This window comes from Sorangium sp. So ce124 (assembly GCF_051525235.1).
Classification (GTDB): domain Bacteria; phylum Myxococcota_A; class Polyangia; order Polyangiales; family Polyangiaceae; genus Sorangium; species Sorangium atrum.
Genome location: NZ_CP150312.1, coordinates 1,730,145 through 1,841,894, shown reverse-complemented (window position 1 = coordinate 1,841,894; position 111,750 = coordinate 1,730,145). Strand labels below are relative to the sequence as shown.

The 111,750-nt window shown below is 70.8% G+C and carries 103 protein-coding genes and 1 riboswitch (1 of these 104 cut by a window edge); of the genes, 43 read left to right on the top strand and 60 right to left on the bottom strand.

All coding sequences use genetic code 11. From position 1 onward, the window contains the following. Positions 1-176: 176 nt before the first annotated feature. The 5 genes from WMF19_RS06935 to WMF19_RS06915 all read right to left on the bottom strand — a co-directional run bounded on the left by WMF19_RS06935 (position 177) and on the right by WMF19_RS06915 (position 5,070). Positions 177-1,856, bottom strand: a complete 1,680-nt coding sequence (locus WMF19_RS06935) for a methyl-accepting chemotaxis protein (RefSeq protein WP_437898341.1) — start codon at positions 1,854-1,856, stop codon at positions 177-179. Further along, the gene (locus tag WMF19_RS06930; protein ID WP_437898340.1) at positions 1,835-2,353 is read right to left on the bottom strand and encodes a chemotaxis protein CheW; all 519 of its coding nucleotides are present in this window, start codon (positions 2,351-2,353) and stop codon (positions 1,835-1,837) included. Before WMF19_RS06930 ends, WMF19_RS06935 begins: the two co-directional genes overlap by 22 nt. Before the next feature lie 535 nt (positions 2,354-2,888). Then, positions 2,889-3,380, bottom strand: a complete 492-nt coding sequence (locus WMF19_RS06925) for a DoxX family membrane protein (protein WP_437898339.1) — start codon at positions 3,378-3,380, stop codon at positions 2,889-2,891. After that, positions 3,370-3,843 carry a YciI family protein gene (locus tag WMF19_RS06920; protein ID WP_437898337.1) on the bottom strand — a complete coding sequence of 158 codons (474 nt, stop codon included), beginning with the start codon at positions 3,841-3,843 and terminating at the stop codon, positions 3,370-3,372. The genes WMF19_RS06925 and WMF19_RS06920 overlap by 11 nt, the downstream gene beginning before the upstream one ends. Before the next feature lie 294 nt (positions 3,844-4,137). Continuing rightward, entirely contained in the window at positions 4,138-5,070 is a 933-nt protein-coding gene (locus tag WMF19_RS06915; RefSeq protein WP_437898336.1) for an AraC family transcriptional regulator, read from the bottom strand. Between the two features lie 142 nt (positions 5,071-5,212). Here WMF19_RS06915 and WMF19_RS06910 point away from each other — a divergent pair, with 142 nt between their 5' ends. Beyond that, positions 5,213-6,091: an NmrA family NAD(P)-binding protein gene (locus WMF19_RS06910; protein ID WP_437898335.1), complete on the top strand. Its 879-nt coding sequence runs from the start codon at positions 5,213-5,215 to the stop codon at positions 6,089-6,091. A gap of 233 nt (positions 6,092-6,324) precedes the next feature. On the opposite strand, the gene WMF19_RS06905 is transcribed toward WMF19_RS06910, so the two are convergent. The 3 genes from WMF19_RS06905 to WMF19_RS06895 all read right to left on the bottom strand — a co-directional run bounded on the left by WMF19_RS06905 (position 6,325) and on the right by WMF19_RS06895 (position 9,270). Next, positions 6,325-6,750 (bottom strand): ester cyclase, encoded by a 426-nt coding sequence (locus tag WMF19_RS06905; protein ID WP_437898334.1) that lies wholly within the window; start codon positions 6,748-6,750, stop codon positions 6,325-6,327. 54 nt (positions 6,751-6,804) lie between these two features. Continuing rightward, a complete protein-coding gene (locus WMF19_RS06900; RefSeq protein WP_437898333.1) occupies positions 6,805-8,046 on the bottom strand; it encodes an MFS transporter in 1,242 nt (413 codons plus the stop codon). A 264-nt stretch (positions 8,047-8,310) separates the two neighbouring features. Next, positions 8,311-9,270 (bottom strand): AraC family transcriptional regulator, encoded by a 960-nt coding sequence (locus WMF19_RS06895; protein ID WP_437898332.1) that lies wholly within the window; start codon positions 9,268-9,270, stop codon positions 8,311-8,313. A 251-nt stretch (positions 9,271-9,521) separates the two neighbouring features. Between WMF19_RS06895 and WMF19_RS06890 the strand changes: the two genes are divergently transcribed. Next, positions 9,522-10,400, top strand: coding sequence for an SDR family oxidoreductase (locus tag WMF19_RS06890; protein ID WP_437898331.1), 879 nt, complete (start codon positions 9,522-9,524; stop codon positions 10,398-10,400). Between the two features lie 42 nt (positions 10,401-10,442). Here the strand turns inward: WMF19_RS06890 and WMF19_RS06885 are convergent, their stop codons facing one another. After that, positions 10,443-12,299: a M20/M25/M40 family metallo-hydrolase gene (locus tag WMF19_RS06885; RefSeq protein WP_437898330.1), complete on the bottom strand. Its 1,857-nt coding sequence runs from the start codon at positions 12,297-12,299 to the stop codon at positions 10,443-10,445. A 206-nt stretch (positions 12,300-12,505) separates the two neighbouring features. On the opposite strand from WMF19_RS06885, the gene WMF19_RS06880 reads away from it, so the two are divergent. Next, positions 12,506-13,516 carry a methyltransferase gene (locus WMF19_RS06880; protein WP_437898329.1) on the top strand — a complete coding sequence of 337 codons (1,011 nt, stop codon included), beginning with the start codon at positions 12,506-12,508 and terminating at the stop codon, positions 13,514-13,516. Positions 13,517-13,645: 129 nt separating this feature from the next. On the opposite strand, the gene WMF19_RS06875 is transcribed toward WMF19_RS06880, so the two are convergent. The 6 genes from WMF19_RS06875 to WMF19_RS06850 form a co-directional block, all read right to left on the bottom strand. Then, entirely contained in the window at positions 13,646-14,437 is a 792-nt protein-coding gene (locus WMF19_RS06875) for a hypothetical protein (protein ID WP_437898328.1), read from the bottom strand. 27 nt (positions 14,438-14,464) lie between these two features. Continuing rightward, positions 14,465-17,554: a TonB-dependent receptor gene (locus tag WMF19_RS06870; protein WP_437898327.1), complete on the bottom strand. Its 3,090-nt coding sequence runs from the start codon at positions 17,552-17,554 to the stop codon at positions 14,465-14,467. 167 nt (positions 17,555-17,721) lie between these two features. Further along, positions 17,722-18,393, bottom strand: coding sequence for a hypothetical protein (locus WMF19_RS06865; protein WP_437898326.1), 672 nt, complete (start codon positions 18,391-18,393; stop codon positions 17,722-17,724). Between the two features lie 96 nt (positions 18,394-18,489). Next, complete coding sequence (locus tag WMF19_RS06860; RefSeq protein WP_437898325.1) at positions 18,490-19,260, bottom strand: hypothetical protein; 771 nt, start codon at positions 19,258-19,260, stop codon at positions 18,490-18,492. Positions 19,261-19,476: 216 nt separating this feature from the next. Beyond that, a complete protein-coding gene (locus WMF19_RS06855) occupies positions 19,477-21,234 on the bottom strand; it encodes a thiamine pyrophosphate-binding protein (RefSeq protein ID WP_437898324.1) in 1,758 nt (585 codons plus the stop codon). Positions 21,235-21,269: 35 nt separating this feature from the next. Next, positions 21,270-22,262: a 3-oxoacyl-ACP synthase III family protein gene (locus WMF19_RS06850; RefSeq protein ID WP_437898323.1), complete on the bottom strand. Its 993-nt coding sequence runs from the start codon at positions 22,260-22,262 to the stop codon at positions 21,270-21,272. 585 nt (positions 22,263-22,847) lie between these two features. Here WMF19_RS06850 and WMF19_RS06845 point away from each other — a divergent pair. Beyond that, positions 22,848-23,318: an ester cyclase gene (locus WMF19_RS06845; protein WP_437327992.1), complete on the top strand. Its 471-nt coding sequence runs from the start codon at positions 22,848-22,850 to the stop codon at positions 23,316-23,318. 75 nt (positions 23,319-23,393) lie between these two features. On the opposite strand, the gene ggt is transcribed toward WMF19_RS06845, so the two are convergent. Continuing rightward, positions 23,394-25,316 carry a gamma-glutamyltransferase gene (gene ggt / locus WMF19_RS06840; protein WP_437898322.1) on the bottom strand — a complete coding sequence of 641 codons (1,923 nt, stop codon included), beginning with the start codon at positions 25,314-25,316 and terminating at the stop codon, positions 23,394-23,396. A gap of 224 nt (positions 25,317-25,540) precedes the next feature. Next, positions 25,541-25,655, top strand: a riboswitch (SAM riboswitch). A gap of 36 nt (positions 25,656-25,691) precedes the next feature. Here ggt and WMF19_RS06835 point away from each other — a divergent pair. Further along, the gene (locus tag WMF19_RS06835; RefSeq protein WP_437898321.1) at positions 25,692-27,146 is read left to right on the top strand and encodes an aminotransferase class V-fold PLP-dependent enzyme; all 1,455 of its coding nucleotides are present in this window, start codon (positions 25,692-25,694) and stop codon (positions 27,144-27,146) included. A gap of 6 nt (positions 27,147-27,152) precedes the next feature. Here WMF19_RS06835 and WMF19_RS06830 read toward each other — a convergent pair whose 3' ends face one another. Then, on the bottom strand, positions 27,153-28,178 hold the full coding sequence (locus WMF19_RS06830) for a lipoyl protein ligase domain-containing protein (protein WP_437898320.1): 1,026 nt from the start codon (positions 28,176-28,178) through the stop codon (positions 27,153-27,155). A gap of 91 nt (positions 28,179-28,269) precedes the next feature. Here WMF19_RS06830 and WMF19_RS06825 point away from each other — a divergent pair, with 91 nt between their 5' ends. Then, a complete protein-coding gene (locus tag WMF19_RS06825; RefSeq protein ID WP_437898319.1) occupies positions 28,270-29,223 on the top strand; it encodes a serine/threonine-protein kinase in 954 nt (317 codons plus the stop codon). A gap of 286 nt (positions 29,224-29,509) precedes the next feature. After that, complete coding sequence (locus tag WMF19_RS06820; RefSeq protein WP_437898318.1) at positions 29,510-29,983, top strand: hypothetical protein; 474 nt, start codon at positions 29,510-29,512, stop codon at positions 29,981-29,983. Between the two features lie 65 nt (positions 29,984-30,048). On the opposite strand, the gene WMF19_RS06815 is transcribed toward WMF19_RS06820, so the two are convergent. Continuing rightward, positions 30,049-30,960: a LysR family transcriptional regulator gene (locus WMF19_RS06815; protein WP_437898317.1), complete on the bottom strand. Its 912-nt coding sequence runs from the start codon at positions 30,958-30,960 to the stop codon at positions 30,049-30,051. Between the two features lie 57 nt (positions 30,961-31,017). Between WMF19_RS06815 and WMF19_RS06810 the strand changes: the two genes are divergently transcribed. Then, positions 31,018-32,025 (top strand): aldo/keto reductase, encoded by a 1,008-nt coding sequence (locus WMF19_RS06810; protein WP_437898316.1) that lies wholly within the window; start codon positions 31,018-31,020, stop codon positions 32,023-32,025. Positions 32,026-32,054: 29 nt separating this feature from the next. Here WMF19_RS06810 and WMF19_RS06805 read toward each other — a convergent pair whose 3' ends face one another. Then, positions 32,055-32,432 carry a response regulator gene (locus WMF19_RS06805; RefSeq protein WP_437898315.1) on the bottom strand — a complete coding sequence of 126 codons (378 nt, stop codon included), beginning with the start codon at positions 32,430-32,432 and terminating at the stop codon, positions 32,055-32,057. Further along, positions 32,416-34,431, bottom strand: coding sequence for a sensor histidine kinase (locus tag WMF19_RS06800; protein ID WP_437898314.1), 2,016 nt, complete (start codon positions 34,429-34,431; stop codon positions 32,416-32,418). Before WMF19_RS06800 ends, WMF19_RS06805 begins: the two co-directional genes overlap by 17 nt. Before the next feature lie 564 nt (positions 34,432-34,995). Here WMF19_RS06800 and WMF19_RS06795 point away from each other — a divergent pair. The 4 genes from WMF19_RS06795 (at position 34,996) to WMF19_RS06780 (ending at position 37,800) form a co-directional block, all read left to right on the top strand. Further along, positions 34,996-35,667, top strand: a complete 672-nt coding sequence (locus WMF19_RS06795; RefSeq protein WP_437898313.1) for a glutathione S-transferase family protein — start codon at positions 34,996-34,998, stop codon at positions 35,665-35,667. 78 nt (positions 35,668-35,745) lie between these two features. Further along, a complete protein-coding gene (locus WMF19_RS06790; protein ID WP_437898312.1) occupies positions 35,746-36,873 on the top strand; it encodes a metallophosphoesterase in 1,128 nt (375 codons plus the stop codon). A 307-nt stretch (positions 36,874-37,180) separates the two neighbouring features. Then, on the top strand, positions 37,181-37,345 hold the full coding sequence (locus tag WMF19_RS06785; protein WP_437898311.1) for a hypothetical protein: 165 nt from the start codon (positions 37,181-37,183) through the stop codon (positions 37,343-37,345). Between the two features lie 17 nt (positions 37,346-37,362). Continuing rightward, a complete protein-coding gene (locus WMF19_RS06780; RefSeq protein ID WP_437898310.1) occupies positions 37,363-37,800 on the top strand; it encodes a cupin domain-containing protein in 438 nt (145 codons plus the stop codon). Positions 37,801-37,898: 98 nt separating this feature from the next. On the opposite strand, the gene WMF19_RS06775 is transcribed toward WMF19_RS06780, so the two are convergent. After that, positions 37,899-38,747 (bottom strand): MBL fold metallo-hydrolase, encoded by an 849-nt coding sequence (locus tag WMF19_RS06775; protein ID WP_437898309.1) that lies wholly within the window; start codon positions 38,745-38,747, stop codon positions 37,899-37,901. A 487-nt stretch (positions 38,748-39,234) separates the two neighbouring features. On the opposite strand from WMF19_RS06775, the gene WMF19_RS06770 reads away from it, so the two are divergent. Together WMF19_RS06770 and WMF19_RS06765 are read left to right on the top strand one after the other, a co-directional pair. Further along, positions 39,235-39,573, top strand: coding sequence for a helix-turn-helix transcriptional regulator (locus tag WMF19_RS06770; RefSeq protein WP_437898308.1), 339 nt, complete (start codon positions 39,235-39,237; stop codon positions 39,571-39,573). A gap of 260 nt (positions 39,574-39,833) precedes the next feature. Then, a complete protein-coding gene (locus tag WMF19_RS06765) occupies positions 39,834-41,915 on the top strand; it encodes a thrombospondin type 3 repeat-containing protein (RefSeq protein WP_437898307.1) in 2,082 nt (693 codons plus the stop codon). Positions 41,916-41,939: 24 nt separating this feature from the next. Here WMF19_RS06765 and WMF19_RS06760 read toward each other — a convergent pair whose 3' ends face one another. From WMF19_RS06760 to WMF19_RS06705, 12 genes are all read right to left on the bottom strand, one after another. Continuing rightward, positions 41,940-42,548 (bottom strand): hypothetical protein, encoded by a 609-nt coding sequence (locus tag WMF19_RS06760; RefSeq protein WP_437898306.1) that lies wholly within the window; start codon positions 42,546-42,548, stop codon positions 41,940-41,942. 28 nt (positions 42,549-42,576) lie between these two features. Continuing rightward, the gene (locus WMF19_RS06755) at positions 42,577-43,701 is read right to left on the bottom strand and encodes an IS3 family transposase (RefSeq protein WP_437894791.1); all 1,125 of its coding nucleotides are present in this window, start codon (positions 43,699-43,701) and stop codon (positions 42,577-42,579) included. Further along, on the bottom strand, positions 43,701-44,060 hold the full coding sequence (locus WMF19_RS06750; protein WP_437894792.1) for a transposase: 360 nt from the start codon (positions 44,058-44,060) through the stop codon (positions 43,701-43,703). Before WMF19_RS06750 ends, WMF19_RS06755 begins: the two co-directional genes overlap by 1 nt. A gap of 149 nt (positions 44,061-44,209) precedes the next feature. Next, a complete protein-coding gene (locus WMF19_RS06745; protein ID WP_437898305.1) occupies positions 44,210-45,172 on the bottom strand; it encodes a hypothetical protein in 963 nt (320 codons plus the stop codon). A gap of 412 nt (positions 45,173-45,584) precedes the next feature. Continuing rightward, the gene (locus tag WMF19_RS06740) at positions 45,585-46,775 is read right to left on the bottom strand and encodes an acyl-CoA dehydrogenase family protein (RefSeq protein ID WP_437898304.1); all 1,191 of its coding nucleotides are present in this window, start codon (positions 46,773-46,775) and stop codon (positions 45,585-45,587) included. A gap of 26 nt (positions 46,776-46,801) precedes the next feature. After that, a complete protein-coding gene (locus WMF19_RS06735; RefSeq protein WP_437898303.1) occupies positions 46,802-48,328 on the bottom strand; it encodes a type I 3-dehydroquinate dehydratase in 1,527 nt (508 codons plus the stop codon). 208 nt (positions 48,329-48,536) lie between these two features. Continuing rightward, positions 48,537-49,193: a hypothetical protein gene (locus tag WMF19_RS06730; RefSeq protein WP_437898302.1), complete on the bottom strand. Its 657-nt coding sequence runs from the start codon at positions 49,191-49,193 to the stop codon at positions 48,537-48,539. A gap of 76 nt (positions 49,194-49,269) precedes the next feature. Next, the gene (locus WMF19_RS06725; protein WP_272100862.1) at positions 49,270-49,734 is read right to left on the bottom strand and encodes a hypothetical protein; all 465 of its coding nucleotides are present in this window, start codon (positions 49,732-49,734) and stop codon (positions 49,270-49,272) included. Positions 49,735-50,210: 476 nt separating this feature from the next. Continuing rightward, the gene (locus WMF19_RS06720; RefSeq protein ID WP_437898301.1) at positions 50,211-51,362 is read right to left on the bottom strand and encodes a hypothetical protein; all 1,152 of its coding nucleotides are present in this window, start codon (positions 51,360-51,362) and stop codon (positions 50,211-50,213) included. 213 nt (positions 51,363-51,575) lie between these two features. Further along, on the bottom strand, positions 51,576-52,997 hold the full coding sequence (locus WMF19_RS06715) for a multicopper oxidase family protein (protein WP_437898300.1): 1,422 nt from the start codon (positions 52,995-52,997) through the stop codon (positions 51,576-51,578). Positions 52,998-53,083: 86 nt separating this feature from the next. Continuing rightward, positions 53,084-54,661: an alkaline phosphatase D family protein gene (locus tag WMF19_RS06710; RefSeq protein ID WP_437898299.1), complete on the bottom strand. Its 1,578-nt coding sequence runs from the start codon at positions 54,659-54,661 to the stop codon at positions 53,084-53,086. Positions 54,662-54,839: 178 nt separating this feature from the next. Continuing rightward, entirely contained in the window at positions 54,840-55,331 is a 492-nt protein-coding gene (locus WMF19_RS06705; RefSeq protein ID WP_437898298.1) for a response regulator, read from the bottom strand. Positions 55,332-55,512: 181 nt separating this feature from the next. On the opposite strand from WMF19_RS06705, the gene WMF19_RS06700 reads away from it, so the two are divergent. From WMF19_RS06700 to WMF19_RS06690, 3 genes are all read left to right on the top strand, one after another. Further along, positions 55,513-56,166 carry an NAD(P)H-dependent oxidoreductase gene (locus tag WMF19_RS06700; RefSeq protein WP_437898297.1) on the top strand — a complete coding sequence of 218 codons (654 nt, stop codon included), beginning with the start codon at positions 55,513-55,515 and terminating at the stop codon, positions 56,164-56,166. 219 nt (positions 56,167-56,385) lie between these two features. After that, entirely contained in the window at positions 56,386-58,425 is a 2,040-nt protein-coding gene (locus tag WMF19_RS06695; protein WP_437898295.1) for an ABC transporter ATP-binding protein, read from the top strand. 234 nt (positions 58,426-58,659) lie between these two features. Further along, entirely contained in the window at positions 58,660-60,312 is a 1,653-nt protein-coding gene (locus WMF19_RS06690; RefSeq protein ID WP_437898294.1) for a glycerol-3-phosphate dehydrogenase/oxidase, read from the top strand. 74 nt (positions 60,313-60,386) lie between these two features. Here the strand turns inward: WMF19_RS06690 and WMF19_RS06685 are convergent, their stop codons facing one another. From WMF19_RS06685 to WMF19_RS06670, 4 genes are all read right to left on the bottom strand, one after another. Beyond that, a complete protein-coding gene (locus WMF19_RS06685; RefSeq protein ID WP_437898293.1) occupies positions 60,387-60,770 on the bottom strand; it encodes a response regulator in 384 nt (127 codons plus the stop codon). Between the two features lie 257 nt (positions 60,771-61,027). Next, positions 61,028-62,983, bottom strand: a complete 1,956-nt coding sequence (locus WMF19_RS06680) for an ATP-binding protein (RefSeq protein WP_437898292.1) — start codon at positions 62,981-62,983, stop codon at positions 61,028-61,030. 97 nt (positions 62,984-63,080) lie between these two features. Further along, on the bottom strand, positions 63,081-63,758 hold the full coding sequence (locus WMF19_RS06675) for a hypothetical protein (protein ID WP_437898291.1): 678 nt from the start codon (positions 63,756-63,758) through the stop codon (positions 63,081-63,083). Beyond that, positions 63,755-64,939 (bottom strand): hypothetical protein, encoded by a 1,185-nt coding sequence (locus WMF19_RS06670; protein WP_437898290.1) that lies wholly within the window; start codon positions 64,937-64,939, stop codon positions 63,755-63,757. The genes WMF19_RS06675 and WMF19_RS06670 overlap by 4 nt, the downstream gene beginning before the upstream one ends. Positions 64,940-65,224: 285 nt before the next feature. Here WMF19_RS06670 and WMF19_RS06665 point away from each other — a divergent pair, with 285 nt between their 5' ends. From WMF19_RS06665 to WMF19_RS06645, 5 genes are all read left to right on the top strand, one after another. Beyond that, positions 65,225-65,542, top strand: a complete 318-nt coding sequence (locus WMF19_RS06665; RefSeq protein WP_437898289.1) for a putative quinol monooxygenase — start codon at positions 65,225-65,227, stop codon at positions 65,540-65,542. A 1-nt stretch (position 65,543) separates the two neighbouring features. After that, on the top strand, positions 65,544-66,722 hold the full coding sequence (locus WMF19_RS06660; protein ID WP_437898288.1) for an iron-containing alcohol dehydrogenase: 1,179 nt from the start codon (positions 65,544-65,546) through the stop codon (positions 66,720-66,722). Between the two features lie 27 nt (positions 66,723-66,749). Further along, the gene (locus tag WMF19_RS06655; protein ID WP_437327960.1) at positions 66,750-66,950 is read left to right on the top strand and encodes a hypothetical protein; all 201 of its coding nucleotides are present in this window, start codon (positions 66,750-66,752) and stop codon (positions 66,948-66,950) included. A gap of 43 nt (positions 66,951-66,993) precedes the next feature. Next, positions 66,994-68,127: a class I SAM-dependent methyltransferase gene (locus WMF19_RS06650; RefSeq protein WP_437898287.1), complete on the top strand. Its 1,134-nt coding sequence runs from the start codon at positions 66,994-66,996 to the stop codon at positions 68,125-68,127. A 252-nt stretch (positions 68,128-68,379) separates the two neighbouring features. Then, positions 68,380-69,546 (top strand): acyl-CoA dehydrogenase, encoded by a 1,167-nt coding sequence (locus WMF19_RS06645; RefSeq protein ID WP_437898285.1) that lies wholly within the window; start codon positions 68,380-68,382, stop codon positions 69,544-69,546. Positions 69,547-69,585: 39 nt separating this feature from the next. On the opposite strand, the gene WMF19_RS06640 is transcribed toward WMF19_RS06645, so the two are convergent. From WMF19_RS06640 to WMF19_RS06615, 6 genes are all read right to left on the bottom strand, one after another. After that, on the bottom strand, positions 69,586-69,879 hold the full coding sequence (locus tag WMF19_RS06640) for a type II toxin-antitoxin system RelE/ParE family toxin (protein ID WP_437898284.1): 294 nt from the start codon (positions 69,877-69,879) through the stop codon (positions 69,586-69,588). After that, complete coding sequence (locus WMF19_RS06635; protein WP_437898283.1) at positions 69,876-70,097, bottom strand: addiction module protein; 222 nt, start codon at positions 70,095-70,097, stop codon at positions 69,876-69,878. Before WMF19_RS06635 ends, WMF19_RS06640 begins: the two co-directional genes overlap by 4 nt. Before the next feature lie 58 nt (positions 70,098-70,155). Further along, the gene (locus WMF19_RS06630; protein ID WP_437327955.1) at positions 70,156-70,635 is read right to left on the bottom strand and encodes a DUF2383 domain-containing protein; all 480 of its coding nucleotides are present in this window, start codon (positions 70,633-70,635) and stop codon (positions 70,156-70,158) included. A gap of 308 nt (positions 70,636-70,943) precedes the next feature. After that, positions 70,944-71,450, bottom strand: coding sequence for a hypothetical protein (locus tag WMF19_RS06625; protein WP_437898282.1), 507 nt, complete (start codon positions 71,448-71,450; stop codon positions 70,944-70,946). Positions 71,451-71,710: 260 nt separating this feature from the next. Beyond that, complete coding sequence (locus WMF19_RS06620; protein ID WP_437898281.1) at positions 71,711-73,057, bottom strand: DNA topoisomerase IB; 1,347 nt, start codon at positions 73,055-73,057, stop codon at positions 71,711-71,713. After that, entirely contained in the window at positions 73,026-73,421 is a 396-nt protein-coding gene (locus tag WMF19_RS06615) for a polyhydroxyalkanoic acid system family protein (protein ID WP_437898280.1), read from the bottom strand. The genes WMF19_RS06620 and WMF19_RS06615 overlap by 32 nt, the downstream gene beginning before the upstream one ends. Before the next feature lie 289 nt (positions 73,422-73,710). Between WMF19_RS06615 and WMF19_RS06610 the strand changes: the two genes are divergently transcribed. Continuing rightward, positions 73,711-75,669 carry a hypothetical protein gene (locus WMF19_RS06610; protein WP_437898279.1) on the top strand — a complete coding sequence of 653 codons (1,959 nt, stop codon included), beginning with the start codon at positions 73,711-73,713 and terminating at the stop codon, positions 75,667-75,669. A 255-nt stretch (positions 75,670-75,924) separates the two neighbouring features. On the opposite strand, the gene WMF19_RS06605 is transcribed toward WMF19_RS06610, so the two are convergent. Beyond that, complete coding sequence (locus WMF19_RS06605; protein ID WP_437898278.1) at positions 75,925-76,830, bottom strand: LysR family transcriptional regulator; 906 nt, start codon at positions 76,828-76,830, stop codon at positions 75,925-75,927. 66 nt (positions 76,831-76,896) lie between these two features. Here WMF19_RS06605 and WMF19_RS06600 point away from each other — a divergent pair, with 66 nt between their 5' ends. Next, positions 76,897-77,721, top strand: a complete 825-nt coding sequence (locus WMF19_RS06600) for an SDR family NAD(P)-dependent oxidoreductase (protein WP_437898277.1) — start codon at positions 76,897-76,899, stop codon at positions 77,719-77,721. Between the two features lie 36 nt (positions 77,722-77,757). Here WMF19_RS06600 and WMF19_RS06595 read toward each other — a convergent pair whose 3' ends face one another. Continuing rightward, entirely contained in the window at positions 77,758-79,146 is a 1,389-nt protein-coding gene (locus WMF19_RS06595) for an MATE family efflux transporter (protein ID WP_437799320.1), read from the bottom strand. Between the two features lie 132 nt (positions 79,147-79,278). On the opposite strand from WMF19_RS06595, the gene WMF19_RS06590 reads away from it, so the two are divergent. From WMF19_RS06590 to WMF19_RS06575, 4 genes are all read left to right on the top strand, one after another. Then, a complete protein-coding gene (locus WMF19_RS06590) occupies positions 79,279-79,731 on the top strand; it encodes a hypothetical protein (RefSeq protein WP_437898276.1) in 453 nt (150 codons plus the stop codon). 14 nt (positions 79,732-79,745) lie between these two features. Continuing rightward, positions 79,746-80,921: a hypothetical protein gene (locus WMF19_RS06585; protein WP_437898275.1), complete on the top strand. Its 1,176-nt coding sequence runs from the start codon at positions 79,746-79,748 to the stop codon at positions 80,919-80,921. Next, complete coding sequence (locus tag WMF19_RS06580; protein ID WP_437898274.1) at positions 80,918-81,292, top strand: hypothetical protein; 375 nt, start codon at positions 80,918-80,920, stop codon at positions 81,290-81,292. The genes WMF19_RS06585 and WMF19_RS06580 overlap by 4 nt, the downstream gene beginning before the upstream one ends. Before the next feature lie 147 nt (positions 81,293-81,439). Next, complete coding sequence (locus WMF19_RS06575; protein WP_437898273.1) at positions 81,440-82,171, top strand: hypothetical protein; 732 nt, start codon at positions 81,440-81,442, stop codon at positions 82,169-82,171. A 44-nt stretch (positions 82,172-82,215) separates the two neighbouring features. Here WMF19_RS06575 and WMF19_RS06570 read toward each other — a convergent pair whose 3' ends face one another. The 5 genes from WMF19_RS06570 to WMF19_RS06550 all read right to left on the bottom strand — a co-directional run bounded on the left by WMF19_RS06570 (position 82,216) and on the right by WMF19_RS06550 (position 89,221). Continuing rightward, positions 82,216-82,884: a hypothetical protein gene (locus WMF19_RS06570; protein ID WP_437898272.1), complete on the bottom strand. Its 669-nt coding sequence runs from the start codon at positions 82,882-82,884 to the stop codon at positions 82,216-82,218. 318 nt (positions 82,885-83,202) lie between these two features. Next, positions 83,203-83,745, bottom strand: coding sequence for a YkgJ family cysteine cluster protein (locus WMF19_RS06565; RefSeq protein ID WP_437898271.1), 543 nt, complete (start codon positions 83,743-83,745; stop codon positions 83,203-83,205). Between the two features lie 83 nt (positions 83,746-83,828). Then, positions 83,829-85,280, bottom strand: a complete 1,452-nt coding sequence (locus WMF19_RS06560) for an FAD-dependent oxidoreductase (protein ID WP_437898270.1) — start codon at positions 85,278-85,280, stop codon at positions 83,829-83,831. Further along, entirely contained in the window at positions 85,280-87,412 is a 2,133-nt protein-coding gene (locus WMF19_RS06555) for a molybdopterin oxidoreductase family protein (RefSeq protein WP_437898269.1), read from the bottom strand. The genes WMF19_RS06560 and WMF19_RS06555 overlap by 1 nt, the downstream gene beginning before the upstream one ends. Before the next feature lie 99 nt (positions 87,413-87,511). Beyond that, positions 87,512-89,221: a WD40/YVTN/BNR-like repeat-containing protein gene (locus tag WMF19_RS06550; protein ID WP_437898268.1), complete on the bottom strand. Its 1,710-nt coding sequence runs from the start codon at positions 89,219-89,221 to the stop codon at positions 87,512-87,514. Between the two features lie 641 nt (positions 89,222-89,862). Between WMF19_RS06550 and WMF19_RS06545 the strand changes: the two genes are divergently transcribed. After that, complete coding sequence (locus WMF19_RS06545; RefSeq protein ID WP_437898267.1) at positions 89,863-91,623, top strand: RICIN domain-containing protein; 1,761 nt, start codon at positions 89,863-89,865, stop codon at positions 91,621-91,623. A 14-nt stretch (positions 91,624-91,637) separates the two neighbouring features. Beyond that, positions 91,638-93,023, top strand: coding sequence for a WD40/YVTN/BNR-like repeat-containing protein (locus tag WMF19_RS06540; protein WP_437898266.1), 1,386 nt, complete (start codon positions 91,638-91,640; stop codon positions 93,021-93,023). Positions 93,024-93,072: 49 nt separating this feature from the next. On the opposite strand, the gene WMF19_RS06535 is transcribed toward WMF19_RS06540, so the two are convergent. Further along, on the bottom strand, positions 93,073-94,509 hold the full coding sequence (locus WMF19_RS06535) for an FAD-dependent monooxygenase (protein WP_437898265.1): 1,437 nt from the start codon (positions 94,507-94,509) through the stop codon (positions 93,073-93,075). Positions 94,510-94,577: 68 nt separating this feature from the next. On the opposite strand from WMF19_RS06535, the gene WMF19_RS06530 reads away from it, so the two are divergent. Then, positions 94,578-95,204: a TetR/AcrR family transcriptional regulator gene (locus tag WMF19_RS06530; RefSeq protein WP_437898264.1), complete on the top strand. Its 627-nt coding sequence runs from the start codon at positions 94,578-94,580 to the stop codon at positions 95,202-95,204. 58 nt (positions 95,205-95,262) lie between these two features. Here the strand turns inward: WMF19_RS06530 and WMF19_RS06525 are convergent, their stop codons facing one another. Beyond that, positions 95,263-95,820: a DUF3943 domain-containing protein gene (locus WMF19_RS06525; RefSeq protein WP_437898263.1), complete on the bottom strand. Its 558-nt coding sequence runs from the start codon at positions 95,818-95,820 to the stop codon at positions 95,263-95,265. A gap of 452 nt (positions 95,821-96,272) precedes the next feature. Further along, positions 96,273-97,817 carry a PLP-dependent aminotransferase family protein gene (locus WMF19_RS06520; RefSeq protein ID WP_437898262.1) on the bottom strand — a complete coding sequence of 515 codons (1,545 nt, stop codon included), beginning with the start codon at positions 97,815-97,817 and terminating at the stop codon, positions 96,273-96,275. Positions 97,818-97,885: 68 nt separating this feature from the next. Here WMF19_RS06520 and WMF19_RS06515 point away from each other — a divergent pair, with 68 nt between their 5' ends. The 3 genes from WMF19_RS06515 to WMF19_RS06505 are packed head-to-tail and all read left to right on the top strand — an operon-like array spanning position 97,886 to position 100,754. Further along, entirely contained in the window at positions 97,886-99,136 is a 1,251-nt protein-coding gene (locus tag WMF19_RS06515) for a hypothetical protein (RefSeq protein WP_437898261.1), read from the top strand. Then, a complete protein-coding gene (locus WMF19_RS06510) occupies positions 99,133-99,699 on the top strand; it encodes a GNAT family N-acetyltransferase (protein WP_437898260.1) in 567 nt (188 codons plus the stop codon). Before WMF19_RS06515 ends, WMF19_RS06510 begins: the two co-directional genes overlap by 4 nt. Further along, positions 99,699-100,754 (top strand): hypothetical protein, encoded by a 1,056-nt coding sequence (locus WMF19_RS06505; protein WP_437898259.1) that lies wholly within the window; start codon positions 99,699-99,701, stop codon positions 100,752-100,754. Before WMF19_RS06510 ends, WMF19_RS06505 begins: the two co-directional genes overlap by 1 nt. 15 nt (positions 100,755-100,769) lie before the next feature. Here WMF19_RS06505 and WMF19_RS06500 read toward each other — a convergent pair whose 3' ends face one another. Next, on the bottom strand, positions 100,770-102,197 hold the full coding sequence (locus WMF19_RS06500; protein ID WP_437898258.1) for a sensor histidine kinase: 1,428 nt from the start codon (positions 102,195-102,197) through the stop codon (positions 100,770-100,772). A 272-nt stretch (positions 102,198-102,469) separates the two neighbouring features. On the opposite strand from WMF19_RS06500, the gene WMF19_RS06495 reads away from it, so the two are divergent. The 5 genes from WMF19_RS06495 (at position 102,470) to WMF19_RS06475 (ending at position 106,401) form a co-directional block, all read left to right on the top strand. Beyond that, positions 102,470-103,576, top strand: a complete 1,107-nt coding sequence (locus WMF19_RS06495) for a substrate-binding domain-containing protein (RefSeq protein ID WP_437898257.1) — start codon at positions 102,470-102,472, stop codon at positions 103,574-103,576. Between the two features lie 46 nt (positions 103,577-103,622). Next, positions 103,623-104,453 carry a molybdate ABC transporter substrate-binding protein gene (gene modA, locus WMF19_RS06490; RefSeq protein ID WP_437898256.1) on the top strand — a complete coding sequence of 277 codons (831 nt, stop codon included), beginning with the start codon at positions 103,623-103,625 and terminating at the stop codon, positions 104,451-104,453. Continuing rightward, complete coding sequence (locus WMF19_RS06485; protein WP_437898255.1) at positions 104,450-105,259, top strand: ABC transporter permease; 810 nt, start codon at positions 104,450-104,452, stop codon at positions 105,257-105,259. The genes modA and WMF19_RS06485 overlap by 4 nt, the downstream gene beginning before the upstream one ends. After that, complete coding sequence (locus WMF19_RS06480) at positions 105,259-106,035, top strand: ABC transporter ATP-binding protein (protein WP_437898254.1); 777 nt, start codon at positions 105,259-105,261, stop codon at positions 106,033-106,035. The genes WMF19_RS06485 and WMF19_RS06480 overlap by 1 nt, the downstream gene beginning before the upstream one ends. Before the next feature lie 135 nt (positions 106,036-106,170). After that, positions 106,171-106,401, top strand: a complete 231-nt coding sequence (locus WMF19_RS06475) for a hypothetical protein (RefSeq protein WP_437898253.1) — start codon at positions 106,171-106,173, stop codon at positions 106,399-106,401. Positions 106,402-106,439: 38 nt separating this feature from the next. Here WMF19_RS06475 and WMF19_RS06470 read toward each other — a convergent pair whose 3' ends face one another. The 5 genes from WMF19_RS06470 to WMF19_RS06450 form a co-directional block, all read right to left on the bottom strand. Continuing rightward, positions 106,440-106,931, bottom strand: coding sequence for a Fur family transcriptional regulator (locus WMF19_RS06470; RefSeq protein ID WP_437898252.1), 492 nt, complete (start codon positions 106,929-106,931; stop codon positions 106,440-106,442). Between the two features lie 104 nt (positions 106,932-107,035). Then, the gene (locus WMF19_RS06465; RefSeq protein WP_437898251.1) at positions 107,036-107,365 is read right to left on the bottom strand and encodes a DUF3368 domain-containing protein; all 330 of its coding nucleotides are present in this window, start codon (positions 107,363-107,365) and stop codon (positions 107,036-107,038) included. A gap of 160 nt (positions 107,366-107,525) precedes the next feature. Next, positions 107,526-107,780 carry a UPF0175 family protein gene (locus WMF19_RS06460; RefSeq protein ID WP_437898250.1) on the bottom strand — a complete coding sequence of 85 codons (255 nt, stop codon included), beginning with the start codon at positions 107,778-107,780 and terminating at the stop codon, positions 107,526-107,528. Positions 107,781-107,905: 125 nt separating this feature from the next. After that, complete coding sequence (locus WMF19_RS06455) at positions 107,906-108,268, bottom strand: ArsR/SmtB family transcription factor (RefSeq protein ID WP_437898249.1); 363 nt, start codon at positions 108,266-108,268, stop codon at positions 107,906-107,908. Next, the gene (locus WMF19_RS06450; RefSeq protein WP_437898248.1) at positions 108,252-108,770 is read right to left on the bottom strand and encodes an SRPBCC family protein; all 519 of its coding nucleotides are present in this window, start codon (positions 108,768-108,770) and stop codon (positions 108,252-108,254) included. The genes WMF19_RS06455 and WMF19_RS06450 overlap by 17 nt, the downstream gene beginning before the upstream one ends. Before the next feature lie 108 nt (positions 108,771-108,878). Between WMF19_RS06450 and WMF19_RS06445 the strand changes: the two genes are divergently transcribed. The 3 genes from WMF19_RS06445 to WMF19_RS06435 are packed head-to-tail and all read left to right on the top strand — an operon-like array spanning position 108,879 to position 110,521. Continuing rightward, a complete protein-coding gene (locus tag WMF19_RS06445; protein ID WP_437901601.1) occupies positions 108,879-109,208 on the top strand; it encodes an ArsR/SmtB family transcription factor in 330 nt (109 codons plus the stop codon). A gap of 10 nt (positions 109,209-109,218) precedes the next feature. Further along, a complete protein-coding gene (locus tag WMF19_RS06440) occupies positions 109,219-109,809 on the top strand; it encodes an SRPBCC family protein (RefSeq protein WP_437898247.1) in 591 nt (196 codons plus the stop codon). 43 nt (positions 109,810-109,852) lie between these two features. Next, positions 109,853-110,521 carry a glutathione S-transferase family protein gene (locus WMF19_RS06435; RefSeq protein WP_437898246.1) on the top strand — a complete coding sequence of 223 codons (669 nt, stop codon included), beginning with the start codon at positions 109,853-109,855 and terminating at the stop codon, positions 110,519-110,521. A 163-nt stretch (positions 110,522-110,684) separates the two neighbouring features. Here WMF19_RS06435 and WMF19_RS06430 read toward each other — a convergent pair whose 3' ends face one another. Continuing rightward, the gene (locus WMF19_RS06430) at positions 110,685-111,143 is read right to left on the bottom strand and encodes a MarR family winged helix-turn-helix transcriptional regulator (protein WP_437898245.1); all 459 of its coding nucleotides are present in this window, start codon (positions 111,141-111,143) and stop codon (positions 110,685-110,687) included. Positions 111,144-111,205: 62 nt separating this feature from the next. Here WMF19_RS06430 and WMF19_RS06425 point away from each other — a divergent pair, with 62 nt between their 5' ends. Then, positions 111,206-111,750 carry the 5' portion of a class I SAM-dependent methyltransferase gene (locus tag WMF19_RS06425; protein WP_437898244.1) on the top strand. Its footprint extends 25 nt past the window's final position, so 545 of the gene's 570 nt are visible here — the first part of the coding sequence; the start codon lies at positions 111,206-111,208; its stop codon lies off the right edge, out of view.

Below are 111,750 nucleotides of genomic sequence, written 5' to 3'. Positions count from 1 at the left end.
CGATCGCGCCACCGCTTCCGAGCGTACGTGACGCGGCGCGACCGGGTAAAGCATCAGCGTCAGCGGATCGCGGCCTCGCCGACCGCCGCGCGGCGATCCGAGGCCCGCGGATATCGCGGACTGTACGCAGCAACACGCGCCGGCATTCACCGCGAGGACCCCGCGCCGGCGGCCATCTAGAATGGGACGAAGTCCTGATCGCCCGCGGCGCGCGGCGCGCGCCCGTTGCTCGATGCGCCGCCGCTCGGGGGGCCCTTCTGCGGCGGCCTCCACAGCGCCTTGTCGCCGCGGCGGTCCGGTAGGCGCCCCGGCGCCGCAGGCCTGTGGCCCGGGTCGCCGTCGCTCTCCTGCGCGAGGCGGAACGAAGCCATCACGTTCTGGAGCTGCTCTGCCTGCGCCGAGAGCTCGGCCGCCGTGCTGGCGAGCTCCTCGGAGATCGCCGCGTTGCGCTGCGTGGCCTGCTCTATCAGCTCCACCGCCCCGCTGATCTGGGTCACGCCGTTCGACTGCTCCCTGGATGCCATGGCGACGCCCTGCACCAGCTCCGCGGTCTCCCGGATCGACGGGACGAGCTCCGCGATGAGCTGTCCCGAGCGCTCCGCGACGACGATGCTCGACGCGGCGAACGAGCCGATCTCCTTCGCCGCATCCCGGCTTCGCTCGGCCAGCCGCCGCACCTCCGTGGCGACCACGGCGAAGCCCCTGCCGTGCTCGCCCGCGCGAGCCGCCTCGATCGCGGCGTTCAAGGCGAGCAGGTTCGTCTGGTACGCGATCTCCTCGATGATCGCGATCCGCTGGGTGATCGACTTCATCGCCTCGACCGTCTCCCGGACCGCCTGACCGCTCTGCTCCGCGTCCCTCGTCCTCCGGTGCGCCGTCTCCTCGACCTGCTTGCAGTTGGCGGCGTTCTTCGCGATCGTGCCGCTCAGCTGCTGCAGGCTGGTCATCGTCTCCTCCACGGACGCCGCCTGCTCGCTGGTGCCCTGCGACAGGCTCTGCGCCGTCGCCGAGAGCTGCACCGAGACCGAGGAGACCGAGACCGCGCCGCTCCGGACCTCGCCGATGAGGCCCGCCAGGCGCTCCGACATGGCCTTCACGGCGCCGAGCATCTGGCCGAACTCGTCAAAGCTCTTCACCGTGACGTGGCCCGTGAAGTCGCCCCCGGCGATGCGCTGGTGGATCGACACCGCCTGGGTGAGCGGCAAGAGGATCATCCTGCTGAAGACGACGGCGAGCACGGCGGCGACGATGATCGCGAGCAGACCTCCAATCTGCAGCGTCACGTACATCGTCTTGACGAGCGCGTTCGTCGCCGCCTGCCGCTGGCCGAGGAGAGAGATCTCCTCGTCGTCGATCTCCTTGAGCGCCGCGCGCATCTGGTCCATGAGGATCTTTCCGCGCCCCTTCCTGACCTCCTCGGCGGCGCGATCCGCCGGCGCTCTCGCCTCGTCCGCGCTGCGGCGGTGCTGGATGTTCGGCTCCAGCACGGAGGAGAGCCACTCGTCGTGGAGCTTGCCGATCTTCTCGAGGCGCGTCTGCTGGCGCGGGTTGTCCCTGGTGAGCTCCCGGGCACGGCTCAGGCTTTGCTCGAACCGGTCGCGCCCGCTGCGGTACGGCTCCAGGAACGCTTCCACCCCGGTGATGATGAAGCCGCGCTCTCCTGTCTCGGTGTCGAGCAGCGACTTCATGATCTCGCTCGTCGTGAGCATCACCTCGTACGTGTGCTGGTCCCATGAGCGGGCCTCGTCGAGCTCCGAGAACCTCTTGTAGGCCGTGCCCGCCAGTCCGAGGACGAGGACGACCATGGCGGCGAAGCCGAGGTAGAGCTTCCGGCCTACTCCGATATGCGCAAGCATGATGCATGCTCCAGGCTAGATGTGGTGCGGCTTCCTAAGAGCTCCGCCGGCGAGAGGATGCGGTCGATGTTGAGCAGCAGCACGAGCTTCTGGCCCACCTTCGCCATCCCGAGCAGCTGATCCACGCGCGCCTGCGCGCCGAAGGCCGGCGCGTGCTCGATCTCGTCCTCGGAGAGCGTGAGCACATCGCCCACGCCGTCGATGAGCAGGCCGAGGCGGGTGTTCTCGCCGTCGAGCTCGATCTCGACGATGAGGACGCACGTCCACCGGCTCACCCTCGTCGGCGGCAGCCCGAGCTTGACCGCGAGATCGAGGACCGGCACGACGCAGCCCCGAAGGTTCATGGCGCCGACGATGCACGCTGGCATCATCGGGACCCGCGAGGTGACGCTGAGCTCGACGATCTCCCGCGCCCGGAGGATGTTCACCGCGTACTCGTCCCCCGCGATGATGAAGGAGATATATTGCGACACGGGGCTCGACGCGTCGGAGATCATGACGCCTCCATGGAGAGAGATGGAAAACGGGCGCCCTGCGCACCGGGGCGCGGGCTCATCCTGGGCTGCCTCCGGCGGCGGATGGACATCGTCGAGCCCCCTCGATCCGATTCAGCGGACATAGGATGGCCGTGCCATTGCGCATGAGCACGACTCCCCCTCTTCCACCTACCTGCAGGGCGTCTCCCCCAGCAGGATCACCCTACCACGAGAGTAGGCGGAATCTTCAATAGAAATTTTCAACACGCACGTATCTGGTCCCTGTCGGTCGCGATGATTTGCCGGCGCGCCCGGATCCTCTCCATGAGGTTCGAGGCCACGACTCTGGTGGTATGCAGGCGGGCAGGCGCGGGCGCTGGTGGGCCTGCAGCCGGCGCGCGCATCCTCGAGATTAGCGCTCCTGGACGAGGGAGACGCCTGATGCGGTGCGCTCGATGCGCAGCGCTCCCCGTTGCTCGGGCCGGTCCAGGTCCTTCCCTGGTGTGACGCCGGGCCGCCTCACGGTCGCGACCGGGCGTGAAACCTCGCTCCGCTGTCAGGACGAACGAGCGTCGGCTCTCGCGGCCTCTGGCGTGGCGCGCGCGGCGCGCGCGGCGAGCATGGGGCGGAACGCGCTCCGGTACGCCCAGGCCAGGTAGAGCTCCAGCACCAGGATGGCCACGGTGACGCCCATCCCCTCCGGCGCGAGGAAGGCATGGAACGCGAAGATGTTGACGACGACCGGCGCGAGGAGCGCCAGGGCCAGCGGCACGAAGCGGTTCGACAGGAGCAGCGCCCCGGCGATCACCTCGGTGCCCTTGATCATCGGGAACATGTAGCCCGCGCTCATGAGCCCGGCGCTGAAGGCCGCCGCTCCCTCGGACATTTGAACCGAGGGTCGTGGCATGAACTGCAGGAACCCATCGAGCCCGAACACGAAGAAGACCAGCCCCATCAGGACCCGCGCGGCGACCGGGAGATAGCGAGCGATCGGCAAGGCGGCGCGCCCTTCGGCCACGTGCGCCAGATGCAGGTTTTCAGCTGCCATGACTCGATCTCCCCTTCGAGAGCGACGCGCTCCAGGTGGGCGCGACTTCCTCGATGATCTCCCTGAACCGTAGCGGGATATCCGAGAGCTCCGTCATCTGGTGAATCGTGAGCACCTCGTCGCTGCCGAACCCGACCGGGCACCGCAGGGCCCATTCGATCGCCTCCTCCTTGGAGCTCACCTCGATAAGGTAAAACCCGCCGACCAGCTCCTTCGACTCGGCGAAGGGCCCATCGAGCACGACGCGCTTTCCGCCGACGATCCCGATCCGCGCGCGGGCCCCGCTCGGGTTGAGCCCTTCGGAGGCGATCAGCACGCCGGCCTTCGTCATGTCGTCATTGTACTTCATGTAGGCGGCAAACAGCTTCTCGTCGATAGGCGCATCCGCCTCGGCCTTCGCATCGTTCGCGCCGGGCGCCTTCGCGTCGTCCTCGGCTCGTCCTGCGGTGATCATGAATCGCATCGTCGTCTCTCCTGAGGGTTCGAAGCGGGGGACCGGCGGGCCTAGACCGGGTGTCCCCCTGCCTTCACCGTGACGACGAACGAGGGTCGGTCGGATCGACACGCCGGGCGAATCTTTTTTGTCGTGTGCGCTAAATGACCGAAATCAAGCGACGTTGGACAGCCTCGCGGCCGCTGGCGGGTCCACGGACACGCCGCAGATCCCCGTCTACACGGCGCTGGCCTGGGCCGCGCAGCTGGCAGCTCTCTCGAATCGCGAAGAGCTCCGGCGTGCACAGCGGGTCGGCTCGAGCGCTCACGGCGCGCCGCCGAGCCCCGGCACCTCCGCCCGGCTGCGCCGGAACGACGCCGGGGCCACCCCGCGGCTGCGCTTGAAGGCCCGGCTGAAGGCGAACTCCGACTCGTACCCTACCCGGCGCGCCACCTCGGCCAGAGACGCCTCGCTCTGGAGCAGGATCCGCGAGGCGAGCCCCATGCGCCAGCGGGTCAGGTACGCGAGGGGCGGCTCGCCCAGCTCGGCCGTGAACCGGCGGGCGAACGCCGCGCGCGACAGCCCCGCCTCCCGCGCCAGCGTCTCCACCGTCCAGGGGGCCGCCGGGTCCGCGTGCATGCTGGCCAGCGCCCGCGAGAGCGCCGCGTCCTTCAGCGCCGGCAGCCACCCGGGCGCCGACGCGGCCACGCCGTCCGCCCACGCCCGCAGGATGTACAGGAACAGGGCGTCGAACAGGTGCTGCACCAGCACCTCGCTCCCCGGACCGGGCCTATCCAGCTCGGCAGTCACGAGCGACATGATCGCCGAGAGCGGCGGGTTGGCGCGCACCTCCTTCGCGGCGAAGTGCACGACCGGCGGAAGCCCGCGCAGCATCGGCTCGGCGAGCTGCGCGTCGAGGCAGTAGGCGCCGCACACCATGGTCGTCACCGGGCCCCCGGTGGGCAGAATGGCTCGCCGCTCTAGCAGGCGCTCGAGCGGCTCGGCCCGGCCATCGCTGGCGTGCACCAGCTCGTGCGCCAGCCCCTGCGGCAGGAGGCAGAGATCCCCCTGGTGCAGGGCCAGCGGGGCAGCGCCGTCGCGCCGCAGCCAGCAGGCCCCCTCCGTGACGATGTGGAACGTCACCTGCGCGCGGGCCTCGAGGCGCATCCCCCACGGCGCCGGCAGGCGGCTCCGGGCCAGCAGCACTCCCTTAGTGGACAGCACGCGGCACCACTCCGTGAGGACGTCGGTCGACATGGCTCACCGATCGTACAGGGCGGTGAGACGATCGGACATGAAATAAAGACATACTCGTATGGATCATCTCTCCCGGCGTCCCAATACTGCCGTGCATCCGGACGTGGCGAACATCCACACACGCCGGCAGGAGGAGAGAGAGATGGGCACCAGCAATGGCAGCGGCGGCGGCAACAAGATCCTGGTCCTGACGAGCACCGGAACGGTCGGGAAGCTGCTGATCGAGCAGCTCACCCAGGCGGGGGAGCAGGTGCGCGCGGGGTCCCGCGATCCCGCGAAGGTGGCGCCGGTGCGCGGCGTCGAGGTGGTGCGCTTCGATTACCGCGATTCCAGCACCTTCGCCGGGGCCCTGGAGGGGGTGAACCGGGTATTTTTGCTGTCGCCCTCGGGCGAGCTGTCTCAATACGATCTGCTGGTCCCGTTCCTGGAGACGGCGATCTCGGGCGGTAAGCGCAAGATCGTGCTGCTGACCGCGTCCGGCGTGGAGTACGACGACAGCCAGCCGCTGCGCCGCGTGGAGCTCTTCCTCGAGCGATCGGGGGCTCCTTACGTGATCCTGCGCCCGACCTGGTTCCTCGACAACTTCCACACGTTCTGGCGCGGGCCGATCGTCCACTCGGGGGTGCTCCCCATCCCGGCGGCGGACTCCAGGACGGCCTTCATCGACGCGAGGGACATCGCGGCCTCGGCGGTCGCGGCGCTGCGATCGGACAAGTTCGACAAGAAGGCGTTCACGCTCACCGGCCCGGAGGCGCTGACCTACGCCGAGGCGGCCGCGGCCCTGTCCAAGGCGTCGGGGCGAGCCATCCAGTACGTGAACACGGACGACGCGTCCTTCATCCAGGGGGCGCGGCAAGCGGGGATCTCCGAGGGATACGCCAACTTCCTCGCCGCGCTGTTCGGGTTCGTGAGGCAGGGCGCCGCGGCGCAGGTCAGCGCGGGCGTGACCACCTTGACCGGCCAGCCCCCGCGCACCCTGGCGCAGTACGCTCAGGACCACAAGGACGCCTGGAAGGCGTGAGCGCGGCCCGCGACCTATAGACGGTGCGGTCCGGCGAGATCCATCGTCGGACCGCACCCTCGACTCCATCGCTCGGCGCTCCACGAGGGTCCCTGAAAGTCGAGGGCGGCGCCCTCGAGAAGGCAAACCAGGCCGAGCTCGACCGCCGGAGCGTGGTAGCTCGACTGGCACAGCTGCCAGATCAGCCGATCATCGAAGCCAGAGGCGTCGAGCGCCGCGCACATGGTCGAGGCCTATTGCCCCGGCGCCGGGAGGAGGCCCAGCTGCTGCCGTGTGCGAAGATCGTCGCTGTGCGCCCAGTGCTCGGCCACCTTCTTGCCGACGTAACGCACGATGTGTGTTCCGCCGGACGCGATCGCGCGGTTCGTCGCCGGGATCCCGTGGTACGCGCCGCGGTGCGTGCCGGTGAACGAGACGCGGGCGACCAGCTTGTCCCCCTCCGCGATCAGGTCCTCTATCGTGATGTGAAAATCGGGGAACGCCTCGAGGAACATCGCGAAGGTCGCCTTGAGCCCCGCGAGCCCCGGCCCCTGCTGCGGCGGCGCCGCGTGGTCGACGACGTCGTCGGTGAAGTACGCGTCCGCCGCGGCGACGTTCCTCCGGTGCCAGACCTCCTCGACGTACTCCCGATACAGCGACTTGAGATCGTGCGTGCTCATGGCCAAAGCTCCTTCTTCGTCTCTTCGATGAAAAGCGCGGCGCGCCGTGCGCGGTCAAACCCGCGCCGTCTCCTCGAGCTCCTTGCCCCGCGTCTCCGGGAGGAACCACAGGATGAGTCCCAGCGCGATCAGCGGAAAGATGACCGTCGCCGACATGGCCGGTCCCCAGCCGACGCGCTCCGCCGCGATGCCAAGGAAGACCGGCGAGAGCATGTACGCGGTCCGGCCGAGCAGGTTGTTCGACCAGGCGAGCGCGTCGCTCCTGAGGTGCGTCGGGAACAGCTCGGTCGTGTACGCGTTCAACACGGGGAGCACGGCGCTCCCGCCGAAGATGCACAGCGCCAGCGCGGCCGTGAGCCCCGCGTGGGAGCGGAGCGAGTACCCGCCGAACACGCCGGCGGAGGCCAGCGCGAAGGCGATCACCGCGCCCTTGCGGCGGCCCACGGCGTCGAGCAGCTTCCCCGACGTGAAGACGAACGGCATGGCGACGATCGCGGCGATCATGATGCTGGTGCCCACCTGACCGTCGGTGAGCCCGCGCTCGCGGGTGGCGAACGTCTTCCAGAACGTGACGGCGTTCTGGACGCAGACGAACATCAGCCCCCAGATCAGGGCGAGCTTCAGCATCCTCCCGCGGTACTCGGAGCTGAGGATACGCGTGAACGGCTGTGCTTCCTCGTGCTTCCGCTCGAGCGCGAGCCGCTCGAACCGCGCAGTCTCGCGGAGGCCGCGCCGGGCCAGCGCGACGAGTACCAAGGGGATGGCGCCGACGAAGTAGATGGTCCGCCACCCGAGCGCGGTCGAGAGGAACAGCGGCACGAGCCCGGCGCACGTGATGGTGCCCAGGCTGGAGAACGCCTCGATGAGGCCGATCGCCAGACCGCGCCGGTCCTTCGGGAACTCCTCGGCCGCGTAGACCACGCTGACCGCGTACTCGGCGACGAGGAAGACGCGCGCGAGGAGCTGGCAGCCGGCGAACACGAAGACGTTCGGCGCGAGGCCCGTGAGCAGGGAGAACAAGGTGTAACCCGCGATGGTGATCGTCAGGAGCCGCCGCCGACCCCAGTGGTCCGCCTTGCGGACGAGGAGGAAGGCGAGCATCGAGCCAAAGCTGATGACCCCGATGAGGAGCCCTTCCCCCTTCGCGGAGAGCCCCATCTCCGCGCCGAGGTTCGGCAGGATCTGCGTGATCGCAAGTCGGTCGTAGCCCTCGAAGAACGAGGCGACGCTCAGGAACGCGAGGAGCCGCCACTGGTAGGGGGTGAGCGGCGTCTTCTCGACATCACGGGTGGCCATGAAAGTTCTGCTCCTCCGATCGAGGCGGGAGCTCGCGGGCGCGACGGCTCCGGCCCTCTGCGGCGCGCCAGGACTGGCACGCTCCCCCCACCGGAGGTCTCGACTTATCAAGTTCCGCGCCGAGACCGGCGGCGGCCGCTCACGGGAGACGCCGCTTCACCGGCATGCCAAAACGGCGAGCGAGGGCGCCGCTATCGGGAGCCGACTGCTGCGGGCGCAGCAGCGGCTGCTTTTCGCGTGTTGCAGTTGCAACATCTGGCGCCGTCAGCCGGCTCGGCGCGGGCGGTCGCCTCGCCCCGCGCGCCTCTCGGCTGCGCGATGGTCGTCCCGGTAGGCCGACGGCGACGAGCCCACGAGCCGCTTGAAGGCGAACGAGAACGCCGCCTCCGAGCGATAGCCGACCTCCGCGGCGACCTCCGCCACCAGGGCCGACCCGGACCGCAAGAGGACCTTGGCGCGGTACATGCGCCAGTCCGCGAGGTATTTGCCCGGCGACACGCCCATCTGCTCGGAGAAGCGCGCGGAGAAGGCCGCCCGCGACATGCCGGCCTCCTGCGCCAGCGCGGGCACCGACCAGTCGAGCTCCGGGCTCCGGTGCATCCGCGCGAGCGCGCGCCCGATCTGCGGATCGGCGAGGCCGCGCAGCCATCCGCGCTCGTCGGCGGGCACGTCGCGGAGGTACGCGCGCAGCGCCTGCACGAGCAGCACGTCCGAGAGGCGCGCCGTCACGATCGCCGCGCCCTCGGCCGGCGCGCTGACCTCGGCGGCGATGCACTGCGTGTGCGCCTGGATGAAGGGGCCGATCCGCTCGTCGCCGCGCAGGTGGAGCACGGGCGGCAGCGCCTCGAGCGCGGGGTGCCCGAGGGTGCCGAAGCGGAACTGCCCGCACACGATGGTCGTCGGCAGGCCGGCCCCGCCGTGCTCGATCGCGCGCCCCGGCGACGCGCCCCGGACGAGCTCCTCGATGGGGCTCGCCTTGCGCGGCCTGGGCGCGTCGCGGAGCACGTGCCCGCGGCCGCTCGGCATCACGACGAGATCGCCGCTCGCGACGGCGGCGGGCGCCCGCCCTCCATCGACCTCGAGCCAGCAGCTCCCGCGCGTGACGATGTGGATGCCCCGCCCGCCGGCCGGGAAGCGGAGCGCCCAGGGCGCCGTGAGCTCCAGCCGCCAGTACGACACGCTCTCGAGGCGGAGCTCGCCGACGATCTCGCTGAGGAGGTCCATGCTCTCCGCGCCAGGATAGAGGACCCGAGACGGTCCATCAATCCGACGCCGCGGTGGACGATCTCGAAAGGGAACGAGCCAAAATCGCATGGATGCGCCAGCGCCTGGCCGCTACAGATCGGTGCATATCCGGCGCTCCGGCCCCCGCTGGCGGGCCGGAGCGGATCTGGCGCGGGGCGCAGTCGACGCCGCGCGCCGCGACGACCTTTCATGGGTACCCCTGTACCCCCGAGACCTCAGGAGAGATCTTCATGAGCAGCGCTTCTCCTCGCATCGTCGTGATTGGGAGCACCGGCATGCTCGGCGCCCCCGTGACCCAGGAGCTCGTCGCCGCCGATTTCGCCGTGACCGCCCTCGTCCGCGACCCCGAGGCGACCCGCGCGAGCAAGCGGCTGCCGGCGGGCGTCGCGCTCGTCGCCGGCGACGTCAGCGACGTGAAGGCATTGACGGCGGCCTTCCGCGGGCACGACATCGTCTATGTGAGCCTGGCGGTGCCGATCACCGCATCCGCGAGCGCGTGGCGCGTCGAGTCGGAGGGCATGAAGAACATCGTCGCCGCCGCGCGCGAGGCGGGCATCAAGCGGATCGCCTACCTGTCTTCGCTCCTGCACCGCTACGACGGCTTCCGCTGGTGGGTCTTCGACATGAAGCGGGAGGCGCTCTCGATCCTGAAGGAGAGCGGGATCCCGAGCACGGTCTTCTTCCCGTCGAACTTCATCGAGTCGATCCCCTACCGGAGCCGCCAGGGCAGCCGGATCAACCTCGCCGGCAGCCCGCGCGAGAAGGCGTACTGGATCTCGGCGCGCGACTACGGCAAGCAGGTCGCGCGCGCCCTCGCCCTCCCCGGCAACGCGTCGCGAGAGTACGTGGTGCAGGGACCCGAGCCGCTCACCATCAAGGAGGCGGCGGACCAGTTCGCCAAGCACTACACGAAGGAGAAGCTCTCCGTGGGGGCGGCGCCGCTCGGGATCTTCAAGGTGCTCGGGCTGTTCTCGCCGACGTTCAACTACGTCTGGCACATCTCCGACGCGATCAACAACGCGCCGGAGCCGTTCCAGGCGGAGTCGACCTGGAAGGAGCTCGGCAAGCCGGAGACGACGGTCGCCACCTTCGCCGCCTCGTTCCAGTGACGGAGAGCGGCGCGACGGCGCCGCTCTCCCGGCAGCGCACCGTCAATGGTCGTGGCCGTCGTCCGTCACGGAGGAGCGTTTGCGCGCAGAAGAGTCGCCGCACACGCCGGCGACCGGCTCCGGGTGCTCCTCCTTCGCTTGCTTGATCTCCCGGTCGACGACGCTGCAAAGGATCTTGGTGCTCAGCGCGAGATCGCGGACCGGCGCGGCCTCCCTGATCCCATGGTAATTGACCGGGGCGCCGAACGTCGTGTCGAACAGGGCGCCCGCGGCGATCGCCTTGACGTACGCCTTCGCGTCGGTGCCGGCGCCCATGGCCACCGCGGGCGCCGGCTCGCCGGTCACCTCCTCGAACGCGCTGCTGATCCGGCTGAAGGTGGGGCCGTCGACCCGGCGGATATCCGGCGCGATCCGGGTGGCGGTCTCGAACGTGATCGGCGCGCCGCCGGACGTGGCGTTGAACTCGTCGACGATCTGCCCGAAGATGCCGGCGAACTCGCTCGCGTCACCGCACAGGAGCCCTTCGCTCTCTCCATCCCACGGCTGGCTGTGGTGGCCTATCGCGTACCGGATGTCGAGGTTGAGCGTGATCGCCCCGGGCTCCGGCTCGGTGTAGAGCCTTGTCAGCGCATAGGTGGTGCCGTTGCCCTCGGTGAACACCTCGTCGTGTCGCTCGAGCAGCTCGGGGTGAGCCTCCCCGAATGTCCTCGTGCCCCAGGTGGACTTGATGAACCTGCACATCCGGGCCACGTCGTTGTCGACGATCACCTCCTCCTCCGCGAGCGCGCCCAGGAAATTGGTGAGCGACACGAGCGGATTGGCGCCGTTCGCGCGGTTCTCCTGGGGCACGGACGCGTGCTGCGCGCCCGCCACCACGGTCGTCAGCTTGATCGCGTCCGGCAGGCCGGAGGTGTCGACCGTGAGCTCGGCCCGCCTGTACGACGGATCGTCGAACGGATGATCGGCATAGTCCGCCTCGATGTGCAGCGCGAGCTCCTCGAGCGCCTCGGGTGAATCGCTGCGGAGGATCGCCTCGGCCCGGTCGGGGAGCTGGTTGACGGGGCCGGAGGGGGTGTTCAGCGAGTCGATCCACACGCCCGCCGTGGGCGGCGCCTCGCGCGGGAGCGTGAACACGGGGCGCTCGATGCCCTTCTCCGCGCGCACGGCCCAGAACGTGTCGAAGATGATCTCGAGATCCGCCGCCTCCTCGGCGTTCTCCTCGCGGTACCGCCGCATCGACATGGCGCCGATCTCTTCGGTGGTGTCGAAGATGAGCTCCACCGTGATCTCGTCGAGCAGGGGGCTGCCGTCGTACGCTCGGGCGATGTCCTTGAGCACGAGGAACGTCGCCAGCGCCGGCCCCTTGTCGTCGATGGCGCCGCGGCCGACCCATAGATCCTGCTCGCCGCCGTGCTTGGTCTCGCCCCTCGACTTGGTCAGCACGAACGGCTCCCACACGTCGGTGTCCCCCGGAGACACCGTATCGAAGTGCGTGTTCAGGGAGATCTTGCGGGGCCCATTGCCGAGACGGAACCCGAAGACCCAGTAGTACCTGGGCTCGGCCGCGTTGCCGCTCTCGACCTTCCACTCCCACGGCTCGATCTCGTGGGTCTTTTGCCCCTCGTTGAACTGCTGCGCCTGGGTCTTCAGGTCATCGACGATCGCCTGCATGCTGGTGACGAACGCGTCCTCGTTCGCGAACTGCTCGGCGCGGTAGGTCTCGGCGGCGACCAGCCTGGCCAGCGCGTCGAAGCTGCCCTCGAACTCTGCGTCGACGTCAGCGCAGGCCGGCCCGGCGGCGGAGGGCGCCGGGCTCAAAGCATCGTCGTCCCGGCAAGCGCTGTACGCCAGCGCGGCGACGACAACCCAGCCCACATGAACCAGTCTACTCAACCTCATACAGCCTCCAGAATGGATTCGACTCCCATGAATCCAGTTGAACTGCGCAGACACGACCGCGTCTGCTCGCCACCTCGCGAACCAAGGGCCCAGGGGGCGAGAGCCGCGAAGAAATGACAGCTATGATTCTGACTTTTCGAGAGCGCCTGTGATTCTTATATGCAATACATAGGTGTGCCCCCGAAGCACGAACACAGGTGATCCATATGACGCAAGAGTTCGATCACAACGCGATTGTACGACTGGGAATGGCTTACGCCGAATCGAAGACGCTGCTCAGCGCCGTCGAGCTCGGCGTGTTCACGGCGCTCGCGAGAGAGCCGCTCGATTGGCAGACGCTGCGCGAGCGGATCGGCATCCACCCCCGCGCGGCGCGCGATTTCTTCGACGCGCTGGTGGCGCTGCGCGTCCTGCAGCGCGAGGACGGCCGGTACTCGAACACACGAGAGGCGGACCTCTTCCTGGACAAGACCAAGAAGTCGTACATCGGCGGAATGCTGGAGATGTCGAACGCGCGGCTCTACGGGATCTGGGGCTCGCTCACCGAGGCGCTGCGCACGGGCGAGCCGCAGAACGAGATCGGGGCGCGCGAGGACATCTTCACGTGGCTCTCCAAGACCCCCGAGAAATATCGTGAGTTCACTCAGGCGATGACGGGGCTCAGCCTGCCGTCGGCGCGGGCGCTCGCGGCGAAGTTCCCGTGGGGTCGCTACAAGACGTTCGCCGACGTCGGCACGGCCCAGGGCGGCTTGCCTGTCCAGGTCGCGCTGGCGCACCCGAAACTGACGGGCATCGGGCTCGATCTGTCGCCCGTGCAGCCGGTCTTCGAGGACTATGTCCGGGAGCACGGGGTCGCGGATCGGCTGCGCTTCCAGGTGTTCGACCTCTTCAAGGACCCGATCCCCAGGGTGGACGTGATCACCATGGGTCACATCCTCCACGGGTGGAAGCTCGCGGACAAACGGGGCTTCATCAAGAAGGCGTACGACGCGCTCCCCGAGGGAGGCGTGCTCATCGTCTACGACGCGATGATCGACGACGAGCGCCGCGAGAACGTGGCCGGGTTCATGATGAGCCTCACCATCCTCCTCGAGACGCCCGAGGGGTTCGACTACACGAGCGCCGATTGCGCTGGATGGTTTCGCGAGCAGGGCTTCCGCGAGGTCCGCGCGGAGAAGCTCATCGGCTCGGATTCGTTCGTCGTCGGCGTGAAGTGAGGAGCGCGCCCCGCTGGACTCGCTCCAGCGGGGCGCCGCGCTCTGCCCTCCACGAGCTCCGCCGGCCAGGGATCCGGAGAGAGATTTCAACGCAAAGCCGCAAAGACGCAAAGTCGCAAGCGAGCGGCGTTATCGCAGCTCCTCCGGGAGTGACGTGAGCACGCAGAGGCCGGTCTCGGCGTCGCATGTCACGCGATCGGCGAAGTCCGGGTTGATCCCGGAGCCGAACGCGCGGCCGTTCGCCAGGTCGGGGTGCGGATCGCAGAGGCTCGGATCCGGCACGCCGCCGGGCGCGCACTCGACCGCGGGATAGAGGCCCACGACGCTGTAGGACGCAGAGCAGCCGTCCTGCGTGTACGTCAGCTCTCCGACGATCTGCGTGCCCGGGTAGGCGGCTGTCACGTAGATGCGGAAGTTGCTCCATGCATAGCTGATATCGACGGCCGGGTGCTGCGTGGGCGGCGTGCCCTCCGGCGCGTCGGCAGGCGGGGGCTCCTCGTACGCGGGGAAGCTCAGCGTGGCCTCGGTGAACGAGGGGACCGAGCAGACGTCGCTGCCGTCCGGATCGACGGAGGCGAAGTCTCCGAGCGCGTCGAGCGCTGTCGGGCCGAGCTCCACCTGCGCGCCCTGGGCCGCGAATGCGGGAAAGGCGATCCCCGAGGCCCGGACCGCGAGGTGGGCCCTCGTCGGATCAGGGCGCTGCGGGTTCCCGGCCTGCCGGGGGTTGTACTTCTCGAGGCCGATGATCTCCCCCTTCAGCGTGTCGCACGCGCCCTCGCCCCGCTTCGAGCCGGGCTTCAGCGTGTACTTCGCCGCGAAGCCGCCGTGGGCCGCTGTGCAGGTGACGCGCCTCTGCTCGCAGGACGCGGCGAGCGTGAGGAGCGCGAGGAGCGCGAGAGATGTTCCGAGGATTCGTCTCATGGTCGTGTGTCTCTCGGGGCCATCGCCCTAGAAGGTCACCTTGGCGCCGATCCTGAACGTGCGCGGCGCCTGATACGCAACAGGCTTTCCGAAGTTCGGGTTCTTGTTGATCGGGTTGAACGCCGAGCCATCGACGTTCTTGAGCTGCCCGAGATCGCCCTTCGTCCCGTTCACGATCGGGAGGACGGAGGCCACCGTGTACCGCTGGTCCACGGCAGTCGCCGCCTGGAAATTGAAGATGTTGAACGAATCGACCGTGACGGTCAGCGTGCTCTCCTTGGCGAGCTGCACGCCCACGCCGACGTGGGCATCGACGGAATGCGCCCAGGGGAGGCGCTCGCCGCTCCCGCGCTCGAGGATGTAGACCTGATCGGGGCCATAGAGCGGGTGCGAGCCGAGGTGGCTCGTCGGCCCTCCGGAGGCGGACCGGTACGTCCCTCCCACGCTGACGATCACGCGGTGATGAACCGTGAAGTCCTTGGCGCCGAAGACCTTGAACTGGTGCCTGCGATCCCCAGGGAGCGGCCCCGTGCGGTTCGGCAGGAGCGACACCAGATCGAAGTCCGAGTTGACGTTCGGATCGAGCTGCCCGGTCTCGGGGCGGAAGAGCCCGGCCCAGTTGCCGCGCAGGTAGGAGATCGTGTAGCTCGCCTGCGCGAGCCACGCGTCGGCGAACGCCTTCTCGGCATGGACGGTGACCGCATCGTAGTCGCGCGTCGGCTTCGGGAAATCCTTGGCGACGCCGTAGCCGGGGTTGCCGATGAGGTACGTCCTCGCCTCGTCCCGGCTGATGTCCTCGATGACCTGGTTCTGGTAGCGCTTCGTGTACTGCGCCCCCACGCGCAGCCGGGGATAGAGCTCGACCTCGCCGCCGAGCACGATCTCGTCCGTCGATTGCGGTTCGAGGTCCGGATCGATGCCGCCGTCGCCCCCGATGACACGCCACTTCTGGTTGGGGCTGTACGGGGCGGCCGTCGGGATCAGGTTCTCGTTCCGATCGCACGCGTCACGCTGCTGCGCGCGGTCCCGGGGGTCGCACACCGCCGCGGCGTGCAGCGTGAAGACCTGCCGTTCGCCGGGGAACGCGCGGTCGATGATATTGAGCGGCACGCTCTCGTAGAACCGCGCGTAGTTCACGAACAGCTTGGAGCGGCCGGCCTGCGTGAAATCGTAGATCACACCGACGCGCGGCGACCACTGGTTGGGGAGGGCTATCGCCAGCTTGTCGTCGCCTCCATACAGCAGCTGCGCGTCGTACCGGACCCCCGCGTTCAGCGTGACCTTGTCGAGGATGCTCCAGCTGTCCTGCACGAAGCCGCCGATCGTGGTCGATTTCGACACCGTCTCGAACTTGTCGAGCGGCACGCCCTCGTCGGGGTTGGCGATGAAGCCGAGCCGGCGGAAGCCGGTGAACGCGGCCCCGTCGGTCGTCTCGGCGAAGACGTTGCGCCCGGAGTGGCCGCGGGACGACGCATAACGCATCAGCTCGAGGTCGGCGCCCGCCTTGACGATGTGGTGGCCTAGCGCGGTGAACAGGCCCGTGAACACGGCCTTGCCCTGGTACCTGTCGAGCGTCGTCTCGCTGAGCGCGCCCGGCCCGCCGCTGAAGTACGTCGCGACGGGGCACCGCTCGGCGGCCTGCGTGCCCGCGGGATCGCAATCGCGCGTCGCCTCGGACGGCTCGAAATCGTTGATGGAGTGGAACCCGGGATCGCTCCTTTGCCAGTGGACCTGCGCGATGTCGGAGAGCCCCTTCCCGCTCCCGATCCTCGTGCCGTCGGCGGCGCGGATCGCGTTCTCCTCGTGGTGGACGCCGAGCGTGACGTCGAGCAGGTACGTCTTGTTCTGGAACGCCGAGGACCACTTCAGCGCGCCGTCCGTCGCGCTCGACACGTACCTGTGCGCGAGGGCGCCGAAGCTGCCGTTGATGACGTTGTTGCTCGAGCTGTTGTTCAGCTCCACGGTGCCGTCCTTCGGGCTGATGCCGAAGTCGCCGTCTCCCCCCGACGTCGTGGGCGAGCCGTAGACCGACAGCGCGACGGTGTTGTCCGGGTCGATCAGCCACGTGAGCTTGCCGAGGTACTGGACGCTCTGCTGGGTGGCGTAGTAGACCCGCTGAGTGCCGGGGATCGGGTCGGACCGGCCAAAGCGCAGCTCGCGCTCGAGGCGGTAGCTCGCGGCCGAGGGAGAGACCCCGGCGAAGAACCAGAGCCTGTCCTTCAGGATCGGGCCGCCGATCTCGACGCCGACGTCCCGGAGCGACGACAGCCGGGTGTCGGTCGTGATCGTGCTCGCCTCGCTCTGCACCCCGGTCTGCGACGCCTCGAAGAGGCCCGGCGTGATGCTGAAGAACACCGCGCCGTGAAGCTCGTTCGAGCCCGACTTCGTCACCGCGTCGAGGTAGCCGCCGGTGGCGCGGCCGTACTCCGGCAGGTAGCCCCCCGTGATCACCTTGACCTCCTTGATGAACTCCACCGACAGCGGCGTCCCGATGACGCCGAAGGCCGGGTTGTTCACCGACAGGCCGTCGATCACGTACTGGTTCTCCGGCGACGTCGTCCCGCTGATCGACACGCCGTAACGGTCGGCGCTCGCGCCGGGCGCCACGTCGGCGAGCGCCTCGAAGGAGCGGGTCGCGGCGCCCTTCGCGCCCGTGGGGATGAGCGGGATGCGGCTCGCGAACTCCGAGCCGACGTTGACGCCGGTCGCGCTCGACCCGACATCCACGATCGGCGCGCTGCCGACAACGACGATCTCCTCGGCCTTCAGCGCCTCGGGCAGCAGCTCGCTGTTCACCCGGATGGTGCTGTCGACGCGGAGCTCGATGCCGCCGCGGCTGTACGGCCTGTATGCGTCCTTGTCGAGCCGGAGCGTGTACGTGCCCGGCGGCAGGTTCGGGATGCGGAACTGGCCGGAAGGGTCGGTGACGACCAGCTGCTCTCCCTGGAGCGCTGGGGAGGTGACGGTCACGACGACATCGGCGGCTGGCTGCCTCGTCGACGAATCGAGGACCGTGCCTGTCAGGACGCCGGAGCCGGTGGCGAAGGCCGAGGTCGGGAGGAGCAGGCTGGCGGCCGCAGCCAGCCGCGCGGCCCAGACACCGCGCCTTTCATGCATGAAGTTCACAGATCTCCTATCAGGGTGTGAGGGCCGCCGGCCCGCCACCGGCCCACCGCCGGCGGCGGGCGCGACGGCCGTCGCGAGGCCGAAAGAGAAACGCGAGCAGAGGAGCGCACGGGGATGGGGCCGGCCTCGCCATCGGGGTGGGAAAAAAGCGGGCGGCGCTACAGCTTGGAGTACCGGTGCTCCAGGATGGCCTTCAAGTTGGCGATCTCGATCTTGTGGATCGCGTCGAAATGCGGCCAGATATCGCCGACCCAGGCCCGGTCCGTCCGCGCGCGGGGCTTGCTGATGTAATCGGGGAGCTCCCCCGTGGCCCTGTCGTAGTAGGGGTGTTTCACGTTGGTCCAGAGCACGATGGTGCCCGGCTTGCGAATGGTGGGCCTCGCGTCGACGAAGCGGAAGTGGTACCGCATCCACAGCTCGTCGCCCTGGTCCCAGGCGCAAGGGTAATCGACGACGCGGCTGTCCGGGTAGGCCTCGGCGCGAACGTAGATCGACGTATCCTTCGCGAGGAACTCCTTCCCCTTATAGAGGCCGCCGCCGATGTGGTGGAGGCTCCGCAGGCTGAAGGTCCACTCCTCCAGGCTGTAGACGTTCGCCGCGTACTCGTACGCCACCTCGACCGGGACGTGGATGTACTCGCCGAGGTGGCAATACTGGCCGAAGATCTCCTCGTGCGAGTACGTCGGCTTGGTGATCCCCTCCAGGTGCTTCACGCACTCCTCGATGGAGTGATCCTCGGAGACGTACAGGCCGGGGATCTCCCTGCTGGAGACCCCGTTCTTCACGAGCCCGGATCGGCTCCACGGCCCTCTGTCGTCATGTGCGGTCATCGTGCTCTCCTTCAATTCGACATCACAATCACATCACGTCGTACGCTGGCCTGCGCCGTGCCGGCTCGCGTCGCATCTCATCGGCTGGGCGCCGCGCTAGAACGGCGACAGCCCCACGGTCACGTCGGCGGTCGGGAACTCGTTGTAGCTGTCGAGCACCGAGAACTCCGCCGTCGAGCCGCCGATCAGGGTCCCGAGCGGGTTCTGCGCGCGGGTCTCGAGGGTGGCGTCCGCGCCGCCGAAGAAGAGGTTCGATATCGCCGTCGACTGCTTGACGGGGCCGCGCCAGGTGGACACCCACCAGTTGGCCACGAACGGCGCCGGGGGCCCGCTGGGCGTCGCGACCGTCCCGTCGACGACCAGGCGAGGGTAGCCGGGGAACGGCACGCTCACGTGGAGGTCGCCGACGCCGCCCGAGAACGCGAGATCGTAGTCGAGCGACGGCACGTACTGAACCAGGAAGCCGGCCTGAAGCAGCTTGTACGCGAGCAGCGCGTGGTCGGTGTAATACCAGAGCGTGTAGCTGTTGACGTCCCCGGTCCCGTCGGGCGGAACGACGGCGAGGCCGACCTGGACGACCGAGCCCGGCGTCGGCGTGCCGCCGTTCACCGAGATGCCGTCGGCGTGCGACGTCCTCACGACGATCGGGGTGACGGGCCCCCCCTCACCGGCGAGCACGAACTCCTCCGGGACCAGGGCATCGGCCTCGTCGGTCGGGACGAGATCCAGGCCGATCGTCTCGACGACGTTCGTCAAGCTGAGGCTGAACCCCCGGATCTCCTGCTGTGCTTCAGCGGTGATCTCGGGGTCGGCGGCCTCCACGGCGCAACCGGCGGTGAAGACGCTAGCGAGAAGCAGGGAACTCACGGAACCGCGCAGATACATCAAAGCCTCCTCATGTCACCGACTCCAGCGCCGGCAATCAACCAATGATGACTCGACCTCGAACAACAACAATGGACATAATTCAAAATCAACACACCTCGATCCATCGAAGCCATTGGGCATGACAAGGCATTTCGCGACTCTCCAGGAAACGCGAGCTCGCCCGAGATCGCCGCGCGATGACGCCTCCGCGCGCCGTCATGCCGCGAACGCCGACGCCGGTATCGTCGGCGCGTCCGCCCCGAGGAACGGCGCGAAAGGCGGGATCTCCTCGCGCAAGAGCCGCAGATCGAGCACGCCAGGCACGTCGCGGTGGTTGCCATGATAGTCGCTCAGGCGCTCGCGCAGCTCCTGCGGCGTGGACGCGGAGCCCACCCAGAGCCGGCCGCCCGGGGCGAGCCCGCCCGCGAGGGCCGCGAAATCGACCTCCGGATAACGAACGGCCTCGATCCGGGACTCGAAGAGGAGCTGTTGGCGCGTGACGCACATCCCGTGCATCGCGTTGTTGAACACGACGAACAGGATGGGCAGGCCGAGATCGACGGCCGTGTGCACCTCCAGGCCGAGCATCAGGAACGATCCGTCGCCGCAGATGACCGTCGTCCGCGTCCCGGGCTCCGACCCGAGCTGGGCGCCGATGGCGCCGGGGATCGAGTAGCCCATTCCCCCCATCCCGAGCGCGATCGTCGATGTCGAGCCCTCCGGGACGGGGAGGTAGTGCATGGCCGCGGCGGCGCAGTTGCCGGCGTCGAGCACGACGTGGCCCTTCGCCGGCAGGAACTCCGCCAATATGGCCAGCGCCTCGCTCTGCAGGAGCGTATCGGGCCCCGCGGCGCCCGGGTCGTCGCCCGGGATGGCCGGCGCGAGGCGGGGCTCGTAGCAGCGCCGCGTGTACCCTTCGATCGGAGGGAGCGGTGACATCGGGCGCCTCTCCAGGAGATCGAGCAGCGCGCGGAAGGCGCGGCCGACGTCCGCATACAGGGTGATCTCGGGCTGAAGGACGCGGTGGATCGCCTCGGGATCGACGTCGATGACGACGAAGCGCTTGTCCTTGAAGCTCTTCTCGACCGCGGCGCGCGTCATGACGTCGAGCGTCGCGCCCGCGGCGATGACGAGATCCGCCTCGTCGCGCAGGTACGCGTGCGCCGACGGGTGTCCCGCCGCACCGACGGTCCCCAGGTACAGCGGGTCGTCGTTCGGAAAGTCGGCGCGGGCCGACATCGTGGTCACCACGGGGAGGCCGACCGCGCGCGCGAACGCCTCGACCGCGCCGGCGTCGTCGGAGCGGCGCACCCCCTGGCCGACGAGGAGCAACGGGCGGCGCGCGCTGCGGATGGCCTCGAGCAGCGGCATCACCTCGCCGATCCCGACCGGCCGCGATCGGCAGAAGCTCTGGAGATCAGAGGGCCAGTCGACCGGGGGCGGGCTGACCTCCTGATCGAAGAGGTCCCGGGGCACGAGGAGCACGGCCGGGCCCTGCCGGCCCGACGTCGCCGCCACGACCGCTTCGCGCAGCATCGGCCAGAAGTCGTGTGGGCTCCTGATCTTTCCGACGTACTTCGAGATCGAGCGCCAGAGCAGGACGGCATCGACGCAGTTGCCGATGCCCGACGAGTCCTGGAACGCCCCCCGCCCCTCGAGCGACGTCGGGGGCTGGCCGACGATCGCGAGCACGGGGACCGCCTCGGCGTAGGACTCGGCGATCCCGACAGCCAGGTTGAGCATCCCGCCGCCCGACGTCGCGCAGCAGACCGAGAGGCGCCTGTGGACCCTCGCCCTGCAGTCCGCCATGAACGCGGCGCCCGTCTCCGTCCTCGCGAGGACGGAGACCAGCTTCCCTTGCCCGTGCCGATGAATGGCGTCGTGCAGGTGCTCGATGTTCGCGCCGCTCACTCCGAAGACGTATTGAACGTCCCAATCCCTCAGCATCTCGACCAACGCGTCGGCCAACTTCATACAGCGTGTACCTTCCGTGCGTGGACCTCGGGCGACTACTGCCAGCGCAGCACCATCGAGCTCACGAAGTCTCCGCCGTTCGAGAATGTCCCGAGCGCGACGATATCGCCGCGTCGAATGCGGCCGCTCTCCAGCGCGTCCGCGAGCGTGACCGGAATCGATCCCTGGAACAGGTTGCCATAACGCGACAGGGTGTCGTGCGTGCGCGGGGGGAGGATCCCTATCCGGGCGCGCCACTCCTTGAGGAACGTCTCGTTCGGCTGGTGGGTGATGAGGAGGTTGACGTCGCTCGGCGACAGCCGGGCCTCCGCGAGGCACCGCCCCACCGCGTCAGGCACGAGCTGCAGCGCGTTCGTGCGGATCGCCTCGACCATGTCCCTGGAGAAATTGACGGTGATCGGGCCGCAGCCGCGCTCCCAGTAGTTCTTGAACACCCCGTCGACGACGTCGGGCTCGAAGCGGAACAGGCCGTAGTGCTCGCCGTGGGAGCGCTCGTAGCGGGCGATGATCGACGCCTCGCCGGGCGTCACGAGCGTGGCCGAGGCGCCGTCGCCGAGCACGGACGACCGGCGGGACTTCTGGAACTCGGGCAGGCGAGAGATGAAGTTCGTCACCGTCACCACGACGACGCGCTTGTACTGGCCCGACTCGACGAACGCGCGGGCCGTGTTGAGCCCCGACAGGTACGAGGAGCAGCTCGTGTCGATGTTGAGGATCGTCGCCTGCCGGGCGCCGACGCGGTGCTGGATCGCAGGGCCGATGCCTGGCCAGAACGTGTCGGAGAAGATGCAGGAGCACACGAGGAGATCGATCGTCTCGGGGAGGATCCCTGTCCTCTCGAGGAGCCGCTCGACGGCGCGCACGCCGAGATCCTCGGAGAGGTAATCCGGCGAGGCGAACCTCCGCTCGTGAACCCCGCTGAAGAAGGCGTTGTCCGCCAGGGCGTCCTCGGAGCTGCCCTCGGGCGGCTCGTTCACGACCCGGCGCTCCGGCATGAAGCTGACGACATCGATGATCTGAGCCTTCATAATGCCATTTCCCCGGAGCAGGCGTGTCGGCGCAACGCCCGAGGAGCGAGCGTCGAAATGCTGCTACGGCGAGCGACCCAAAGCGGCGCGCGGAGCCAATCACCGCTCCCCGGAACGACCGAGGCCGCCGACACCATCGCTCGACTCGCGGCCAAGTAAACAAGGAGCGTGCCGCACAGCTTGCTGCCCCTCGCCGCGTTCGGCCTCTCGACACGCCGATTTGTCGTCTGGACTTGTCGGGCAGATTTCGGCCCTACTTCACCGACGGCAATGCCGAGCGACCGCAATGGATTCTGCGTGGACGGAATCAGCGTCCGCGATCCATCGCGGGAAGCGATGGCCGCTGCTGCTAAAGCATCAGCGTTACTTATCGACTGCTGCCCCCGCAGCACCCGGCGCGTGCGACGGGCCGCGCCCTGCCGCTGTCCCGATCGCGGCGGGCTGTGCGCCTGGTTCGGACGAGCGGCGGGGAGGTGCGCCGGCGGGCGCGATGGCTGCCCTCTGGCGCGCGCATTGCCAGGCGGCACGCCCTTGCTATCCGGGGGCGGTCAATCCGCCGTCCCACCCGACAGAGAAGAGGCAACCATGGCGAACATCGATGCCGTCATTCCGACCGCCCCTGCCGCGGCCGCGGCGACCGCGGTCCAGGCGGAGCGCGCGGCCTTGCTGACGTTCTACCGCGCCTTCAGCGAGCGGCGGCCGGAGCTCATCGACGAGGCGGTGACCCAGGACTGGGAGGACATCCCGCTGCCCCCCGGTCAAGGGGTGGGCCCTGAGAGCGTCAAGCCCATCCTGCGCGCGTTCTTCAAGGCCTTTCCCGACGTGAAGCTCGAGGTGCTGGACATCCTCCAGGAGCCAGGCCGGGCTGCGGTCCGGTCAGTCCTCACGGGGACCCATCGAGACACGTTCTTGGGGGTGGCGCCGAGCGGGAGAGAGATCCGCGTCCCCTGCCACGATTTTCATGCGCTGCGGGAGGGCCGGATCGCGCGGACGTGGCACCTCGAGGACTGGTTCACCGCATTGGCGCAGATCGGCGCGTGGCCCCCGGCGCCCTGAGCGCCCCGCCTCCGGGGTGCCCGGGGCGGCCGTCGGGGCCGGGCGCGAGCGGCGGCGGGCGCGTGGGCGCCGCGCTCACCGCTCCTGCTCGACCATCGCGCTCCCGCCGTGGCGCCGGACCGGCTCGGCGACCGCGGTCACGGTCCCATCGCCGTTGAAGCGCAGGGCGGTGGCCGCGCCGATCTCGCCTCCCATCGTGCCCGCGTCGGAGAGGACGTGGCCCAGGGACGCGAGCCCCTCGGCCTCCGGGGCGCTCAGGAATGCCGTCTCCGCGTCGGTGGAGCCGTTGCCCGAGTTGCGCTGGGAGAGGCGCGGCGCCGCGAGCGCCTTGTCGATGGGGAGGCCCAGATCGATATGACCGACGAGGATCTGGAGCACCGTGGTGATGATGGTGGACCCGCCTGGCGAGCCGAGCGCGAGCTCGGGTTTGCCGCCCTTGAGGACGATCGTGGGGCTCATGCTGCTGCGCGGGCGCTTGCCCGGCTCGACCGCGTTGGGGTGCGGCGAGCTCGGGTCGGGCGGGATGTTGAAGTCCGTGAGCTCGTTGTTCAGCAGGAAGCCGTACCCCGGGACGACGATGCCATTGCCGCCCTCGTACTCGATGGTGCAGGTATAGGACACGATGTTCCCGGCCGCGTCGCTGACCGTGATGTGCGTCGTCTCGTTGTCGTGCGCGTCCTTCGGGCCGGCGCCCCCGCGCCTCGCCGCCGGGGCGCCGCCGGGCGCGGGGCTCGGATCGCTCTGGAATGCGTACGGGTCGCCCGGCGCCGCCGCGGCCGAAGGGGCCTCGGCGAGATCGATGAGGGCGCGCCGCGCGTCGGCGTAGTCCTTCGAGAGCAGCCCCTTGACGGGGGCGTCCACGAACTCGGGATCACCGAGGAAGGCGCCTCGATCCGCGAACGCGAGCCGGGAGGCGCCGAGGTAGCGGTGCAGCACCTCGACCGGCGTGAGGGTCGCCGTGTCATACCCCTCGAGCAGGTTCAGCGCCTCCGCGACGGCGATCCCGCCGCTGCTCGGGAGGCCCAGGCCGTAGATTGTGTAGTCGCGGTACGTCGTCGAGACCGCGGGGCGGACGCGGGCCTCGTAGCCCTGGAGGTCCGGGAGCTCGATCACCCCCGGCCGGACGTTGAGCGCGCTCCCGGGCTCGACGGGAGGCGACTTCACCGCGGCGACGATGGCCTCCGCGACCCGCCCTTCGTAGAACGCCTTCTCTCCCCCCTCGGCGATCAGCCGGTAGGTGCCGGCCAGATCCGGGTTCTTGAAGATCGTGCCGACGGGCCACGGCTGGCCGTCGGGCCCCAGGAAGAGCTTCTTGGTGCTCGTGATCGCCTGGAATCGCGCGAGGTTGCGGCCTGTCTGCTCGAAGAAGGTCGCGTCGACGTCGAACCCCGCCTCGGCGACCTGGATGGCCCGCTTCAGCACGTCTCCGAGCCCGAGCGTTCCATGGCGGCGGAGCGCCTCGCTCCAGCCCCGCACCGTGCCGGGCACGCCGACCGACAGGCCGCTCGTGACGAGCTCATTGAACGCGATCGGCGCGCCGTTCTCATAAAAGGACCTCGCCTCGAGCCGGGACGGCGCCGTCTCGCGGTGATCCAGGGCGATCACCTTTCCCTCGCCGGCCAGGTAGACGAGCATGAAGCCGCCGCCGCCGATACCGCAGGAGAACGGGTCGGTCACGCCGAGCACGCCCGCCGCGGCGACCGCGGCGTCGACGGCGTTCCCCCCTCGCTTCAGGATCTCGATGGCGGCCAGCGTCCCGCGGAGATCGACCGTCGCCGCCGCCCCCCGCCGCCCGGTGGCCGTCGGCGCGATCTCCGGGAGCCGGGCGAACGGGTCGTCCCCGGCGGCGTCCGGCTCCGCGCCTGCGTCACCCGACGTGGACGACGCGGACGACGTGGAGCCGCCGTAACCCACCGGAGCGAGCCTCTCGTCCGGGCTGCAGGAGCTGCAGGAGGCGCAAAGGAGGAAGAGAGCGAGAAGGAGTGTGCGTTTCGTCATGGGTTCTCTCGGGATGCGCTGGAGGACGCAGGGCCCACGGTCACACCCCGCCTCGTGCGGCAGAGTCGGCCGTGAGGGCCCTGTCCAGGAGCCACGATGTGCGGCATCGCATTGCCCCGGAGATTCACAATGCAACCACCGTACCGGCGTTCGCGGCCGAGCGGGCGGGTGCAATGTCGAGTCTGTACTTGCCACAACGAAGCAATCGAGGTAATGGTTCGGCAGGTCATGAGCGCCAGCGCGTAGCCCCGGCTCGCTGGCCGACAACCCTCCGAACCGCGGTGGGGTGTCCCGGGTGACGACCTGGCCAGCCGCATGTGCGGCAGGCAAGCGCGGACTCTGGTCGCCCGGAGTCCCCTGGACTCGCGAGGTGGTATGTCGATCGCTTCCATCGTGGATTCGCGCCCTGACGCGGGCGCGCCGGCGCCGTCCGATTTCGGCGCTTTCCCTTTACCCGTCGTCGGGGCGGACCTCTCCGTGCCGCTCGTCACCGGCGAGCAGGTGGGTTATGTGAACCTCGATTACGCGGCCAGCGCCCCTTGCCTGCGCTCGGTGCTCGACGCGGTCGCGGCGCTCCTTCCCTGGTACAGCAGCGTGCATCGCGGCGCGGGGTTCGCGTCCACCGTGACGACGGAGCTCTATGCCGCCGCCCGCCAGGAGGTGGGCGCCTTCGTGGGAGCGCGCGCCGAGGACACGGTGGTGTTCACGAGGAACACCACCGACGCGCTCAACCTGCTCGCCGCGGCGCTGCCCGAGGACACGACGGTGGTGACGTTCGCCTCGGAGCACCACGCGAACCAGCTGCCGTGGCGGCGCGGTCGGTGCGTCGTCCTCCCGGTGCCCGTGAGCGCGGAGGAGGCGGTCATGCGGGCCGAAGACGCGCTGCGCGACGTGACCTCGCGCCATCGGTTGCTCGCCGTGACGGGGGCGAGCAATGTCACGGGCGAGCTGTGGCCGGTCCCGGAGCTCGCCGCGGTCGCCCATCGCCACCGGGCGCGGCTCGCCGTGGACGCGGCTCAGCTCGCGCCCCACTGCGCGATCGAACTCGCCGGGATCGGGGCCGATTACGTCGCGCTGTCCGGTCACAAGCTCTATGCCCCCTTCGGCGGCGGCGTGCTCGTCGGCCGCGGGGACTGGCTCGATGCCGCCCGTCCCTACCTCGCCGGCGGAGGCGCCGTCCGGCGCGTCACGCGCAACGACGTCGAATGGGCGAGCGGCCCGCACCGCCACGAGGCCGGCACGCCCAACGTGGTCGGCGCGGTGTCGCTGGCGGCCGCGTGCCGCGCGCTCTCCGCGGTGGGCATGTCCGCCGTGGCGGCGCATGAGGCGAGCCTGCTCGACCGCCTCACGCGCGGTCTCCAGGCCTTGCCGGCGGTCAAGCGACTCGCGATGTGGGGCCCGGCGAGCCCCCGGATCGGTGTCGTGACGTTCAATGTGCGGGGTTTCCATCCCGGCGCGGTCGCCGCGGTCCTGAGCGCCGAGCACGGCATCGGCGTCCGGGACGGCTCGTTCTGCGCGCACCCGCTCATGATGGCGCTCGCCAGGAATCGCGCGCCGGAGGCGAGCGACGACGCGGCGGTACCCCTCGCGGTGCGGGTGAGCTTCGGCGTCGGCACCAGCGCCGCGGACGTCGATCGGTTCCTCCTCGCGCTCGCCGATCTCGTCGCCCAGGGTCCCCGCTGGCGTTATCGCCTCGACGCAGGGCGATACGTCCCCGATCCGGATCCTCGCCCGCGCCCTGCGCTGGCCGGCCTCCTCGCCGGAGGCGCGGCAGGCGCAGCGGACGGGCCCCTGGCGAGCCAGCTCGCGCCGTGCCAGGCGCCCCTCTGAGGCGGATCAGCCCCCGGGCGCGCGGCCCAGGGCGAGCGCGCGCCGCGCGAGCGCGCGCAGGTCGGCGAGCGTCGCGCCCTCCAGCGGCGAGGCCTCGGCGTCGACGTCCTCGCCGCGCGCCGGCGCGTCACCCCGGCCGAGCGCGTCGAGGAGCCAGCGCGCCGTGAGGACGTCGCCGCCGAGCCACGCGCGCGCCGGCGAAACGTGCGGAACGTGCGGAACGTTGAAGACCGCCGCGGCCTCGATCCAGCCGATGGGCACGCGCGCCAGCGCCGCGGCGGAGGCGCCCGGCGGCACCGGGTCGTCGGGCTCGGTCAGGGGCTGGAAGCGCTCGGCAGCGAGCTCGGGCGCCTCGCCGCCGTCGATCAGCGGGAGCGCGGCGCGGAGGGCGACCCCCTCGACGACGGCGCGCGCGATCTCTTCGAGCGAGAGGCGCCCCGGAAGGACGTCGGAGAGCGCGGCCGGGGCCTTGCCCAGCCAGCGGTCGACGACGCGCTCGTCCGGCGCCGCGAGCTCCGGGGGGATCGCGAGCGCCGCGTCGAGGCCCGCGAAGACCTCGATGAGGACCGCGCCGTCCGGCGTGGCGTCGAGGCCGAGCAGCGCGGCGGGGCGGTGCTGCAGCGAGATCCACTCGCGCCCGAAGTAATGCGCGGGCGCGCCGGCGCGGGACAAGCCCTTGAGAAAGCCGCGCACGTTGCGGTTGAGGAGCGTCCGGGCCGTGGCGTCCGGCGCGAGCGCGGCGGCGTGCGGCAGCGCGAGGGTCCACACGACGCCGCGCCCGCCGAGGAAAGCGGCGGTGCCGGTCGTGGCGCGCCGCAGGACCTTCGCGCCGCGCGCGGCGCAAGCCGCAAGGTCGACGACGCGCGCCGCGCGCTGGGCCGCGCCCAGCACCACGGCGGGCCCCTCGACGAGGCTGGCGGCGAGCCACGGCGCCTCCTCTGCCGTGCGGGCGCGCGTGAGGAGCGCGGGGCCGAGGGCCAGCGCGTCCTCGAGAGGACGATGGACCGGTGGGAGCGAGCGCATGGCGGGCATCGAGGGAGTCTCCTTGGCGTGAAGCTCGGCGCGCGGAGGAGCCCCTGCGGGACGAGGCCCTGCGGGGAGCCGCCGGTGGTAACATCGCTCCATGGTGACCGAAGAGGAGCTGGCAGAGCAGCGCGTCGGCACGCGGATCGGCCCCTGGGCGGTGGAGAGCGTCCTCGGGGTCGGCGGCATGGCGAGCGTCTTCTTTTGCCGGCGGGCCGACGGGTGCGTGGCGGCGGTCAAGCTCCTGCACGCCGAGCTCGCCGAGATCGAGGCGGTGCGAAAGCGGTTCTTGCGCGAGGGGCCGATCGGGAGCGCGCTGGCCGCCGTGGCGCCGCTCTGCGAGGGGCTCCCCCAGGTGCTGGAAGCCGCGGCCACGGACGACGGCCTCGTCTACATGGCCATGGAGGTGCTCGAGGGAGAGACCGTGTTCGACCGCATGGCCCGGCACGGGACGCTCCCCGTCGGCCAGGTGATCGCGCTCGCCGAGCGGGTCCTCGACGTGCTGATCGTGGCGCACGAGCACGGCGTCGTTCACCGCGATCTCAAGCCCGAGAACCTCCACATCGGCAACGACGGGCGCGTGCGGGTGCTGGATTTCGGCCTCGCGCGCGTCCTCGACCCGCTGCTCGAGGACGTCGCCGGAGTGCCGGAGATGACGAAGACCGCGACGGGCGTGTCGATCGGCACCGACGATTACATGGCCCCCGAGCAGGCCCTGGGCCTCATCGCCGAGATCGACGGCCGGACGGACCTCTTCGGCCTCGGAGCGACGATGTTCCGGCTGCTCGCGGGCCGCACGATTCACGGCAACCTGGACGACGCGCGCCTGCTCATCGCGGTCGCCACGGAGAGGGCGCCGCCCCTCGCGATGCACGCCCCCACGGCGCCGCCCGGCCTGTGCGCCGTTGTCGACCGCGCCCTCGCCTTCCTCAAGCAGGAGCGTTATCCCGACGCGAGGACGATGCGCGCCGATCTCGCCGCCGTGCGCGCCGGCCGCGAGCCGCCTTATGCGACGGCCGCTGCGCGGCAGCCGCGCGGGGCGACGGGGGCGTAGGGGACCAGGGGCAAGCAGCGCTCCAGGTGGAACCAGAGGGCGGGACGGCCGGAAGAAAGATCAACGATCTCCCCGCCTTCGCGGCCCCCCTCTCCCGGCCAAGGCCGGTCGCACTGGAAGGGTGAGCGCGCCTGGGCCGGACGTCGAGCCCGCCGCTCGCGTCGACGTGCTGCCGGAGCCTTGCTGCGCGCTTGCCAGCGCCCGCAAGCTCTGCGGAGATCGCCCGCGCGCGGCGACGCCGATGGGCATCGCCGCGTCCCCACGACGAAGCGGACTGGAGATCACGATGAAAATCCGCGTGCTCGCGCTCCCCCTCTTCATGTTCACGAGCGCCGCTTCGGCCGGCGCCCCGCCGCCGAACTTCTCGCAGCAGGTCTATCTGTGCAACAGCCATCTTCAAGCGAAGGTCGATATCACCTTCGGCCAGACCACCAGCACCGCGACCGTCCAGTCCCAGTCCGGGCAGGTCAAGGACAATCCGTTCGTACCAGGCATCGAGAGCGGCATGGAGTACGCCGTGTTCGTCGCCTCCTCGGTCAAGCCCAGCTCGACCGCGTCCTGGTCGACGCTGAGCGCGCAGCAGGCCGGCCTGGTCGGCGCGCCGCAGGCCCCTATCTCCACCGGCAACAGCACGTTCTTGAACTCGTCATCGTGCCAGATCCAGGGCACGGTGATCATCTCGACCGGCTGTCCCAGCGCCAGCGGCATGAACCAGGACTACAAGACCATCGAGCGCACCTGGGTCGGCTGCGGCCTGTGATCGCAGGGCCTTGACTCGATTTCCCACGGCGGAGTCCGCTCCGGCCCGAGTCGTCACACGGCCGGTCATCGCTTGCTCAGCGGCCGCGCGATCTGGACGATCTTCTCCCGCGCGAACTTGCACGCCTCGTCGTCGTCCGTGGCGGCGGGCCAGAGCAGCTCCATGTACCCGGGCTGGACATCGAACGGCAGGGGCTTGGTCCGGAGGTGCGGCCTGACGGCGCGGATGTCGTCGGCGACGATCTCGGGCACGGTCGCCAGCATCGCGGTGCCGTCGATCAGCGCGCCCAGGTTGGAGAAGGTCGCGACGGAGCACCGGATCCTCCGGGTCTTGCCGAGCAGGTCCTCCACGAAGCCGCGCAGGTCCCCGTTGTACGAGACGATGACGTGATCGTGCGCGAAGTACTGGGACTCCGTCAGCTTGCGCAGGCGCGCGTGGCGCGGGTCGTACAGGCAGGTGAAGCCGGTCCTCAAGAGCCGCTGCCGGCGGACGTTCGAAGGTAGATCGTCGGCGACCGAGATCGCCGCGTCGACGCCGCCCGCGAGCGCCGCGCCCACGGTGCGGAACTGCACGGGCACGGCGACGACGCGCACGCGCGGCGCCTCGCGCTCGAGCACGCGCAAGAGCGGCGGGAGCAGCCACACCTCGGCCGTGTCGGAGAGCCCGAGGCGGAGGGTGCGCTCGCACGTCTTCGGGTCGAAGGTCGGCGGCGCCAGCGCGGCCTCGATCAGGGCGCCGAGGTGCGGCTTCAGCGACGCGCGCAGCCGTTCGCCGCGGCTCGTCAGCGCGAGCCCGCGCCCGCTCCGCACGAAGAGCGGCGCGCCGACCGTCGTGGTCAGGCGCCGGAGCGCGGCGCTCACCGCCGGCTGCGTCAGGTACAGCCGGCTCGCCGCCTCGGTGACGCTGCCTGCCTCCGCGACGACGGCGAAGACGCGGAGCAGGTTCAGGTCGAGGTTCCTTCCATAAATATCAGGCATGTCGAGAATACATCGTATTCATTGGAGCAATGAAACGCGAGCGCCTAGGGTGACGGCATGACGACGACGAACACCACCAAGCTCGGCAAAACTGGCCCCTCCGTCTTCCCCCTCGCCCTCGGCTGCATGAGCATGGCCGGGGGCAGCCCCTACGGCGAGAGCGACGAGGCGGAGAGCATCGCGACGATCCACGCGGCGCTCGATCGGGGCGTGAGCCTCCTCGACACCGGCGACTTCTACGGCATGGGCAAGAACGAGATGCTCGTCGGCCGGGCGATCAAGGACCGGCGCGACAAGGCCGTGCTCAGCGTGAAGTACGGCGGCCTGCGCGCGCCCGACGGCACCTTCCTCGGCTTCGACGCCCGCCCGATGGCGACGAAGAGCTTCCTCGCCCATAGCCTGTCGCGCCTCGGCGTCGACTACATCGACGTCTACCGGCCCGCGCGCCTGGACCCGGCGGTGCCGATCGAGGACACCATCGGCGCCATCGCCGACATGGTGAAGGCGGGCTATGTCCGCCACATCGCCCTCTCCGAGGTGGGCGCGGAGACGATCCGCCGCGCGGCGAAGGTGCACCCGATCGTGGACCTCCAGATCGAGTACGCGGTCGTGAGCCGCAGCCCGGAGGCGACGATCTTCCCCGCGCTCGCCGAGCTCGGCATCGCGGTCACCGCGTACGGCGTGCTCTCGCGCGGCCTGCTGGCCGGGAGCAAGCCGGCCGGCGCGGGCGACATGCGGGCCCACCTGCCGCGCTTCTCGGGCGAGAACGCCCGGAAGAACCAGGCCCTCGTCGACGCCTTCGCTCGCCTCGCCCAGGGGCGCGGCGTCACCCCCGCGCAGCTCGCGATCGCCTGGGTCCGCGCCAAGGGCGCCGCGCAGGGCGTCACGGTGATCCCGACGATGGGCGCGCGCACGCGGAAGCAGCTCGAGGATGCCCTCGCCGGCCTCGAGATCGCGCTGGCGCCCTCCGACCTCGCCGAGATCGAGGCCGCCGTCCCCGCGGAGGAGATCGCCGGCGCCCGCTACCCCGCGCCCATGATGGCGATGCTCGACAGCGAGAAGTGACCTCGCGATAGCGGCGGCGGCTCACGAGCTCATCGTGTCTTGGCGACCACGGCGAGGAGGGTGTCGAGATCGATCGGCTTCTTGAGCAACGCACACACGTCCAGGGTGGCCGCTTTGGCCTCCAGCGAGTCGACGCCCGACAGGATCGCCACCGGGATGTCCGCCAGGGCGGGCTCCCGTCGCTTGAGCGCGAGGAACTCCCAGCCATTGATCTCCGGCATCATGAGATCGAGCAGGATGATGCTCGGGCGGAGGCCGCGGCGGAGCAGATCCAGCGCCACCGCGCCATTCTCCGCGCACACGACCTCGTAGCCGAATGCCTGCAAGAGCTCCTCCACGACGGCGCGAAACCCGCTGTCGTCATCGACGATCAAGACACCGTCGTGAGGATCATCCTGCGGGCTCATCGAGACCTCCGGCCGGCGGAGACACCTCGGTCGGCAGAGCGTCGCGGCGCCGGCGCAGGGGGAGCTCCACGATGAAGGCAGCCCCCGCGCCGAGCTCGCTCTCGACCCGGATCGAGCCATCATGGGCGTCCACGATCTGGCGGCTGATGTACAGCCCCAGGCCGAGACCGCCGTAGTGCTGCGCCGAGACGCCTCGCTCGAAGCGTTCGAAGATGTACGGCACGCAGCCCGCATCGATCCCGATGCCGCGATCGGCGACGACCAGCCTGGCCACCTCGCCCTCGGCCGCGACGCTGATCTCGATCGGCTTGCCCCTCCCATACTTGATGGCGTTCAGCACCAGGTTCGTCACCACCTGCTCCAGACGGGCCCTGTCCCACATACCCACCACGGGAGCGTCTGCCCGCCAGCTCACTGTACTTCCTGCCTGCTTCAGCTCCACGTCGAAGTGCTCCACGACCTCCTGCGAGAGCGCCCGGAGATCGACGTCTCCCAGCCTCAGATCGAGCTTGCCTGCCTGGATCCGAGCCACGTTGAGCAGATCTTCGATGAGCCTGACGAGCCGCTGGCACTGCCGCTCGGCCATCCTGGCCAGCTTCGTCGCGCCGGCGGGGAGCGCCGTCGCCTCGCGCATCAAGCCTTGCACGGCGAGCTTCAGGCCCGCGATGGGGGTGTAGAGCTCATGTGAGGCGATCGACAGGAAGTCGTCGCGCATCCGCACCGCTGCTTCGGCGGCGGTCCGGGCCCTCTGCTCGTGCTCCAGGAGCAGGGCGCGCTCCGCCTCGATCTTCTTCCGCTCCGTGATGTCCGTGGAAATGCCGCCGACCGCGTACGGGACGCCGGCGGCGTCGCGAAGAGGGAACTTGATGGTGAGATAGGTGTGCACGCCATCGTCCTCGGGCATCACCTCTTCGTCCTTCAGCGCCGTGCCGGCGAGGAGCGCCCGCCGGTCGAAAGCGCGGAGCGCCTCGGCGTGCTCCCGAGAGAACACGTCATCGTCGCTCTTGCCCACGATGGCCTCGCGCGTGATGCCGAACAGCTCCTCGAAGCGGCGGTTGACGAGGAGGTAGCGCCCGTCGATGTCCTTGACGGCGAGGATGGCCGTCGAGCTGTCGATGATGGCGCGCAGGAGCTCCTGGCTCGTGCGCAACGCCTCCTCCGCGCGCCTGCGCTCCTCCGCGACCTTCCGCAGCGCCGCCTCCGTCCGCTCGTGCTCGGCGATCTTCTGCCTGAGCTGGGCGTTGGCATGGCGCAGGTCGGCGGTGCGCTCGGCGACCTGCTGCTCCAGCCGCTCTTTCGCCCGGGCCTCTTCTGTCAGGCGAGCATCGAAGGCGAAGATGGATTTCAGGTCCATCTCGATCACGTCGCGACACTGCTCCATGAGCGCCTGGTAGGCCTTGCTGTAATGGTTCGCGCGGTCATCCAGCACGCAGATGGTTCCGAAGATATCCCCTGTGGGCCACGTGATCGGGAAACCGAGATAAGATATCATGCCGAGCTCGATGTCCGGGTTCGACTTCCACTGCTCGTCCTGCAGGGCGTCAGGGATCAGCAGCGGCGTCCGGGTCTTCATCACGCTCTCGCAGTAGAGCCCGGAGCCGAGGCGCGCTCGTTCGTTGGGCGGGAAAGGGTTCCCCTTCGACTCGCTGGAGACGCAGACGACGATCTCCGGCGGCTCGATCCTCATGATCAGAGCGGCCGGGACGCGCAGGATCTCCGCGAGGAGATCGGTCATCTCCTGCCACTTGCGAGCGATGTCCGTCGGGATGTCGGTCGCGACCGTGCTCGACTGGGTTCTTCGGCCGCTCCCCGGCGGAGGGCTCTTCGTCCCGAGCTCGTCCGTACGTTGCTCCGGCGGGCAGCCAGAGGCGGCCTTATGCGGCCCGAAGCCCGCGCGCTCGGCGCGCTCCGCGGGCGCGGTCTCGCCCGGCCCGGGGTGGCGGGCATGGTCGACAACGAGCGCGCCTGGCTCCGTGTGATCGTCGGGTCCGGTACGCATGCTCCCCCACGATGACGAATCGTGCGAAGGGCGATCGGGTTGTCAAGCAATCCACAATTACGCTCACCGACCCCCCAAGCGATCCTGCAGGCAACGTACGCGCCCCGGACCTGGTGACGTCACGCCGGCCGGCACGCCGCCGCCCGGGCGAGCGCGGCTGCTCCCGGGCGCCGTCCCGCGCCGCCGCGGTGGCCTGCTCGTGGAGCCGGGCGGCCTCCAGGTCTTCCCCCGCGGAGCCGGGCGATCTCGGCGCGGATCAGGGCGTGCTTGTGAAGGAAGCCGTCGGGGCCGCTCCCCGCCCGCGCGCCAAGCTGCCGCTCGCGCTCCACGAGCCGCTGAGGGATGGGGAGCGCCGGCTGCGGGGAGGGCCCCCGCCTCGTCGCAGCCGCGGAGGGACTGGCCATGTTATACCTCGCCTATGTCCACCAAAGGACGTGTCGCGCAGGTGCTGCTGCTGCCCCGCCACGAGCGAGCCGGGATGGCAGAAGAGGTGCTCTCCAGTCTGAATGCCCGGCACCGGCACGTCATCGACGCATAGAGCCAGCTGGCAGGAAAGGAGGCTCCATGAAGCTGTACTTCAGCCGAAACTTGAATCCACGGGTCGCCGTTGCCGTGGCGCGCTACCTCGATGCACCCGTGGAATACGTCCACGCGGCTCCTCTCGACCCGTCACAGCAGGAGAAGTTTCGAGCGCTGAATCCGAACCTGCGCGTGCCCATCCTGGTCGAGGGGGACCAGTCGCTCTGGGAAACGGACGCGATCGCGTGCCGTCTTTCGCAGCTCACGGGCTCGGACTTCTGGCGCACCGGCGCCGCGCAACCGGAGATGATCCGCTGGTTGAGCTGGGGCACGCACAACTTCGTCGCCGCGTGCGACAAGGTCCACTTCGAGCGCGTGACGAAGCAGCGCTACGGGCTCGGTCCCATCCGCGACGACGTCGTGGCGGAGGGGCTCTCGGGGTTTGCCGGAGCGGCGACGCTGCTCGAGCAGGTCCTGAGCGGCAGGGACTGGCTCGTCGGGAGCGCGGCTTCGTATGCAGACTTTCGCATGGCGTCGGTGCTTCCGTTCGCGGATCTCGCCGGCCTTCCGCTGGCGGACTACCCGCACGTCGCGGCCTGGCACGCGCGCCTGTGGCAGCTCGACGCCTGGCGCGATCCGTTCGCGGGGCTCGACGCCCCGGAGCTCCCGCAGGTGCCGCGCGCCGATGCCACCGGAGCGAAGCCTCCGTCGGTCTGAAAGCCGGGAAGGCCCTGCTGTCGAAGCCGTCGAGGACATGCTACAATTCGCGAACATGGCCACTGCCACCGGTCGAACATGGTGACGCCCCGGCGCATCTTCGTGATGGGCGATCCGCAGGCGCCGATGGCCAAGGTGATGGCCGTGCTCGCGACGCACGCTTTGCTCGGCGCGGACGGCCGGCTGGCCGACGACGTCGTGCTCGTGTCGATCGGCGATCACTTCGACTATGACCTCGATGATCCGGTGGGCGCGGGCGCGGAGGGGCTCCGCACGCTGCGCTGGCTGGCGAGCCACGATCCTGCGCAGGTGAGGCTCCTGTTCGGCAATCATGACGCTGCGCGGGTCATGGAGCTCGCCGGCCTCGACGACGTGCGGTTCGCCGCGGCGCGCGCGCTCGGGCGCTCGATCAGCGAGACCAGGCGGCGTGAGGGCGCCGAGGCCGCCGCCCGGCGCCAGCGCGACGAGTTCGCGGCGCAGTTCCCCGATGTGGCGACCTCGGGGCTCGCGGCGCGCGATTACGCGTCGTTCAGCGAGTCCCAGCGCGAGCTCGTCATCGAGCTGCTGCTCTGCGGCCGCTTTCATCTCGCGCTCTCAGGCGTGCTGCCCGACGGCCGCGCGGTGCTGCTGACCCACGCGGGCGTGACCACGCGCGAGCTCGCGATGCTGGGCATGCCGGACGAGCGCGATCCGCATCGACTGGCGGCGGCCCTCGAGCGACAGATGCGGGCCGCGGTCGACGCGCGGCGCACGGGATGGCAGCGCGGCGAGCGCACGCCGCTTTCGCTCGAGCCTCTCCACGTCGCAGGCGCCGCAGGCAACGAGGGTGGCGGCCTCCTCTATCATCGACCTGCGCACATCGATCGCCCGGGCGGCGATCCGGCATGGGAGCTCGATCCGGCACGGCCACGGCGCTTCGAGCCGCGTTCACTCCCGCGCGGCCTGCGGCAGGTCGCCGGTCACACCGGTCACAGGAAGTGCAAGGCGGAGCTCGGTCACGACTGGCTCACGGCGGCAGCGCACCGGAAGGAGATCGGAGGAATCCGCACGCTGCGCGCCGACGGCGACGTCGTCGTGTACGACCTCGGAATCCTGGACGATCGGCCCGGAACGACGGACCTCTACCTGATCGACGGGGAGATGCGGTTTGCCGCAGCCACCGATTACGCTTTGCTCCCGCTGGCCGAGCTGATCGTCCCCTCGTGAACCCGATGCGGGTGATTGCCGCTCGTCATCGACCGATTTTTCCGGGAGGCGGTGCAGGTCGAGCCGGCCTCGTGGCCTGAGCGCGCCGCGATGATCAGGCCCCCATCTCGAGGTCGGGCGCGGGATCACGGAAGAGGCGGGTAAACGCTCAAATCACCCGAACATATCGCGCTCGCTCCGGGCGGCGCCGTTCCCCTGCTCGTCGACCGCACGTTCGTGCTGCGCGAGAATATCGCGATCTCGGATATCTCGCCGAGACGTTCCCCGGCTCCTCGGCGACGGCACGCCGCGTGCTCGCGCTGAGGTGATGCGCTGGGCAGCGTTCCTCAACTCCGACGTGCACAAGGCCTTCAGGCCGATCTTCACGCGGCATCGGTTCCTCGCCGACCCCACGTTCGCCGCGCCCTTCGACGACTCGACACGGACGCACGTGCTCGAGTCCCTGAACCGACTCATCGATGAGTCTACCTGATCGACCACGAGGATCCCATGCTCCAGAATCTCCGCGTCACCTCTCGCACTTCGAGGTTCGTGAAGAGCGCCGTCATCGTGGCGACCGTCGCGGTGGGCCTGCTCACCCGCCCCGCGGTCGCGGTGCACGAGCCGATCGTCACGCCGCTCCTGACGAAGGAGCTCGCCAACATCCCCGGCAAGGAGGTGCTGATGCTCACCGTCGTCTACCCCCCCGGCGGCGCCGATCCGGTGCACCGTCACGACGCCCACGCCTTCATCTACGTCCTCGAGGGCTCGATCGTGATGGGCGTGAAAGGCGGCAAGGAGGTGACTCTCACCCCTGGCCAGACCTTCTACGAGGGGCCCAACGACATCCACACCGTCGGCCGGAACGCGAGCACCACGAAGCCCGCGAAGTTCCTTGTCGTGCTCGTGAAAGACCGTGGCGTGCCCGCGCTGCTGCCGGTCAAATGATGGATCTCGCGTGGGATACCTGAGGATCTTGTCTCCCGCCGAGGTCGACCCCGGGGGCGCGAAGGGTGAGCCCGTCCGTGCGTTCTCGCGGCGTCGCGCTACTTCCTCTTCGCGTCGTCGACGTAGGGGGCGGGCACCCAGCGGTAGGACGCTCCGTCTCTCCGGACGTGGCCCAGCCCGGGAAACGGGGCGTGGGTGTGCGCGACGAGGTAGCCCTTGTCGGCCGCGTCGGCGAGCGCCTTCTTGCGCGTCTCCACGGCCGTCGGCGCGTTCACGTCGAAGGCCACCGCCACCGAGGGATCGTCGAACTGAACGGCCATGATGTGAACGAGGTCGCCCCACAGAACGAGCCTCTGGCCGCCGCTCTCGAGAGCGTACAGCGTGTGGCCGGGCGTGTGGCCGTACGCCGGCTCCGCGCGGAACCCCGGAAAGAACTCGGCCGCTCCGGTGAACGGCTTCACTTGCCCGGCGTCGAGGTACGGCTGCAACGTGGCTTGCGCCGCGGCGTAGAACTGGGCTTGCATCCCCGAGGCCTTCGCGGCGGCCGCCTTGTCCATCCAGTAGTCGAGTTCCTTCTGGTTCACGTGGACGGTGGCGTTCGGGAAGGCCCTCTTCCCGCCGATCACGAGCCCGCCGGCGTGATCCGGGTGAGCGTGCGTGAGGAAGACGTCGGTGACGCTCTCGGCGCTCACGCCCACAGCAGAGAGCGACGCAGGGAGCTTCCCGGTCGTGGGGCCCATGAGCTCTGCGCACCCGGTGTCGACGAGGATCGTCCTGCCGTTCCTGTGGATCAGGAAGGTGTTGAAGGACACGTCGATCGGCGACCTCTGGAAGGATTGCGCGAGGAGCTTGTCGACCTCACCCGGCTTGGCATTGAGGACGAGGTCTTTCGAGATATCCAGGCCGAACGTGCCGTCGGAAAGCACGGTCACGTCGATGTCGCCCACGCGCGTGTGATAAAAGCCCGCCTGACGCCTCTCGCCGCCGGACGGAATCGGCGCGCTCGCCGCCGGAGACGGCGCCGGTGCCGGTGCCGCAGGCGTCGCGGCGGGCTGCTCCGGAGCCGCCGGGCTCACCGGAGCGCTGCTGCGCGGCGGGGCCGGGGCGGCGCACGCGGCGGGGAGGGTCAGAGCGCCTCCGAGCAGCAGGAGTGAGGCCGCGATGGACGCGATTCGCCGCGTGGAAATCATCCGCATGATCGTCTTTCTCTCCGGGCTCTCTTCGGTCGTCGGCGGCGAGCGAGCGCTGCTCGCCGTCCTCCGGCGGGATGGCGGCCCGTGTTCGCCGCCCGTTCGTCGTTGCACCGTACGTCCCGGCAGGTAGACTTTCTATGCCTGAAACATCAAAAAAATAAACCGATCGTCCAACGAGGGGCCGAGGAGGAGTGTCCTCGCGGCGATCGCGGACGCGCAGCTCGCGCGGCCGCTCAGCGACATGCACGAGGACCTCGCGCGCGGCTGGACGATCGACGATCTCGCGCGCAGCGCGCGGATGTCTCGCTCCGCTTTCGCGGAGAGGTTCCGGAGCACGGTGGGCCAGACGCCGCTCGAGTATCTGAGGCGGATCCGGATGGACCGCGCGCGCGGGCTCCTGCGGGAGGGCGTCCCCATCGCCGAGGTTGCCCATCGCGTCGGCTACGACTCGGCCATTTCGTTCACGCGCGCGTTCCGGCGCGTGACCGGCGGCACCCCGGGGGCGTACCAGCGCAGGCCCGAAAGCGGAGCGAGGCCCGACGACGCGCGCGGGGAGGAGTCGAGGCGGTCATCGTCATGACGGCGGCGTTCGAGCCTCCAGCGACCCCGCCGCGGCGATCCTCACCGGACGGTGAATTTTGGCAAGCGCTGTCGCATCTGTGGCGGGAGGCGACGAGCTCTGGACCGTGCAGCTCGACGGGCGCAGCGCGGCCCGGCGGGTCTCCGGGCAGATCGGATGTGCTCCTCGCCCCGTGCGCTCCGGTGCGAGCGCCCCGAAACCGAGGAGGAACGATGCGCCGTCACGGCAAAATTGGCTTTTTGCTATTCCGTACGCTTGGCATGTTGTTCGGCTTCGCGCTGCTGCCCGATGCGGCGCGCGCGGCCACCACCGCGATCACGTACACCATCGGCCACGCCGATTGCGGCGCGAACAACAGCTTCGCGCTGTACATGAACGGCACGCTGCTCGACACCGTGCCAAGCTCGAACGACTGCGAGTGCAACTCCCCGCCGCTCCGGGTGAGCATCACCGATCCGGCGTTGCTCGAGCTCTACAACCCCGCGAGCTGTAACGACTTCCAGGTCGCAACGGTCGGTGATGAGTTCGTTTTGTGGGGCTACATGCGCATCGACGTCACGTCGGACGAGGGAGCGGCGTCAGCGTGTCTTTTCGACGCCAACATGATCACCCACAACTGCGCCGACCGGGATATCTGCGAAGCCTATGAGGTCAACCCGTTCCCCGTGGGGAGCGCGGACGGGGATGGCGACGGCCTCATGGCGGGTGCGGGCTCGGGGTGCGACAACTGCTCCGCCACCGCCAACCCGGACCAGAGCGACGCCGACGGCGACGGGTTCGGTGATGCGTGCGATCGCTGCGTGGGCCCGGGATCGGACGACAGCGACGGCGATGGGCTCTGCGAAGGGGAGGACAACTGCGACGCGACCGCCAACCCGGACCAAAGCGACGCCGACGGCGACGGGTTCGGTGATGCGTGCGATCGCTGCGCAGGCCCGGGGTCGGACGACTTCGACTCGGATACGATCTGCAACGGGCCGGACAACTGCTACTTCTACGCCAACCCGGACCAGAGCGACGCAGACGGCGATGGCGTGGGCGACCGCTGCGACAACTGCGCGGACACGCCGAACCCCGGCCAGGAAGACTACGACCTGAACGGCCGCGGCGACGCGTGCGACGCCTGCTACGCGTCCGGGGACCTCGACTTCGACAGCGACGGGGTCTGCGACTCGGCGGACAACTGCGCGGACCGCACCAACCCCGACCAAGCCGACAACGACGGCGACGGGTTCGGCGACGCCTGCGACGGCTGCAGAGGCTCCGGGTTCGACGACGTCGACTTTGACGGGGTCTGCGACGGGGAGGACAACTGCTACGGCTTCAACCCGAACCAGAGCGACGCCGATGGCGACGGCGTGGGCGACGCCTGCGACCACTGCGCAGGCCCAGGGAAGTACGACAGCGACGGCGATGGGCTCTGCGGAGGAGAGGACAACTGCACAGCGACCGCCAACCCGGACCAGAGCGACGCCGACGGCGACGGCGTGGGCGACGCCTGCGACAACTGCGCGGCCACGCCGAACTCCGGCCAGGAAGACAGCGACGGTGACGGCGTGGGCAACGCCTGCGACGCCTGCGCAGGATCGGGCGGGGTAGACGGCGACAGCGATGGGCGCTGCGACGGAGCGGACAACTGCCCGTTCAACCACAACCCCGACCAGGCCGACAGCGACGGTGATGGCGTGGGCAACGCCTGCGACGCCTGCGCAGGATCGGGCGGGGTAGACGGCGACAGCGATGGGCGCTGCGACGGAGCGGACAACTGCCCGTTCAACCACAACCCCGACCAGGCCGACAGCGACGGTGACGGCGTGGGCGACGCCTGCGACGTCATCTGCGTGATGATCCAGCGGGGCACCTTCGGCCAGGTGGCGGACACGGCGATCTGGGCGCTGTACCCGAGCTACAACGAGGGCAGCTCTCCCTATCTCCACACGGGCCTGAGCAGCGGCGCGGAGAAGAACGCGCTGTACCGTTTCGAGCTCGACTCCATCCCGTACGGGGCCACCGTCGAGTCGGCCACGTTCAGCACCACGCTCTACAGCTCCGGCACGGGGGAGATCCGGGTGCACCGCATCAACGCCTCCTGGGCGGAGTCCACGGTGACCTGGAGCAGCTTCGCCGACAGCTTCGAGCCGGCCGTCGAGGCGACGTTCCTCGGGGCGTCGTCCGGCGTCGCGACCGTCGACCTGACCGAGCTCGTCCAGGCGTGGGTCGACGGCGTGCACCCGAACCACGGTTTCCTCCTGGAGGAGGACCTGACGGCGCTCACCAGCTACCGTTCGAGCGAGCACGACATCCTCGGCGACCGCCCCTCGCTCGAGGTGTGCTTCCACTGAGCTCCCGTCGTACCGCGCCTCCGCTCAGGCGGAAGGCACGACGGTGATCTCTCCGGTCGTGTACAGCGCGGAGGTATCCCAGGCGAGCCCGGGGGCGAGCGGCAGGGCGATGTGCACGTCAGCGAAGGTCCCTGTGAGCTCTCCGCTCCAGCCGAGCAGGGCGACGGTGTCCCCGGCCTGGAACGGCGCCGTGTCGTCCGCCGGGACCACCTCCAGCACACCATCGAGGCTCACGTCCCCGTCCACGACCAGGAGCGGCGCGGCGCCCGGGCCCGCGACGGTGGCGCTCAGCGTGGCGCTCGGGCCCTGGCTGTAATCGCCGACCACGTCCGTCGAGGCGTAGACCTCTCCCACGGAGAGCGCGCCGGCCTGCGTATTGGCGAGATCGCCGACGAAGCTGCCAGTGCTCAGGCGGCCGCCGGCGAAGTCGAAGTCGCGCGCCTGGATCTCGATCGCGCCCGCGGCGAGCTCCCCGCGCGTGAGGCGCACGATGGGCTCCGGGCCAGGCGTTCCGCCTTCGAACAAGGGCGTGATCCGGAGGAGGCCGCCGATGCTGACCTTGCCTCGCCCGTCGACGAGGAGCGACGGGGAAATCGAGAAGGTCGCGTAGATCGTCACATCGGAGAATGCCAACGGGTTTGAGACAGGCCGGACGAGAATCCTATGAGGGGATCGCGACGAGGGGCGCGTTCCGGCTCTGGGCCCCAACCGGTCGAGATCGGGGCGGCCGCGGCACGGCGGTGGGCGCGTCGCTGGTCGTGCCCGTGTGCGGCGGCGCCGCGGCCGCGCAGGCGTCGTCGTCGATGGACAGCGGGTTGATGGCTACCGAAGCGGGCGGCCTGCGCACGACGGGCGGGCCGTTCGGGAAGCGTTCAGGATGCGCGGCGTAGGCCGTGTCGAGGGCGACCTGGCGCCGAGCCGCGATATCATCGACGCGGCCGTAGAATACATCAGCAGGTGTGAAGAGCGCAAGGCCAGAATGCTGATGAAGGTCGTTATACCAGCTGAAGAACTCCTGGCACCACGCTCGTGCATGAGCCAGCGAGGCAAAGCGGTCCGGATAGTCGGGCTGGTATTTAAGCGTCTTGAACTGCGACTCGGAGAAGGCGTTGTCATCGCTGACGTGAGGCCGGCTGAAGCTACGAACGACGCCGAGCGAGCCGAGGAGCTGAGCGAGCCCCTCCGACCTCATCGCGGAGCCGCGGTCGGCGTGCACGGTGAGCGAGCCGGGCTCGACGCCGTGGCGGGCGACAGTCTCTGCGAAGAGGTGCTCGGCGAGCTCCGCGCTCTCGCGCTCAGCGAGCAGCCAGCCGACGGTCATGCGACTGAACAGGTCGAGGACGACGTACAGGCAGTAGAAGACCCCGGGCAGCGGCCCGCGCAGCTTGGTTATATCCCACGTCCAGATCTGGTTGGGGGCCGTGGCGGTGAGGGTCGGCTTGACATGCTTCATCGGCCCACGCTGCGCGCGTCGCTCGCCGCTCTCGCGGGACGCCGCGAGCAGGCGGTACATCGTGCGGATGGAGGCGAGGTAGACGCCGCGCGACAGCAGCGTCGCGTAGACCTCCGGCGGGGGCTGGTCGACGAACTCGTCGCTGTGCAGCACGTCGAGCACGGCTTGCCGCTCGGGGTCGCTGAGCCGGCGTGGGCTCGGAGCGGGCCCGGTCAGCGCGGGCAGCTTCGCGGGCTGGGTCTGCCGGTAGAGCGTGGCGCGGCTGACGCCGAGTGCCGCACACGCCTGGGCGATGGAGACGTGCGGGTCATCGAGCTCTTCGATGATGTCCATCAGCGCTCTTCGTCGTTCGTGAGGTTGATGCCCAGAATGGAAGAGACTTTTTTTTGAAGATCGATGAGCTTCTCAGCGAGCGCGAGCTTCTCCTCGAGCCGCGCCGAGCGCTTCTCGAGCTCGGCGATGCGCCGGTCCTTCGCGTCCTGCTTCGGCTTGCGGCCGGGCTTGCGCCCCGAGAGGGCCTCGCTGCCGTGGAGGGCGAGTTGCTTGCGCCACGCCGTCAGGAGGGAGCTGTAGATGCCCTCACGGCGCAGGAGCGCCTCGATGTCCCCGCGCTGGGTGCACGCGGCCGCCTCGCGCACGATGCGCAGCTTCTCCGCCGCCGAGAACTTCCGCCTCTTGCCCGCCTTCGGCATGGTCTCGACGGCGACGCCACTCGGGCGGGGAGCAGCGCCCTGCGCCGCTGGGGCGGGGGTAGGATCGACGGATCGGAGATGGGAAGGCTTCGGCACGAGTCAGGTCCATTCTCCGCCCTCTCACCACAGATTTCTAGGGGGAGCCTGTCTCAACCGACGTTGGCACAGAGGGCATCGCCGCTGTTGCGCCATGATGCGTAGGGCTCGTTCACCCAGACGAACCCGTGGCCGTACGTGGAGCGGATCTCCGTCTCTTCCGTCACGAGGGTTCCATAAGCGCCGACCGTGAGCTCGCCATAGCCGGCGGCCCCGACGCGCAGCAGCCCCTCGTTGGTCCAGGTGGCGTCCCAGCCCCTCACGATCGCCGAGCTCGCGAAGTTGTAGGGCCCGCCGGGACGGGTCTCGATCTGCGCGTTCGCGGTGAATATCTGGGCCCCCTGCTCGACGCGCAGCCTCGCGCCGCCGTTCGCGCCCACGACGAACTCGCCCGCGTTGACCCACCTCGTCGCGGAGCCCGTGACGTTCACGTCGCCCTGGCAGATCTGGCACGTCGCGATGAATACGTTGTTCGAGAAGAAGCTCCCTCCCTGCTTGATCTCGAGGACGCTGAGCTCCTCCGAGCGGCCGATGTACGCGTTCGTCTGGCTCGTCAGGGAGGCGTCGTACCCCTCGACGAGCACGTATCCGAAGGCCGAATAGCCGCGCACGCCGAGCACGAGGTCGTCGGTGGTCACCTGGGCGCCCCGTTTCACGAGGAGCGAGCCGGACGCCCCGGTGCGGAGCCCGAGCGCGAGCGGCCCATGGTTGATCCACCGCGAGCCGTATCCGATGACCTGGACCCTGCCGCTGGAGTAGGCGGCCGCCGCCACCGAGGCGCCGGCGCTGATCAACGTCCCCTGGTGGCTGACAATCACCTCTCCCATCGGCTCCTCAGCGTTGAGCGCGCTGCCGACCACCAGCGCGTTCGACCCGAGATCCCACGGGTCGCCCGGGTCAGCGACAGCGGGCGTCACACTCCCCGAGACAGACACGCCGGCAGAGGCCGGCCCGGCCGCGCCCATCGAAGCTGCCACGAGCAATACCGAGAAAACGGTTCGAGCTTGTTGGTTCATGCGCTGTACCTCTCCATGAGAAAATTCACTTCATGCTGAATTCCCCTCGCCAACAATGTGCCCCTGAAACGGGAATTTTGTGAATTGCATTACACGTCCCCACATCAGAGACGTTATCACCCGTTCTGATCCGCTTGCAGGGGATCAGGTCATCGTTTTCGAGGTGCGAAGGCAGGTTTTGAGGTGAGAGAGTACACAGGATCATTCAAAAGAAAAATCCTCCTGAGGCTCCTCGCTCCAGGAGGACCGACCGCCCCGACGTTCGAGGCGAGAGCGCCTCAGGAGGACGTCCATCGGTGCGAGCACAGGGCGCCCTCTCGATACAGGTCCCTGACGGCGTGATGGATCTCTTGGAGAGCGGCAGCGAGGACGAGGCTGCCACCTCGCCGGAGCGAGCATGGCAGCGCGGCGCTCATGGCTTGTAGAACGAGGGGTCGAACACCTGCCCCAGCACCGATTTTCCGATCGTCGAAAGGAGCTGATCGTCGTTGTCGTGCCGCAGGTAGAACGTGAGATCGCGGAGGATGCGCTCCACGGGGCTCGGGCGGATCAGCGAGCGAGCGCCGCAGGCGCGGATGGCGTGGTCCACCGTCTCCGCCGCGAGGTGCTCGATGACGTGCCGCGCGCGGATCCCCGCGAGCTGCGCCTCGGCGTGGCGCGCCTCGTCCCAGAGCGAGGCGACGTGGCGTAGCCAGAGCTGCGCGGTATCGAGGTTCACCGCCATGCGCGCGACCCGCTGCTGCACATAGGGATCGCCCCCTTTGCCTTGCGACGCGATGCACTCGATCGCATAGTCATAGGCTGCCTCCGCCGCGCCGAGGAAGCTCGACGCGTAATGGGGCGTGAACGCCGTCTGCCACCCCTCGCGGAGATACTGCCCCGGCGCCCCGATCAGGTTCTCCTCCGGGATGAACGTACGATCGAACTTCACGAGGTGGCTCACGGTCGCCCGCATGCCGACAGGATCCCACCATGAGCCGTCGAACGTGACCGAGCGATCGCTGAGCTCGCACGCGAGCAGGAGCAGCGCCTCCGGCGAGCCCTGCGCGTGCCTCGCGCCGCCGGGACCAGCGCTGTTCACGAGCAGGATCGCCCACTCGACCCCGCCCGCGCTCGTGGAGAAGACCTTGGAGCCGTCGACGATCCATCCGCCCGCGGCGCGCTCGACGTGGGTGCCGAACCGCGCCTTCTCTCCAGGGGCCGGAGATTGCGGCTCACCGCTCCACGCGACCCATTTCTCGCCTCGGCGCACGACGCCATCGAACCACCGCTCCTTCTGGGCGAGGTCCGCCATCGCGTCGAGCAGCACCATCGAGTTCGCGTGGCCCTCCCAGCAGCGCGCGAGCGACAGATCGGCCTTCGCGAGCTCCTTGGTCATCATCCACAGGGTGAGCGCGTCGCCGCCGCGCGGCCCGAGCCCGAGCCCGCCGTACCCCGCCGGCACCGCCGCCGCGAGCAGGCCCTCGCGGGACAGATCCTCGAAATCCTCCACCGGGAAGGCCGCCGCGCGATCATAGCGCCCCGCGCGTGGAGCGAAGCGCTCGCTGGCGAGGGCGCGGACGCGATCGACGAGCGCCTGCCTTTCCGGGGGGAGCTTGAACATCGACAACTCGATCTCCTCTCCTCCCCTCATGCGATCGCCTGCCGCCGCTCCGCTGCCTCGTCAGCACGCTCGTTGCCATGGCCGTCGAGGAGCTTGCGCGCCGCCTCCGCCGCCATGTGCCGCCCGGTCATCAGGCGGAACTGGCGGCGTGCCTCGACGAGGAGCACCTCTCGACCATCGATCACCGTATGACGCAGCGCCTCTGCGGCACGCACGAGCGGCGTCGGCGCGGCTCCGACCACCAGATCCACGACGATCGCCCCCCTGGCCAGCCCTCGAACATCGAAGGGGAACTCGCCGTCGTGGCCCGCGCAGGGCGTCGCATTGACAACGATGGCGTAGTCGCCCACAGCGAAGTCAGCGAGCGGCGCGAACGGCAGACCCAGGAGGGACGCCGCGAAGCGGCCACGCTCGAGGCCCCGGTTCACGAGCGTCACCTCCGCGCCGGCTCCATCGAAGGCCGCCGCCGCGGCGCGCCCCGCGCCACCACAGCCGACCACGGCCACCCTGCGCCTCGCCACGTCGACCCGCCGCGCGCGCAGCGGCGAGAGGACCCCCTCGGCATCGGTCGTCGTCGCGAGCCACGATCGACCGCGCTGGACGAGGAGGTTCGCCGCCCCCGCGCGCCGAGCGACGGGGCTCGCCACGGCCGCGGCAGCGAGCGCCGCCTCCTTGTGCGGAGAGATGACCGTGAGCCCCTTCAAAGGCATCCCCAGCGCGGCCAGACCTGCCCGCACCCTGTCGGACCAGAGGTCTTCGAAGCGCTCCGCCGAGAAGGGCAGGTACAACGCCGGCACGCTGGCCACGCGGTACGCCGCGTTGTGGAGCCTCGGGGACAGCGAGCGCGAGACGACCGAGCCGACGATGCCGAACAGCTCGCGCACCGGCTTGAGCGATGGCAGCCCGTAGTCGGCGACGAGCTGCGCCGCGCTGATCTCCCCCGCATCCGGCTCGCGGAGCTCGACCGCACCGAACGCGACCGGCGCGCCCAGGCGGGGGGCGAGGAGGCTCGTCCACGTGCCCGCCCGACCTGCGGCGAACGCCGTCACGTCCCGCCGTCCGAGCTCCACGAGGAACTCCAGCGCTGCGAGCGCCTCGGCCGTGTGCGTCACGGTCGGCACCATCCGATAGAGCCACGCCGCCGCGCGATCCAGCACGCCGAGCCGATCGCGATAGTCCCAGAGGTCTGCCGCGGTCCCGTGCCACGAGATCACGCGCCGCTCCGGCGGGATGCGCTCGAGGACGCGGGGCACCAGATCCCGCTCGGCCTCGAGATCGACGCGATCGTACCGCTCCGCCGCTGCGATCAGCCGCTCATGGCGGGCCGCGAGCTCGCCGTCGAACGAGCCCCCCTCGCGGCGGCTCCGCAGGCTGTAAACGAGCTTTCCATTGAAATGGCGGCGGAGGACGCCCGGATCGACGCTGCCCACCTGATCCGCGCGCACTTCCACGAAGCGCACCCTCGCCGGCAGCGCCGTGAGCTCCTCGCCGGAGCGCGAGGGCGGCCTCGTGAGCGTGGCGATCAGGGCGACTTCAGGAACGATCTCGCGCACTCGCATAGGCCTTGTCGCGCCTCGGCCCGAAGCAAGTGCATGGCGCGTGCCAGGGCGCGTCAGATCCCATGATGGCAAAGGTGCGCAGGAGGGGTGGCGGAGCTACGCATGAGGACGTCGCGTCGCCGTGACAGTCACTGAAGGTTACGCCGCTGCTGTTCGCGGGCGAGCTCCTCCATAGGGGCAATCCTCCCGCGCGCACGGCTGCTCATTGCACCATGCTCACCGGCAAGGGCTCGCCTTCGCGCGCGAGGTAGACAGTGGCGGTCAGCTCGCCCCTCTCGTCGGGCATCGGCGGCGAGGCGAAGAAGCCGGCGTTCCAGATCCGGGAGCCGGGGGTCATGAAGGCCCCCTGGACGAAGCGCCGGTAGCTCTCGAAGTCGGTGTGGCTCGTCTCGATACGGCACATGCTGCCGTGGCAATCGACGTTGCGCAGCGCCGATGACTCGGGCAGCACCGCGGCGACGCGGGAGCTGACCGTGCGGCTCGCCTCCGCGGTCCAGGCGGGGTCGGGGCGCTCGGACGCGAACACCGTGTCGAGCTCGCTCTTCATCTCCGCGGGCTCGAGCGTGGGGCGGGCCGGCTCGTCCTGCGCATCGCCCCGGGGCGACGCCTCGTCCTCGTCATCCTGCCCCGGGTCCGGAGCGAGCGGAGCCGTCTGCCGCGCGAGCACCGGCGCGGCCGCGGTCAGAACGGCCTTGTTCTGCGGGCGGTCCTGCGCCGCCTCCATCGATCCGGACAGCGATTGCATCTCGGTGCGGAGGCCCGCGAGCTGCTTCTCGTGCCGCCGTTCGCTCATCACGTTGAACCCGGCGGCGGCCCCGACGAGCACGACGAATGTGACGATGACATGACCGTTCTTCATGGCTGTCTCCAGAGCAAGTGTCGCTCGCTGCGGGACGGGCCCGGGGAGGCTCGCTCCCCGGGGCCGGCCGTCGTGCTCAGTACGTCACTGTGGTGATGCGGCCGTTGGGGGTGATGTCGCACGCCAGGTACGACGACCCGTTGGCGGTGTGGTAGCTCGTCACGTTGATCTGCTGGAACACGTTGACGGAGGTGAGCGACTTCGCCGCATAGAGATCCCAGACGTAGCCGTCCCAGCTCGTGCCGATGGCGCGGCAGCTCACGTCGCTGCTGAGGTTGAAGGCAATGCCGCCCACCGAGAAGTTGGTCCAGCCGGCGTGATCCACGACGGCGGGGACGAGCCAGGCACGCGGGCCAGCGCAGCCGGTAGAGCCGTTGTTGTAGATGTTGCCCCAATACTCCGAGAAGCACGCGCGATCGGAAGGCGCGACGGTGGTCCCGGCGCTGGCCGTCGTCGTCCTGGCGGTGGCGGGCGCGGCGACAGCACCGACGGAGACGGCGGCCATGGCGGCGAGGAGGAAGCTCTTGAAGGTGGTGCTCATGTGAGGAGTTCTCCGGAGGGCAACTGTTGTTTGTCGGGAGCGGTGCCCTCCGTCCGCGCCCGCAGCTGCGTTTTGCAGCGCCCGTGCCGCGGGCTTCCGGGAGCGCGGAAAGCCTGGATTCGTGGTGCTCGGCGTGACTGGCAGTCTCCGTGGGCGAGCGAGTTGTCGCGCGGCGGTCACATCGCGCCGGGAGGTTGTCGCCTGGCAGGCGACACTTCGGCTCAGGCTCCGCCGCTACGTCCTCCGGAGGAGCGAGCGCGCGCGAACGAGAGGAGCCTCGCGCTCACCTCCTCCGATCGCAAAGCCTGACACGAGCTCTGGCGCGATATCCACGAGCGCCCTGCGCCCGAGCTCCCCTGCGGCGGCCAGGCACGACACCCGCTCGATCACGTTGCGTAGCTCGCGCCCGTTTCCCGGCCATGCGTAAGCGAGCAGCGTCGCCTCCCCGCCGACCGAGACGCTCCCCCGCTCTCGCCTCAGCCCGCGCGAGCGCCCCGCCCCGCCGGCCCCACCTCGATAATCTGGCTCTCGGGCTCCCCCGCCTCGCCCTCCAGCTCCGCGGCCACCGCCTCGCCGGCCCCGCTCTCGGCCTCGGCCATGCGCCCAGCGTCCTCGGGCGGCTCCTCCCACGGCTGCGTGATCTGAACGGGCCGCACCGGCGGCGCCCACGGCCTCGGCCCCGCCGCCATGCGCCCCTCCTCGGCCGCGATCTCCATCAGGCTCTCGCGGCTGATGCTCACCAGCTCGAGACGCACCGCCTCCGGCATCGAGCCCGCCCGCGCCGGCTCCGGCATCTCCGCCCCGATCGCCGCCGCGGCTCCCTCCCCCGCCGGCGCCGCGCCCATCCGGATCTCGGGCGCCGACGGCCACGCCCCGCCGAGCTCTCGCCCGATCGCATCGAGGCTCTCGCGCCCGAGCGTCGCCTCGCCGATGCGGATGTCCGGCAACGACCCGGATGGCCGCGCTGGCGCCCCGGGCGACGGCGGCGCCTCGCGCACCGCCACCGGGCGCGCCAGCGACCGCGGCGGCCCTCCGTTGGCCAGGAGGACCAGCCCCGCGACGGCGCTGCGCTGGCGCCCCGGCGGCGACGCCGGCGCGGCGCGCTTCGCTCCCGGCGGCTGCGGCTCGCCGAAGGACGCCGCCGCCCCGCTGATCGGCGGCGGCACCTCGCGCACCTCGGCGGCCGGCCGGCGCGCCGGCAAGGTCACCGCCTCCCCGCGCGGGCGCGACCGGGTGCGCCGCGGCGCGGCCCGGACCTGCCGCGACGCCGCCGGGGTCCCCTCGTCGATCTCGCGCAGGCCGTGCTCGATCGCGGACGCCACATCGCGCCGGTCCGCCCACGTGGGCATCACCACGCAGAGGATCGCCTCGGCGGCCACCCCGAAGTACACGTCGACGGGCGCCGCGCCCCCGTACGGCACCAGATCCTCGCGCCTCAGCTCCACGCACCCGAGCCGGCCCCGCTCCCCGAGGCTCAGCGCCGCGTCGACGATCTGGCTGCGGCCCTCCCTGGGCATGTCGCGCGGCACGCGTTTGGTGACGAGCCGCCCCCGGCGGGTGATCACGAACGCGAAGTCCGCCCCCGCAGCCACGTAGGTTCGGTCCGAGATCGCATCGAGATCCACCACGCGCCCATCCTACCCGATCCAGGGGGTCCCCGTCTCGGGATCATGCCTGTCCGCGCCTCGCAGCCCCCTCCCGCCGCGGCGGAGGTGCTGTGTTGTGCGAGATACCGACAGAGCCCCTGTTTTTCTACAGCGCTGTTATCAACCCGACCCGCGCATCGCAAGCCTCCCGCGCCCTGCTTCGCGCGCTTCGCCGCCTTCCCCCGCGGCCGCCTCTCACGGCACGACGTGCAGCATCCCCATCATGCCCGCGTCGGCGTGATCGAGGATGTGGCAGTGGAACATCCACATGCCAGGCCGGTTGTCGTAACGCACCGCGAAGCGGGCCGCACCGTCGACAGGCACGTTCACCGTGTCCTTCCACGCGAGCGGCCTGACCGGCTGACCGTCGGCGCCGAGCACCTGAAAAAAGAAGCCGTGCAGGTGGAACGGGTGATCGAACTCCATCGTGTTCTCGACGGTCCACACCGCGGTCTCGCCCACCGCCGCCACGAGCGGCTCCGCCTCCCACGAGGGCACGCCGTTGATGCCCATCACGAGGTCGCCAGGGCCCTCCTCCCGCGTGAGCTGCAGATCGACGCGCCTCGCCGCCGCCGTGTCGAGCGCCTCGATGCGCCGCGCGACCTCGGGGACCGGGGCGTCCTCGGCCAGGGGCTCGTCCGCGAGGCGCAGCCGGAAGGCCTCGACCTCGGGCCTCCCGAAGGTCGCGCCATAGCCGCGATCGTAGGGCACCCAGCGCACCGAGAGCGTCGCGCCCGGCGCCCCGCGCGGCGTCACGAGCACGTCGGCGCGCTCTCCGGGGGTGAGCAGGATCCTGTCCTCCTCGACCGGGTGCTCCAGGAGCCCGCCGTCTCCGCCGATGCGGGTGAAGCGGTGATCCGTGATCAGGAGCTGGTAATAGCGGGACTTGGCCGCGTTGACGATGCGCCACCGCTGCCTGAGCCCGGCGCGCGCCCCGATCACCGGGTTGACGCGCCCGTTGACGAGCAGGAGGTCGCCCTCGCGCCCGAACAGCGTGCCGAGATTGCCGCCCGCTTGCGGGTCCTCGAGCGAGCCGTCGTCGCGCAGGCTGACGTCGCTGAGCACGAGCACGAGCTGGTCGCCGAGCGCCGCGGGCTCGTCCGGATCCTCGACGAGCAGCGGGCCGTAGAGGCCATTGCCCGCCTGCACCGCGGAATTGACGTGCGGGTGATACCAGTACAGCCCGGCGTCAGGCACCACGAAGTCGTACGTGAAGTCGCCGCCCGGCGGCGTCTCCGGCTGGCTGTGCCCGGGCGCGCCATCCATCGCCGCCGGCAAACGCACGCCATGCCAGTGGACCGTCGTTGGCGCCGGCAGCTCGTTGCGGAGGTGCACGATCACGCGATCTCCCACCCTGGCGCGGAGCAGCGGGCCGGGGAGCCCGCTGTTGTAGGTCCAGGTCGGCGTCTTCTTGCCGGCCGCGATCTCCACATCCTCGACGCGCGCCGTCAGATCGACCTCGAGCACCCCAGGCCTCGCGTCGAGATCGCGCGCCGGTCGCAGCGCCACAGCGCTGTCCCACCCCTCCGGCTGCGACGGAGGCTCGACCGCGCACCCGATCGCGGCGACGGCGAGCCAGAGGCCCGCGAAAGGACAAGCAGAACGCCGGCACAGCATATCGCGCGGACGGATCTTACCACCAACCGGCGGAGAACCCGCGTGTTTTCGCGGGCTTTGCCGGCCCGCCGCGCGTCGGCTCCAGGTCAGCTCAGCCGAGGCGCGGGCTCGGGCGGGTCGTCCATGGCGGGCGCCGCCGCCTCCTCCCGGCGCAGGTGGCTCTCGCCGCGGCGCGCGGCGAACGCCGCGGCGAAGACCTCGTCGACCTGCGGGCGCTCGGGCGCGTCGTACAGGAACCACGCGCCCTGCACGCGCTCCGGCGTCACGTCGAGGACCGCGTACCCGCGGCGCCACAGGTCGACGTACTTGACGTGCGGGTTCGTGAGGAACAGCGGCTCGGTCGTCCGGGCCTGCTCCTCGGTGAGCCACGGGGAGGTGATCCCCGGCACCGCGATCTCGACCGCCAGCGCGCCCCGGCCGGTCGCGGCGTCGTAGCGCGCCGGATCGAGCGGCGCCGGCGCGAGCTCGATCGCCCACGACGCGTGGGTGTCGCCGCTGAGCACGACGACGTCGCGCACGCGCTCCTCGTCGAGGAGCTCGAAGAAGCGCTGGCGCGCCGCCGGATACCCGTCCCACGCGTCCGTGTTCAGGTCCTGCGGGACCTGGCCCATCAGCACCTGCTGGCCGATGACCTTCCACGCCGCCGTCGAGCCCGCGAGCTCCGCGCGCAGCCACGCCTCCTGATCGCGCCCGAGGATCGTCCGCGCCGGCGCCTCGATCGCCGCGCGGTCGCCCGGGTCGGCCTGCTGGTCGCGCGCCCAGGAGCGCGTGTCGAGCAGGAAGAGGTCGACGAGATCGCCATAGCGCAGCGCCCGCCAGATCCGGCCGGCATCGCGCGGGTGCTCGCGGATCGGCATCCACTCCGCGTAGACGCGCTGCGCGGCCGCCCTGCGCACCTCCCACGACCCCTCGGCAGGCCACGTGTGGTTCGCCGCGCCGCCCTTCCATGTGTTGTTCGCGAGCTCATGGTCGTCCCAGACCGTGATGAACGGGTGCTGCTGGTGAGCCGCCTGGAGATCCCTGTCGCGCCGGTACTGGGCATAACGCGCGCGGTAGTCGGCGAGCGTCACGAGCTCGTGCGCGGGCTCGTAATGCCGCGCGCTCCCGTACTCGCCGGTGCCGAATTCGTAGATGTAATCGCCGAGGTGGATCACCGCGTCGAGGTCGAGGCGCGCGGCGATGTGCCGGTAGCCGTGGAACAGCCCGTGCGCATAGCTCGAGCACGACGCGACGGCGAAGCGCAGCCGCCCAGCGCCGCCGCGCGGCGCCGTCCTCGTGCGCCCGACCGGCGACGATCCGCCGAGGGCGATGAACCGGTAATAATAGGTCTTCCCCGGGTCGAGCCCGCCGGCGTCGACCTTGACCGTGTGATCGCGCTCCTCGTCCGTCAGGACCGCCCCCGCGCCCACGATCCGGCTGAAGCCGGCGTCGAGCGCGATCTGCCATGTTACCGCCACCGCGCCCGCCTTCACCGGCGTCACGCGCGTCCAGAGGATGACGGCATCCGGCAGCGGATCCCCGCTCGCCACGCCGTGCTGGAATACCGCCTTCGACAGCTCGCTGTCCGGCGGGGGGGCGTCCCCCGACGCCGGCAAAGGCTCGCCGCCGTCCGGCGCGCCGCCCCCGCCGCCCGACACTCCGGGGAGCGCGGCGAGGCTGAACATGGATACGCTGCAAAGGATGCTTCGCCGGGCCATCGACATGATCTCGCCCCCCGTCGACCGCGTGCGATGAGCTGCGTATGACGCGCGCACCGCCGCCCCGGCAAGCGGAAACGAGCTCTGTAACGCGTCCGTCGCGCCGCGCTCTCAGCGATGTTCGTTTCGGGCGCCCGGCGCCGACTCAGGTGTTGCGACCGACCACGTCGAGCAACGCGACGAGATCGACAGGCTTCTTCAAGATGTCGACCGATCCGAGCTCCGTGGCCCGCGGCGCCGCCCCCGCCGTCAGCACGACCACGGGGACGTCGGAGATCGCGGGCGTGCGCAGCTGCTCTGCGCGGAACGCGTATCCGTCCATCCCCGGCATCATCAGATCGAGCACGATGAGCGCCGGCGTGGGCGCCTCGCGGAGCCTGGCCAGCGCGTCCGCGCCGTCCCGGGCCGTCATCACCTCGTATCCCTCGTCGCACAGGACGGTCACGAGCGCATCGCAGACGCCTGGGTCGTCCTCGATGATGAAGATCGTCTTCCGTCGGGAGGGGCCCTGCTCCGCGAGCCTCCGCCCCATCGGGCCCAGAGGGCGCGCCGGATCGCCCTGCTCCGCGCCGCGCCCCCCTCCGGGAGCGCACGGGACATCGACGCCAGCGCCCCTGCGCGATCCGCTCCGGCCCATCGAGGGACCCATAAGGCGCGGAGCCGCGGCGCGCAATTTGAATCGCGCCGCATTCTATGCACCATGCGTCCTCCGCGGCGGCGGAGCCTGCCAGCGGGCCGTTCCTGACAATGCCATGAGGGTGCGCGCGGCGAGCTCGTCCGGAGCGCCATGGAAGCGCCCCGGCCGTGGTCACGGCGGTATGAGGGATGCATGCGCGCTCGGCATGAACGTGGCCGTGATCTTCTATTCCCTCTATGGCGGCACGGCCGCGCTCGCGGCCGCCGTCGCGCAGGGCGCCGAGCAGGCCGGAGCGACCGTGCGGCTCCGGCGCGTCGCCGATCTGGCGGCGATCGAGGACCGGTGGAGCACGGCGAATGAGCGGGTCCGCGCCGCGCGGGAACACCTCACCTCCGTCCCGCCGGCGCAGCGAGACGACCTCTTCTGGGCGGACGGCATCGCCATCGGCTCGCCCGCGCGTTATGGCGCGATGTGCGCGGAGATCCGGCGCTTCCTCGACGGATCGAGGCAGCCGTCGGGAGATCTCGCCGGCAAGGTAGCCTCGGTGTTCTGCTCGCCGTCCGCGGTCCAGGGAGCGCAGCGCGCGACGCTCCAGGCGACGCTCGCCTCCCTCGCCGGCCATGGACTCCTGCTCCAGGCCCCCGCCCGCGCGGAGATGGAGCCGACGAGCAGGGCCGCGCAGCGCGACGGCCCGCCTCGGGCGAGCGCGGATCACGCGCCGGCGGAGCTCGACCTCGCGCCGGCGCGCGCCCTCGGCCGCAGGCTCGCGCTGTTCGAGGACCGGACTCGCGGGCAGGCACGGAGAGCCGGCCGCGCCGTCGGCCTGTGCCGTTGACCGCGCCGGCGCCGCCGGCCCTGGAGTCCCGGACAACCGCGCAGCAAATCAGCAAGCGCCAGCCTCTTCTTCGGCACTCGCGTAGAGCGCCTCCGCGTTGGGCTGTTACACCAGCGGCGATACCTCGCTACCGGTCATAACCGATGGATCGTCAGGCCGGGCCCGAGATGGGCCGCCGGCGACCACCTCAGCCGTAGACAGGAGAGAGCTCAGCGAACCATGAGCGCACACGCTCACCGCAAGAACTATCATCCTTCGCCTCGGCGCGAAGGCAGGCTCAGGAGCTCGAGGCATTCTCCGAGGACGACCGGGCAGCTGACCGCCGCGCGCGCCGCGCCCAGCCAGCCGGCCGGCGCGGAGCGGGTCCGCTTCTTCCTCCGGGTGGGCGCGTACTTCAAGGGCGAGTGGGCGCGCCTCGGCGCGCTCGCCGTGCTGGTCTGCGTCTCGATCGCGATCAGCCTGCTCCAGGTGTGGCCCGTCGCCGTGATCGTGGATCTCATCTCGACCGGCCCGCGCACGGGGGACTTCGTCCATCGCATCCTGCTCGCCCCGCTCCCGGACAGCCTGCTCGGCCGCGTCCTCGGGCTCGCGGCGATCACGCTCGTCCTCCGGGTGGCGCAGGAGTTCGTGGGCATGGGCCGCGCCTTGCTCACGTTCCGCATCGGCTATGGCGGGCTCACGCGCGTGCGGCGCGACGTGTACCGGAAGCTCCAGGCGCTCCACATGGGCTATCACCGGGCGCAGCCGCAGGGGGACGCCCTCTACCGGCTCAACCAGGACGCCTCCGGGTGCCACGGCATCCTCAACGTGGCGGTCGCCGTGATGGGGAGCGCGCTGACGCTCGCCGTGATGATCTGCATCATGGCCTCGCGCAGCCTGGAGCTCACGATCCTCGCGCTCGCGGTCGTGCCGCCGCTCCTCCTCACGAACGCCAAGTTCGGGCGCGTGCTGCACAAGAAGTGCACCGAGGCGAAGGAGGTCGAGAGCGAGTTCGCGACGTCCGTCCAGCGCTCGATGGCGTCGATCGGCCTCGTCCAGGCGTTCGGCCGCGAGGCGGACGAGGAGGCGCGCTTCCACACGACGCTGCGCAACAGCGTGAAGGCGTGGCTCAGGCTCCACCACGACGAGCTCCGCCACACGCTCGCCATGGGCTCGATCCTCGGGCTCGGCGGCGCGCTGGTGCTCGGCTACGGCGGCTACCTCATCGTCCAGGCCCGGGCGGGCGGGGGCGAGGCGGGCATGACGCTCGGCGCGCTGACGGCGTTCCTCGGTTACCTGGGCATGCTCTACGACCCGCTCTGCAAGCTGACCGGCGCCGGCGCCGCGGTGCAGGGCGGCGTCGCGGGCGCGCAGCGCGTCTTCGAGGTGCTGGACCGCGACCAGGCGGTCGTCGACAGGCACGACGCGGCGGCCCTCCCGCCCCAGCCGCGCGCGCTCTCGCTCGATGGAGTCGGGTTCGAGTACCGCCCGGGCCACCCGGTGCTGCGCGGGGTCGACGCGACGATCCGGCCGGGCGAGATGGTCGCGTTCGTGGGCTCGGTCGGCGCCGGCAAGACCACGCTGCTCGGCCTGCTGCCGCGCTTCCACAACCCGACCTGCGGGGCGCTGCGGCTCGACGGCATCGACACGCGCGCGATCCGCGTGGCCGACCTGCGCCGGCACATCGCGCTCGTCCTCCAGGACAGCATCCTCCTGCCGGCCACGATCGCGGAGAACATCGCCTACGGCCGCCCCTCCGCGACCGACGCGGAGATCCGGATGGCGGCGGAGATGGCGGGGGCGGCCGGCTTCATCGAGGCGCTGCCGGACGGCTACCGGACGGCGATCGCCGACGGCGGGCTCAACCTGTCGACCGGCCAGCGGCAGCGCATCGCGATCGCGCGCGCGCTGCTGACGGACGCGCCCATCCTCGTGATCGACGAGCCGACCGACGGGCTCGACGCCGAGCACGAGCGGACCATCGGCGAGGCGCTGCGCGCGCTGAAGGGGAAGCGGACGATCGTCCTCATGAGCCACCGCCTGAGCACGGTCGTCGACTGCGACCAGATCTTCGTGATGGAGCGCGGCCGCATCGTCGAGCACGGCGGGCACGGAGAGCTCCTGCGGCGGGGCGGCGTCTACACCAAGATGGCGCGCTGGCAGCACCTCCACACAGGCCACGCCCCGACGAAGAGCAGCCCGCGCCGCGTCCAGCCGGCGCCGTCGCCCGACGCGTACCGCGGCGAGGACGGCAGCTGGGCCGATGGGCTGATGGGCTGAGCGAAACGTCGGCAGGACGTAACCGAAACTCCGTTGAACAGCGGCGACGGTGACGGAGCCGCCTGGATGCCAGCCCGCGCAGCGGACAGAAGCGCGCGCAGCGGACAGAAGCGCGCACAGCATCGCGCGCCACCGCCGCCGCGCTTTTGGGCGCCGTCCGCCGCCACGAGGCCGCGGGGACGTGATAGAGCAGATGGGGCGCGCGCGGGCAGCGCCTTCGCCGGATCGCCATCGATGCTGCGGGCCACGAACATCGACAGCTTGAGCCGCGAAACGTTCGACGTCCTCGTCCTCGGCGCCGGGATCAACGGCGCCGTCGCGGCCGCGGCCCTCGCCGCGCGGGGGGCGAAGGTCGCGCTGATCGATCGGGGCGACTTCGCCGGATTCACCAGCCAGGAGTCGTCGAACCTCGCCTGGGGCGGCATCAAGTACATGGAGAGCTTCGAGTTTCCGCTCGTGCGGAAGCTCTGCACGTCGAGGAACCTCCTCCTCAGGAGCTACCCGTCGTCGGTGCAGGAGATCCGGTTCTACGCCGCGCACGAGCGGGGCTTCCGCCACGGGCTCTTCAAGCTCTTCCTCGGCACCTGGCTCTACTGGATCATCGGCAGCTTCTTCACGCGCATCCCTCGCCTGCTCTCCCGCCGGGCGATCGCGCGGGAGGAGCCGATCATCAACCTGGACGGCTGCGACGGAGGATTCGAGTACTCCGACGCGTACCTCGTCGACAACGACGCGCGGTTCGTCTGGGGCTTCGTGCGCGCGGCGCTCGATCACGGCGCGCGTGCGGCCAACTACGTCGAGTCGCTCGGCGCGCGGCGCGAGGGGGGCGGGTGGGTCACGCGCGCCCGCGACGTCCTGTCGGGCAGGGAGCTCGCCATCCGGTCGCGCGTGCTCGTGAACGCCTGCGGGCCGTTCGTGGACGCGCACAACGAGCTGACGGGCCAGCGGACCAGGCACCGCCACATCTTCTCGAAGGGCATCCACCTCATCGTGGATCGGCTCACCTCGAGCCGGCGGGTGCTCACGTTCTTCGCGGACGACGGCCGGCTGTTCTTCGTGATCCCGATGGGCTCGAGGACGTGCATCGGCACGACCGACACCCGCGTCGAGGGCCCGCGCGCGGCGGTGACGCCCGAGGACCGGCGCTTCGTGCTCTCCAACATCAACAAGCGCCTCAACCTGCCCCGCCCCCTGACCGAGGCCGACGTCATCGCGGAGCGCTGCGGGGTGCGCCCCCTGGCCGTCGAGGGCGGCGGGGGCGGCGAGGACTGGCTTCAGCTCTCGCGCAAGCACGCCCTCGAGGTGGACCGGGCGCAGGCCCACGTGAGCATCTTCGGCGGCAAGCTCACCGATTGCATCAACGTGGGCGACGAGGTCTGCGCCGCCGTGCAGCGGCTCGGCGTCGCGCTGCCCCGCCCCGCGCAGCGCTGGTATGGCGAGCCGGCCGAGGCGCTTCGTAAAGAGTTCTTTCACAAGGCGCGCGCCCTCGATCTCGACGCGCTGACGCCGCCGCGCGCCTCGGAGACGCTCAGCACGCGGCTATGGCGCCGCTATGGCGCGCAGGCGCTCGGGCTGCTCGAGGACATCCGGAGCGACCCGAGGATGGCCGATCCGCTGATCGAAGGGGCGGAGGACCTGCGCTGCGAGGTCGCCCACGCCGCGAAGCACGAGATGATCGCGAAGCTCGACGATTTCCTGCGGCGGCGCACGAAGATCGCGCTGTTGCTCCGCCGCGACGCGCTCGCGAGGTCGCCCGGCCTCCGCGAGGCGTGCAGGCTCCTCTTCGGGGACGAGGCCGACAGGCGGCTGGAGGAGTACTTCCAGGAGCACGGCGCCGGCCGCCACGCGGAGGGGAAGGCGCCCGCCGCGGCGCTGCCGGCCGGGTAGCGATTGCGCCCCGGAGCCTGATCAGGGGGCCCCCGGGCCGCTCCAGCGTCGCCCCGGCGCGCGCCTCGCCGGGCTCATCGCGCCGGCGCGCCGCAGATGCGGTGGACCAGCTCGAGCAACGGCTCGATCTGGAGCGGCTTCTTCAGCAGGCCGGCGACGCGCAGCCGCGACGCCTCCTGCTCGACCCGCACGTCGGCGGACACGATCACCACCGGGATCGACGCGAGCGCCGGGTCGCGCTGGAGCTCGGCGCGGAGCTGCCACCCATCCATGATCGGCATCATCAGATCGAGCAGTATCAGCGCGGGCGGCCCGTTTCGCCGCAGCAGCTCGAGCGCCTCGGCGCCGTCCGCCGCCTCCTCGACGTCATACCCCTCGAACATGAGGAGCTGCGTCAGAATGCTCCTGATATCCAGATCGTCCTCGATGACCAGGATGCGCCCCGTTTTCTCGATCATGACCGAACCTCACGACCGGACTGCGCCACGCGGCGCGCTTCCTCAGCCGACCCGCCGAGCAGCCCAGCTGCGGCCCTGACCGATCGAGTGTTCATGGGCCCGGTGACGCAACTTGAGCGACCGCCGCTGCCGTGGCAAGCGGTCGGTCCCGCGGAGCTGCCCCGCAGCGCGCCGGAGCACGGACCGCGCGCACCCTGTCGGAGCCCGTCCGCCGCGGACGGCGGCGCGTCGCGCTCGCCGCCGCCGCGCCGCCGCGCCTACTGAGCGGCCTCCTCGGGCGACTCATCGGAGGCCCCGCCCGAGGCGGCGTTGCGCTCCTCTCCGGCCCGCGCGTCAGCGTCATGGACAGGCAAGAGCACGCGGAAACACGCGCCCTTGCCGACCTCGCTCTCCACGTCGATCTCGCCCTGGAAGCTCGTCACGATGCCGTGGCAGATCGCAAGCCCGAGCCCCGTCCCTTCCCCGATGGGCTTCGTCGTGAAGAACGGGTCGAAGATGCGGCTCCGCAGCTCCGGCGCGATCCCGGGCCCGGTGTCGCACACCTCGATGCACACGCGGCCGGGCGGCGCGGGGGCGGTGGAGATCCGGATCTCGTTCTCCGACACCTTCCCCTCCGGCAGCGCCTGGGCGGCGTTCACGAGCAGGTTCAGGATCACCTGGCCGAGCTGCGCCTCGTTCGCGTGGACGGGCGGCACCGGGCCGAGCGCGAGGACGAGCCGCGCCTTGCTCTGTATCTGCTGCTGCGCCATCCGCAGGACCAGCTGGATCACGGGGTCGACGTCGACCGGGCCGAGCTCGCCGTGGTCGGCCCGCGAGAACGTCTTCAGGCCGCCCACGATGTGCCGTACCCGAGAGCCGCCCTCCGCGGCCTCGTCGAGCGCCGAGAGGAGCGCGTCGAGGCGCGCGCCGGCCCCCTTCGCGCGGAGCTCCTTGCGCGCGAAATCGACGTTCGCGACCATGTACGCGAGGGGGTTGTTGATCTCGTGCGCCACCCCGGCCGCGAGCGTGCCGAGCGAGGCCATGCGATCGGCGAGCTGGAGCCGCGTCTCCATCTGCCGGCGCTCCGTGACGTCGGACACGGCCCCGAGCATCCGGTACGCCCTGCCGGTCGCGTCGCGCAGCACGATGCCCCGGTCGTGGACGTCGGCGTAGCTGCCGTCCGCGAGCAGGCACCGGTACCACAGCTCGAACGTGCTCTCGTCCCCCTCCATCGCGCGCCGCAGGCCGTTCATCACGCGATCGCGATCCTCGGGGTGGACCCGCTCGAACCACCACACCGCGTCCTCTTCGATGTCGGCACCGCCCGTGCCATAGAAGCTCCGCATGCGCTCGCTCCCGGTGACGCGCCCCGACGAGAGATCCCAGTCCCAGAAGGCGTCGCTCGTGGCGCGCACGACGAGCCGCATGCGCTCCTCGCTCGTCCGGAGCGCGTCCTCTGCGGCCTTGCGCGCCTTCATGTCGAAGGCGAAGCAGACGCCGCGATCGCGCGCCCCCTCGACCAGGGCAGGCGCGATGAGGACGGGCACGCGCCGCCCGTCGCGGGCCAGGAACTCCTTCTCGAACGGCGGGCAGACGCCGTTCTTCAGGACCTCCGAGAGGGCGCGCTGGTCCGCGGCGCGGTGCTCGGGCGGCGTGATCGCCATCCAGTTGAGGCGCCCCGCCTCGACGTCCTCGCGCGTGTAGCCCACCATGCCGAGGAACGCGTCGTTCGCGTCAAGCACGCCCCCCGCCGCGTCCCACACGAGGAGGCCGATCACCTCGGCGGACGCGCCGCGAAAGGAGCGCGCGGCGCGCTCGAGCAGCGCGCGCTCCGCGGGCGCCCGGTCGGCCACGTGCGCCGACGGCCGCCGCACCCACCACACCGCCGCGTCGAGCTGGATGGCGATCGACGGCTCGAGCGCCGCCGCCACGGCCGTCGCGCCCGCCTCGAGCAGCGCCGTGGTCGCGCCCGCGCTCCCGGTGACGGCGACCACGGCCACGCGATCGCCCCCGGGCGCCGCGCGCAGCCGCCGGCAGAGCGCGAGCGTGTCCTCGAGCGGCCCCTCGTCCGCCAGCACGGCCACGTCGAACGGCTGAGTCGCCAGGAGATCCAGCCCGGCCTCGACGTCCCGGGCCGGGACCGCGACATAGCCGCGCGCCGCGGCGAGCGCCTGCGCAGCGCCCGAGGGGCCGCCTGGGAAGATCAAGATCCTGGGTGCCTGTGCTCCCGCCACGCGCGCAACATCCCGCGCGCGTGGCGCTGACGCAATACCGGCGCGGAGGTCATCTACGTTCCCGCACGTCCCCGCGCGCTCCCCGTCTACCCCCGCTTCACCCGACCCCGGCCCTCCGGTCGTCGAACCATTGCCACGCGTTCGCGAACCCCACGCGCTGGGATGATTTCTTGTAACAGAGGAAGTAGAGCCTTCCGCCCTGAACACCGCACTCCGTGCGGTCTTTCCAGCAGGTGAGGAGATCCGGGTCCACGGCCGGATTGCTCGAAACCACCGTCCCTTCCTCGAGCTCCTGTGTCCCGGCGAGGTCCGGGCAGGCCGACGGGCCGGAGGTCACCGGCATGCCCACCGTGCGCGATTCCACGCCCGTGTTGAAGAGCGCCTCGGCCACCCGGCGCACGGCGGCGGCGCGATCTGGACCGCAGAGAGAGAGGATATCGAGGCTCGCGCGATCGACCTGGACGAGAATGAAGTTGCGCCCCTCGGTGACGGTGAGCCCGAGCCCGCCCGCGGCATACTCGTGGCGGAGCAGGTCGGGCGTATCGTCCGTGGCGGCATGGAACGCGTGGCGCGCCCTCACGCCCTCGCCGTGCGGGTTGAGCTCGTCCCTGAAGATGGAGTCGCACCAGTAGAACGACTCCGCGCGCGCCTGGGCCGGCACGTCTTCGAACCGCTCGACGGGCGTGAAGCCATCCGGGGCGACGCGCGCCACGGCCGCGAGCCACCCCGCGATCCTCGCGTCGATGTCTTCCTTGTGAAATGCGTGCGCGCTCATCCCCAGCCTCCATTTCTGTAGGTCGCCACGATCTGCTCGACGCGGTACCCGTCGTCCGGCGCCGAGCTGAACCAGATGAGCCCCCAGAAGACGCCCAGGATGGGCTCCACGGAATCGAACACGCCAGCGCCCCCCGCGTAATACCTCGTCACGCCGCCGTGGGAGAACTCGAGGGCCGCCTCGTACCGGTTGAGCCCCGGGCTGAGCGACCCGTCGGGCAGGCGCGTATGGGACGCCGGGTAGGTCCTCCCCACCTCCACCGGCCCGTCGACCAGCGCGGCGCGCCACACGCGGCCGCCCTCGACCTTCGTGGCGTCGAGCCCCGCCCACGGGTTCTGCTCGACGTCGGCCGACAGCGTCTTGCGCCCGCCGCCGACGTTGGGGTCGCCCCAGACGACGACCATGCGCGTCCGCCCCGGGATCCCGAGCTGGCGCAGCATGCCGCGGATGAGGCGGACGATCGCCTGGCACTCGCCGCTCTCCTCCACGTAATCCGTCATCGGCCAGGCGCCGCCCTCGTCGTTCATGTACGTCGGGTGATGGTACTCCCGGGGCACCCTCGGGCTCGGCAGGAGCGTGTACGTCGGGAACTTCGCCATGACCCCGTACACGATCTCGTGGGGATCGAGGGTATCGAGCGGCTCCACCCAGGAAACCGCCCTGTCCATCCGCTTCAAGGTCACCCCATCTTCCTGCCAGACCTCCTGTCTGTCGGTTTGGGGCCTGCCCATCGTGACATACACGACGTTCGAGGTCCGGGCGGGCGACACCATAGCTCCCGCCCCTGCCGACCAGCTCAGGGTGAGGTCGAACTTCTGGATCCTCCTCCCGAGCTGCCGCGAGGAGAAGAGATCGAGCGGCGCGGCGACGGCCCCGTGGCCGCGGCTCTCGAGGACGATGCCCCCGGGCCCCACGGCGCGGATCTCGGCCGCCGCCGCGCTGTAGGCGTCGCGCGACGAGAGCCCGAGTCGGACGACGATGTGCCGGCCCATCGAGATCGAGAGGGGGACGGCGCCCCGCGGCGTCCACTCCGGCCGCTGGCACAGGGGTCCCTCGTTCCTCCAGCCGTGCTCCTGATTGCAGTCCTTCAGGAGACCGTGATCGGACCTGAACTCGATGGAATACAGCGCGATGGACTGCGCGGCATCGGGCTGCGGGCTCTCCGGGGTCGGATCCGCCATATCGACCTTCCTCGCTCACGGCGCTCATGCACTCGACGCTTGCCGAGCCACACGCCGTGTCACGACGATCGTAGTGCGCGAGGCGGCCGGGCCAAGTCGGGAGTCGACGCAGGGGACGACGGCGCTCTGCCGGCCGCGCCGCCACTCGCGCGCCCGCCCCGCCCCCCGCCTGCCGCGCCCCGCCTCTCGGCCGAGCCCGCGCGCGGCCTGCGCGCGCTCTCCAGGGAGGCCGGCCGCGGCGCGAGCCGGGTTCCTGCGGCCGCGCGTCCGAGCTAGATTGCGCGCATGTCCAACAGCCTGCTCATCGTGCATGTGCACGTACGTGTCAGACCCGAGCTCGTCGACGCGTTCCGGAGCGCGACGATCGAGAACGCACGCGAGAGCGTCAAGGAGCCGGGGATCGCCCGGTTCGACGTCGTCCAGGACACCGAGGATCCGGCGCGGTTCGTGCTCGTCGAGGTCTACAAAACCAAGGAAGCGCCGGCCGCACACAAGGAAACGGCGCATTACAAGCGGTGGCGGGACACCGTCGCGGAGATGATGGCCGAGCCGCGGACCAGCCGGAAATACGTCAATGTCTTCCCTGACGACGCGGGGTATTGACATGACGCCTCCCGGCAATGAACCCGCCTTCGAGTTCGCCACCGCGACGCGCATCGCCTTCGGCGCGGGCAAGATCGCCGAGGTGCCCGCGGCCGTGCGGGGCCTCGGCGGGACGCGGGCGCTCGTCGTCACCGGGCAGGATCCCGGCCGCGCCGCGCCGCTCCTCGCCGCGCTCGCGGCAGAGGGCGTCGCCGCGGTGCGCTTCCCCGTCGCGGGCGAGCCGACGGTGGACATCGCCCGCGAGGGCACGTCGCGGGCCGCGGCCGAGCGGTGCGACGTCGTTGTGGCGCTCGGCGGCGGCAGCGCGATCGACGCCGGCAAGGCGATCGCCGCGCTCGTCGCGAACGGCGGCGACCCGCTCGACTACCTGGAGGTCATCGGCCAGGGGAGAGCGCTCTCGAGGCCATCCGTGCCGTTCGTGGCGATCCCCACGACCGCCGGCACCGGCGCGGAGGTGACGCGCAACGCGGTGCTCGCCTCGCGGGAGGCCGGCGTGAAGGCGAGCCTCCGCAGCCCGCACATGCTGCCGCGCCTCGCGGTGGTCGACCCCGACCTGCTCGCGGGCGCCCCGCCCGGGGTGCTCGCCTCGAGCGGGCTCGACGCGCTCTCGCAGCTCATCGAGCCGTTCCTGTCGAGCCGCCGCAACCCGCTCACGGACGGCCTCGCGCGCGAGGGCATCCGCCGCTCGGCGCGCTCGCTGCGCCGCGCGGTCCTGGAGGGCACCGACGCGCCGGCCCGGGACGACCTCGCGATCGCCAGCCTGCTCGGCGGCCTCTGCCTCGCGAACGCCGGCCTCGGGGCGGTCCACGGCTTCGCGGCGCCCGCGGGGGGCATGTTCGACGCGCCGCACGGCGCGGTGTGCGCCGCGCTCTTACCTGCCGTCCTGGAGGTCAACCTGCGGGCGCTCCGGGCGCGCGACCCGGCTCACCTCGCGCTGCCGCGCTTCGACGAGCTGGCCGCGCTCGTCACGGGGCGCGCCGACGCCGTCGCCGAGGAAGGGATCGCCTGGGTCCGCGAGCTCTGCCGTGACCTCGCGATCCCGGGGCTCCGGCGCTACGGCATGGGTGAGGCGGACCTCCCGGCGCTGGTCGCGAAGGCCAGGGCGGCGAGCAGCATGAAGGGGAACCCGCTGCCGCTCACCGACGAGGAGCTGTTCGACATCGCGGCGGCGTCCTTGTGATCGCGGCGCCGGTGGTATCATCGTGGGGTGGCAAGCCCCTACCGCACGAGGCCGTCTTTTCCGCCGCCTGTCCGGTCGATCGATCAACGGCGGCGGATCAGCGTGGCGAGCCTCGTGTTCGGCCTGCTCTGCGGCGTGACGGGGATCTCGCTCGCCGACGAGGGTCGGGCAGAGTGCACGCTGCTGTTCACGGGCGTCTGCGGCTTCGTCTTGCTCCTCCAGCGCTAGGGTGCACGCTAGCCTTGACCCCACCCCCGATAACCGGAGCTCGATGAAGAACGATCCCGCCCCGAATCCCACCCTCGACGCCATGCTCGCCGCCCAGCGCATCGCGTTTGCGCCCGTCATGTTCCAGGTGGCGCGGGTGATGCGAAACCGCGGCGTCCTCCGGGCGCTCCAGCGCGCCGGCAAGGGCGGCAGGACACCGGCCGAGGTCGCCCAGGACACCGGCCTCTCCGCCTATGCGGCCAAGACCTTGCTGGAGGCGAGCCTGAGCTTCGGCCTGGTGGAGCGCACGGGCGGCGCAGGCGGCGCGAACGTCCAGGCAGAGCCGCGAGAGCGTGGCGAGCGCTACACGATCACGCGGGTCGGGCTCATCGTCGAGAATGACAGGATGACCCGTATCAACATGGATTTCATCCATGACGTCTGTTACGAGGGCATGCGCTTTCTCGACGAGGCCATCGAGGGCGGCAAGCCGGCTGGCCTGAAGGTCTTTGGCGAGTGGCCGACGGTCTATGAGGCGCTCCCGGCGCTCCCGCCGAAGGTGAGGGAGAGCTGGTTTGCGTTCGATCACCTCTACTCCGACTCCGCGTTCCCCGAGGCGCTGCCCGTCGTGTTCGAGCGGAGGCCGAGGACGCTCCTCGACATCGGCGGCAACACCGGGCGGTGGGCGATCCAGTGCTGCACGCACGACCCCGACGTGCGCGTGACGCTGCTCGACCTGCCGGGCCAGCTGGAGGACGCGCGCGCCAACGTCGAGCAGCACGGCCTGCTCGGCCGGATCATGGGCACCCCCATCGACTTCCTGGATCACGGCCAGGCGTTCCCGACAGGCTTCGACGCCATCTGGATGAGCCAGTTCCTCGTGTGCTTCTCCGAGCCGGACATCGTCCAGATCCTCCGGCGGGCCGCGTCAGCCATGGGGAACGAGACGGTGCTCTGGATCCTCGACACGTTCTGGGATCGGCAGACGAACGAGGTGGCGGTCCACTGTCTGCACGGCTCTTCCCTGTATTTCACGTGCCTCGCGAACGGGAACAGCCGCATGTACAGCGCCGCCGATATCCGGCGTTGCGTCGACGAGGCAGGCCTCGTCGTCGAGGCGGAGATCGATCACCTCGGCCTCGCCCACACGCTGCTCCGGTGCCGCCGGCGCGACGCGCCAGCGGGCAAGCGCGCGTGAGCGTCCCGGGGAAGCGACGCGCATAGCAGCCTGGACGATCCCGACCGCGGCGCGAGCGGCGACACCACGGATGAGGCGGCTCGGGGCAGCGTGCCCCGGTCCGTCGCCGGCGCGGTGTGGCCTGCGTTGCGCCGCGGCGATGACCGGGCGGGGCGCGCTCGAACGGCTTTCGCTGGCGGCCCTCGCGTAGCATAGTGGGGCGACGCCGCCACGGCGCCGCGCTGCGCCATGGGCCCACAAGGAGAAACCGTCGTGTCCCACCCCCCGCTCACCCAGCTGTCCGACGAGGAGCGCCTCTTCCGCGACTCGGTGCTTGATTTCGCCAGGAAGCGCGTCGCGCCGCGCGCGGCGGCGATGGACGAAGAGGGCGCGCTCGACCACGATCTGCTCCCTCCGCTGTTCGAGCTCGGCCTCATGGGCATCGAGATCCCGGAGGCGTACGGGGGCTCTGGAGCGGGCTTCTTCAGCGCGATCCTCGCGATCGAGGCGCTCGCCGTGGTCGATCCGAGCGTGAGCGTGCTCGTCGACGTGCAGAACACGCTGGTGGCCAATGCGTTCCTCCGCTGGGGCAGCGAGGCGCAGAAGGAGAGATACCTCCCGCGGCTCTCCCGGGACTGGGTCGGCTCGTATGCGCTGAGCGAGGCGGGCTCCGGCTCGGACGCGTTCGCCCTCGCGGCCCGCGCCGAGCGCCGGGGCGACCGCTGGATCCTGAACGGCCGCAAGCTCTGGATCACGAACGCGAACGAGAGCTCGGTCTTCCTTGTGTTCGCGAACGTCGATCCGACGAAGGGCTACAAGGGCATCACGGCCTTCGTCGTCGAGCGATCGTTCCCGGGCTTCTCGGTCGGCAAGAAGGAGAACAAGCTCGGGATCCGCGCCTCCAGCACGTGCGAGCTCGTCCTCGAGGACTGCGAGGTGCCGGAGGGCAACGTGATCGGCGAGGTCGGCAAGGGCTACAAGATCGCCATCGAGACGCTGAACGAGGGCCGGATCGGCATCGGCGCGCAGATGCTCGGCCTGGCCGCGGGGGCGTTCGACCACGCGATGCGCTACATGGGCGAGCGGAAGCAGTTCGGGCAGTCGATCGCGAGCTTCCAGGGCGTGCAGTTCCAGTATGCGCGCGTCGCCATGGAGATCGAGGCTGCGCGCCTCCTCGTCTACAACGCCGCGCGGCTCAAGGACGCGGGCCAGCCGTTCGTGAAGGAGGCGGCGATGGCCAAGCTGTTCGCGTCCGAGGTGGCCGAGCGGACGGCGTCGCTCTGCATCGAGTTCATGGGCGGCGTCGGCTTCACCAAGGACTATCCCGTCGAGAAGCTCTACCGCGACGCGAAGATCGGGAAGATCTACGAGGGGACGTCGAACATGCAGCTCTCCACGATCGCGAAGCTGCTCCAGGCGGGATACGACGCGAAGGGCTGAGCTGGGGAGTTCGCCCCCGTCCCAACACCGATGTTGCCCTCAGCGTCTCCGCTTCCATGACTCGGGTCTTCGGCGCGTGTGAAAGCACGCGACGAAGACGACGATGTCATCCATCAGACGAAAGAACAGCCCATAGGGGAAGCGCCGGACGAGCGCTCGCCGTGTTTGGCGGTGCAGAGCGGCGTAGGCCGTCGGCGCCTCGACGACCGCCTGCATCGCCGCGCGGACCTCCACGAGGAACTCCTCTCCTAGCCCGTCGCGCTCTCGCTCGTACCAGGCATATGCCCGCGCGATGTCCGCCGCGGCAGCGGGCCGAACGAGGTACGGCCTCACCGTGACCGAGCGCGCGCCTGGGCGACGACCTCATCCCAGGTGAGCCCGACGGGCCCCTCGGCCTCGAGCTCATCGAGGCGCCGATCGAGCTCGACGTGTTGGGCGTCGCTGAGCGGCAGCGCGTCAGGGTCTCGCCCGAGGCTCGCCCATAACTCGTCGAGGAGGTCGAGCTGCTCGTCGCGGCTCAGTCGGGTGATGTCCAGCGCAGCCCTGCCCATACGCCCGAAAGTATCGCACGGAGCGCCCGCCGGAACAATCCGCCCACGGCTTCCCGCGTCACGGCAGCTGCCGCTTGAGATCGGCGAGCGAGCGGCGCGTCGACACCTGCTGCGGCAAGATCACGTCTCGCACCAGGGCGTGCGACTCGGTGTCGAGCTCCTCGATGTCGTTCCGGTAGTCCTTCAGGCCGTGCTCCTCCCCCTCGGCCAGCGCCGAGAGCGCCGTCTTGTGGCCGAGCGCCACGGCGGTCCCCTCGACAGCCTTGGCGAACGCGCCCCATGGCCCGGAGCTCGCCGGGGGGTCGCCTCCGAGCTCCTCGATCCGCCGGCGCAGCACCTTCACCCGCGCCTCGTGCGACGCGAGGTTGAGCCTGAGGTGGTGAGCCACCCAGCCCTGCCGCGCCGCGGCGATGGCCTGACGGTAGGTCTCGACCGCGGACATCTCCCCGCGGCAAAACGATTTGAGCTGCTCGATCGAGTCATCGTCGATGAGTCCGTCCAGGCCCACGCTCTCGTCTGCGAATGCGACCGGTTCCATGGGTACTCTCCTGCGATATCTGGTGAACCCCCGATTCCTCTCCTCCTTACCTCCCGAGCTGGGCCTCCACGCCGTACGTCCGCGCAGGAGCCGCGATCCCAGGGACCGTCGCCACTGCAGGAAGGCGCGCGCCCCGGTTGCCTCAGGGGTACATGTTCGCCTCGTACCGAATCAGTCTCGGCTGAACTCTTTCATTCCCTTCAAGTCCCGTTCCAATGTCCGGGACTTCGCGGTCATGAAGCGAGCTCATCGGTCCAGCGGCGGGCTCCCCCTCCAGCGGCGACGCAGAGCGCCGAGCGCCGGCTGGCTCACAGCGCGGCGAACACGCGGGCTCCCTTGCCCGTGCCGCAGAAATCGCTGTTGCCTGCCTCTCGCAGGATCGCGCGCAGCGCCGCGGCGTCCTTCTCGTCGCGCGCGAGGGCGCCGAGGAGCATCGCGCCTTCCTTGAGGCGCCTCTCGACCTCCGGCGCGCTGTGCTCGGGGATCCCGGCGTCGACGAGCACGCTGCTCAGGCTGGCCGTCTCGCTCGCCGAGCTCGCGTCCGCGAGCCTCACCGCGATGGGGCCGGCCACGGCGAGCCGCAGCCCCGGGACGACGAGCCCCGCGCTCGCCGAGGCGAGGATGGAGGTCAGCGCGCTCCCGTGCGAGGCAGCGCCCTGCGTGCGCGGGCGCGCGAAGTGCTGGCGGCGAGCCGCCTCGCTCACGATGGCGCAGACGTCCCGTCGCGTGTGCCCGCTGTCCAGGATCCGCCGGACGGCGTCCTCGGCCTCCTCACGTGCTCGCACCATCCCGGTGATCAACCTCTGGTTCGCCATACAGACCTCCTTGGCTGAGGGCTCACGCCGCTCGCGCTGATTTCCTGGGAGCATCCGCACAACACGAACCGTACCGCGCGCGTACCCGGCGGGAGATCGCGGAGCCGCTCGCGACCCCAGCAACAGCGCCCGTCGCGTCCGCGGCACGATGCCACAGCGAGGCGATCAGGCTGTGACGCAACGACACGGCAGACTCGTCGCGAACGGCGCGGCGAGGCGCATCCCCGCGCGGCTGCTGCAGCGCCCGCCGTCGGCGCGGCTCAGGCCGCTGCGCGCCGTTCCCTGGCCGGACGCTTCGCGCTCTTGCCGGCTCGCCGCGCGTTCACCGCGCGCACCGCGCGAACGCTCTCGCGGAGGCGGGTCACGAGCGGCGCGGCCTCTCGCTCGCCGAAGCCGCGGACGATCCGGAGCATCTTCGCCTCTTCGGGCCGGAGCGCCGCGAACGCCCCGTCCGCGACGGCCTCTTCCGCGTCGATCAGGGACTGCAGGGCGCCCTCCGTATAAGCGCGGATCACGGCCGGGTGGACATAACAACGCTGACAGACCGCGCGCGTGTTGCCCAGGCGGGCAGACACCCTGTCGATCACCTGCGCCACGCGCTTCTTCACCTGGCGGACCGAGGTCGCGACCTCCATCTCGCAGAAGAACGACGCGCACAGCACCGTGCCGGTCCAGGTGCGGAAGTCCTTCGCTGTGAAGTCCTGGCCCGCGACCGAGCGCAGGTATTCGTTCACGTCGTCCGAATGGATCCTTTGCCGCCGGCCCTCGCCGTCGATGTACTGGAACAGCTCGTGGCCGGGCACGTCCTGGCAGCGCTTCACGATGCGCGCGAGCCTGCGATCCCGCACCGTCAGCGTGTGCTCCTTGCCGCCCTTGCCCCTGAAGTGGAACCTGATGAGGCTCCCCTCTATCTCGACGTGCTCGTCGTGGAGCGTTGTGAGACCATACGAGTCGTTGTCGCGCGCGTACTCGTCGTTCCCGACGCGGATCGATGTCTCGTCGAGCAGGCGCACAACGGCCGCCAGCACCTTCTCGCGCGTCAGGCCAGGCAGCGCGAGATCCCGCTCGGCCGCCGCGCGGATCGCCGGGAGCGCCGCGCCGAACGCGAGCATGCGATCGTACTTCGTCTCGTCGCGGACCTCGCGCCAGCGCGGGTGATACCGGTACTGCTTTCTGCCGCGCGCGTCCCGCCCTGTCGCCTGGATGTGCCCGCGCTCGCTCCGGCAGATCCACACATCGGTCCACGCGGGCGGGATCGCGAGCCGGCGGATCCGCGCGAGCGTCGCCTCGTCCTTGACGGGGCGACCGTCGGCGTCGACGTAACGGAAGCCCTTGCCCGCCCCTCGCCTGGAGATCCCCGGCTCCCCGTCGTTCACGTACCGGAGCCCGGCCGACTCGGCGGACTCGATCGGTGACGGGGTGAGCTGTCCTGTCGCCGCGAGCTCGCCGGTCGTACGAGCGAGCTCGACCGTCTCGACGGACTCGACCGACACGCTGACGCGGCGCCGGCGAAGGACGACGCCGCTCGCGGCTTCCCGCCTCTCGCGGCGCGGAGCGCTCCGCGGGCGACGCCTTTCACGGGTGGTCATGGCGCTGCCGCTCTGCATGGCGCGAACCGCTCAGAGGGCCCTCCTGCGCGAGCGCGACCGGAGCGCGCCGCCGCGCGCGCTCGCGGTGCGCATCATCGATGCACCGCCTCACCTCGGCGTCGATCGCCGCGATCGCCATCCGGTTGAACATGCGCAGCGGCAGCGGCATGTCGATCGCGAAATCGACGGCCCTGGGCCGGAGCTCGAGCCGCCCGGAGAGCGTGAAACCCTTGAACGAGAGGCCGAGATGCGCGTGCCGCTCGTCGCTCCAGAGAATGGAGGGAGCGTACTCTGCATATCGATCACAATACTTCGCCATCGCCCGCAGGACGGCGCTCTTCGCTTCTTCGTCGTTCAGGTCGTGATGGACAGTGTGGTTCATGATGACCTCGGGTGATGGCTGGAAAATCGGCTCCGCCGGGCGATGACGACGCGCACGCGCACGCGCGGCAGGCTCGCCAGCGCCAGCGTTCGCGGGATTAGCAAGCCGGGTGCCTGTCGGGTCCGACGGGGGCCGAGCGCTCGCGGCAGGGCCATTTCTGGGCGACTCCGCGCGGGATCGAGCCCGCCCGCGGTCCGCGCATGTCGAGGTTCGCCACGAGCGGGGCAGATCGCCACGGCCAGCCTTGAGCCCGCCCCCTCGCGCCGCGGCTCAGCTCGCGGCATGGAGCGTGCGATCCCATGCGCTCATGCACGCGCTCCTGCACGAAGCCGCCGCGCTGAAGTCTCCAGCTGCGCTCAGCGGGAGGCTCGGGCCACGGGCGAGGAGGGCGCTGAAGGCGCTGCTGATCCTGCCTATCGCGCTCTGGCTCGGCTACGTCGTCGTCGTGAACGCCATGCTGAGCACGGGGCTCATCGCGAGGCTCGTCAGCTACAACCCCGTCGACGCGTCGCTCTATTACGGGTCGGCGTGGAGCCTCTGGCCGGGCGTCGTTCACGTCGAGGAGCTCCGGCTCAGCGGCTCCGACAGCGTGCTTCAGTGGGCGGTGGAGCTCGACGAAGCGGACCTCGATATCCACCTGACCGATCTCCTCCGGAAGAAGTTCTATGCGGAGGACATCCGCGCCAGAGGCTTCGTGTTCCGGATGCGGATGCTCGTGGATCCGACGAGCGAGCGCGATCTGGAGGCGCCGCACATCCAGGCGCTGCCGCCCATCCCGGAGTTCGCGAACCCTCCGCTCAAGCCGGAGCTGCCGCCGAAGCACGATCTCGAGAACTCCGACGAGGGTTACAACCTGTGGACGGTGCACCTGGAGGACATCGACACGACGCTCAAGGAGATCTGGATCCAGCAAGTCAGGTATGCCGGCGGCGGCCGCGTGCGGGGAGGGTTCTATTACAAGCCGCTCCGCGCCGTTCGCGTCGGGCCCGTCGCGCTGGAGCTCCGGTCGGGCGAGGTCCACGTCGCCGATCGCGTCGTCGCGCGGCTCGACGCCGACGCCGACGTGACGATGAGCACGTTCGATCCGCGGGACGTCGAAGGGCTCGACGTCCTCGATACCACCTGGGCGCGCGTCCGCCTCGACGCCCAGCTGCCGGGGCTCGATTTCATCCACCTTCCCGGGGGCGAGGGCGCCGGACCCAGGCTCGAGGACGGCAGCGGAGAGCTCAGGACGAACCTCGTCGTGAACCGGGGGAGCGTCGAGCCGGGCAGCACCGTGTCCTACGAGACGAGCCACCTCGTGGCCTCCACCGCGTCGCTCCGCGCGACCGCCGAGGCGCGCGCGGCGCTCCGCGTCGACGAGCGCGGAGCGCCGCGCCTCGCGGTGACGCTGCCGCGGGCGACGCTCGAGCGCCCGGAGAGCGGCCTGCCGCCCGTCGTCGTGGAGAGGGCGAGCGCCACCTTCGACGCGCCGGAGCTCCACCTCCTGCGGCTCCCGCCGGGGTTCGCGTCGAAGGTGGATGTCGTCGCCGCGGCGATCCCGGACCTGCGCTGGCTGAACGCCGAGGGCGCCGCGCCGGACGCGCCGCGGTTCACGGGCGGCGCAGCCTTCGCGCGGAGCAGCCTGGAGGTCGACCCGCTGGGGCGAGGCACGGGCTCGCTGAGCCTGCTGTTGAAACACGGCGCCCTGCAGTGGAAACAGACCAAGGTGAAGGGCGACGTGGCGGCGCGCATGAAGCTCGACGCGGTGAACGTCTTGAATCCGACAGCCAAGCTGCGAGAGGGCCGCATCGACATCGAGGATCTCGCGATCGAGCACGAGGGCGAGGCGCTCCCTGGCTGGTGGGCGCACATCGACATCGAGGACGCGGAGGTGAGACGAGGGCTCACGGAGGCAGCGATCCGGATGGAATGCAAGGACGCGCGGCCGGCCGTGATGCTGCTCGACGCCGAGGATGCCATTCCCGGCTGGGCCGCGGGGCTCCTTGCGATGGAGGGGCTCAAGGCGTCCGCGAAGGTGAAGCGCGCGGACGGCGGCGTCGATTTCAGGCTCCTGGAGGCGAAGGGGGGCGATCTCGCGATCCGCGGGCGGCTCACGAAGTCCGACGGGCAGACCGCCAGGGGAGCGTTCCTCGTGAAGAGTGGGCTGCTCTCGGTGGGGATCGCGCTCGATCGGGACGGGGCCGGCGTGCACCCCCTCGCCGGCGACGACTGGGTAAACGAGAAGATGATCGCGCTGGGCAGGTGACCCCGCCGGACGACGCCGGCGAGCCATGGGGCGACCGCGGCGCGCCCAGGCCCCGCGCATCGACAGTCTTCACGCTTCAGCGGGCGCTCATCAACGAACCGGCGCTGGCCGGAGAGACGGAGAGAGGAGGGGGAGAGTTCAACGCAAAGGCGCAAAGACGCAAAGGCGCAAGGGAGAGAGAGAGAAAAACTCATGCATTTTTGCGTCTTTGTGCCTTTGCGTTGAACTCTCCCTCCGGACTCCTGGCGAGCGGAACTAGCCGCGAGCCTTCTCACGAACGGCGATCAGCCGGATCGCCTCCTCGATCGCCCCCGCGACGCCGCGGATCCGCGGGACTCGCCGCAGATCGCGGTGGACCACGAGGTACACGCTCACCGTCGGGAGCGGCGTCGGGCAGACGAGCCGTCGCAGCCCGGGCACGTCACGCGCGAGCGCGTCCGCGAAGATGCAGATCCCCTGGGACTCGCTCGCGGCCGTGAGGACCGCGTCGTCCGAGCTCGAGCGAAACGGGAACCGACGCGCGCCGCGGGCGACGAGCCACCGCTCCTGCTCGGACTCCCGGCCCGGCCCGTCATGGCCGACGAAGTCGTGCCGCGGGAAGTCCGCCTCGCGGAGGTGGCCGTCGCGCAGGTGTCGCTCGACGTACTCGTTCGAGGCCCAGAGGCCGTACGAGAACGTGCCGAGGCGCTTCTCGACGAGCGCCTTCGACGACGAGCGCGCCGTCCGGACGCCGAGGTCGGCCTCGCGCTTCGCGACGTCCGCGAGGCGCGCCTCCGAGGCGAGCTCGATCAGCGTCTCGGGGTGGATGCGCCGCCACTCGGAGAGGACCTTCGCCATCGGGCGCGCGAAGCTCTCCTTGATCGAGACGCGCACAACGCCCTCGAGCGACTCGGCGCCGCGCGCGTCCCTCCCTTCGACGCGGAGCTCCCTCTCCATGCCCTCGGCGAGCGCGACGAGGGCGCGCGCCGTCGGATCGATCGAGGTGCCGGCCGTCGTCCTGTGCACGAGCTTCCGGCCGAGCGCGAGCTCGAGCGCGTCGATGCGCCGCCCGACCGTCGAGGTGGAGAGCCCGAGCGCCTTGCCCGCGCCGAGGAAGCTGCGACGTCGGTCGACCTCGAGCAGCACGCGCAGGTCGTCCCAGGAGAAGGCGTCGTTTTTCATCCGTGGAACTCCGATGCCCGAAGATGTCCGTTCTCGCGAACCGACCCAGAGCTTACACATGGAGGCATGACGCGACACCCCTTCGAGAACCGGAACGCCCTCGTCACTGGCGCCTCCACCGGCATCGGCGCCGAATTCGCCCGCCAGCTCGCCGCGCAGCGATGCCACATGATCCTCGTCGCCCGCTCGCGCGACAAGCTCGAGGCGCTCGCCGTCGAGCTGCGCGCCGCGCACGGCGTCCGCGTCGAGGTGATCGCCGACGACCTCACGAGCGCGGGGGCGATCGGGCGCGTGCACGCGGAGGTCGCGCGGCGCGGCGTGACCGTCGATCTCCTCATCAACAACGCCGGATTCGCGACCCACGGCCGCTTCGAGGAGACGCCGATCGAAAGGCAGCTCGAGGAGATCGCGCTCAACGTGAGCGCCCTCGTCGCCATGACCCACGCGTTCCTGCCCGACCTCGTGAGGACGCGCGGCGCGGTCCTCAACGTCGCGTCCACGGCGGCGTTCTACCCGATCGCCTCGATGGCGGTGTACGGGGCGACCAAGGCCTTCGTGCTCTCGTTCAGCGAGGCGCTCTGGGCCGAGCTCGGCGAGCGGGGCGTGAAGGTGGTCGCGCTCTGCCCCGGCGCGACCGAGACGCCGTTCTTCGAGATCGCCGGGGAAGCCGCGGCCGTGGGCGCGAAGGCGAAGGCGAGCGACGTCGTGCGGCTCGGCTTGCGCTCCCTCTCGACGGGGCGAACCCACGCCATCCACGGCCTCGGCAACTACATCCTCTCGAACCTCGCGCGCTTCGTGCCGCGCGCCATGGCGGCGCGCCTGACCGCGGAGGTCATGCGGAAGAACCAGGTGCGCGCCCTGCCGGCCAGGGCGGCGAGCGCACGTCCCTGATCGGCGCTCGGCGGGCGCTACGCCCCCCGCGGCGCGTCACTGCGATGCGGGAACCTTGAGGGCGAGCTCGCGCCGCAGCAGGATCTGCTGGAGCCCGAACTGGCCGAGCGTGGCGCCGACCGAGACGAGCCAGATGGTGTGCATGCGGAAGCCGGGCCGAGCGCTCAGGGCGAGGACGGGGAAGACGAAAGCGACCGCGCGCGCCCCCGAGGCGGCGAGCGAGGGCCAGGTGTTGCCGAGGCCTTGAAAGACGCCGGCGGAGACGAACACGATGCCGCTCGCGAAGTATCCCCAGGAGGTCACCTGGAGGTAGTCGACGCCGGCCGCGACGACGTCCGGCGCGGGCGAGAAGAGCGCGACGAGCTGCGCGGGGAAGACCTGGCAGACCACGGTGAAGAGGACCATGAACCCGAGCACGAGCTTCACGCTCTCGAGCGCGGTCTCGCGGACGCGAGCGTAGGCGCGGGAGCCGTAGTTCTGGCCGATGACCGCCGCAGCGGAGAAGCTGATCGCCACGGCAGGCATGAAGCCGGCCTGCATCACCCGCAGCCCGATGCCGAACCCGGCCTGCGCCTCCGAGCCGAAGGGGCGCGTGACCACGTAGATCACGCCCATGGTGACGGCCAGCAACAAGAACTCCGCGCCGGAGGGCAAGCCGATGGCCACCAGCTTTCGCCATGTGGGGAGATCCGGCTGCCAGTCGGCGAGGCGGAGGCGAAGGAAGGTCTTGCCGCGCAGGAGATAGACGGCGAGCCCGACGACGGCGGCCGCGGTCGCGATGAGCGTGGCGAGGGCCGCGCCGAGCACGCCGAGCGGGCGCCCCGATACCCAGCCGAAGACGAGGAAGGGCGCGAGGACCATGTTGAGCAGCACGCTCGCGGTCTGGGCCACGAGCCCCGGCTTCATGTCTCCGATGCCGCGCAGCGCCGAGCCGAGCCCCACCATCGTGAACTGCAGCGCGAGCGCCGGAATGAACGCGAGCAGAAAGCTGCTCGCGAGCTCGGCGGTCATGGCGTCTCCCGAGAGCCGCTCGGCGTACGTGCGGTGAAGCGCGAGGCCGAGCACGAGAAAGAGGGCGCCCGCCCACATGGCGAGGCTCTGCACCTGGTTGAACAGGCGCTGCACCTCGCCGTGCTCCTTTCTGCCGGCCGCTTGCGAGACGAGCGCCACGCAGCCGACCGAGAGCATCTGCGTCGCGGCCAGGGAGACGAACATCAGGTTGCTGGAGACCGCCACGGCAGCGACGGCCTCCTTTCCGAGGCGACCGACCCAGTAGATGTCGATCAGGCCGTAGAGGGTCTGGATCGCCATGCCGGCCAGGATGAACAGCATGACGCGCACGACGTGCGCGCGCGGCTTGCCCTGCGTCATGTCGTGCACGCCGCGCGGCGCGGACGGCGCCTCGACTTCGATGTTGGTGTCCATAGATTTTTGCCGAGTAATATCTGACCGTCTCGGTATCACCCGGGTAGTTTTTCCTCGCAAGGGCCAGGTGCACGAGCGTGGATCGGCGGCACCGCTCTTGAAGTTTTCCGGAGAAAAGCACAGAGTGGCGGGATGATGAAGCCCTCGTGCCTTGTGGCGATCGCCGCCTTGCTCGCAGCGCCGCTCCTCACCTCTTCAGCGCAGGCGGACATCCCGCCGCCCGACGCGTGCGACACGCCGGGGTCGAGCTGTAACAACGCAGGGCCCGAGGCCAACGAGCCTGGCACGTGCACGAAGCAGAAGTGCCAGCGAACGCTGCCGGGCGAGGACGGCGGCTTCACCACGGTGGAATACGACTGCAATCTGTGCATCTCCTCGGGCGGGGGCTCGACGTCGACCTCGAGCGGGAGCGCGACATCGACCACGGGCGCGGACGCGACGTCGGCCGGCAGCGCGGGCTCGGACAAGGCGTCATCGGACGACGGCGGCTGCGCCATGAGCGGCGCCGCCTCGGGCGGCGCGATGGCCGGGCTGATGCTGCTCTGCGGCGCCGCGGCGCTCGTGACCGCCCGCCGGCGCCGCTGAAGCGAGCCTCGGCCGTGGGTGCGCCCGGTCCTCCGCCTGCGAGCGTGGCCCGCCTGCTCGAGCGCGGCGTCGCGCCGCTCGACGGCGCGCGGCGGCACCTCTTCAACCTGCTCCGCCGGAGCGAGCTCGCGATCGCCATCGTGGCGCGCCCCGATCGCAGGATAGCCACCCTCGCCGCGGCCAACGCGCTCGGCGCCTTCGCCATGGCGGTCTTTGCGCCGAGCGCGCTGCTCGTGCTCGGGCCCGTCCTGCTGGGCGTCCTGCACGTCGCGGCCGACGTGCGCCACCTCGTGCTGCGGCGCGGGCTGCCGTCGTGGTGGCGGGGCGTCGTCTGGACGGCCTGCGCCGCGCTGGTGGGGCTGCGGGGCGCCCAGGAGCTCTTCGGCTCGGCGGCAGCGCTGCTCCGCGCCGAGCACGCCTTGCTCGCCGCCTGGCTCGGCGCCGCGATCGTCGCCGGCGCGCTCGCGTCGCGCGCGTGGCGGCGCGTCGCGCTGGCCGCCGCCGCGGCCGTGGCGCTGTCGGCGGCGGCGCTCGCCGCGCCGCGCGGCTTCCGGCTCGCCCTTGCGCACGCGCACAACCTGGTCGCGCTCGCGTTATGGCTCGCGCTCTTCCGCCGCCGGGTGCGCGCTGACGCCTGGCCGCTCGGCCTCGTGCTGGCCGGGACAGCGCTCCTCGCGAGCGGGGCGATGACCTCCGTCACCCTGCGCGCCGGGTGGCTGGACGCCTTCGGGCTTCACCTCTTCCTTGCGAGCGACTGGCTCGCGCCCGGGCTGCCGACCCGCTCCGCGATGGCGCTCACCGCATGTTATGCGTTCCTGCAGTCCGTCCATTACGCGGTCTGGCTGCTGCTCATTCCTCAGGAAGATCAACCGGGCCGGCGGACAACCACCTTCCGCATGTCCGCGCGCTCGCTCCGGCGCGACTTCGGGGACGCAGGGCTCGCCGCCGTGGCGGTCCTCGCCGGCCTGGTGCTGCTCGGCGCCCTGCGCAGCGCGCTCGGCACGCGCAACCTGGTGCTCTCGCTCGCCTCCTTCCACGGGTACCTGGAGCTCGCGCTGCTCGCGTACTTCTATGTCCGCGGCGACGTCGGCCGGCGCGCCGCGGAGGCGCGCCATGAGCGGTCCGGGCACGCGCGCGTGGTGGTGGACCGCGGCGGGCCCGAGATCGCCGCGCAGCCGGCCGCCCCATGAGCCGCGTCTTCACCGATCCGCTGGTGGCCGCCTGGGCGCGCGCGTTCGCGTTCACGCTGCTCATCGAGCTCGCCGTCGCCTCACCGCTGCTCGGCGCGGCGGAGCGGTCATGGGGCCGCCGCGCCGCGCTCGTGGCCGTCGCCAACATCGCGAGTCACCCGGCGGTGTGGTTCATCTTCCCCGCGCTCGCGATCGGCGCCACGGCGCGACTGGCCCTCTCGGAGCTCTGGGCGGTGCTGCTCGAGCTCGGCGTCTACCGGCTCGCGCTGCGCGATCTGCCTACCACGCACGCCATCGCGGCCTCGGCGCTCGCGAACGGCGCGTCGCTCGGGTTGGGGCTGCTCCTGCGCGCCGCGACCGGCTGGGTGTGAGCAGGCGGCTCCGCCGACTCCGAAGCAACACCACCGCGGACAGCCTCCCCGCGGGCGGGCTCGTCCGATGCGACATCGTTCGTTCGCCGACAGCGTGGGTGTTCGTCTCACGCAGCGCGGACGGCTCCGCTGCGCTATGACTGCGAGATGTTTGGTCCAGGGCGCCCTCAGTACCCTCCGCAGCAGCCGCCTCAGTACCCTCCGCAACCGCCGCCTTACTACCCTCCGCAGCCGCCGCCTTACTACCCTCCACCGCCGCCGCAGCGTCCGAAGTCAGGCCTGTCGCCGCTCGTGATCGTGCTCATCGTCCTCGGCGGGTTGTTCGCGCTGGGCATGGGCGCCATCCTCGTGATCGGCGGCGCTGTGTACCTGGCGGCGAGCGCATCGCCGGAGCAAACCGTGGTCGAGACCACGCCTTCCGGCGCGTCGACCGCCGGCGGCGTCTCGCCGGTGGTGCCCAGGTCGACGAGCACTCCCCTTCGGCCCGACGAGGCGGCCGACGATGCGGCCGGCGAAGACCCGTCCGCCGGCGACCACGCCGCGGGTGATGCCCCGTCGACCGCCGACAACGACGAGACGGGCGAGGCGCCGGCGCCTCTGTCGACAGCGGCGCGGACGCCCACCTCCCCGAGCGAGGGCTCCTCGAAGGGAAGCCCGAGCAACGGGAGCGCGACGGGCGGGACATCCTGGTGGTGTACGGCGAGCGCGTCCGTGCGCGTCTGCGGCTTCGCGGGCGCGTGCAACTATCAGATGGTGTTCGGCAACGGCTCGGCGAAGGATCGCTTCCTTGCGTCGCAGCAAGCGAAGCATGCATGCGAGGCGAGCGCGCGCGCCAGGGGCGCCACCGCGATCTGCGTCGTGCAGTGCAGCCCTCGCTGACGGGCGGTAACGTCGCTCGCTCCGCTCAGCTCCTCGTGCCAGCGCTAATAACCGCCGCTGCCGCCGACCCCCGCCGAGCTGTAGCTGGAGCTGTAGCCAGAGCTGTAGTCGCCACCGCCCGCGCCGCCGACTCCGACCGAAGTTACGTTTCCACCGTAGTAGTCGTCCGGATCTTCGTAGACGTTGATGTCGAGGTTCACCTTGCCGTTGAGCCACAGCTCGCTGCTCCCGATACCGAACGCATACTCAGCCCAGGTCGTCGAACGCGGCGAGACGTACACATAGACCGTTTGCCGCGACAGCAGCGTGGCCTCCACGTTCGGATCCGTCACCGTGCCGTCCTCGACCTTCTCGAAGTGCCAGCCCGGAAGGAGCCTGACGCCGTACCCTCCCTGCTCCAGATCGACGACGAGGGAGCTCTCGTCCGGATCCTGATCCTCGCTGCTGACCGTCACCACAGTTCCGTAGCCACCACCGACAGCCATGGCTGAGGTATTCTCGTCTTCGTAGTAGTAATAACCGTTCGAGATCTCGAACGTGGCGTCGCGGAGCCGATATCGCGCTCCAGACGGCGCGTCGGCCGCGAGCGGCAAGCTGATCGAGCCGACGTCCGGACCGCGATCGGCAGCCTGCGAGCCGCAACCGCTGAGCAAGGCCGCGAACACCACGCCAGCCGCCGCCACCGATCCAAACCCTCTGATCGTCTTGGTCATTCTATCCTCCAGGTAAGCTGCCCCTCCGGACCGACGGCGGCGTGTGCCGTGACCTGCCACCGGTCCAGAGTGGGCCACCACCGAAGAGCAACCCGCGGGCCAACCTGGATTTGCCGCAAATCAGCGCATGTACATTGGACCCCACCCAGCACATGGCCCATATCGAGCCACAGATCTGAGCCATATTTGGCCTGTGCCACTGCCTGATCTGTGCCACTGCGAGCGCACGCAGGCCGAGGCCGGGTGCGTCATGGCGCCGACGACCGTCGGTCGGCTGAGCGGGACCGGCTCGTCATCGAGCCGACGGCTCGGCGGCAGCTACTCCTCGCCCGAGAGCACCGCTGCGATCGCGACGCGCTGCCCGCGCGGCTGCCCCGCCGCGTCGGCGTGGGCCATGTCGAGGGCGGCCAGCACCGTCGACAGCGTCGTCTGGTCGAGGACCGACGACGCCTCCACGGCGTGGAGGTCTTCTCCCACGAAGTTCTTCGGGCAGGCGTCGATGACCGGCAGCGCGCGCTCGCTGGCCGGCGCGAACCGGATGGGCAGGCCGTGCGTGCGGCAGATGAGCGGCCGGGCCGCGTAGAGGGCGCACCTCCCCTCCCTGTCGAGCGCCGGGCACACGCCGGGGTCGCCCGCCCGCGCGCGCTCGGCGAGCGCCGCGCGGTCGGCCTCCGGGAGCGCCGCGAGCGCCTCGCGGATCGCGTCGGCCTCGATCGACGTCACCGAGAAGCGCCGCCGGCAGCAGTCGCTGCACCCCGTGCGGCAGGCCATCCGCCCGCCGTGGCGGGCGCTCGCGCTCGCGAAGAACGCGTCGACCTTGGTGAAGAGCTCGTGGAGGCGCTCGCGCGGCGTGCGGTGCATGCGCCGGCGTCTATAGCGGGGCGGATCCTCGTGCGCCACGGCCGCATCCGCGCCGCTCCGCTCGCCTCGGCGCGCTCTCCACGTTATCCGGCGGCCACGGCGCGGCCGCTGGCGACCTCCGCCAAGGGCGCGTGCCGGGCCACGAGCTGGGCGACCTCGCCGCGGCAAGAGCCGCACCCCGTGCCGGCCTTGGTCGCGCCGCACGCCGCCTCCAGCGAGCAGGCGCCGCCCTCGATGGCCTCCCGGAGGGTCGCCTCGCTGACCTTGTGACAGTTGCAGACGATGCGCTCGGCCTGCGCCGCCGGCCCCGCACCGCCGCCGGCGCAGAGCGCCTCCAGAGGATCGGCGGGCAGCGGATCGTTGCGATCGAAGAGCTGCACGAGCGTGGCGGCTGCCGCGGTGTTGCCGACGAACTGGGCGCCTAGCAGTCGCCCGTCGCGGATGATCAGCTTCCGGTACGTGCTCTTCCGCGTCTCGACGACCTGGAGCACGTCGTCGCTCTCGAGCTCCGGCTCGGTGCTGCCTATGGAGGTGACGTCGACGCCCGCCACCTTCAGCCGGGTATACAGCTTCGTGCCTCGGTAGCGCGCCTGCGGGTTCGCGCCCGTCAGGACGTCGGCGAGGACGGCGGCCTGCTCCCAGATGGGCGTCACGATGCCATAGAGCCTGCCCCGGTGCTCCGCGCACTCGCCGATGGCATAGATGCCGGGCACCTGGGTGGCCATCGTGTCGTTGACGACGATGCCCTTGTTGATGGGCAGGTTGGAGGCCCGCGCGGCGTCGACGCGAGGCCGGACGCCGCACGCGAGGACCACCATGTCGGCCGGCAGGACGCTGCCGTCGTCGAGGCGACACCCCTCGACCGACGCCTCCCCGCAGACGGCCTCGACGGTGCGCCCGGTGCGCACGAAGATGCCGCAGCGCTCGATGTGCTGCTCGAGCATGTCGCCGCCCATCTGGTCGAGCTGCGCGTTCATGAGGCTCTTCGCGACGTGGATGACGGTCACGTGGAGGCCCATGTCGCTCAGCACCTTGGCCGCCTCCAGGCCGAGGAGCCCGCCGCCGACCACGATGGCGTTGTCTCCCGCCCGCGCGCAGCCGCGCATCCGGACGCAATCGTCCATCGTCCTGTACACGAAGACGCCCGGGCGCAGATCGCCCTCCGAGGTCGTCATGCCCTCGAGCGGCGGGACGAGCGGCTGGCTGCCGGTCGCGAGCACGGCGACGTCATAACGCTGGCGCGCGCCGTCGGCTGCCACGACCGCCCTCGACGCGGTGTCGATCCGCGCCACGGAGGTCCCGCCGACGAGCCGCACCCCGTTCCGCTCGTACCAGGCGGGGGGCTTCGTGACGATGGAGTCGGGCGCCTCCCCTGCGAGCACCTTGCTGAGCAGGACGCGGTTGTAGGCGCCGCCCCGCTCCTCGCCGAAGACGGTGATGTCGTAGCGGTCCCTCGCGCCGCGCGACATCAGCTCGTCCAGCAGGCGGCACGCCGCCATGCCGTTGCCAACGATGACAAGGTCCTTCCTTCGCATCAGTTCGACTCCGAGACCCGGCGCGCCCTGACGGCGCACACCTTGAACTCCGGCATCCGGCTGGTCGGGTCCAGCGCCGGCACGGTGAGGATGTTGGCGGCCTTCCTGCCGCCCCAGTGAAACGGAGCAAAGAGCGTGTCCGGCCGGATCGAAGGCGCGACCGCCACCCGGAAGGTGACCGCCCCTCGCCGGCTCTCGACGAGGAGCGAGTCGCCGTCGACGACGCCGAGGCGCGCCGCCAGCCTGGGGTGAACCTCGACCTTCGGCTCGGGCTTGGCCTCTTCCAGCGTGGAGACCCGGCGCGTCTGCGCGCCTGAGTTGTAGTGCTCCTTGTAGCGGCCCGTCGTGAAGTAGAACGGATAGGCGTCGTCGGGGAGCTCGGCGGCGGGGCGGTGGTGGACCGCGTGGAACCGCGCCCGGCCGTTCGGGTGATGGAACCGCTCGGCGAAGAGGCGCGGAGTCCCCGGGTGCTCGACCGACGGGCACGGCCAGAAGACGCCTCGGTGCCGGCGTATCTTGTCGTAGGTGATGCCGCTGTAGTCCGCCTTGGCGCCCGCGGTCGCCCGGCGCAGCTCGTCGAACACCTGCTCCGCGGACGTGTACTGGAAGTGCCTGCCCGCGCCGAGGCGGCGCGCGAGCTCGCAGAAGATCTCGATATCGGTCTTCACCTCGGGGGGCGCCGGGCGGACCTTCTGCCGCAGGATCACCCGCCCTTCGAGGTTCGTCATCGTCCCCTCCTCCTCCGCGAACTGGGCGATCGGAAGGAGGACGTGGGCGTCCCGGGCCGTCTCGTTGGCGAAGGCGTCACAGACCACGAGCAGATCGAGCGACGCGAGCCGCCGCTCGACGTTGAGCGCGTTCGGCGACGCGACAGCCACGTTGGAGCCGAACACGAGCAGCGCGCGGATGCCCCCCTCGGGGCCGAGCGCGTCGAGCAGCTCGTAGGCGCTCTTCCCCTTGCCTGGCAGCTCGGCAGGGTCGACGCCCCAGACGCGGGCGATGGCGGCCCTGTGCTCCGCGTCCTCGATATGCCGGTAGCCGGGGAGCTGATCCGCCTTCTGGCCGTGCTCGCGGCCCCCCTGGCCGTTGCCCTGTCCGGTGAGGCAGCCATAGCCGCTGTACGGCTTGCCGACCTTGCCGAGCGCGAGCATCAGGTTGATGAAGGAGAGCACGGTGTCCACCCCCTTCGACTGCTGCTCCGGCCCGCGGCCGGAGAGCAGCATGCTGCTCGGCGCCTCGGCGAGCAGCCGTACGGCCTTGAGCTGATCCTGCGTGGAGACCCCGGTCAGCCGCTCGACGTGCGCCGGGTGGTACGAGAGGACGGCGCGGCGGAGATCGTCGAACCCGTCCGTGCGCGCGGCGATATACGCCGTGTCGATGAGCTTCTCCTCGAGGGCGAGGTAGAGGAGGCCGTTGGCGAGCGCCAGGTCGGACCCGGGCGTGGGCTGGAGGTGGAGCGCCGCGGCGCGCGCCGTGTCGGTGCGCCGCGGGTCGACGACGATCAGCGCGCCGCCGTTGTCGCGCTGCGCGAAGATCCATTGCATGATCGGCGGCAGGGTCTCCGCGCAGTTCGCGCCCCAGAGGAGCAGCGCCTTGGTCTGGGCGATATCGGACACGGGGAACGGCAGGCCGCGGTCGACGCCAAACGCCTTGTTCTGCCCCGCGGCCGCCGAGGACATGCAATAGCGGCCGTTGTAATCGACGTTCGGCGACTGGAGGGCGAGGCGGACGAATTTGCCGAGGAGGTAAGTCTTCTCGTTCGTCAGGGCGCCGCTGCCGAACGCGGCCAGCGCCGCGGGGCCGTGGAGCTCTCGCAGCCGGAGGAGCCGCTCGGCGACGAAATCGAGCGCCGTGTCCCAGCGCGCCGGCAGGAGGCGCCCGGCGCGCCCGCGGATCTTCGGCACCGTCAGCCGCTCGGGGTGATCGAGCAGCGCCGCGGAGGTGAACCCCTTGATGCACATCTGCCCGCGGTTGACGGGGAAATCGTCGTCCGGTCGGACGTCGATCGCCCCCGCGTGGGCCGCGCGATCCGTCATGACCACGCCGCACTGGAAGGCGCAGTAAGGACAGTGCGTCTGCGTGGTCGTCTCGGAGGTGACGATCTTGAGCCGGAGGGAGGAGCGCGGTGCCATGGAGTCGCGTCAGCCACCCTCACCGAGCGCGTCGAGGAGGCTCGCAGTGATGTAGCAGCCGCTCTGTTTCGGACGTATTTCTGAGGAATGTGCGGGCAGTTAACCTGTCGATGCCCCCTGCCGCCGGCGCAGCAGGAGGTTTTCCCCCAGCGCCCACACCTCGGCCCCGTCCCCGCGCACCTCGAACAGCGTGCCCCAGGTGCCGGACGCCTCGCCTCGCCAGGTGTGGCCGCCATCGATGGATCGCAGGAGCACGCCGCCCGCGCCGCACGCCCACAGCGTGCCGGCGTCATCGCCCCAGAGGCTCCTGAGGCTGCCGGAGACCTGGGCCAGCGCCTCCCAGGTCACGCCTCCGTCGCGAGAGCGCAGCACGTCGCAGACGCCCAGTCCACCCGCCACGAAGAGCTCGTCGCCCCTGCCCCAGATCGCGGACAGATCGCGGGAGCTGCCGCTCTCCGCGGCTTCCCACGTGGCGCCGCCGTCGATCGTGCGGACGATGGTCCCGCCGGAGCCCACCGCCACGGCGCGCCGCTCCGGCCCTGCCCAGACGGCGCGGAGGCGCGCCTCGCGCGAGACCTCCAGATCCACCCATCGTGAGCCGTCCGCGTCGAGGCGGCAGACCCGGCCATCGAGGACGGCGAACGCTCTTGTCCCGCCCTGCCCGTGGACCGAGGCCCCGCCGGGATTGCCTGTCACTGCCATCCAGCGGTGTCCGCCGTCCTCGGATCGGATCTGCGAGGACCCCTCGCCGACAGCCAGGATCGCCTCGCCGCTGCCCCACACCGCGATCAGCGCGCCGGCGTCCTCCACGGCGCTCCTCTCCCATGTCTGTCCGCCGTCGTGGGTTCGCGCGATGGCGCCGCCGTCGCCCACCAGAACGACCCTCCCGTGGCCTTGCACCCAGAGGCCCCGGAACTTCCCTCGGACAGGCACCTTTTCCCAGGGGCCGTCGAGCGGCGCGTCCCCTGCCTGGACTGGCACCTTGGTGAAGCTCTTCCCGCCATCGAGGGATCGGGCTGCGGGGCCGTCTCCCACGCACCAGATCGCGCCCTGGTCATCGCCCCACGCCGCGCAGCGGTGCTGATCGGACCGGAGCGCGGTGCGCCTCCAGGTGCGGCCCTCGTCCTCGCTGACCGCCAGGATGCCGCTCTCGCCGGACGCGATCACGAGGCCCGCGGCGCCGAGCCACAGCGCCTTGATCGAGCGCCCGGTCCCTGTGGAATGCGACTCCCAGGAGGCGCCCCCGTCCCGGCTCGCGTGGGCATGGCCGTCGCCGTCGCCCACGATCACGAGCCCGCCTCGCGCGCAGAGCGCCCTCGGATTCCGGCCCGGGACCTTATGACGCGTCCATGTCGCTCCTTGCAGGGTGGCGAGCTGTCCTTCGAGCGCGAGCGCGAGGAAGCGACCCTCGGCGTCGAGCGCGGCGGCCTCCAGGCAGAGGTCTCCGGGGCTCGGCCCGGCTCCCCAGGTCTGCCCGTGATCGCCGGAGCGGAGCACCGTCCCGCCGAGCCCCACCGCGATGGCCTCGCCGTCGTCCCGCAGGGCGACGCCGCGCAGGTCCGCCGTCGCGCCGCAGCCCACGTCCGACCAGCGCCGCCCGTCATCGCGCGATGACAGCAGGGTCCCGCGGTGTCCGGCGGCGATCAGCGCCGCGCCGGCGCCCGCGAGCGCGCTCAGGTCCTGGCGGGTGGCCGTCTGCACCCTCTTCCAGCGCTGGCCGCCGTCCTCCGAGCGGAGCACGTGCCCCTCGGATCCCGCGATGACAATCAGGTGACCTCGTCCCCAGACGGCGCTGTGCCGGATGCTCATCCCGGCCACGATACCAGGCCAGACGAAGCGACGGCCGACAGGGCGCGCCGCGAGCACGCCAATCCACCCACATCGCCGCCCGTGCCCTCACCGGAGAACTCACGAGCTCACCCGCGACCATGGATTGCCACCCTCGCAGCAAATCGCGCAGAACGCCGGCCAAGCTCGCTCGCTCTGCCGAGCGCGAGCGCTCATCCACCGACTCACGCGGCCTCACCGGGGTGGTGTTTTCATGTCCATTCAGGATCTCTCGCGATCCATGCCAGTCGCGCAAACATCATATCAGAGCGGATCACGGGCCGTCCTCACGTGATTGTTTCACCGAGAGAGGCACGCTGCCCGTGTCAAGGCGGTAGCACGTCCTTGGCCGCGGATTTGCTCAGACGTTGACGTCGAAGCGACAGGCACTCGCGAGGGTGCGGGGACGGCAGCACGGCGCGGCGATCGCGAGCGATGGTCGCGCAGATCCGCGAGCGGATCGGCCGTCAATTTACATCAGCAGCGGAGAGGCTGGCGGCGCTTGCGGTCTCTCCTTGGCAGCGCTCCGTCGCGTCGCGCCCGGGCTCCTGAGGGGGATGGTGCGGCGCTCTCCGACATAGGGGAGATGGGCGCATCGGACCGAGCCAGGAAAGGAAGATCCAATGAAGCGCTTCAAGTCACACCTCACCGCGGCTGCCCTCACCGCAGCGTGCGCGTTCGCGCCCGGCTGCCTGAGCATCGACGCCGATGACGAGGGAGCGGGGCCGACCCCGACCGCCTCTGGGACGCTGACCGTCGCCGTCGCCAACGGCGAGGCGCGGTACATGCTGGAGCGGGAAGATGGGGTGTTCGTGCGCCTGAACCTGGACGCGATGACGGATACGGCGCCGGGCGCCGAGCCGTCGACCGACTGGCGCACGGCGAGCGGCTCCCCGGTGGACGTGTTCGGCACCGTGACCGACGACGGCGCGATCGTGGTCGACATGATGCGGCCGGCCGAGGGCATCGGCGAGCTGACGAACGCGCTCGTCACGACCGGGACCAAGCGCGTCCTTGTGCTGCGCGTGCAGTTCGACGGCGGCCAGACGATGGGCACGGAGCAGGACGTACGCAACACCATGGCAGCAGCGGCGACCCACCTGGCGGGCTCGTCGTTCGGCAAGATGCAGCTCGAGTACGACCTCGCCGGCCCGTTCAACATCACCTTTGGCAAGTGCGACGACTACGACCGATGGCAGAACGAGGCCAGGACCGCGGCGAAGAACGCCGGCTTCGATCTGAAGGCGTACCAGCACTACATGATCATGGGGAAGATGGATTGCGGGTACGCCGGCATGGGCGCGCAGCCCGGCAACGCCACCTGGATGGCCGGCCTCTGGCCCGAGGTCGTCGTACACGAGCTCGGCCACAACTTCGGCCTGTGGCACGCCTCCTCGCGGACGTGCCGCAGCGGCGGGGCGACGGTGACGATGAGCAACGACTGCACCTTCGACGAGTACGGCGATATTTTCGACCCGATGGGCGACGGCGGGAAGCAGCACTACAACGCCAACTACAAGGTGAACCTCGGGTGGATCCCGTCGTCGCAGGTCCAGACGGTCACCGCCGACGGGACGTATACGCTCGCCCCGATGACCGAGGCGAGCACCGGGATCCAGCTCCTCCGCGTCAAGGGCCCGAACGACATCATGTACCAGATCGAGTTCCGCCAGCCGGCGGCGACGAACGTCGTCGACTCGCGCAACATCTCCACGAAGGGCCTGCTCATCCATGCGTTCTTCACGCAGTCGCGAGAGAGCGGCCGGGCGCACCTGCTCGACATGGTCCCTGGCGGGAACTTCAGGGACGCGCCGCTCGTCGTCGGCGCTTCTCATCAGCTCTTCGGGACGAACGCGACGCTGAAGCTCCTCTCCGTGTCGGCCACGGGCGCGCAGGTCCAGATCTCCGGCCTGGGCGCCGGCACGGGCGACCCCGGCGGTAATCCCGGCGGCGGCACCGGCGGCGCTGTCGGCCAGAGCCTGGCGGCCCTCCATTCCGGCAAATGCATGAGCGTCAACGCGGCGAGCCTGGACAACGGCGCTACCGTCGTCCAGCGGCCGTGCACCGGGGCGAGCGACCAGCAGTGGCAGGTCGAGATCATCAGCGGCACCACGGCGACCGTGAAGAACGTGAACAGCGGAAAGTGCGCCGACGTGCAGGGGTCCAGCCGGAACAACGGGGCGAACATCACGCAGGCGGACTGCAACAGCGGCAAGAGCAGCCAGAAGTGGGATCTCATCGATCGCGGCAACGGCGTCGTCTCGCTGCGCTCGGTCAACAGCGGGAAGTGCGTGGACGTCTACGGGGCCAGCACCGCCGACGGCGCCAGGCTCGCCCAGTACACCTGTAACAACGGGACGAACCAGCAGTTCCGGCGGCAGTAGCGATCCTCGCTTCGATGAACCGCATCGCCCTCGGGCTCGCCGCCGCCGCGGCGGGCCTCGCCCTCTCCGCCGCCCCGCCCGCGCGCGCCAACGGCCGATACCCCGCCGCCGGCCAGATCCTCGTCGACCCCGCCGATCCCGAGCACATCGTCGTCCGCGCGACCTACGGCGTCCTCACCACGCACGACGGCGGCGAGCGCTGGTCGTGGATCTGTGAAGCGGCCATCGGCTACAGCGGCTTCGAGGACCCCATGCTCGTCGTCACCGCCGACGGCTCGATCCTCGCCGGGCTCTTCGACGGGCTCAGCGCGACGCACGACGGCGGCTGCGACTGGCACATCGCCGAGGGCGCGCTCTCCCGGCACAACATCGTCGATCTGTCGATCGATCGCGCGGATCCCGCGAGCGTCCTCCTGCTCGGCTCCAGCGTCATGGCCAGCGACGCGATCCTGACGCAGGTCTGGGAATCGAAGGACGACGGGCGGACATGGACTCAGGCCGGGGTCGATTTCCCGAGCACGTTCCTCGGCGTGACCCTGGACAGCGCGCCCAGCGATCCGCGGCGCATCTACGTGAGCGGGCGCCGCAACGGCCCCACGTTCCAGGGGATCGTGCGGCGCTCGGACGATCGCGGCGCGACCTGGGAGGAGCTCGACGTCCCTGGCAGCGACGATCGCAACCTGCCGTACCTCGGCGCCGTGGACCCGAACGACCCTGACGTTGTGTACGTGCGCCGCGACGGCGATGGCGCGGACGCCCTGCTGGTCTCGCGGGACGGCGGCGCCACGTGGCGTGAGGTGTTCCAGGCGGCGAGCCTCCTCGGCCTCGCCCTCTCGCCCGACGGGACCGAGATCGCGGCAGGCAGCGATCTGGACGGCCTGTGGGTCGCGCCGACGGATACCCTCGAGTTCACCCAGGTTGGGCAGCTCGGCGTCCGCTGCCTGACGTGGACCACGCGGGGCCTCTTCGCCTGCGCCGACGCGCCCGTGGACGGCTTCTCCGCCGGCATTTCCACGGACGGGGGCAGGACGTTCTCGCCGCTCATGACGTTCGACCGGCTCTGCGGCGCGCCGGCGGCCTGCGGGGTCGACGGCTCGACAGGCCAGACCTGCCCCAACCTCTGGCCGGCGACCGCGCGCTTCATCGGCGCCGCGGCGTCGTGCGAGGCCGGCGCCGGCCCGGGCGGCGCCGCGGGCGCGGGCGGGAGCGCGGCGAGCGCCGGCGGGGGCGAGGCCGGCGCGGGCGCAGCCGAGCCGAGCGCCGGCGGCGGCTGCTCCTGCGAGGCGTCGGGCGGGGGGCGCGCCGGGGTGCTCCTGAGCTGCCTCGCCGCGGCCGGCGGCGCGCTCCTGCGCGCGCGGCGGCACGGACGCCGCCGCGCGCAGGCACCGAGGGCGCGGTGACGGCCCGGCTGTTCCCGCGCCGGGTGCTGGACTGGCACGTCGCTCCGATTCAGAACCAGCGCGCGAGCGCGTCGTCGAGCGACTTCGATGACGCGTCTGTCCACGCGATGCAGCCATCGGGGCGGACGAGCATCGACGGGCCGTCCTTGGTGCGTGCGTGGTGCACGTCGTGCGGCAGTGACCGTTCCGAAGGGGAGATGAAGAGGCCGCCGCCTCTCTCCATCAGCGCGTAGAGCCGCTCTTCGCTGCCGTCTTCGAGCGTGAGGAGCTGGTCCTTCGCGAGCGTGCCGACGAGCGGGTCGTCGTCGCCGAGGTCGTAACGAATGCCGACGCCCGTGAGCATCTCGCCGAAGTAGCGATTGCCTTCAGGCAGCTTCATGAGGTCGCTCACGATGGCGCGGAGCGCGCTCGTGAGCGGGTCGGGGCGCATGAGCGCGACTTGAGCGCGGGTATTCTCGAGGACGCTCGCAGCCACGGGATGGCGCTCGGCGGTGTACGAGTCGAGCAGATGCTCGCGCCCCTTCACCGCCGCGGCGAGCTTGAAGCCAAGGTTCGCGGCGTCGACGAGGCCGAGGTTCAAGCCTTGGCCGCCGAAGGGCGAGTGGACATGCGCGGCGTCACCGGCGAGAAAGACGCGGCCCATCCGGTAGGTCGTTGCTTGGCGCGCGTTGTCGGTCCAGCGCGTCGCCATCGTCATCGACAGGATCTTGACGTCTGTGCCGCTCACGCGCTGGATCGCCGCCTCGACCTCGGCTCGCGTGATCGGCGCATCCCGATGGGGCGGCGGCCCGTTGAACTCCGCCGTGAAGACGCGCCCCGGCATCGGTCCGGACGCGACGAGGCCGCGCGGCGTTCGGTGCCAACCCGTCGGGAGCTTCTCGGGCATATCGAGCTCGACGAGCGCCTGATAGCCGGTGATGGTCGGATCCGTGCCGGGGAACTCGAAGCCGGCGAGCTTGCGGACGCGGCTCCGGCCGCCGTCGCAGCCGACGAGGTACTTCGCGCTCAGCGGGCCCGCGCTCGTCTGCACGGTCACGCCGTCGTCGTCCCGCTCGAAGCCTTCCACCGTGATGCCGCGACGGAGCTCGATCCCGAGCTCCGCCGTGCGCGCGCTCAGGATCTTCTCGAGCGCCTCCTGCGGCACGAGACGCATGTGGCGCTCCGGGTCGCGCTGGAGGCTCCCATCGATCAAGAACAGGCCAGAGAAATGGCCTCCCGGCCTCTTCACCGGTCCGGGCCCGAAGCGCGCCTTCAGCGCCGGCATCATCGCCGCCATGGCGGCACGGCGCTCGTCGTCGAGCGCGCGCGCGAGCCCGCGTCGCTCCAGCGCCTCGGCTGCCACCGCGCCGACCCCGGCGGCCTTGATCGTGCGGTCGGGCTCCACGAGCCGCTCCAGCACGAGCGGCTTCACCCCCGCGGTCGCGAGCTCGATCGAGAGGAAAAGCCCCACGGGGCCGGCGCCTACGATGACCACGTCGTGAGTCATGACGCGAATATTGGACCTGGTAAAATTTTGTGCAAGCAGAATTTTTGTCTTAGTCTAAGATTTCATCCATGGGCGAGCTCCGGGAAAGCAAGAAGCGCGAGACCAGGCAGCGGATCTCCGACGTCGCGACGGCGATGTTCTTCGCGCGCGGCTTCGACGCGGTGACGGTCGAGGAGATCGCCGCCGCCGCGAACGTCTCCAAGATGACGGTGTTCAACTACTTCGCGCGCAAGGAGGACCTCTTCCTGGATCGCGAGGACGAGGTGAAGCTGCTCTTGCGCGAGGCAATCGGCGAGAGGCCGCAAGGGGAGTCGCCGCTCGACGCGCTCCGCCGCCTCGTCGACAGGCTGTGCGAGCGGAGGCATCCGTTCGCTCGCGTCGACAGCCAGACGGTGGGCTGGTGGCGCGTCGTTGCGGCGAGCCCGTCGCTCAAGGCGCGCCTCCGCGAGATGGGGGACGAGGTGGTCGAGGGGCTCGCGGTCGATCTCGCTGGTCCGAAGCCCGATGGCCTCGCGCGGCTCGTCGCCGGCATGGTCGTGCTGACGTGGCGCACGGCTTACGCCGAAGCGATCCGCGTGTTCGAGCGCGGAGGCTCGGCGAAGAAGGCGAACGCTGCGTTCATCGCGTTGATCGATCGCGGCTTCGCGGCCGTTCACGGGATGGCGGCGAGCTCGAGCTGGCAGACGACCGGATGACCCATCCGCCGCCGGCCGAGGAGGAGACGCCGTTCAACCACTCTCCATCGAGCAGGGATCAGCAGCCGAAGACCCCGGCGCCCCGCTCGATCTCGCCGAACGGGTCCATGAGGGCGCGCACGATCAGGCGCGCAGGCGCGCTCTCGATGCCCCCCGCCGCGCGCCAGGTCGCGTACCGGAGCTCGCCTAGGAGGACGCCAGCGAGCGGCGTATAGACGAGATCGAGCGCCGAGGGCCGGACGCCGTTGGCCTCGTAGCCGTACTCCCAGAGGTGGGTGCCGGCGACGGCGAACGCGACCGCGGCCGGGGCGCCGAAGCGGCATATCCGCGCCCTGAGGTACATCTCGCTCCCGAGCAGGCCGTGGCCGACCACGTTGATCGGCCACGGGTCGTGATCCCACCGGAAGGCGGGCTGATCGGGGTCGAAGAGCGGCGGCTTCGTGAGCGCCTCGCCATAGTGGTATCCCCACCGCTCCACGCGGAAGTCGGCGAAGGGGTCGGGCCACAGCGCCGCCTCCACGCTGCGGGTCACCGTGAGCACGGCCAGGGTGTGCACGATCGGCGGCGCCCAGAGGGGCTCCACGGCCTCGGCCGCGGCGGCGCGCGGCCACAACACCTGGGGCTCCCCCGCGGCAGGCGCGCGCTCCTGCAACGGGGCCGGGAGGCTCGACGGGAAGGCCGACTCAGCCGGAGGAACCGCCGTGGTCCGGCCAGCGCACGCGGAGACCAGGACGGCGAGGGAAGCGGCGGCGCACAGGCGGATCGGGGCCATTGGGGAGCGGCCGCGGCGCGCGGTGGGTGCGGCGACCAGACCCAAGTCTAGAGCGACAGACGGGTTGAAGCCGCCTTCGAACAGCAAAAAGTTGAACTACCAAGCATGAAGTTGAACCGCCAAGTCGCCAAGGACGCCAAGAAGGCATGAAAATGAACCGCCAAGTCGCCAAGAAGGCATGAAAATGAACCGCCAAGTCGCCAAGGACGCCAAGATTTCAATCTCTTCTTGGCGTCCTTGGCGACTTGGCGGTTTATTTCTCCGATTTCCAAGCTGGGCGCCGCGCCGCCGGCGCTTCATCTCGCCTCGCCCGCCCCGATCGCCCCCACCACGACGGCCGCCAGCGTCCGCGCCGCGTCCCGGAGCGCGCTCTCCGAGTGCGCGCCGAACCCCAGGATGAGCCCGGGCGCGCGGGCCGAAGCGCGCGCCGCCGTGCTGCGCGAGAGCGGCTGCGCGTCCACGCCACGCGCCGCGAGCGCCTGGACGATGGCGACGTCGTCCGCGCCCGCGGGCAGGTCGAGCGTCAGCACCGAGCCCCCCGCGGGCGCACGCGCCCGGACGGCGCTCGGCAAGAGCAGCCCGAGCTCCGCGAGCAGGAGGTCGCGCCGGCGCCGCGTCGCCTGCTTCAGCTTCCGGAGGTGGCGCGCGAAGTGGCCCTCGTCGATGAAGTCGGCGAGCGCGGCCTGCAGCAGGTAGGGCGGCGAGCGCGTCGACGCCGCGCGCACCGCGGCCACGGCGCGCACCAGCGCGGGCGGCACGATCATGAAGCCGAGCCGCAGGCCCGGGAACAGCGAGCGGCTGAAGGTCCCCACGTGGATCACGCGATCCTTCACGCCCTCGAGCTCGAGGCTGAGGAGCGAGGGCAGCGGGGTGCCGTCGAACCGCAGCTCGCCCTCGTAGTCGATCTCGACGACGACGGCGCCCGCCCTGGCGGCCCAGGACAGGAGCTCGATGCGCCGCGGCAGCGTGAGCCGCGCGCCGGAGGGGAACGCGTAGGCCGGCGACACGAAGGCGGCCCGCGCGCGCGGCGCGCCCCGACGTCGATGCGCGCCGACGTGCACCCGGAGCCCGTCCTCGTCGACAGGGATCGGGATCGGCCGCGCGCCCGCCATGCGCAGCGCCGCGCGGAGGGCGAGCGGCCCCGGGTCCTCGACCCAGGCGGCGTCGCCCGGGTCGAGCAGCGCGCGGCAGCACAGGTCCACCGCGGCCTGGGAGCCCTCCGTGATGAACACCTGGTCGACCGTCGCGCGCACGCCCCGGGCCACCGCGATGTGGTGGAGCACGGCGCGCCGGAGCAGCGGCGCGCCCCGCGGATCGTGGTCGAGCGCGTCGGCCGCCGACATCGAGCGGACGCGGCGCGCGAGGCACCGCTCGAAGATGCGCCACGGGAGCAGCTCGAGGTCCGGCAGGCCGACGCCGAAAGGGCGCGAACGGGCGCGGCTCTCGAGGAGCGCGTCGAGCTTGTCGGGGGGCACCACCGCCGCGAGGCGCCGCGCGCTCTTCGACAGGCGCGGCGCGGAGGCCGCGGGCTGGGCGCGGGCGGCGCCCTGCCACCCCCCGCGCGCCGGCACGTGGGCGACGACAGGCGCCCGCCGGGGGCGGACCACGATGGTGCCGTCCGCGGCCAGCGCCTCGTACGCCGCCGCCGCCGTGTTCCGCGACACGCCGAGCTCCCGCGCGAGCTCGCGGGACGACGGGAGCAGGTGCTCTGGCTGGAGGACGCCCTCCAGCACGGCGCGGCGCAGCTGCTCGACCAGCTGGGCGGCCAGGGTCGCGGGCGCGCCGCGCTGGAGGCGGAGGAAGGCGTGGGCGGCGTGAGAGGCGGAGCGCGCTGGCACCATCGAAAACGGCTGATCTGGACCTTTCCAGGGTGCCAGATCCGGGGCACGCTGTCGACGAGGAGCCAGCCATGCCCACCGCCGATGACGACCCCACGACGCCGTTAACCGCTCCCTCGCGGCGACCGCTCGAAGGCGACAAGACCGGCGAGCTCTCGTCGCGCATCGCCCGCCGCGCGGCCGAGGCGCACGCCGGCCAGCCGCTCGATCGGCTCCTCGCCGAGGAGCTCCCGGGCAACGAGCTGACAACGCTCCTGCTCCATTGCCTGCGCCGGCGCGCGCTGCGGCGGAGCTTCGCCGACGTCCTCGATCACGCGGAGCGCGCGCCCATGACGCACGCCTCGACGGCGGACGCCCGGAGGCTGCACGCCCTCGACGCGGCGGCGTACACAGCGGCGGCGGGCTTCGAGGCGGTGGATCTCGCCCCCATCGGACCCCTCGGCGCCACCGCGTGCGCGGGCGTCGAGCCGAACAACGTGCTCGCGACGGTCCGCTTCGCAGAGGTCGCCGCGGATCCCACGACGGGCCTCGCGCTGCACGCCGCGCGGCGCCGGCGCGGGACCCGGGGCGGTGAGCCGCTGCGGTTCTGCGCGAGCCAGCGCGTCCTGCGCATGCAGCCCACGACCCAGCCGGGCTTCACGCCGCACTTCCGCCTGTTCGCCCTCGCGACGGCGGCCCGCTCGCCGGCGCGGGGCGAGGACGACGCGTGCGAGCGGCGCGCCCTGCTGGAGCACCTCCTCGTCTGGGCCGACCTGGTCCGCGCGCTGCCGCACGCGGGCTTCCGCGCCGCGGGGCTGCGCGTCGTGCTCTCCGACACGTCGCTGGTCCGCGCGAGCCTCGGCGCGCGCGGTGTGGACGCGGACGCGATGACGCGGCGGGCGAAGGCGCACGAGCCCGGGTCGTCCGAGGCGGCCCTGCGCGAGGCCGCCGTCGATCTGCCGCGGAGCGCGGCGGATCTCGTGGGGGCCGCGCGGTCCCTCGGCCTCGGCCCCGAGCTCATCGCGCGCGCCGAGCGCTGGGTCGCCGAGGTGAGCGAGCCGCTCACCCGCGCGCGCCCGGAGGTCGAGGTCGCCTACGATCTCGCGCGGCTGCAGGGGCTCGGCTACTACGCCGGGCCGTTCATCCAGCTCATCATCCGGCGGGACGACGGCCTCGAGCTCCCGATCGGGGACGGCGGCGCCTTGTCGTGGCTCGGCGCGCTGCTCTCGAACCGCCGGGAGCGGATGGTCGCGACCGGCATCGGGAGCGAGATCCTCGTGAAGCTCTTCGATCGATCGGAGGCTCGGGCCGGCGAGGCTCGACCGGAAGGAGCGACCCCATGATCCTCGAACTGCCCGCGTTCACCCTGCGCCCCTGGGCTGCGGTCGACGTCGACGCGCTCGTGAAGAACGCGAACGACCGCCGCGTCTGGGCGAACCTCCGCGATCGCTTCCCGCACCCGTACACGCGCGAGGACGCCGAGGGCTGGATCGCGCACTGCGCCGCGAACGCGCGGCCCGGAGAGGGCCTGGCGATCGTGGTCGCCGGCGAGGCGGCCGGCGGCATCGGCCTCGAGCGCCTCGACGACGTGCACCGGCACACCGCGGAGCTCGGCTACTGGCTCGGCGCGGCCTACTGGGGCCGCGGGCTGGCGACCGAGGCGGTGATCGCGCTGACGCGGTACGGCTTCGAGCAGCTGGGCCTCGAGCGCATCCAGGCGGGCGTCTTCGACTGGAACGGGGCGTCCGCCCGCGTGCTCGAGAAGGCGGGCTACGCGTTCGAGGGGCGGATGCGCCGCCACGTCGTGAAGGACGGGCGGGTGGGTGACGTGCTGCTCTACGCGCGCGTCCGGGAGGGCGCGCTGGCCGGCGCCCCGCGGGGAGGCGCGGGGTTAGACTGCGCCTGATGGCCTTCCGCGAGCCCGCCTTCCACCCCGCCTCGGGCAGCGTCCGCTACGGCCCGTTCCCTGTCCGCACCGGGCGCCTCGCCTTCGCGCTCTTGCTGGTCCTCGTCGCGCTCGTCGTCGCGCTCGTGGCGCTCGCGCAGGATCACCTGACCTGCACGCCGGGCGCGACGTGCGTCGTGACGCGCGCGTTCCCGTCGAGGACGCTCTGGTTCCCGATGTCGGCGCTGCGCGACGCGCGCGTCGACATCGAGCGGGGATCGAAGGGGGGCAGCCACGGGATGGTGATCCTCGTCATGGACGACGGGCGCGAGCTCCCCCTGCAGCGCGTGACCCCCGAGAGGGCCGCCGAGGTCGGCGCGGCCATCCGCGCGGGCCTCTCGAGCGAGCAGCGGATCGACGTCACGCTGCGCGGCCCGTGGTGGACCTTCCCGTTCGCGCTCGGGATGCTCGCGATCACGCTCTCGATGGCTCGCTCGGCCGCCAAGGGCCTCGGGCGTTTCCGGCTCGACGTCACGCGCGGCGGCGCCGCGCTCCGCGTCCAGCGCTATCTCCTCGCGATCCCGGTCTCGTCCCGCGAGGTCTCCCTCGAGGGCGTCGCCGACGTGCGCGTCGAGCGCGGAACGCTCGGCGAGGGGTGGCTCAACAAGGGAGAGGCGCCCTCGCCAGCCGGGCGCATCGTCCTCGTCGACCGCTCCGGCGCGACGCGCCCGCTCACGGACGCCTTCTTCCCCGGCGAGGCCGTACACCTGCGCGCGGCGTCCGATCTGCGGGAGATCCTCGACCTCGAGCGCCGACGCCACGGCGTCGAAGAGCAACTCGCATCGCTGCCGCGCGTCGTGACGCCGCGAGGGGCGCGCGTCGCGGCGCTGTGGACCGCCGCGGCCGTCGGCGCGGTCGCCGGACTCGCGCTCTTCGGGCTCACCGGCGTCGCGCTGGGCCTGCTCCGCACGCGCGATCCGCTCGAGGTCTGGCACATCGCGGCAGGCGGCGGCGGTGGAGCGATCGCAGGCGTCGCGCTCACCGTCTATCTCACACGCAGTCGGCCGCCGCGCTGAGGGCCGATCGACGTCTCACCCGCGCGGGCGGTCGTCGCCTTTCGCTGGCGGCGCCGGCGCCTCTGCCGCCGCGGGCGCCTCGTGTCCCGCCGCCTCGGCGATCGGGAGCGTGAAGTAGAACCGGGCGCCCTGCCCGACCTCGCTCTCCACCCAGATGCGGCCGCCGTGCGCGTCGACGATCCCCTTGGCGATGTAGAGCCCGAGGCCGGTGCCCTTCTTCCCGGGCGTCTCGTCCTTCCAGAACCGCTCGAAGATGCTCGTGAGGTTCTGGGAGGGGATCCCTGGTCCCGAGTCGAGGACCGCGAAGCGGGCCATCGCCCCGTCCCGGTCCACCGAGAGGGTCACCTGGCCGCTCTGGGGCGTGAATTTCAGCGCGTTCCCGACGAGGTTCGACAGCACCTGGAGCACGCGCTCCCACTCCGCGCGGATCACGAGCCCGGGCTCCTTCAGGGACTGCTCGAACCGGACCTGCTTCGACTCGGAGAGCGGCCCGAACATCTCCATGGTCTCGTGCAGGAGGTCCTCCACCGCGCACGGCTTCGGCGTCACCGAGAACGTGGAGGCCTGCATCGTCGTCACGTCGAGCATGGTCCTGATGAGGTGCTCCATCCGCAGGGAGACGTGCTCGATCGACTCCGCTTGCTGCCGTGTCCGCTCGGAGTCGGCTCCCCTCCGCAGCAGCGCGGCCTTCAGCGCGATGGCGCCGAGCGGGTTGCGCAGATCGTGGGCCACGATGCCCATGAGCTCGTCGCGGGCCGCCAGCGCCAGGCGCGCGGCGTCGCGCGCCTCCCGCGCCTTGTGGTACGGGCCGCCGAGGAGCTTCGTGAAGTACCAGGCGATCCCCAGGCCGGCCACGACCAGCAAGCCCAGCAGGCCATCGAGCCACACCTCCAGCCGGACTCGCTCCACCTTCGCGTCATCGTAAAGCTGCTTGAGGAGGGCTTGCTTGTGGTCGACGAGGCGGGCGAGGGAGCCCTCGAGATCGCGGTGGAGCGGCCTCAGCTCCTCATCGAACCGACGCACGAGCTCGCGCGCGTCCTCGGTCCGCTGCCGGGCGGCGAGCAGCTCTCCCTGCATCCGGACGAGGCGCCTGGCCGCCTGCTCGACCTCGGCCACCCGCTGGAGACCGGTCGGGCTGAGCGCATGGTCGCGGAGCGCTCTGACGTGCTCGTCGAAGCGCGCCCTGGCGATCTTCGCCTGCTCGAGGAGCTCGGGATCGCCGGAGATGAGGTAGCCCCTGCCCTCGGACACGATGAGCTCGCTGCTCCACCCGAGCCGCTCCACGAGCGTGATCTCGTGCTCTTTGGCGCGTAGCCGATCGATCTGAGCCTCGGCCACGGACGAGAAGCGCCGCACCGAGAACGCCATGCCGAGCGCCAGGAGCAGGGTGAGGATGGCGTAGCCCATCCTCGCCGTGGCCTCGAAGCTCGTCCGCGTCGGCATGACCGAAGTTCCGTCCTCTCGACGGGCGTCGGCGGATCCGTGGGGCTGAGCCACTCCGCGAAGGCTAGGCCGCGTTGCACGAAGAGCAAGGCGCCCCGGCGCCACACAGGCCGGCAGGACGCGCTCCGGCGGCGAGCAGGAGCGTGGCAGGACGACACGCGACGAGCAGGGCGGCTCGACCTGTAAGAGCTCGACCTGTCAGGGGACGAGGAGCGCCTCGAGGCCGCCAGCGGATGACAAGCAAGCGTTCCTCGGTGTAAAGAGTGTGCGTCATGACGGACCGAGCGGCGAACCGGGTTCGCGAGCGGCGCGAGGCGCGCGGGCTGTCCCAGGTGGCGCTCGCCGAGCGCGCCCGCCTCACGAGGCAGAGCGTGGGCGCCATCGAGGCGGGCCGCACGACCCCGGCGGTCGACGTCGCGCTGCGCCTCGCGAGCGCCCTCGACTGCTCGGTCGAGGACCTCTTCGGGGAGCCGAGCGCGGCGGCGGATCTCGCGACCGAGACCGACGCTCCGGCGGCGCTGGGCCGCGCTGCGGTCGCGCGCATCGCGGACCGCTGGGTCTCCTACCCGCTCGAGAAGGACGCGGTGCGGATGGCCGCGGACGGCATCGTGACCGGCGAGCGGCGCGGGAGGGCCGTCGTCGAGCCCCTCCGGGCGCTCGCCGAGGTCGAGGAGAACGTCGTCGTGATGGGCTGCGCGGCCGGCCTCGGGCTGCTCGCCGACCGCCTCAACACGAGGCCCGGGCCGGGGCGGTTCCTCTGGTTCCCCCGCTCGAGCACCGCGGCCCTCCAGGCGCTGGCCCGGCAGCGGACCCACGTCGCGGGCGTGCACCTCGTCGACGCGCGCACCGGCGAGGCGAACGTCGCCGACGTCCGCCGGCTCGGGCACGCCGAGCCGATCGTCCTCATCACGCTGGCGCGCTGGGAGGCGGGCCTCATCGTTCGCCGCGAGGACGCGGATCGCATCCGCGGCGCGGCCGACCTCGGCCTCCCCGGCCTGCGCCTCGCCGGCCGCGAGGCGGGCGCCGGCGCCCAGCGGCTCCTCGAGCGCGAGGTGCGCGGCCACGGGCTGCCGCTCGAGCTCGCCCGCAAGCCGCAGCTGCGGGTCGCCGGCCACCTCGACGTCGCGCGCGCCGTGGCGATGGGCGCGGCGGACACCGGCGTCGCGACGCGCGACGCGGCGATGGCGTTCGGGCTCGGCTTCGTGCCCCTGGCCGAGGAGCGTTACGACCTCGCGGTCCCGCGCGAGAGGCTCGACGACGGCAGGGTGCAGCGCCTGCTCGACGTCCTCGTCTCAGGGGAGTTCCGCCGCGAGCTCTCGGCGCTCGCCTACGACGCTCGCCAGGCGGGCGAGCGGGTCGCCGAGGTGCGAGCGGCATGACGGCGCGACCCGAGCCACGGAACGACGGACCCCAGGAGTCTCCCGGATGAAGTACCCCCGACAACAGCTGTTGCGAGCCCTCCCCTTCCTGCTCCTCGCGGCGTGCCTCGCCGTCCTCGGCGGCTGCGAGCGCTCGGAGCCGGCGTCCGCCCAGCGAGAGGACAAGCTCGTCGTCTTCGCCGCCTCCTCCCTCCGGGACGTGTTCACCGCGCTGGGAGAGGACTTCAAGCGCTCTTATCCGGGCGTCGATGTCACGTTCAACTTCGCCGGCACGCAGGAGCTCCGCACGCAGCTCGAGCACGGCGCCGCGGCCGACGTGTTCGCCTCGGCGGATCAGCGCCACATGGACGAGCTCGTGAAATCCCAGCGCGCCGCGGGCCCCGTCGTCTTCGCGCGCAACGAGCCCGTCCTCGTCGTCGCGAGCGAGAGCGCCGCGACCATCCGGGGTCTCGCCGACCTCCCCGCCGCGGCGCGCATCGTCATCGGCACGCCCGAGGTCCCGATCGGCCGTTACACGCTGCAGATCCTCGATCGCGCGTCGGCCTCCCTGGGCGCGGATTTCCGCGCGCGCGTGGAGTCCAAGGTCGCCTCGCGCGAGCCCAACGTGCGGCAGGTGCTCGCCAAGGTGCGCCTCGGGGAAGCGCAGGCGGGCGTGGTCTACCGGACGGACGCGCAGGCGGCGCAGGACGGCGTGGTCGTCGTGGCGATCCCGCCCGAGGTCAACGTCATCGCCGAGTACCCGATCGCCGTCGTGTCCGGCGCCGCGCACCCCGAGCTCGCGCGCGCGTGGGTCGACCTCGTGACTTCGGAGGCCGGCCGGACGGCGCTGTGGCGCGCCGGGTTCCTCGTGCCTTCCGGGAGCGGCGCGCCTCGGTGAGCGGGCGCCTCCGCGCGGAGCGGGTCGCCCTGGCCGCGGTCGGCGCGGTCCTCGTGGCCTTCCTGGCCGTCCCGATCCTGGCCTTGTTCGCGATGGCCACGGCGGGGGACGTCGAGCAGGGGCTCCGCCACCCCCTCGTGTGGCCCGCGCTGCGCCTGAGCCTCCTGACGACCTCCGCGAGCCTCGCCGTCGTGGTCGTCCTGGGGACGCCGCTCGCCTGGACGCTCGCGCGCTCGCGCGGGCGGCTCTCGCGCGCGGTCGAGGCGGTGGTGCAGCTGCCCATCGTCATCCCGCCCGCGGTCGCGGGCGTCGCGCTGCTGCTCGCGTTCGGCCGCCGCGGGCTCCTCGCCGGGTGGCTCTACCCCGCGGGGTGGTCCGTTTCGTTCACGACGACGGCGGTCGTCGTCGCCGAGGTGTTCGTCTCGGCGCCGTTCTTCGTGCAGGCGGCGACCAGCGCGTTTCGAAGGGTCGACCCGAGGCTCCTCGTGGTCGCGCGGACCTTCGGCGCGTCGCCGCTCCGGGTGTTCTTCCGCGTGGCGCTGCCGCTCTCGGCCCCTGGGCTCGCCGCGGGGGCCGCGATGAGCTGGGCCCGCTCCCTCGGCGAGTTCGGCGCGACGCTCATGTTCGCCGGCAACCTGGAGGGGCGGACGCAGACGCTGCCGCTCGCCATCTACACGGCGCTCGAGTCGGAGCTGCGCGCCGCGCAGGCGCTGTCGATGGTCCTCGTCGTCGTGGCGTTCACGCTGCTCCTGTTCGTGCGGGCCGTGCTGCGGCGCTCCACCGAGCGCCCCGGGGAGGCGCCGTGATGGCCGCGGAGCGCCTCCGCGCCCGCGTGACCGCGCGCGTCGGGCGCCTGCGCATCGACGCCGATCTCGACACCGGCGACGGCTCGCTCGTCCTGGTGGGGCCGAACGGCGCCGGGAAGACGACCTTGCTCTCGCTCCTCCTCGGCGTCTTGCCCGTGGAGCGAGGGCGCGTGGAGGTCGGCGATGCCGTGCTCCTCGACACGTCGGCCGGGATCGACGTGCCCGTCGAGCAGCGCGGGATCGGCTATGTGCCCCAGGACTACGCGCTGTTCCCGCACCTCAGCGTCCGTGAGAACGTCGAGTTCGCGGTGCGGAGCGCTCCCTCACGGCGGAGGGGCGCCGCCGACGCCGAGGTCGTCGACGCCATGCTCGACGAGCTCGGCATCGCCGCGCACGCCGACCGGCGGACGCAGGCGCTCTCCGGAGGCGAGAAGCAGCGCGTGGCGCTCGCGCGCGCGCTCTCCGTGGGCCCGCGGGCGCTGCTCCTCGACGAGCCGCTCGCCGCGCTCGACGTCCACTCGCGCCGCGAGGTCCGGGCGTTCCTCTCGGACTACCTGCGAACGCTCGCCCTGCCCACCGTCGTCGTCACGCACGACGCGACGGACGCGCGGCTCCTGGGAGATCGCATCGCCGTCCTCGAGGCAGGGCGCGTGACGCAGGCCGGCACCTGGGAGGAGCTCTCCGCCCGACCGGCGTCGCCCTTCGTCGAGGAGTTCGTCGCCGCGGCGCGCAGCGCCGGCGATTCGCCGCGCTCCAGACGCGCGGATTCAGCCTGAAAATTCAGCAAGGAGCAGCGAACACCCTCTTTCACGGCCGGATCCCCGGTCGCGAGGCCATCCGCCAGTCGCCTCCTGCGCGATCATATTGAAAATGAGAATCATTCGCGTTACCGTCTCGCTCGGGAGGTCGACTTGTCAAACCCGAAGGACTGTCGTCACGAAACCCTCGCGTACAACGGTGTCGCGCACGTCCAGCGGTGCCTGGACTGCGGGGGTATCTCGATTCACCTCGGCCCAGTCTCCGTCCGGCTCGACGATTCCAGCCTGGAGGCGCTGTGGGCCGTGCTCGGAGAGGCCGCCGCAGAGCTCCACGCGCGGAGGACGCCCGAGGTGATGAACGTCATGAGGCGAGGTGTCGCGTGAGGGTCGCGCTGCGGCGCAGGCAGGGCGCCTCTCGCGCGTCAGCGCTCGACGCCCGCAGCGCTGCAGTCCGTGCAGATCCCGAGCAGCTCGTGGACGTGGCCCGTCAAGCGGAAGCCGAATCTCTCCGCGACATCGCGCTGAAGAACCTCGATCGCCTCGAACTCGAACTCCACGACCTTGCCGCAGCGTATGCAGATCAGATGGTCGTGATGTTCACGCTCGAACGCCCGCTCGTACCGCGCGCCGTCGCCCTTCGACACGAGCGTCATCTGGAGGAGCCCCGCTTCAACCAGGAGCGGTAGGACCCGGTAGACCGTGGCGGGGTGGGCATCGACGACGCCGCTCTCGCGGAGCTCCTTCAGCAGGTCGTCGACCGAGAAGTGGCCTCGCCGCAGGAGCGCCGCGCGCGCGATGGCGTCGCGGACCGACGACCCCTTCAGGCCGCGCTGCCGCACCGTGCGCCGCAGCCGCTCCAGCGCCCTTTCGAGGCCGGCCTCGTCGAGCGCGGGCGGCTGGGTCACGTGGCGCACGCGGCGAACTATACGAACCGTTCGCAAGATGGTCAACGCTGGCCCAGCATCTCGGCGGGGCGATGCGGCATCCTGTACTGGAGTTCGCCTGCCCGGCGCCGTCGTCAGTCCGCCTCTCCCGCTCTCTCCAGCACCGCACGAAAGACGGGTGTGGCCAGACGAAACCCGAACGTTTGCAGGCGCTCCAGCTCCGGACGGACCAGGTCGAGAAGCCCGCGCTCCTTCGCGATCACGAGGACGCCAGCCGTTCCGGTGATGTGCAAGCCCAGGGATGCCGCAACAGTTCGCGCGTATCCGTCGTCCAGAAGGACCAGCGACCCCGGGAGCGACCGCGAGAGCGCTATTCCCTCAGTTTCCCCGGCGCCAAGCCCGTCGATCCCCTGGAGCGCGTGAGCAGGGGGCGATCGCAGCTCGATCCAGTCCAGGGTGGTCACGTCGGGCAGATCCCTGCCCAGGCGAAGCCCTACGTTGAGCTCTGCGACGACCGCAGGGGGACGAGCAAGCGCCGATAGAGCTGTTGCAGAAGCTCGATCCGCCCCAGTCGGTGAAGGTAGCTCAGCGGCCCCGTATCGCTGATCACCGCGACCGGAAGCGTCATCTCGCCGCCGTCTTGGCAACATCCACATCGGCCGGGTCGAACGCCGCGGTAGGGATGCCGATCTCCGCGAGCCGGGCGGCGAAGCGAAAGCGCTCCATGCATGCGATTTCGGCGGCCTTGGCCAGCGACACCCGGCCTTCCTCGTAGAGGCGGATCGCGGCGGCGAAGGCGATCTCGGACGCTAGCCGTTCGGCCGGCACCTGCAGCGCTGCGCAGAGGTCGTCGGGTACCGTCAGGGCGACGATGGTCATGCCTCAGTATCGCGCGAAGCGCCCCGGTGTCGAGGTCGGCTCGGGGGCCACAGCCGGCGTCCGCGTTGCGATTCTGGGCGGCGCTCGACTGCCGCGCCCGAATGCTTGCGCTGCAAGCCGCTCTCTTATGGTGCTCCCCGTTTCCGCGGCGGAGGCGACGGAGGCTCCTCGACCATCCGACGCAGGCGCTCGAGCGCGCGATCCCAGCCTGCGGAGATCCCGTCGAGGAACACGCGGGCTTCCTCGATCCGCCGCGGCTCGAGCGCGTAGAGGACCTCGCGCCCGCGCCGCTCGTGCGTTACGAGGCCCGCGCCCTCGAGCACCCGAAGGTGCTTCACGATCGCCTGTCGCGTCACCTTCGCTCCGTCGGAGAGCGCGGTCGCCGACAGCGCCCCTCCGGCCCCGAGCCTGGTCACCACCGACAGCCGCGTCCCGTCGCCGAGGGCGAAGAAGACGTCAGCGACCGCGTGTTCACACGCCGTCGACATACTTCGCGATGTTCTCGGCCTGAGCGGCCCATCCCCCCTCGTTCATGCGGAACGCGCGCTCGCGTCGATGCGCTGGCACACGGTCGAAGCCGGACTCCACGATGGTGAGCAGCGTGCCTTCAGCGACCTTCTCGAGGCGGAACTCGACGAGCGTCGTCGGCTCGTTTTCCGGGTCGGCCTCGGCGTCGATGCCATACGGGATCCAGCGAAAGCTGAAGTACCGCTCCGGCTCGATGCGCTCCACCGTGCAGAACACCGCGCCCTTCTCGGGGAGCTTCACCTTCGAAGGCCGGAGACCGCGGCTCTTCTGGTAGTCGATGATGGCGGCTTCATTGAGCTCCTCGTCGAAGATGCCGATGAGCGTCTTGCCGGCGGCGAACTCCCCCACCAGCTCGACGCCGAACCAGCGCCCGAACTCCCGGGCGTCGGCGATCGCCCGCCACACGCGTGACACGGGCGCGCGCAGCGTGACCCGCTTCTCGATCCTGTCCGTCGATGCCATGTGCAACCTCCTGGATGCACAATATCGAGCCGCGCCACGAAGTGCAACCAAATGATTGCACCTCGCCCTTCGCTTGACTTCCGGGCATCGATCCACAACCATATGGTTGTGGATTCGCTGAGCACGACGTTGGCCGCCCTGAGCGACGCCACCCGGCGCGCGATCCTCGTGCGGCTCAAGACGGGGCCTGCGTCGGTGCACGAGCTGGCGCAGCCGTTTCAGATCTCGCAACAGGCCATCTCCAAGCACCTGGCAACCCTGGAACGAGCGGGCCTGATCGAGAAGCGGCGCGACGGGCGGCAGCACGTTTGCCAGCTCAAGCCCGCGCCGATGCGCGAGGTGGCGACCTGGGTCGAGCAGTACCGGCAACACTGGGAGGACGCGTTCGACCGACTGGACGACCTCCTGCACAAGCTGCATCCGCCGAAGAAAGGATGATCCCGTCATCATGCAATCTCCTCGAGTCCCTCATGAGCCCACGGTCCTCATCGAGCGCACGTTCGATTTTCCGCGGGACGTGGTGTTCGATGCGTGGACGAACCCCGACCTGCTCGCGCGCTGGTTCGCGCCGCGGGGGTGCACAATCCGCTTCGCGCGGATCGACATCCGGCCGGGAGGAGGCTTCCACTCGTGCATCCACAACCCGCAGTTCGGCGATTGCTGGACCATCGGTGTCTATCGCGAGGTCGTGCGGCCGGAGCGGCTCGCGTTCACCATGCGCATCGCTGACGCGAACGGGAATCCCGTCTCTTCCGAGAGCCAGGGGCACGATCGGGACTGGCCGGAGGAGACGCTCGTGTCGATCACCTTCATCGCTCGAAACGGGCGGACGCTCGTGAGGCTCGAGCAGAACGTGAGCGAGGCGCTCGCTCGCCGGACAGGCGCGCACCCGAGCTGGCTCCAGATGCTGGACGCGCTCGGCGAAGAGCTGGCGAGGGGCGCGAAGAGACCCGGCCAGAACATCGTTCAGGTTGATCTTGCGGCAATCTCGGGCGCTCCGACGGAAGGCTCGACGGTGTCGCCGGATCATGATTGCTAGAAGACACGAACCGCTTGAAGACACGCGAATCAGCGAGGCCGCCATGACGACGCCGATCCTCTACGCCCACCCCTTCTCATCCTACTCCCAGAAAGCCTTCATCGCCTTCTACGAAAAGGACATCCCTTTCGAGCTGCGCGTGCTGGAGCCTTCCAATCCGCAGGCCGGCGCGGAGCTGGCGGCGATCTGGCCGCTCGGCAAGTTCCCTGTGCTCAGGGTCGGCGACCTCACCCTGTGGGAGGCGAGCATCGTTGTCGAGTGGCTCGACCAGGCTCATCCGGATCCTGCCCGCCTGATCCCGCCCGATCCGGCCGCCGCGCTCCAGGTGCGGAAGTTCGACCGCATCTTCGACAACTACGTCATGAATACGATGCAGGTGATCGTGAACAACCGCATCCGCGCCATGCAGTCCAACCCGCGCGACGAGTACGGGGAGGTTCTGGCCCGCGCCACCCTGGACAAGGTCTACGCCTGGCTCGACGGCGAGCTCGCCGGCCGCACCTGGGCGACAGGCGAGGCCTTCACCCTCGCCGACTGCGCCGCCGCCCCGTCGCTGTTCTACGCCGACTGGGTCCACCCCTTCGACGACCGCCCGAACCTGCGCGCCTACTACCGCCGCCTGCGTGAGCGCCCGTCCGTCGATCGCGCTGTGGAGGGCGGCCGCCCCTACCGCCACTACTTCCCGGGCGGCGCGCCGACCGATCGCGACTAGAATACCTATCACGTTGCTCAGGCGAGAACTGAACCGCCAAGGCGCCATAAGACGCCATAAGAACAACAAAATACCTTGGCGCCTCATGGCGCCTTGGCGTTCAAAACGCTGCGCTTTTCAGGCAGTTTCAACCCGTTTGTTCCTCTAGACGGCGCCTGGCGCTTCAGCCCGCGGCAGGGTCGTCGAGGTTCTCCACCACCCTTCGCAACGTCGCCATCAGCGCGGCGCGCTCCCGCTCGCTCACGCCCGACATCGCGCGCTCGACCACCCGCTGCATCGCGCTCATCACCGCGGGAAGGCGGGCCTTGGCCCTGGCCGTGAGCGACACCCGACGTGCGCGGCCGTCGACCGGGTCAGGCGCGCGCACGATCAGCCCGTCGCGCTCCATCCGGCCGAGGAGCGCCGCCATCGTCGGCTGCTCGACGTGGGCGCGCTCGAGGAGATCCCTTTGCAGGAGAGGACCGTTCTCCTCGAGGGCGATGATCACCGGGAGGTAGGCCATCCCGAACCCGAGAGGGCGGAGCTGCTCCTCGAAATGGCGCATGATCAACCGCGAGGCGTGGTTGACCCAGAAGGTGGGCACGGACTCGGGCGCCCACGCGGGGCCTCCCTTGACTTTCATAGCATGCGATATACATGGGTGATGTTCCGAAGGCAACAGCAACCCGAACCCCGGAAGACCCCATGCCATCCACGACCAGCGCCTACTTCGACCGCGCCTATCGCCGCCCCCTCACCCTGTGGGGAGATATTCGGATCCCTCCTGAGATCGCCGCGCTCGTGCGCCGAGGAGCGCCGAACGGCGTGCTCGATCTCGGGTGCGGCGTCGGCCGCTTCTCGCGTTACGTCGCCCAGCAGGGGCTCCGCGTCACCGGCGTCGATTTCTCCCCGGTCGCCATCGCCAAGGCGCGCGCCCGCGTGGCCGCGGACGAGATCCGGCCGGACTTCCTCGTCGGCGACGTGACGAACCTGGACGCCCTCAGCGGCCCCTTCGATGTGTCGTTCGACGTCGGCTGCTTCCATTGCCTCGACGCGACCCAGCAGGGCCTCTATGTATCGGAGATCTCCCGTCTCCTCGCCCCGGGCGGCACCCACCTGATCTGGGCGCTGGACGCGGCGCCGGCCGGCATCCCGCTCGACGCCGCCGCAGTAGAGGCGACGTTCGCGCCTCGCTTCGCGCTGCGCGACGCCAAGGCGAGCCGCAGGCGCCTTCTCCGATCGCACTGGTA

Excerpts from the sequence above, each read along its gene's own strand:
- WMF19_RS06935 (WP_437898341.1), bottom strand. The coding sequence starts at position 1,856 with ATGCTTGCGCATATCGGAGTAGGCCGGAAGCTCTACCTCGGCTTCGCC.
- WMF19_RS06930 (WP_437898340.1), bottom strand. The coding sequence starts at position 2,353 with ATGATCTCCGACGCGTCGAGCCCCGTGTCGCAATATATCTCCTTCATC.
- WMF19_RS06925 (WP_437898339.1), bottom strand. The coding sequence starts at position 3,380 with ATGGCAGCTGAAAACCTGCATCTGGCGCACGTGGCCGAAGGGCGCGCC.
- WMF19_RS06920 (WP_437898337.1), bottom strand. The coding sequence starts at position 3,843 with ATGCGATTCATGATCACCGCAGGACGAGCCGAGGACGACGCGAAGGCG.
- WMF19_RS06915 (WP_437898336.1), bottom strand. The coding sequence starts at position 5,070 with ATGTCGACCGACGTCCTCACGGAGTGGTGCCGCGTGCTGTCCACTAAG.
- WMF19_RS06910 (WP_437898335.1), top strand. The coding sequence starts at position 5,213 with ATGGGCACCAGCAATGGCAGCGGCGGCGGCAACAAGATCCTGGTCCTG.
- WMF19_RS06905 (WP_437898334.1), bottom strand. The coding sequence starts at position 6,750 with ATGAGCACGCACGATCTCAAGTCGCTGTATCGGGAGTACGTCGAGGAG.
- WMF19_RS06900 (WP_437898333.1), bottom strand. The coding sequence starts at position 8,046 with ATGGCCACCCGTGATGTCGAGAAGACGCCGCTCACCCCCTACCAGTGG.
- WMF19_RS06895 (WP_437898332.1), bottom strand. The coding sequence starts at position 9,270 with ATGGACCTCCTCAGCGAGATCGTCGGCGAGCTCCGCCTCGAGAGCGTG.
- WMF19_RS06890 (WP_437898331.1), top strand. The coding sequence starts at position 9,522 with ATGAGCAGCGCTTCTCCTCGCATCGTCGTGATTGGGAGCACCGGCATG.
- WMF19_RS06885 (WP_437898330.1), bottom strand. The coding sequence starts at position 12,299 with ATGAGGTTGAGTAGACTGGTTCATGTGGGCTGGGTTGTCGTCGCCGCG.
- WMF19_RS06880 (WP_437898329.1), top strand. The coding sequence starts at position 12,506 with ATGACGCAAGAGTTCGATCACAACGCGATTGTACGACTGGGAATGGCT.
- WMF19_RS06875 (WP_437898328.1), bottom strand. The coding sequence starts at position 14,437 with ATGAGACGAATCCTCGGAACATCTCTCGCGCTCCTCGCGCTCCTCACG.
- WMF19_RS06870 (WP_437898327.1), bottom strand. The coding sequence starts at position 17,554 with ATGCATGAAAGGCGCGGTGTCTGGGCCGCGCGGCTGGCTGCGGCCGCC.
- WMF19_RS06865 (WP_437898326.1), bottom strand. The coding sequence starts at position 18,393 with ATGACCGCACATGACGACAGAGGGCCGTGGAGCCGATCCGGGCTCGTG.
- WMF19_RS06855 (WP_437898324.1), bottom strand. The coding sequence starts at position 21,234 with ATGAAGTTGGCCGACGCGTTGGTCGAGATGCTGAGGGATTGGGACGTT.
- WMF19_RS06850 (WP_437898323.1), bottom strand. The coding sequence starts at position 22,262 with ATGAAGGCTCAGATCATCGATGTCGTCAGCTTCATGCCGGAGCGCCGG.
- WMF19_RS06845 (WP_437327992.1), top strand. The coding sequence starts at position 22,848 with ATGGCGAACATCGATGCCGTCATTCCGACCGCCCCTGCCGCGGCCGCG.
- ggt (WP_437898322.1), bottom strand. The coding sequence starts at position 25,316 with ATGACGAAACGCACACTCCTTCTCGCTCTCTTCCTCCTTTGCGCCTCC.
- WMF19_RS06835 (WP_437898321.1), top strand. The coding sequence starts at position 25,692 with ATGTCGATCGCTTCCATCGTGGATTCGCGCCCTGACGCGGGCGCGCCG.
- WMF19_RS06830 (WP_437898320.1), bottom strand. The coding sequence starts at position 28,178 with ATGCCCGCCATGCGCTCGCTCCCACCGGTCCATCGTCCTCTCGAGGAC.
- WMF19_RS06825 (WP_437898319.1), top strand. The coding sequence starts at position 28,270 with ATGGTGACCGAAGAGGAGCTGGCAGAGCAGCGCGTCGGCACGCGGATC.
- WMF19_RS06820 (WP_437898318.1), top strand. The coding sequence starts at position 29,510 with ATGAAAATCCGCGTGCTCGCGCTCCCCCTCTTCATGTTCACGAGCGCC.
- WMF19_RS06815 (WP_437898317.1), bottom strand. The coding sequence starts at position 30,960 with ATGCCTGATATTTATGGAAGGAACCTCGACCTGAACCTGCTCCGCGTC.
- WMF19_RS06810 (WP_437898316.1), top strand. The coding sequence starts at position 31,018 with ATGACGACGACGAACACCACCAAGCTCGGCAAAACTGGCCCCTCCGTC.
- WMF19_RS06805 (WP_437898315.1), bottom strand. The coding sequence starts at position 32,432 with ATGAGCCCGCAGGATGATCCTCACGACGGTGTCTTGATCGTCGATGAC.
- WMF19_RS06800 (WP_437898314.1), bottom strand. The coding sequence starts at position 34,431 with ATGCGTACCGGACCCGACGATCACACGGAGCCAGGCGCGCTCGTTGTC.
- WMF19_RS06795 (WP_437898313.1), top strand. The coding sequence starts at position 34,996 with ATGAAGCTGTACTTCAGCCGAAACTTGAATCCACGGGTCGCCGTTGCC.
- WMF19_RS06790 (WP_437898312.1), top strand. The coding sequence starts at position 35,746 with ATGGTGACGCCCCGGCGCATCTTCGTGATGGGCGATCCGCAGGCGCCG.
- WMF19_RS06785 (WP_437898311.1), top strand. The coding sequence starts at position 37,181 with ATGCGCTGGGCAGCGTTCCTCAACTCCGACGTGCACAAGGCCTTCAGG.
- WMF19_RS06780 (WP_437898310.1), top strand. The coding sequence starts at position 37,363 with ATGCTCCAGAATCTCCGCGTCACCTCTCGCACTTCGAGGTTCGTGAAG.
- WMF19_RS06770 (WP_437898308.1), top strand. The coding sequence starts at position 39,235 with ATGCACGAGGACCTCGCGCGCGGCTGGACGATCGACGATCTCGCGCGC.
- WMF19_RS06765 (WP_437898307.1), top strand. The coding sequence starts at position 39,834 with ATGTTGTTCGGCTTCGCGCTGCTGCCCGATGCGGCGCGCGCGGCCACC.
- WMF19_RS06755 (WP_437894791.1), bottom strand. The coding sequence starts at position 43,701 with ATGGACATCATCGAAGAGCTCGATGACCCGCACGTCTCCATCGCCCAG.
- WMF19_RS06750 (WP_437894792.1), bottom strand. The coding sequence starts at position 44,060 with ATGCCGAAGGCGGGCAAGAGGCGGAAGTTCTCGGCGGCGGAGAAGCTG.
- WMF19_RS06745 (WP_437898305.1), bottom strand. The coding sequence starts at position 45,172 with ATGAACCAACAAGCTCGAACCGTTTTCTCGGTATTGCTCGTGGCAGCT.
- WMF19_RS06740 (WP_437898304.1), bottom strand. The coding sequence starts at position 46,775 with ATGTTCAAGCTCCCCCCGGAAAGGCAGGCGCTCGTCGATCGCGTCCGC.
- WMF19_RS06730 (WP_437898302.1), bottom strand. The coding sequence starts at position 49,193 with ATGAAGAACGGTCATGTCATCGTCACATTCGTCGTGCTCGTCGGGGCC.
- WMF19_RS06725 (WP_272100862.1), bottom strand. The coding sequence starts at position 49,734 with ATGAGCACCACCTTCAAGAGCTTCCTCCTCGCCGCCATGGCCGCCGTC.
- WMF19_RS06715 (WP_437898300.1), bottom strand. The coding sequence starts at position 52,997 with ATGCTGTGCCGGCGTTCTGCTTGTCCTTTCGCGGGCCTCTGGCTCGCC.
- WMF19_RS06710 (WP_437898299.1), bottom strand. The coding sequence starts at position 54,661 with ATGTTCAGCCTCGCCGCGCTCCCCGGAGTGTCGGGCGGCGGGGGCGGC.
- WMF19_RS06705 (WP_437898298.1), bottom strand. The coding sequence starts at position 55,331 with ATGGGCCGGAGCGGATCGCGCAGGGGCGCTGGCGTCGATGTCCCGTGC.
- WMF19_RS06700 (WP_437898297.1), top strand. The coding sequence starts at position 55,513 with ATGAGGGATGCATGCGCGCTCGGCATGAACGTGGCCGTGATCTTCTAT.
- WMF19_RS06695 (WP_437898295.1), top strand. The coding sequence starts at position 56,386 with ATGAGCGCACACGCTCACCGCAAGAACTATCATCCTTCGCCTCGGCGC.
- WMF19_RS06690 (WP_437898294.1), top strand. The coding sequence starts at position 58,660 with ATGCTGCGGGCCACGAACATCGACAGCTTGAGCCGCGAAACGTTCGAC.
- WMF19_RS06685 (WP_437898293.1), bottom strand. The coding sequence starts at position 60,770 with ATGATCGAGAAAACGGGGCGCATCCTGGTCATCGAGGACGATCTGGAT.
- WMF19_RS06675 (WP_437898291.1), bottom strand. The coding sequence starts at position 63,758 with ATGAGCGCGCACGCATTTCACAAGGAAGACATCGACGCGAGGATCGCG.
- WMF19_RS06670 (WP_437898290.1), bottom strand. The coding sequence starts at position 64,939 with ATGGCGGATCCGACCCCGGAGAGCCCGCAGCCCGATGCCGCGCAGTCC.
- WMF19_RS06665 (WP_437898289.1), top strand. The coding sequence starts at position 65,225 with ATGTCCAACAGCCTGCTCATCGTGCATGTGCACGTACGTGTCAGACCC.
- WMF19_RS06660 (WP_437898288.1), top strand. The coding sequence starts at position 65,544 with ATGACGCCTCCCGGCAATGAACCCGCCTTCGAGTTCGCCACCGCGACG.
- WMF19_RS06650 (WP_437898287.1), top strand. The coding sequence starts at position 66,994 with ATGAAGAACGATCCCGCCCCGAATCCCACCCTCGACGCCATGCTCGCC.
- WMF19_RS06635 (WP_437898283.1), bottom strand. The coding sequence starts at position 70,097 with ATGGGCAGGGCTGCGCTGGACATCACCCGACTGAGCCGCGACGAGCAG.
- WMF19_RS06630 (WP_437327955.1), bottom strand. The coding sequence starts at position 70,635 with ATGGAACCGGTCGCATTCGCAGACGAGAGCGTGGGCCTGGACGGACTC.
- WMF19_RS06625 (WP_437898282.1), bottom strand. The coding sequence starts at position 71,450 with ATGGCGAACCAGAGGTTGATCACCGGGATGGTGCGAGCACGTGAGGAG.
- WMF19_RS06620 (WP_437898281.1), bottom strand. The coding sequence starts at position 73,057 with ATGCAGAGCGGCAGCGCCATGACCACCCGTGAAAGGCGTCGCCCGCGG.
- WMF19_RS06615 (WP_437898280.1), bottom strand. The coding sequence starts at position 73,421 with ATGAACCACACTGTCCATCACGACCTGAACGACGAAGAAGCGAAGAGC.
- WMF19_RS06605 (WP_437898278.1), bottom strand. The coding sequence starts at position 76,830 with ATGAAAAACGACGCCTTCTCCTGGGACGACCTGCGCGTGCTGCTCGAG.
- WMF19_RS06600 (WP_437898277.1), top strand. The coding sequence starts at position 76,897 with ATGACGCGACACCCCTTCGAGAACCGGAACGCCCTCGTCACTGGCGCC.
- WMF19_RS06595 (WP_437799320.1), bottom strand. The coding sequence starts at position 79,146 with ATGGACACCAACATCGAAGTCGAGGCGCCGTCCGCGCCGCGCGGCGTG.
- WMF19_RS06590 (WP_437898276.1), top strand. The coding sequence starts at position 79,279 with ATGATGAAGCCCTCGTGCCTTGTGGCGATCGCCGCCTTGCTCGCAGCG.
- WMF19_RS06580 (WP_437898274.1), top strand. The coding sequence starts at position 80,918 with ATGAGCCGCGTCTTCACCGATCCGCTGGTGGCCGCCTGGGCGCGCGCG.
- WMF19_RS06575 (WP_437898273.1), top strand. The coding sequence starts at position 81,440 with ATGTTTGGTCCAGGGCGCCCTCAGTACCCTCCGCAGCAGCCGCCTCAG.
- WMF19_RS06570 (WP_437898272.1), bottom strand. The coding sequence starts at position 82,884 with ATGACCAAGACGATCAGAGGGTTTGGATCGGTGGCGGCGGCTGGCGTG.
- WMF19_RS06565 (WP_437898271.1), bottom strand. The coding sequence starts at position 83,745 with ATGCACCGCACGCCGCGCGAGCGCCTCCACGAGCTCTTCACCAAGGTC.
- WMF19_RS06560 (WP_437898270.1), bottom strand. The coding sequence starts at position 85,280 with ATGCGAAGGAAGGACCTTGTCATCGTTGGCAACGGCATGGCGGCGTGC.
- WMF19_RS06555 (WP_437898269.1), bottom strand. The coding sequence starts at position 87,412 with ATGGCACCGCGCTCCTCCCTCCGGCTCAAGATCGTCACCTCCGAGACG.
- WMF19_RS06550 (WP_437898268.1), bottom strand. The coding sequence starts at position 89,221 with ATGAGCATCCGGCACAGCGCCGTCTGGGGACGAGGTCACCTGATTGTC.
- WMF19_RS06545 (WP_437898267.1), top strand. The coding sequence starts at position 89,863 with ATGAAGCGCTTCAAGTCACACCTCACCGCGGCTGCCCTCACCGCAGCG.
- WMF19_RS06540 (WP_437898266.1), top strand. The coding sequence starts at position 91,638 with ATGAACCGCATCGCCCTCGGGCTCGCCGCCGCCGCGGCGGGCCTCGCC.
- WMF19_RS06535 (WP_437898265.1), bottom strand. The coding sequence starts at position 94,509 with ATGACTCACGACGTGGTCATCGTAGGCGCCGGCCCCGTGGGGCTTTTC.
- WMF19_RS06530 (WP_437898264.1), top strand. The coding sequence starts at position 94,578 with ATGGGCGAGCTCCGGGAAAGCAAGAAGCGCGAGACCAGGCAGCGGATC.
- WMF19_RS06520 (WP_437898262.1), bottom strand. The coding sequence starts at position 97,817 with ATGGTGCCAGCGCGCTCCGCCTCTCACGCCGCCCACGCCTTCCTCCGC.
- WMF19_RS06515 (WP_437898261.1), top strand. The coding sequence starts at position 97,886 with ATGCCCACCGCCGATGACGACCCCACGACGCCGTTAACCGCTCCCTCG.
- WMF19_RS06510 (WP_437898260.1), top strand. The coding sequence starts at position 99,133 with ATGATCCTCGAACTGCCCGCGTTCACCCTGCGCCCCTGGGCTGCGGTC.
- WMF19_RS06505 (WP_437898259.1), top strand. The coding sequence starts at position 99,699 with ATGGCCTTCCGCGAGCCCGCCTTCCACCCCGCCTCGGGCAGCGTCCGC.
- WMF19_RS06500 (WP_437898258.1), bottom strand. The coding sequence starts at position 102,197 with ATGCCGACGCGGACGAGCTTCGAGGCCACGGCGAGGATGGGCTACGCC.
- WMF19_RS06495 (WP_437898257.1), top strand. The coding sequence starts at position 102,470 with ATGACGGACCGAGCGGCGAACCGGGTTCGCGAGCGGCGCGAGGCGCGC.
- modA (WP_437898256.1), top strand. The coding sequence starts at position 103,623 with ATGAAGTACCCCCGACAACAGCTGTTGCGAGCCCTCCCCTTCCTGCTC.
- WMF19_RS06480 (WP_437898254.1), top strand. The coding sequence starts at position 105,259 with ATGGCCGCGGAGCGCCTCCGCGCCCGCGTGACCGCGCGCGTCGGGCGC.
- WMF19_RS06460 (WP_437898250.1), bottom strand. The coding sequence starts at position 107,780 with ATGACCATCGTCGCCCTGACGGTACCCGACGACCTCTGCGCAGCGCTG.
- WMF19_RS06455 (WP_437898249.1), bottom strand. The coding sequence starts at position 108,268 with ATGTCGACGGCGTGTGAACACGCGGTCGCTGACGTCTTCTTCGCCCTC.
- WMF19_RS06450 (WP_437898248.1), bottom strand. The coding sequence starts at position 108,770 with ATGGCATCGACGGACAGGATCGAGAAGCGGGTCACGCTGCGCGCGCCC.
- WMF19_RS06440 (WP_437898247.1), top strand. The coding sequence starts at position 109,219 with ATGCAATCTCCTCGAGTCCCTCATGAGCCCACGGTCCTCATCGAGCGC.
- WMF19_RS06435 (WP_437898246.1), top strand. The coding sequence starts at position 109,853 with ATGACGACGCCGATCCTCTACGCCCACCCCTTCTCATCCTACTCCCAG.
- WMF19_RS06430 (WP_437898245.1), bottom strand. The coding sequence starts at position 111,143 with ATGAAAGTCAAGGGAGGCCCCGCGTGGGCGCCCGAGTCCGTGCCCACC.